Origin of the sequence: Tolypothrix tenuis PCC 7101 (assembly GCF_963874875.1) — a bacterium.
In the GTDB taxonomy this organism is placed as follows: domain Bacteria; phylum Cyanobacteriota; class Cyanobacteriia; order Cyanobacteriales; family Nostocaceae; genus Aulosira; species Aulosira tenue.
Window position 1 is genome coordinate 6127979 of the sequence record NZ_CAWNJS010000001.1, and the last position, 115343, is coordinate 6243321.

General features: G+C 40.2%; 97 protein-coding genes, 2 rRNA genes and 3 pseudogenes (2 of these 102 running past the window's edge). 32 read left to right on the forward strand and 70 right to left on the reverse strand.

Annotated features, from left to right (window positions below; translation table 11 throughout):
• The 8 genes from AACU25_RS24180 to AACU25_RS24215 all read right to left on the reverse strand — a co-directional run.
• Positions 1–919, reverse strand: a 23S ribosomal RNA gene (locus AACU25_RS24180) (it extends 1904 nt beyond the left edge of the window).
• Between the two features lie 296 nt (positions 920–1215).
• Positions 1216–2704: ribosomal RNA gene (locus AACU25_RS24185) — 16S ribosomal RNA — on the reverse strand.
• The 16S and 23S rRNA genes sit together here, the layout of an rRNA operon.
• A 721-nt stretch (positions 2705–3425) precedes the next feature.
• Positions 3426–4730 carry an NF041680 family putative transposase gene (locus AACU25_RS24190; protein WP_096579305.1) on the reverse strand — a complete coding sequence of 435 codons (1305 nt, stop codon included), beginning with the start codon at positions 4728–4730 and terminating at the stop codon, positions 3426–3428.
• A 302-nt stretch (positions 4731–5032) separates the two neighbouring features.
• Entirely contained in the window at positions 5033–5767 is a 735-nt protein-coding gene (locus tag AACU25_RS24195; protein ID WP_096580024.1) for an HAD family hydrolase, read from the reverse strand.
• A gap of 99 nt (positions 5768–5866) precedes the next feature.
• Positions 5867–6883 carry a 30S ribosomal protein S1 gene (locus tag AACU25_RS24200; RefSeq protein WP_096580026.1) on the reverse strand — a complete coding sequence of 339 codons (1017 nt, stop codon included), beginning with the start codon at positions 6881–6883 and terminating at the stop codon, positions 5867–5869.
• A gap of 459 nt (positions 6884–7342) precedes the next feature.
• A complete protein-coding gene (locus AACU25_RS24205; protein WP_071989499.1) occupies positions 7343–7447 on the reverse strand; it encodes a photosystem II reaction center protein T in 105 nt (34 codons plus the stop codon).
• Between the two features lie 147 nt (positions 7448–7594).
• Entirely contained in the window at positions 7595–9124 is a 1530-nt protein-coding gene (gene psbB, locus AACU25_RS24210; RefSeq protein WP_045874842.1) for a photosystem II chlorophyll-binding protein CP47, read from the reverse strand.
• Between the two features lie 550 nt (positions 9125–9674).
• Positions 9675–9998, reverse strand: a complete 324-nt coding sequence (locus tag AACU25_RS24215; RefSeq protein WP_096580029.1) for a hypothetical protein — start codon at positions 9996–9998, stop codon at positions 9675–9677.
• 466 nt (positions 9999–10464) lie between these two features.
• Between AACU25_RS24215 and AACU25_RS24220 the strand changes: the two genes are divergently transcribed.
• Positions 10465–12123, forward strand: coding sequence for an ABC transporter substrate-binding protein (locus tag AACU25_RS24220; RefSeq protein WP_096580031.1), 1659 nt, complete (start codon positions 10465–10467; stop codon positions 12121–12123).
• An 81-nt stretch (positions 12124–12204) separates the two neighbouring features.
• Positions 12205–13230, forward strand: a complete 1026-nt coding sequence (locus AACU25_RS24225) for an ABC transporter permease (RefSeq protein ID WP_096580033.1) — start codon at positions 12205–12207, stop codon at positions 13228–13230.
• Positions 13231–13281: 51 nt separating this feature from the next.
• Here the strand turns inward: AACU25_RS24225 and AACU25_RS24230 are convergent, their stop codons facing one another.
• The 3 genes from AACU25_RS24230 to psbA all read right to left on the reverse strand — a co-directional run bounded on the left by AACU25_RS24230 (position 13282) and on the right by psbA (position 18419).
• Positions 13282–15315: an FAD-dependent oxidoreductase gene (locus AACU25_RS24230; protein ID WP_096580035.1), complete on the reverse strand. Its 2034-nt coding sequence runs from the start codon at positions 15313–15315 to the stop codon at positions 13282–13284.
• 350 nt (positions 15316–15665) lie between these two features.
• Complete coding sequence (locus tag AACU25_RS24235) at positions 15666–17057, reverse strand: malic enzyme-like NAD(P)-binding protein (protein ID WP_045874837.1); 1392 nt, start codon at positions 17055–17057, stop codon at positions 15666–15668.
• A 279-nt stretch (positions 17058–17336) separates the two neighbouring features.
• A complete protein-coding gene (gene psbA / locus AACU25_RS24240; protein ID WP_096580037.1) occupies positions 17337–18419 on the reverse strand; it encodes a photosystem II q(b) protein in 1083 nt (360 codons plus the stop codon).
• 673 nt (positions 18420–19092) lie between these two features.
• Here psbA and AACU25_RS24245 point away from each other — a divergent pair.
• The 3 genes from AACU25_RS24245 to AACU25_RS24255 all read left to right on the forward strand — a co-directional run bounded on the left by AACU25_RS24245 (position 19093) and on the right by AACU25_RS24255 (position 27906).
• Positions 19093–23442, forward strand: coding sequence for an amino acid adenylation domain-containing protein (locus AACU25_RS24245; protein WP_096580039.1), 4350 nt, complete (start codon positions 19093–19095; stop codon positions 23440–23442).
• A 328-nt stretch (positions 23443–23770) separates the two neighbouring features.
• Positions 23771–26356 carry a hybrid sensor histidine kinase/response regulator gene (locus AACU25_RS24250; protein ID WP_321206886.1) on the forward strand — a complete coding sequence of 862 codons (2586 nt, stop codon included), beginning with the start codon at positions 23771–23773 and terminating at the stop codon, positions 26354–26356.
• A 59-nt stretch (positions 26357–26415) separates the two neighbouring features.
• A complete protein-coding gene (locus AACU25_RS24255; protein WP_096580043.1) occupies positions 26416–27906 on the forward strand; it encodes a hybrid sensor histidine kinase/response regulator in 1491 nt (496 codons plus the stop codon).
• A 100-nt stretch (positions 27907–28006) separates the two neighbouring features.
• Here AACU25_RS24255 and ftsE read toward each other — a convergent pair whose 3' ends face one another.
• Positions 28007–28750, reverse strand: coding sequence for a cell division ATP-binding protein FtsE (gene ftsE / locus AACU25_RS24260; protein ID WP_096580045.1), 744 nt, complete (start codon positions 28748–28750; stop codon positions 28007–28009).
• A gap of 177 nt (positions 28751–28927) precedes the next feature.
• The gene (locus AACU25_RS24265) at positions 28928–29683 is read right to left on the reverse strand and encodes a WecB/TagA/CpsF family glycosyltransferase (RefSeq protein WP_096580047.1); all 756 of its coding nucleotides are present in this window, start codon (positions 29681–29683) and stop codon (positions 28928–28930) included.
• Positions 29684–30385: 702 nt separating this feature from the next.
• Between AACU25_RS24265 and AACU25_RS24270 the strand changes: the two genes are divergently transcribed.
• From AACU25_RS24270 to AACU25_RS24280, 3 genes are all read left to right on the forward strand, one after another.
• Positions 30386–31105 (forward strand): response regulator transcription factor, encoded by a 720-nt coding sequence (locus AACU25_RS24270; RefSeq protein WP_096580049.1) that lies wholly within the window; start codon positions 30386–30388, stop codon positions 31103–31105.
• 186 nt (positions 31106–31291) lie between these two features.
• On the forward strand, positions 31292–32965 hold the full coding sequence (locus AACU25_RS24275) for a SpoIIE family protein phosphatase (RefSeq protein WP_096580051.1): 1674 nt from the start codon (positions 31292–31294) through the stop codon (positions 32963–32965).
• Positions 32966–32968: 3 nt separating this feature from the next.
• On the forward strand, positions 32969–33400 hold the full coding sequence (locus tag AACU25_RS24280) for an ATP-binding protein (RefSeq protein ID WP_045874830.1): 432 nt from the start codon (positions 32969–32971) through the stop codon (positions 33398–33400).
• 311 nt (positions 33401–33711) lie between these two features.
• On the opposite strand, the gene AACU25_RS24285 is transcribed toward AACU25_RS24280, so the two are convergent.
• The 4 genes from AACU25_RS24285 to AACU25_RS24300 form a co-directional block, all read right to left on the reverse strand.
• Entirely contained in the window at positions 33712–35457 is a 1746-nt protein-coding gene (locus AACU25_RS24285) for an NAD+ synthase (RefSeq protein WP_096580052.1), read from the reverse strand.
• A 107-nt stretch (positions 35458–35564) separates the two neighbouring features.
• Positions 35565–36311 (reverse strand): NUDIX hydrolase, encoded by a 747-nt coding sequence (locus tag AACU25_RS24290; RefSeq protein WP_096580054.1) that lies wholly within the window; start codon positions 36309–36311, stop codon positions 35565–35567.
• A complete protein-coding gene (locus AACU25_RS24295; protein WP_096580055.1) occupies positions 36272–36871 on the reverse strand; it encodes a nicotinate-nucleotide adenylyltransferase in 600 nt (199 codons plus the stop codon). The genes AACU25_RS24290 and AACU25_RS24295 overlap by 40 nt, the downstream gene beginning before the upstream one ends.
• Before the next feature lie 94 nt (positions 36872–36965).
• The gene (locus AACU25_RS24300; protein ID WP_096580057.1) at positions 36966–38387 is read right to left on the reverse strand and encodes a nicotinate phosphoribosyltransferase; all 1422 of its coding nucleotides are present in this window, start codon (positions 38385–38387) and stop codon (positions 36966–36968) included.
• A 450-nt stretch (positions 38388–38837) separates the two neighbouring features.
• Here AACU25_RS24300 and AACU25_RS24305 point away from each other — a divergent pair, with 450 nt between their 5' ends.
• Positions 38838–38990, forward strand: coding sequence for a hypothetical protein (locus AACU25_RS24305; protein WP_190446021.1), 153 nt, complete (start codon positions 38838–38840; stop codon positions 38988–38990).
• 581 nt (positions 38991–39571) lie between these two features.
• On the opposite strand, the gene AACU25_RS24310 is transcribed toward AACU25_RS24305, so the two are convergent.
• Both AACU25_RS24310 and AACU25_RS24315 read right to left on the reverse strand, forming a co-directional pair.
• Positions 39572–40996 carry an LCP family protein gene (locus AACU25_RS24310; RefSeq protein WP_096580059.1) on the reverse strand — a complete coding sequence of 475 codons (1425 nt, stop codon included), beginning with the start codon at positions 40994–40996 and terminating at the stop codon, positions 39572–39574.
• A gap of 284 nt (positions 40997–41280) precedes the next feature.
• Positions 41281–41655 carry a hypothetical protein gene (locus tag AACU25_RS24315; RefSeq protein ID WP_096580061.1) on the reverse strand — a complete coding sequence of 125 codons (375 nt, stop codon included), beginning with the start codon at positions 41653–41655 and terminating at the stop codon, positions 41281–41283.
• A 252-nt stretch (positions 41656–41907) separates the two neighbouring features.
• Between AACU25_RS24315 and AACU25_RS24320 the strand changes: the two genes are divergently transcribed.
• Positions 41908–43083: an AI-2E family transporter gene (locus AACU25_RS24320; RefSeq protein ID WP_096580063.1), complete on the forward strand. Its 1176-nt coding sequence runs from the start codon at positions 41908–41910 to the stop codon at positions 43081–43083.
• 238 nt (positions 43084–43321) lie between these two features.
• On the opposite strand, the gene AACU25_RS24325 is transcribed toward AACU25_RS24320, so the two are convergent.
• Together AACU25_RS24325 and AACU25_RS24330 are read right to left on the reverse strand one after the other, a co-directional pair.
• Complete coding sequence (locus tag AACU25_RS24325; RefSeq protein ID WP_096580066.1) at positions 43322–44650, reverse strand: serpin family protein; 1329 nt, start codon at positions 44648–44650, stop codon at positions 43322–43324.
• Positions 44651–45288: 638 nt separating this feature from the next.
• A complete protein-coding gene (locus AACU25_RS24330; protein ID WP_096580067.1) occupies positions 45289–46929 on the reverse strand; it encodes a S8 family serine peptidase in 1641 nt (546 codons plus the stop codon).
• Positions 46930–47215: 286 nt separating this feature from the next.
• Here AACU25_RS24330 and rpe point away from each other — a divergent pair, with 286 nt between their 5' ends.
• A complete protein-coding gene (gene rpe / locus AACU25_RS24335; protein WP_045868968.1) occupies positions 47216–47923 on the forward strand; it encodes a ribulose-phosphate 3-epimerase in 708 nt (235 codons plus the stop codon).
• 95 nt (positions 47924–48018) lie between these two features.
• Here the strand turns inward: rpe and hpsJ-A are convergent, their stop codons facing one another.
• From hpsJ-A to AACU25_RS24375, 8 genes are all read right to left on the reverse strand, one after another.
• Positions 48019–48744: an HpsJ-like protein, cyanoexosortase A-associated gene (hpsJ-A, locus tag AACU25_RS24340; RefSeq protein WP_190445961.1), complete on the reverse strand. Its 726-nt coding sequence runs from the start codon at positions 48742–48744 to the stop codon at positions 48019–48021.
• Positions 48745–48952: 208 nt separating this feature from the next.
• Complete coding sequence (locus tag AACU25_RS24345; RefSeq protein WP_096580069.1) at positions 48953–49132, reverse strand: hypothetical protein; 180 nt, start codon at positions 49130–49132, stop codon at positions 48953–48955.
• A 630-nt stretch (positions 49133–49762) separates the two neighbouring features.
• Entirely contained in the window at positions 49763–50422 is a 660-nt protein-coding gene (locus AACU25_RS24350) for a PEP-CTERM sorting domain-containing protein (protein ID WP_096580071.1), read from the reverse strand.
• A 728-nt stretch (positions 50423–51150) separates the two neighbouring features.
• Positions 51151–51816, reverse strand: a complete 666-nt coding sequence (locus AACU25_RS24355; protein ID WP_321206848.1) for a PEP-CTERM sorting domain-containing protein — start codon at positions 51814–51816, stop codon at positions 51151–51153.
• Positions 51817–52493: 677 nt separating this feature from the next.
• A complete protein-coding gene (locus tag AACU25_RS24360) occupies positions 52494–53015 on the reverse strand; it encodes a hypothetical protein (protein ID WP_096580076.1) in 522 nt (173 codons plus the stop codon).
• Positions 53016–53232: 217 nt separating this feature from the next.
• Positions 53233–53673, reverse strand: coding sequence for a hypothetical protein (locus tag AACU25_RS24365; protein ID WP_096580077.1), 441 nt, complete (start codon positions 53671–53673; stop codon positions 53233–53235).
• A 265-nt stretch (positions 53674–53938) separates the two neighbouring features.
• Positions 53939–54121, reverse strand: coding sequence for a CsbD family protein (locus AACU25_RS24370; RefSeq protein ID WP_096580079.1), 183 nt, complete (start codon positions 54119–54121; stop codon positions 53939–53941).
• A gap of 879 nt (positions 54122–55000) precedes the next feature.
• Positions 55001–55471, reverse strand: coding sequence for a hypothetical protein (locus AACU25_RS24375; RefSeq protein ID WP_096580082.1), 471 nt, complete (start codon positions 55469–55471; stop codon positions 55001–55003).
• A gap of 249 nt (positions 55472–55720) precedes the next feature.
• On the opposite strand from AACU25_RS24375, the gene uvrB reads away from it, so the two are divergent.
• Both uvrB and AACU25_RS24385 read left to right on the forward strand, forming a co-directional pair.
• Positions 55721–57718 carry an excinuclease ABC subunit UvrB gene (gene uvrB, locus AACU25_RS24380; RefSeq protein WP_096580084.1) on the forward strand — a complete coding sequence of 666 codons (1998 nt, stop codon included), beginning with the start codon at positions 55721–55723 and terminating at the stop codon, positions 57716–57718.
• Between the two features lie 76 nt (positions 57719–57794).
• Positions 57795–58379 carry a Uma2 family endonuclease gene (locus AACU25_RS24385; RefSeq protein ID WP_096580086.1) on the forward strand — a complete coding sequence of 195 codons (585 nt, stop codon included), beginning with the start codon at positions 57795–57797 and terminating at the stop codon, positions 58377–58379.
• A gap of 6 nt (positions 58380–58385) precedes the next feature.
• Here the strand turns inward: AACU25_RS24385 and AACU25_RS24390 are convergent, their stop codons facing one another.
• Positions 58386–59006 carry a tetratricopeptide repeat protein gene (locus AACU25_RS24390; protein WP_096580088.1) on the reverse strand — a complete coding sequence of 207 codons (621 nt, stop codon included), beginning with the start codon at positions 59004–59006 and terminating at the stop codon, positions 58386–58388.
• Positions 59007–59105: 99 nt separating this feature from the next.
• Positions 59106–60518: a CHAT domain-containing protein gene (locus AACU25_RS24395; RefSeq protein WP_096580090.1), complete on the reverse strand. Its 1413-nt coding sequence runs from the start codon at positions 60516–60518 to the stop codon at positions 59106–59108.
• A 346-nt stretch (positions 60519–60864) separates the two neighbouring features.
• Between AACU25_RS24395 and AACU25_RS24400 the strand changes: the two genes are divergently transcribed.
• Both AACU25_RS24400 and AACU25_RS24405 read left to right on the forward strand, forming a co-directional pair.
• Entirely contained in the window at positions 60865–61287 is a 423-nt protein-coding gene (locus AACU25_RS24400; RefSeq protein WP_096580092.1) for a hypothetical protein, read from the forward strand.
• A gap of 178 nt (positions 61288–61465) precedes the next feature.
• Positions 61466–61933 carry a hydrogenase maturation protease gene (locus tag AACU25_RS24405; protein ID WP_096580094.1) on the forward strand — a complete coding sequence of 156 codons (468 nt, stop codon included), beginning with the start codon at positions 61466–61468 and terminating at the stop codon, positions 61931–61933.
• Between the two features lie 53 nt (positions 61934–61986).
• On the opposite strand, the gene AACU25_RS24410 is transcribed toward AACU25_RS24405, so the two are convergent.
• From AACU25_RS24410 to AACU25_RS24425, 4 genes are all read right to left on the reverse strand, one after another.
• Positions 61987–62358 (reverse strand): hypothetical protein, encoded by a 372-nt coding sequence (locus AACU25_RS24410; RefSeq protein ID WP_045868651.1) that lies wholly within the window; start codon positions 62356–62358, stop codon positions 61987–61989.
• Between the two features lie 18 nt (positions 62359–62376).
• Positions 62377–63663: a SagB/ThcOx family dehydrogenase gene (locus AACU25_RS24415; protein ID WP_096580096.1), complete on the reverse strand. Its 1287-nt coding sequence runs from the start codon at positions 63661–63663 to the stop codon at positions 62377–62379.
• Positions 63641–64114: an ankyrin repeat domain-containing protein gene (locus AACU25_RS24420; RefSeq protein WP_096580098.1), complete on the reverse strand. Its 474-nt coding sequence runs from the start codon at positions 64112–64114 to the stop codon at positions 63641–63643. The genes AACU25_RS24415 and AACU25_RS24420 overlap by 23 nt, the downstream gene beginning before the upstream one ends.
• 410 nt (positions 64115–64524) lie before the next feature.
• On the reverse strand, positions 64525–65121 hold the full coding sequence (locus AACU25_RS24425) for a CBS domain-containing protein (RefSeq protein ID WP_190445962.1): 597 nt from the start codon (positions 65119–65121) through the stop codon (positions 64525–64527).
• A 905-nt stretch (positions 65122–66026) separates the two neighbouring features.
• Here AACU25_RS24425 and AACU25_RS24430 point away from each other — a divergent pair.
• Positions 66027–66236 (forward strand): TOBE domain-containing protein, encoded by a 210-nt coding sequence (locus AACU25_RS24430; protein WP_096580102.1) that lies wholly within the window; start codon positions 66027–66029, stop codon positions 66234–66236.
• Between the two features lie 226 nt (positions 66237–66462).
• Here AACU25_RS24430 and AACU25_RS24435 read toward each other — a convergent pair whose 3' ends face one another.
• From AACU25_RS24435 to AACU25_RS24480, 10 genes and pseudogenes are all read right to left on the reverse strand, one after another.
• The gene (locus tag AACU25_RS24435) at positions 66463–66714 is read right to left on the reverse strand and encodes a FeoA family protein (RefSeq protein WP_096580104.1); all 252 of its coding nucleotides are present in this window, start codon (positions 66712–66714) and stop codon (positions 66463–66465) included.
• A gap of 106 nt (positions 66715–66820) precedes the next feature.
• The gene (locus AACU25_RS24440) at positions 66821–67120 is read right to left on the reverse strand and encodes a 2Fe-2S iron-sulfur cluster-binding protein (RefSeq protein WP_045868657.1); all 300 of its coding nucleotides are present in this window, start codon (positions 67118–67120) and stop codon (positions 66821–66823) included.
• 205 nt (positions 67121–67325) lie between these two features.
• On the reverse strand, positions 67326–67697 hold the full coding sequence (locus AACU25_RS24445; RefSeq protein WP_045868658.1) for a HesB/IscA family protein: 372 nt from the start codon (positions 67695–67697) through the stop codon (positions 67326–67328).
• A gap of 216 nt (positions 67698–67913) precedes the next feature.
• Positions 67914–68714, reverse strand: coding sequence for a HesA/MoeB/ThiF family protein (locus tag AACU25_RS24450; protein ID WP_096580106.1), 801 nt, complete (start codon positions 68712–68714; stop codon positions 67914–67916).
• A 10-nt stretch (positions 68715–68724) separates the two neighbouring features.
• Positions 68725–69042, reverse strand: a complete 318-nt coding sequence (nifW, locus tag AACU25_RS24455; RefSeq protein ID WP_096580108.1) for a nitrogenase-stabilizing/protective protein NifW — start codon at positions 69040–69042, stop codon at positions 68725–68727.
• Positions 69039–69239 (reverse strand): CCE_0567 family metalloprotein, encoded by a 201-nt coding sequence (locus AACU25_RS24460; protein WP_045868969.1) that lies wholly within the window; start codon positions 69237–69239, stop codon positions 69039–69041. The genes nifW and AACU25_RS24460 overlap by 4 nt, the downstream gene beginning before the upstream one ends.
• 169 nt (positions 69240–69408) lie before the next feature.
• Positions 69409–69885, reverse strand: a complete 477-nt coding sequence (locus tag AACU25_RS24465; protein ID WP_096580110.1) for a NifX-associated nitrogen fixation protein — start codon at positions 69883–69885, stop codon at positions 69409–69411.
• Positions 69882–70295, reverse strand: coding sequence for a nitrogen fixation protein NifX (gene nifX, locus AACU25_RS24470; RefSeq protein WP_190445963.1), 414 nt, complete (start codon positions 70293–70295; stop codon positions 69882–69884). Before nifX ends, AACU25_RS24465 begins: the two co-directional genes overlap by 4 nt.
• A 132-nt stretch (positions 70296–70427) precedes the next feature.
• Positions 70428–71747: a nitrogenase iron-molybdenum cofactor biosynthesis protein NifN gene (gene nifN, locus AACU25_RS24475; protein WP_096580114.1), complete on the reverse strand. Its 1320-nt coding sequence runs from the start codon at positions 71745–71747 to the stop codon at positions 70428–70430.
• Between the two features lie 107 nt (positions 71748–71854).
• Positions 71855–72706, reverse strand: a pseudogene (locus AACU25_RS24480) (nitrogenase component 1); the annotation flags it as partial.
• A gap of 194 nt (positions 72707–72900) precedes the next feature.
• Here AACU25_RS24480 and AACU25_RS24485 point away from each other — a divergent pair.
• The 3 genes from AACU25_RS24485 to AACU25_RS24495 all read left to right on the forward strand — a co-directional run bounded on the left by AACU25_RS24485 (position 72901) and on the right by AACU25_RS24495 (position 75381).
• The gene (locus tag AACU25_RS24485) at positions 72901–73380 is read left to right on the forward strand and encodes a hypothetical protein (protein WP_321206849.1); all 480 of its coding nucleotides are present in this window, start codon (positions 72901–72903) and stop codon (positions 73378–73380) included.
• A gap of 142 nt (positions 73381–73522) precedes the next feature.
• The gene (locus AACU25_RS24490; RefSeq protein ID WP_096580116.1) at positions 73523–74401 is read left to right on the forward strand and encodes a lysophospholipid acyltransferase family protein; all 879 of its coding nucleotides are present in this window, start codon (positions 73523–73525) and stop codon (positions 74399–74401) included.
• Between the two features lie 125 nt (positions 74402–74526).
• Complete coding sequence (locus AACU25_RS24495) at positions 74527–75381, forward strand: sulfurtransferase (protein WP_096580118.1); 855 nt, start codon at positions 74527–74529, stop codon at positions 75379–75381.
• A gap of 18 nt (positions 75382–75399) precedes the next feature.
• Here the strand turns inward: AACU25_RS24495 and AACU25_RS24500 are convergent, their stop codons facing one another.
• Complete coding sequence (locus AACU25_RS24500; RefSeq protein WP_096580120.1) at positions 75400–76200, reverse strand: RMD1 family protein; 801 nt, start codon at positions 76198–76200, stop codon at positions 75400–75402.
• A 689-nt stretch (positions 76201–76889) separates the two neighbouring features.
• Positions 76890–77219 (reverse strand): hypothetical protein, encoded by a 330-nt coding sequence (locus AACU25_RS24505; protein WP_096580122.1) that lies wholly within the window; start codon positions 77217–77219, stop codon positions 76890–76892.
• Between the two features lie 211 nt (positions 77220–77430).
• Here AACU25_RS24505 and AACU25_RS24510 point away from each other — a divergent pair, with 211 nt between their 5' ends.
• Positions 77431–77856, forward strand: coding sequence for a VOC family protein (locus AACU25_RS24510; protein WP_096580124.1), 426 nt, complete (start codon positions 77431–77433; stop codon positions 77854–77856).
• Between the two features lie 147 nt (positions 77857–78003).
• On the opposite strand, the gene AACU25_RS24515 is transcribed toward AACU25_RS24510, so the two are convergent.
• Positions 78004–78741: a thermonuclease family protein gene (locus tag AACU25_RS24515; RefSeq protein WP_096580126.1), complete on the reverse strand. Its 738-nt coding sequence runs from the start codon at positions 78739–78741 to the stop codon at positions 78004–78006.
• 371 nt (positions 78742–79112) lie between these two features.
• Here AACU25_RS24515 and AACU25_RS24520 point away from each other — a divergent pair, with 371 nt between their 5' ends.
• Together AACU25_RS24520 and AACU25_RS24525 are read left to right on the forward strand one after the other, a co-directional pair.
• On the forward strand, positions 79113–79376 hold the full coding sequence (locus AACU25_RS24520; RefSeq protein WP_096580128.1) for a hypothetical protein: 264 nt from the start codon (positions 79113–79115) through the stop codon (positions 79374–79376).
• A 498-nt stretch (positions 79377–79874) separates the two neighbouring features.
• Positions 79875–80015, forward strand: coding sequence for a hypothetical protein (locus AACU25_RS24525; protein ID WP_190445964.1), 141 nt, complete (start codon positions 79875–79877; stop codon positions 80013–80015).
• On the opposite strand, the gene xisF (AACU25_RS24530) is transcribed toward AACU25_RS24525, so the two are convergent.
• Entirely contained in the window at positions 80012–81562 is a 1551-nt protein-coding gene (gene xisF, locus AACU25_RS24530; RefSeq protein WP_096580130.1) for a fdxN element excision recombinase XisF, read from the reverse strand. The genes AACU25_RS24525 and xisF (AACU25_RS24530) overlap by 4 nt on opposite strands.
• Positions 81563–81588: 26 nt before the next feature.
• On the opposite strand from xisF (AACU25_RS24530), the gene AACU25_RS24535 reads away from it, so the two are divergent.
• From AACU25_RS24535 to xisF (AACU25_RS24550), 4 genes and pseudogenes are all read left to right on the forward strand, one after another.
• Complete coding sequence (locus AACU25_RS24535) at positions 81589–81873, forward strand: nitrogenase component 1 (protein ID WP_321206850.1); 285 nt, start codon at positions 81589–81591, stop codon at positions 81871–81873.
• A 93-nt stretch (positions 81874–81966) separates the two neighbouring features.
• Positions 81967–82299, forward strand: a complete 333-nt coding sequence (locus AACU25_RS24540) for a Mo-dependent nitrogenase C-terminal domain-containing protein (protein ID WP_096580132.1) — start codon at positions 81967–81969, stop codon at positions 82297–82299.
• A gap of 256 nt (positions 82300–82555) precedes the next feature.
• Positions 82556–83125 (forward strand): annotated as a pseudogene (locus AACU25_RS24545) (nitrogenase component 1); the annotation flags it as partial.
• Positions 83126–83178: 53 nt separating this feature from the next.
• A complete protein-coding gene (gene xisF / locus AACU25_RS24550) occupies positions 83179–84585 on the forward strand; it encodes a fdxN element excision recombinase XisF (protein ID WP_096580134.1) in 1407 nt (468 codons plus the stop codon).
• Positions 84586–85932: 1347 nt separating this feature from the next.
• On the opposite strand, the gene AACU25_RS24555 is transcribed toward xisF (AACU25_RS24550), so the two are convergent.
• Both AACU25_RS24555 and AACU25_RS24560 read right to left on the reverse strand, forming a co-directional pair.
• Positions 85933–86325 carry a hypothetical protein gene (locus tag AACU25_RS24555; protein ID WP_096580136.1) on the reverse strand — a complete coding sequence of 131 codons (393 nt, stop codon included), beginning with the start codon at positions 86323–86325 and terminating at the stop codon, positions 85933–85935.
• 261 nt (positions 86326–86586) lie between these two features.
• Complete coding sequence (locus AACU25_RS24560) at positions 86587–86817, reverse strand: hypothetical protein (protein ID WP_096580138.1); 231 nt, start codon at positions 86815–86817, stop codon at positions 86587–86589.
• Positions 86818–86948: 131 nt separating this feature from the next.
• Here AACU25_RS24560 and AACU25_RS24565 point away from each other — a divergent pair, with 131 nt between their 5' ends.
• Positions 86949–87620, forward strand: a complete 672-nt coding sequence (locus AACU25_RS24565) for a TetR/AcrR family transcriptional regulator (protein ID WP_096580140.1) — start codon at positions 86949–86951, stop codon at positions 87618–87620.
• 152 nt (positions 87621–87772) lie between these two features.
• Here AACU25_RS24565 and AACU25_RS24570 read toward each other — a convergent pair whose 3' ends face one another.
• The 8 genes from AACU25_RS24570 to nifS form a co-directional block, all read right to left on the reverse strand.
• A complete protein-coding gene (locus tag AACU25_RS24570; protein WP_096580141.1) occupies positions 87773–88435 on the reverse strand; it encodes a TMEM175 family protein in 663 nt (220 codons plus the stop codon).
• Positions 88436–88536: 101 nt separating this feature from the next.
• Positions 88537–89907, reverse strand: coding sequence for a cytochrome P450 (locus AACU25_RS24575; RefSeq protein ID WP_096583988.1), 1371 nt, complete (start codon positions 89905–89907; stop codon positions 88537–88539).
• A 328-nt stretch (positions 89908–90235) separates the two neighbouring features.
• Entirely contained in the window at positions 90236–91540 is a 1305-nt protein-coding gene (gene nifK, locus AACU25_RS24580; RefSeq protein WP_096580143.1) for a nitrogenase molybdenum-iron protein subunit beta, read from the reverse strand.
• Between the two features lie 226 nt (positions 91541–91766).
• Complete coding sequence (gene nifD, locus AACU25_RS24585) at positions 91767–93263, reverse strand: nitrogenase molybdenum-iron protein alpha chain (RefSeq protein WP_096580145.1); 1497 nt, start codon at positions 93261–93263, stop codon at positions 91767–91769.
• A 151-nt stretch (positions 93264–93414) separates the two neighbouring features.
• Positions 93415–94305 (reverse strand): nitrogenase iron protein, encoded by an 891-nt coding sequence (gene nifH / locus AACU25_RS24590; protein ID WP_096580147.1) that lies wholly within the window; start codon positions 94303–94305, stop codon positions 93415–93417.
• A 406-nt stretch (positions 94306–94711) separates the two neighbouring features.
• Entirely contained in the window at positions 94712–95068 is a 357-nt protein-coding gene (locus AACU25_RS24595; RefSeq protein ID WP_096580149.1) for a group I truncated hemoglobin, read from the reverse strand.
• Between the two features lie 190 nt (positions 95069–95258).
• Positions 95259–96176 carry a Fe-S cluster assembly protein NifU gene (gene nifU, locus AACU25_RS24600; protein WP_096580151.1) on the reverse strand — a complete coding sequence of 306 codons (918 nt, stop codon included), beginning with the start codon at positions 96174–96176 and terminating at the stop codon, positions 95259–95261.
• Between the two features lie 157 nt (positions 96177–96333).
• Positions 96334–97542, reverse strand: coding sequence for a cysteine desulfurase NifS (nifS, locus tag AACU25_RS24605; RefSeq protein WP_096580153.1), 1209 nt, complete (start codon positions 97540–97542; stop codon positions 96334–96336).
• A gap of 282 nt (positions 97543–97824) precedes the next feature.
• Here nifS and xisF (AACU25_RS24610) point away from each other — a divergent pair, with 282 nt between their 5' ends.
• The gene (gene xisF, locus AACU25_RS24610; RefSeq protein WP_096580156.1) at positions 97825–99369 is read left to right on the forward strand and encodes a fdxN element excision recombinase XisF; all 1545 of its coding nucleotides are present in this window, start codon (positions 97825–97827) and stop codon (positions 99367–99369) included.
• A gap of 253 nt (positions 99370–99622) precedes the next feature.
• Here the strand turns inward: xisF (AACU25_RS24610) and AACU25_RS24615 are convergent, their stop codons facing one another.
• Positions 99623–99970 (reverse strand): hypothetical protein, encoded by a 348-nt coding sequence (locus tag AACU25_RS24615; protein ID WP_096580158.1) that lies wholly within the window; start codon positions 99968–99970, stop codon positions 99623–99625.
• A 30-nt stretch (positions 99971–100000) separates the two neighbouring features.
• On the reverse strand, positions 100001–100582 hold the full coding sequence (locus AACU25_RS24620) for a hypothetical protein (protein ID WP_190445938.1): 582 nt from the start codon (positions 100580–100582) through the stop codon (positions 100001–100003).
• Positions 100583–100845: 263 nt separating this feature from the next.
• Here AACU25_RS24620 and AACU25_RS24625 point away from each other — a divergent pair, with 263 nt between their 5' ends.
• On the forward strand, positions 100846–101424 hold the full coding sequence (locus tag AACU25_RS24625) for a Uma2 family endonuclease (protein WP_096583990.1): 579 nt from the start codon (positions 100846–100848) through the stop codon (positions 101422–101424).
• Between the two features lie 179 nt (positions 101425–101603).
• On the opposite strand, the pseudogene AACU25_RS24630 reads toward AACU25_RS24625, so the two are convergent.
• The 6 genes and pseudogenes from AACU25_RS24630 to AACU25_RS24650 all read right to left on the reverse strand — a co-directional run.
• Positions 101604–101864: pseudogene (locus tag AACU25_RS24630) on the reverse strand (hypothetical protein); the annotation flags it as partial.
• On the reverse strand, positions 101776–101976 hold the full coding sequence (locus tag AACU25_RS37005) for a hypothetical protein (RefSeq protein ID WP_422641126.1): 201 nt from the start codon (positions 101974–101976) through the stop codon (positions 101776–101778). The pseudogene AACU25_RS24630 and the gene AACU25_RS37005, both read right to left, overlap by 89 nt.
• A 58-nt stretch (positions 101977–102034) precedes the next feature.
• Positions 102035–102382: a XisI protein gene (locus AACU25_RS24635; RefSeq protein WP_096580162.1), complete on the reverse strand. Its 348-nt coding sequence runs from the start codon at positions 102380–102382 to the stop codon at positions 102035–102037.
• A complete protein-coding gene (locus tag AACU25_RS24640) occupies positions 102370–102786 on the reverse strand; it encodes an element excision factor XisH family protein (RefSeq protein ID WP_096580164.1) in 417 nt (138 codons plus the stop codon). The genes AACU25_RS24635 and AACU25_RS24640 overlap by 13 nt, the downstream gene beginning before the upstream one ends.
• Positions 102787–102997: 211 nt before the next feature.
• Positions 102998–103618 carry a Uma2 family endonuclease gene (locus AACU25_RS24645; protein ID WP_096583993.1) on the reverse strand — a complete coding sequence of 207 codons (621 nt, stop codon included), beginning with the start codon at positions 103616–103618 and terminating at the stop codon, positions 102998–103000.
• A 207-nt stretch (positions 103619–103825) separates the two neighbouring features.
• Entirely contained in the window at positions 103826–104422 is a 597-nt protein-coding gene (locus AACU25_RS24650; RefSeq protein ID WP_096580166.1) for a Uma2 family endonuclease, read from the reverse strand.
• A gap of 205 nt (positions 104423–104627) precedes the next feature.
• On the opposite strand from AACU25_RS24650, the gene AACU25_RS24655 reads away from it, so the two are divergent.
• A complete protein-coding gene (locus AACU25_RS24655) occupies positions 104628–105224 on the forward strand; it encodes a HEAT repeat domain-containing protein (protein ID WP_096580168.1) in 597 nt (198 codons plus the stop codon).
• A 142-nt stretch (positions 105225–105366) separates the two neighbouring features.
• Here the strand turns inward: AACU25_RS24655 and AACU25_RS24660 are convergent, their stop codons facing one another.
• Positions 105367–105498, reverse strand: coding sequence for a hypothetical protein (locus AACU25_RS24660; RefSeq protein WP_321206836.1), 132 nt, complete (start codon positions 105496–105498; stop codon positions 105367–105369).
• Positions 105499–105794: 296 nt separating this feature from the next.
• Positions 105795–106124: an IS1/IS1595 family N-terminal zinc-binding domain-containing protein gene (locus AACU25_RS24665; RefSeq protein ID WP_096580170.1), complete on the reverse strand. Its 330-nt coding sequence runs from the start codon at positions 106122–106124 to the stop codon at positions 105795–105797.
• A gap of 363 nt (positions 106125–106487) precedes the next feature.
• On the opposite strand from AACU25_RS24665, the gene AACU25_RS24670 reads away from it, so the two are divergent.
• Entirely contained in the window at positions 106488–112844 is a 6357-nt protein-coding gene (locus AACU25_RS24670; protein WP_096580172.1) for an AAA family ATPase, read from the forward strand.
• A gap of 31 nt (positions 112845–112875) precedes the next feature.
• Here the strand turns inward: AACU25_RS24670 and AACU25_RS24675 are convergent, their stop codons facing one another.
• Positions 112876–114042: a response regulator gene (locus AACU25_RS24675; protein ID WP_096580174.1), complete on the reverse strand. Its 1167-nt coding sequence runs from the start codon at positions 114040–114042 to the stop codon at positions 112876–112878.
• Between the two features lie 701 nt (positions 114043–114743).
• Here AACU25_RS24675 and AACU25_RS24680 point away from each other — a divergent pair.
• Positions 114744–115343, forward strand: partial view of an RNA polymerase sigma factor gene (locus tag AACU25_RS24680; protein ID WP_096580176.1) — the 5' portion only. 564 nt of this gene lie beyond the right edge of the window; 600 of the gene's 1164 nt are visible here — the first part of the coding sequence; it begins with the start codon at positions 114744–114746; its stop codon lies beyond the right edge, outside the window.

Below are 115343 nucleotides of genomic sequence, written 5' to 3' on the forward strand. Positions count from 1 at the left end.
GGTACCGGTCTCCCAGCCCGCACCGAAACAGTGCTTTACCCCCCAAATATAATCATTACCGCTGCGCCTAAACACATTTCGGGGAGAACCAGCTAGCTCCTGGTTCGATTGGCATTTCACCCCTAACCACACCTCATCCGCCGATTTTTCAACATCGGTCGGTTCGGACCTCCACTTGGTGTTACCCAAGCTTCATCCTGGACATGGTTAGATCACCAGGGTTCGGGTCTATAAACACTGATTATCGCCCTCTTCAGACTCGCTTTCGCTTTGGCTCCAGCATTCTCGCTTTAACCTACCAGTGCCTATAAGTCGCCGGCTCATTCTTCAACAGGCACGCGGTCATCCGTTTAATCGGACTCCCACTGCTTGTAAGCTGATGGTTTCATGTTCTATTTCACTCCCCTTCCGGGGTTCTTTTCACCTTTCCCTCGCGGTACTGGTTCACTATCGGTCACACAGTAGTATTTAGCCTTACGAGGTGGTCCTCGCTGATTCACATGGGATTCCTCGTGCCCCATGCTACTCGGGATTCAGCTCCTATCCTTGAGTTTTTGACTACAGGACTTTCACCTTCTTTGGTGCAGTATTTAGCTGCTTCGTCTAACCGCTAGATTCGTTCTCGCTGTCCCACTACCCCAGAAGGTAAACCCTCTGGTTTAGGCTCTTCCCCTTTCGCTCACCACTACTTAGGGAATCTCTAATTTGATTTCTCTTCCTCCAGCTACTAAGATGTTTCAATTCGCTGGGTTGGCTCTTTCCTGCCTATATATTCAGCAGGTAGTATTTAGGGTTCCCCCATTCGGATATCTCCGGCTCACAGTCTGCTTCCAACTCCCCGGAGCATTTCGTCGGTAACCACGTCCTTCTTCGCCTCTGTGTGCCTAGGTATCCACCATCAGCCCTTATTAGCTTGACCACTATTCCATTGGTTTTCCAACTTGCATTCACCAACACTATTCGTGCCTGTGTCTGCCTGCTTTCTATCGCGTTACTATGCAGTTTTCAAGGTTCTGGCTGGAATTATTCCAGCAGTTTGACTATTTAAACAAAGAGTCAATTGCTGATTTTACCTTTTGATGTTTGCAATCATTTTTATTTACCGAACACACAATACTTTGAAAGTTCTTCATCAATCTCGACCGACCTAGAGTAGACCATCTTTGTCTCTATTCACTGTTTGCTTTCGATTTCAAAGTTGGGTAGGTCTCCCTAAAAGGAGGTGATCCAGCCACACCTTCCGGTACGGCTACCTTGTTACGACTTCACCCCAGTCACCAGCACTGCCTTCGGCATCCTCCCCCACGAATGGTTGGAGTAATGACTTCGGGCGTTGCCAGCTTCCATGGTGTGACGGGCGGTGTGTACAAGGCCCGGGAACGAATTCACTGCAGTATGCTGACCTGCAATTACTAGCGATTCCTCCTTCACGCAGGCGAGTTGCAGCCTGCGATCTGAACTGAGCCACGGTTTATGAGATTTGCTTGCTATCGCTAGCTCGCTGCCCTTTGTCCGTAGCATTGTAGTACGTGTGTAGCCCAAGACGTAAGGGGCATGCTGACTTGACGTCATCCCCACCTTCCTCCGGTTTGTCACCGGCAGTCTCTCTAGAGTGCCCAACTTAATGCTGGCAACTAAAAACGAGGGTTGCGCTCGTTGCGGGACTTAACCCAACATCTCACGACACGAGCTGACGACAGCCATGCACCACCTGTGTTCGCGCTCCCGAAGGCACCCCTCCCTTTCCAGAGGGTTCGCGACATGTCAAGTCTTGGTAAGGTTCTTCGCGTTGCATCGAATTAAACCACATACTCCACCGCTTGTGCGGGCCCCCGTCAATTCCTTTGAGTTTCACACTTGCGTGCGTACTCCCCAGGCGGGATACTTAACGCGTTAGCTCCGGCACGGCTCGGGTCGATACAAGCCACGCCTAGTATCCATCGTTTACGGCTAGGACTACTGGGGTATCTAATCCCATTCGCTCCCCTAGCTTTCGTCCCTCAGTGTCAGTTGCGGCCTAGCAGAGCGCTTTCGCCACCGGTGTTCTTCCTGATCTCTACGCATTTCACCGCTACACCAGGAATTCCCTCTGCCCCGAACGCACTCTAGCTATGTAGTTTCCACTGCTCTTATGAGGTTGAGCCTCACTCTTTAACAGCAGACTTACATAGCCACCTGCGGACGCTTTACGCCCAATCATTCCGGATAACGCTTGCATCCTCCGTATTACCGCGGCTGCTGGCACGGAGTTAGCCGATGCTTATTCCTCAGGTACCGTCATTTTTTTCTTCCCTGAGAAAAGAGGTTTACAACCCAAGAGCCTTCCTCCCTCACGCGGTATTGCTCCGTCAGGCTTTCGCCCATTGCGGAAAATTCCCCACTGCTGCCTCCCGTAGGAGTCTGGGCCGTGTCTCAGTCCCAGTGTGGCTGATCATCCTCTCAGACCAGCTACTGATCGTCGCCTAGGTGCGCTCTTACCACACCTACTAGCTAATCAGACGCGAGCTCATCTTCAGGCAATAAATCTTTCACCTTTCGGCACATCCGGTATTAGCCACCGTTTCCAGTGGTTGTCCCCGACCTGAAGCTAGATTCTCACGCGTTACTCACCCGTCCGCCACTATCTCCGAAGAGACCGTTCGACTTGCATGTGTTAAGCATACCGCCAGCGTTCATCCTGAGCCAGGATCAAACTCTCCATTTTGATTTCGAGCTTGTGGCTCCGATGACTTTATGTCTCGGAATCCTATATTTCTTTTTTCAGATTTCTTTGGGTCTTAACCCAACAATCTTAATTGACGAGGATTGTTTCTGAAGCTTTCAAAGTATTTGTTTTTCTCGGTTCGGTTGCTTTGGCATCTTTCCGCCTTAGCACTTATCTACATTAACAACTCTTTTTCTGTTTCGTCAACCCTTTTGTCAACTTTTTTTCCAACCCACTCTCTACCATTGCTGCACTACGACAGTAAACCTCTATGGGTTAAGCCTTTTGGCGTTTTTTCTTCTTTAATATCTGAGTCAGCCTGAACTATGGCTGAGTATTTATCTCATGCGAATCCCCCTGTTACGCTTCAACTCACCTCTACTCATTACCATCTGTTGCACTAGAGAATGTATGTTTCGGAAAATGACAGCAGGCCTTAGACAAAGAATTTAGAGCGTTCCTGAATGATGGGATGATTTTTGTCTTACGCCAAGGCACAAACAATCGACTTTTGGCTTTACCCAAAATTTTGAATTTATCCCACAGATGCAAATATGCAACGCCAGCTTTTTTAAATTGCTCTAATGTGCTAAAAGCAGAGCCATCCGTACAAAGTGTTTTCTAAATATGCTTGATACTGGAGTTTAGACTAAAGCATGACAAAATGACCCAGCAGCAGTGAGTTGACAAGTTACACATCTCAAAGCAAAAAAACTCAATGTCAAGCGGACTGTGGTTGTTCTTTTTTCGGCTTGGCAGTACTTTTTTTAACTGTAGGATAACGAATTCTACGCAGGCGAACTTTGCCAGCAGGCCAGCCTTGAGACTTTCCACGGGGTTTGGGTGAAACAGACGGTGTACCAATGGCGGCGAAAACTGCTGCCATTGCTTGAGCGACCCGTCCAGGGGACAATCTGGACTGTTTTTTCTGCCAAGGTAAAGGATTGTCATGTACAATCCCATGTGCAAGCCAAAGTTGCCAAGTCATCAGGGGTAAAAGGTCACTCCACCGCTGACACTGTTCTGGGGTACTCAATTGCGGCAGAGTCCAATGCAAGCGCCCTTTGGCAAAACGATACCAGTGGTCAATGGCAAATCGACGGCAGTAAAGCTGCCAGAATGAGGATAAAGCAGGCATAGATAGTCCCACCCACACCAACCATAAAGCCTTGTTTTTTGGCACACCAAATTCATCTAAGCGCTGAATTTGAATCAAATTCATGGAATGATCTTTGGACTGTTGAAAATGAAGATTACACCATAAGCGGATAGATAAACGCCCCATTTTTGGGTCGTTGACTTCAATGATTTGGTCAGGTGTCCACCATGTAGACGAATCGTTGAGTTTAAATTTATCACCGTGGATACGGGGACGACCAGTGCCGCCATAAGGTGGGGGCGCACCATACAGCAGTCGATTGGAGCGCAAACGCATTAATTTGTCTGCGGCAATATCGCTTGTTTGTTTCACGAAACTAGCACACCCGTATTCTGCATCCCACAAGCTAATGGGGCTTGTTGGCAGGTTTGAGCATACTAGTTTTAGTTGTGCGGCAGCTTTTTGAATTGGGTTCTCAAAACTGGTGATGCGTTCATGTAATAGGGGTAATGCCCAACTGCCCTCTGTTTCCGGCACAACTGCAATGGTGCTGTAGCCTTGTCCCAAGGTTACGGGTTTTGCCCCTGACATGGGTTGAACTTGATGCTCATAGGTTCGGTCTTTCAATGTTGGGGCATGTAATCTTGCCCAAGCTGTATGGTCTCCTGCTAAGATGATTTTTTCTGTGGGATTGAGTTGTTTTATATACAACTTCATCAGTTCGGTTCGGGGCGGATTTCCGTCTTGTATTGCCTCGTATACACTCGACCATTGCCTGCGAAACACGGGAGACACTGATAGTTCTGCAAATGAATTAATACTACGTGTTACTAACACTGCATCCATCAAGTCGAATAAGGCATCTTTGGCTTTACCCAGGATAGTGTACACACCTGTGCGAAATTGTTTAAGCTTTTCTAATGTCATGGTCAAGCTGTTAATTTTTTTCCTTTTATCAGCATTGACCAATTTGCGGTTAGTTCAACATCGCTGACCGCTTTTTTTGTTCGCGGATTTTTCTCCTGTTCAGCTATGTCCTTTTTTTGACTATTTTTCTCTCAGTGTTATTTTCCCCGCCAACCCTATTTAGTCTAAAGTCCAGTTGATAAGCTGTCATAGTTTGATACTTGACCTAACGAGCATATGATTTGCATTAACGGATCGCATGATTTTTATTTTGATATATTCATTAGCATCTGATAATAAAAAATTTTGACTTTAGCTAATATTTAAGGCTCTAAAATTTGAATTTCATCAAGTTGATTAATAACGACATCTGCACCTCGGACATGATCTGTTTTATTAATCCAAGTGATGCCAACACAGCCTGCAGCTTTAGCATTGCGTGCCATTTGCATATCACCAACAGAATCACCTACCATGAGTGTGGCGCTGGGTTCTATACCCAAAGCTTGGCAAGCTTGTAGAAATAATATGGGATCTGGTTTACTAGGCCCTTCATCTACTCCCATTTCTAACTGTAAATAGCTCCCTAGCTGATGATGTGCTACAAACATTTGCACTTCTTGAGTTTTTGCAGCCGAGAGAATACCGAGTTTTATTCCTGTTTGTGAAAGAGATTTAATCACCTCTAAGCTACCCACAAATAGTGGTGAAGGGGTTTGACCAATATATTTGTCTGCTTCATCCAAAGCGTGACGGGCAATTTTTAAAGACTCAAACCATCCCCTACCAGTTTCAGCAATATATGCTGCTGCTGCAATTTCTGTTTCGCGGCGACTTGCGACTGCCATTATACCTGCTGGGTCAAGGTTATTATTATTAACGCCAAATGCCATCAATAGGGGTTCCCCAATACCGGGGATTTGTGCGTCTATTAAGCGTGCTGTTCTTTGGGAAAGCGATCGCAAATAAGCTTCTGAGTCTTCTAAGGTACCGTTTTTGTCAAATATCACTGCTTTGATATTTGTAAATGTGATATTTCTACATTTAATAGTTGCCAAAATCTTTCACCTCATAGGAATTTTATGAGCATAAAAAAAGAGGGAGAATCCCCCTTTTTTTAAATTTAATGCTTTTATTTAAAGAAAAATAGCAGTTTTTTATTCTTCAATAGCTGCTGGAATTTCTTCTTCAATAGCTGCTGGAATTTCTTCTTCAATAGCTGCTGGAATTTCTTCTTCAACTAGAGCATCAACAGCTACAGAAGTAATTCCTTGCTGTTTTGCTAGCAACTGTTCTCGATACTTAGCTGCCATTTCTTCGGCCTTATCATAAACCAAATCACGATTTTTAATCATATCGCCAGGTTCAGGTTCCAGTTGTTTGGTTGATAAGGAAATCCGACCTCTTTCTGCATCCAAGTCAATAATCATAACTTTAACTTCATCATTGACGTTGAAAACACTGTGGGGTGTATCAATATGCTCGTGGGAAATTTCGGAGATGTGCAACAGACCACTAACACCACCGATATCAATGAACGCACCGTAGGGTTTAATACCGCGTACTGTACCGATCACAACTTCACCAACTTCGAGGCGGTTCATCTTCCGCTCAACTAGCGCTCGACGATGAGATAGCACTAAGCGGTTACGTTCTTCATCTACTTCCAAGAATTTCAATGGTAGTTCTTCACCTACCAGTTCTTCTTTAGGTTTGCGAGTGCTGATGTGGGAACCGGGAATAAAGCCACGCAATCCCTCAATCCGCACTAATGCGCCACCACGGTTAGTAGCAAACACACCAGAGCGTACAGTAGCATCTTCAGCTTGTAGCTGCCGCACGCGTTCCCAAGCCCGCATATATTCAATACGACGGATTGAAAGGGTCAACTGACCATCTTCGTTTTCGTCAGTAAGAATAAAAAATTCCCGAGTTTCGTTAGACTGTAACACTTCTTCCGGGCTATCTACCCGGTTAATAGACATTTCTTGTATAGGTATGTATGCTGCTGTTTTCGCACCTATGTCAATCAGAGCGCCGCGCGGCTCTATACTGAAAACTGTTCCTGGTACAATATCGCCAGGGCTAAAGTGATAATCGTACTTATCAAGTAGAGCAGCGAAATCTTCGTGAGTAAATCCAATTTCTGTAGCGGTTAAATTCTGATTGACCATGCTAATTTGTTCCTGGTTCTAGTCTCCGTAAATTTTTTGTCGCGAGTGCAATTTCTAGGCAAGCTATATCATACTAGCCTAAACTTTTTTTATCCTAGCGCAGAAAAGCTAGTAACAACACATATCAACTTCCAGATAGAAGATTATATCATAATATCTGGTGACAAGCCTTTTATGAAAAGTTGATGTTTAGCGCCAAAGGTTTCAACCCTAATATTTATAATTTGCAATCAAACTACTCATAATTAAAGTATCTTACCCAGCCTCTAGCTTACACTAAAGTCTTACCTTCTTATTGACATCATGATGATCGATAGTTCAGCGCTAGTGATAGCGTAGGGTGTAATTTTTGTCTATTAAATTATTTTAAGAGTGATTATACGTAAATATCCGCTGTTACCCAAGAGATAGCAGCGGATAAATAGGTTTAGATAACCTTAAAATCCTGGTAATAGTAATCTAATCATCTTTTTTCGCAATGCGAGGGGGTTCGCGAAATGCGATCGCAAAGAAGAGAACTCCTATACACAGGGTGAAAATTAAGATGTACGCAACGCTTTCCATATTACAAGTTCCTGCCTATCCAGCCAGTAATAATATTGTAACAAGCCAGGTTATGAGGTGTTGGGGACTGGGAATTAGTATTTGGGTATCTGAGAAAACTTTTCTGGAGCTTCTAGACCCTCATCCCAAGTCCCTAGTCTCTAAATCTTAAAGAGCTTCCTTACGGCGGGTTGTCTTGTCACCCACTTTTTGGAATAGACCCCATTCCACTTGCTCTTCTAGATCCGCTTCTACACCAGCAAATACGTCGCGGTAGATTGTACGAGCGCCATGCCAAAGGTGACCAAAGAAGAATAAGAGAGCAAATACAGCGTGTCCAAAGGTAAACCAACCTCTGGGGCTAGTACGGAATACCCCATCAGAGTTCAAGGTTTCCCGGTCAAATTCAAATATTTCACCGCCTTGAGCTTTACGGGCGTATTTCTTCACTTCAGCGGGATCTTTGATGGTTTGTCCATTTAGATTTCCACCATAGAAGCTAACAGTTACACCAGATTGTTCAAAGCTATATTTGGATTCTGCCCGACGGAAAGGAATATCAGCACGAACAACACCATCTGCGTCGGTCAAGATTACTGGGAAAGTTTCAAAGAAGTTAGGCAGACGACGTACAGTCAATTCTCTACCTTCAGAATCTTTGAATACTGCATGACCTTGCCAAGATTGGGCAATACCATCACCCTTGTTCATTTGACCTGTACGGAATAAACCGCCTTTGGCAGGGCTATTGCCGACGTAATCGTAGAAAGCCAATTTTTCAGGAATTTTTGACCAGGCTTCTGTAAGTGTCGCACCTTGAGCTAGATCGCTTTGTACGCGGCGCTGAATTTCTTGACGGAAGTAACCTTGATCCCATTGGTAACGAGTAGGCCCAAATAGTTCAATAGGAGTGGTCGCGTTACCGTACCACATAGTACCAGCAACCACGAAGGCACAAAAGAAGACCGCAGCAATACTGCTGGACAGTACGGTTTCAATATTACCCATCCGCAAAGCTTTATAAAGCCGTTCGGGTGGTCTGACTGTGAGGTGGAATAAGCCTGCAATAATGCCGACGATACCAGCAGCTATGTGGTGAGCAACAACACCACCAGGGTTAAAGGGGTTAAACCCATCTGGCCCCCATTCAGGTGCTACTGGTTGGACGCTACCTGTGACTCCAAAGGCATCGGAAACCCACATTCCTGGGCCATATAGCCCAGTGAGGTGAAAAGCACCGAAGCCGAAACAGAGTAGACCAGATAAGAATAGGTGAATACCAAACATCTTGGGCAAGTCTAGAGCTGGTTCACCTGTACGAGGATCTCTAAAGAGTTCCAAATCCCAGTAAACCCAGTGCCAGACTGCGGCTAAAAACAACAAACCAGAAAGAATGATGTGAGCAGCAGCAACGCCTTCAAAAGACCAGAAACCAGGATCGGTTGCTGGCGCGCCAGTAACGCTCCAACCACCCCAAGATTGAGTTACACCCAAACGTGCCATGAAGGGTAACACGAACATCCCTTGACGCCACATAGGGTTGAGAACTGGATCGCTAGGGTTGTAAATAGCTAGTTCGTAGAGTGCCATCGAACCAGCCCAGCCTGCTACTAGAGCTGTGTGCATCAAGTGTACAGAAATCAGCCGTCCTGGATCATTCAGAACGACTGTATGTACTCGGTACCAGGGTAGTCCCATCGACTACGCTCCTCCTCGATGAGTTAGTTTACAAAGCAATTTTCTTACAAAAGTAATACATGGTAGAAGTCCCTGCGGTGACTTCTCTCAGTTTTTTTGTTATTGCCAGGGCCTTGCTTACCACCGCTGAGTCTTAATCAATGAGACAGGGTGGGTATTCTGGCAATGCTGACACGCATAACGGTCCTTACCCAGGATAACGATCGCTATTTACTAGACTTACCTAAAAGTTGGCTTGCGAAAACTTTGGCTTGTTCTTGTAGAACTAGTTAAGTACTTCTCAGGCATTTAGGTAGTCAGGCGTGCTAGGCAATTGCCAAGCAAAAATGAGAATATTTTAAAAAGTGTAACTATTGATGGTACGGTTTGCAAGCGTGTAAATAGATGCGATCGCGTAGCATCTGCAAGAAATTTTGCTACAACTGCCTGTCACAGATTTAATTTGCGTATTCTTTGGGGGATGAGGAATATGAGAATGGCAAGGGAATTCTTCTAATTTCATGCCCAGCCGCTACTCCTCTTAGCCCCAATCCCCTATTGCCAATCGCTACTATGTAACTGATTGCATGTTCTGCAGCTGACACTTGGCTTGTGCTGTACCCAAACGTTCGATTACCTGTTCAGCTGTCATTAGACGCTTCAGTACTACTTGACCAATGGTATTTTGAACTGGAACTGGTGTTGTAGGTTTCACTTCTACAGTTAAAATGGCATCTTCAACTCGATAAAGCCACAACAATTCGTTATTTTCTATAAGACAAATATTCAATTGCTGAATATCAGGTTGTCGTCGCCATGCAGTAATCTGCCAAAGTCCATCAGATGCCCATACTCTAGAAACAGCCCAACCTTCAGATAAAAAGAAATACTTCACGTTCTTAGTCCTACTATTAGAGTCTCAATCTGCTGTTTACGATATCGCAATCTTTTCAATGGCTGATGTATATATATTGATATTTATCTAATATTTATTAATCAAACTAGACAGCAAATGAAAAATGTTTGATTTAGAGCTTCAGCAGCTTAACCATTTAGTACATTACAGTGTCAATAAAACACCTCTGTAAAATAGATGAAATCCTGACGCTGTCTAGCTAAATAGAATTTTGGTTTTTAATTTTCAATTCTACGTAGCAGTACTAAGTACTCATAAAATTTGCGACTAAAATGAGTTAATGTTGCAATATTTTAATAAGTATGAATTTTTGCAAGATATAAGAATTTAATCTGTAAGTATGTAATTTTGCCGGAATTTGGCAATAAACTTTGCTATTTGATGTGGGCTATTCGCCAACCTATAGTAAAATGACTCACCATTGTTCTCAATACTTGATATTTCTATGACCAGGTTTGTCTTACCAGTCAGACGATGGAGCAGGATGACACAATTCCTCTCTTTATTTTGTCTATGTTTACTATTGGTTGTGAGCTGTAGTCCTCGCCAACAGACAACTACTTCAACTACTTCTACTAGTTCTCCGAACTCTACAACAGGGGATGGACGCATTACTATTGGGACGACATCCAAGCCAAGAACTCTAGATCCGGCAGATGCTTACGAGTTGGCATCATTGGGTTTAGTGTTTAATATGAGCGATCGCCTCTATACTTATGAGCCTGGTAGTACAGAAATTAAGCCTCAACTGGCGACAGCATTACCCAAAGTCAGTGCAGATGGTTTAACTTACACCATTCCTTTACGCCAGGGAGTAGTTTTTCACGATGGAACTCCCTTTAATGCGGAAGCGATGGCTTTTAGTATTAAACGTTTTATTGAGAATAAGGGTAAACCTTCCTTCTTACTAGCTGATACAGTAGATTCAGTCAAAGCTACTGGTGAGTCTGAGTTAACTATCAAGCTGAAAAAACCTTTTGCAGCATTTCCCTCTCTACTAGCATTCTCTGGAGTTTGTCCAGTTTCGCCAAAAGCTTATGAGTTGGGCGCAGGGAAATTTAAGCCAGAGACCTTTGTGGGAACTGGCCCTTACAAATTAGCAGCCTATGGTACTGATTCGCTGCGTTTGGATGTATTTGATAAGTATTGGGGTGAAAAACCTGCGAATCAGGGCGTTAACGTTCAAATTCAGACTAGCCCGGTGAATTTATTTAATGCTTTCCGTACAGGTGCTGTAGATGTCGCTTATCTTTCTTTGCAACCCGATCAAATTCGCAGCTTGGAAGAAGGTGCAAAAAAAGGAGATTGGCAAGCGATTACCGCCCAAGGTAGTGTAGTCAGCTATATGGTGCTGAACCGGAATCAGAAACCTTTAGATAAACCAGAAGTCAGACAAGCGATCGCATCTTTAATTGATCGTCCACTGTTAAATCAGCGAGTCTTGTTTAATCAAGCTGATCCACTTTACAGCATGATTCCTACGACATTTAATGTTTCCCAGCCTTTATTTAAAGATCAATATGGGGATGCTAATGTTGACAAAGCCAAACAACTATTAACGGCTGCTGGTTTTTCTAAAGATAATCCAGCAAAAGTAGAAGTTTGGTATCCTGCTAGTTCACCTACAAGAAGTTTGGCAGCACAGACAATAAAATCACTAGTCGATCAAAAAATGGAAGGCATACTAGTACTGGAAGCCAAAACTGTGGAAGGTGCTACCTTCTTTAAAGAAATTGGTAAAGGTTTGTATTCCATTGCACTACTGGATTGGTATCCAGACTTTTTAGATCCTGATAATTACGTACAACCATTTTTGGCTTGTCAAAAAGGTTCTGTTGCCAAGGGATGCGAAGATGGCGGAAGCCAAACTCAAGGTTCTTTCTATTACAACGAAACCGTTAATAAACTAATCGATCAACAACGGAAAGAACAAAATCCAGAGGCGCGTAAGCAAATATTTACTCAAATTCAAACACAAGTTGCAAATGATGTGCCTTACGTTCCCTTATGGCAAAACAAAGATTATGTATTTGCCCAAAAAGGTGTCAGTAATGTTCAACTTGACCCCACCCAAAATTTAGTTTACAAGCCGATTAAAAAGTAATTTCGTCTGTTGTCCTTTGTCATTAGTCATTTGTTCTTAGTTGGATAAATGGCTAATGACTAAATAAATAATAAATAAATTATGTCTCGATCCAAAGCTCTACAATATTACATTGCTTCGCGGTTACTATTAGCACCACTCCAGCTATTAACTATTATCACTATCGTATTTCTCCTACTCAGAGCCACACCAGGTGATCCGGCGGATGCAATTTTGGGCGGACGTGCGCCAGAAAGTGCCAAAGCGGAATTACGCAAACAACTCGGTTTAGATTTACCTTTGTGGTTACAGTATTTAAATTATTTAGGAAACTTACTGCGCTTTGATTTAGGAACTTCTTTAACAAGCCGCGGGCAGAATGTTGGGGATATTATCGGGCAATATTTTCCCGCTACAGTAGAGTTAGCTGTATGTAGTATGGCAGTTGCTTTAATTGTGGGAATTTTAGTTGGGACGCTTTCTGCTTCTCGTCCTGGAACAGCTGTTGATGCTAGCGGACGTTTATTTGGAATTATTACTTATGCTCTCCCAATGTTTTGGGCGGGAATGATTCTGCAGTTAATTTTCTCAGTCCAACTACGTTGGTTTCCCAATTCCAACCGCTTTCCGCCAAATCTTCCGGCTCCTACTCATATTACTGGGTTATATACCCTGGATAGCTTACTTGCTGGAAACTTCAGCCAATTTTTCACATCATTACACCATATTGCCCTTCCTAGCTTGACTCTGGGAATTTTGTTGAGTGGAATTTTTGAACGGATAGTGCGCGTCAATTTAAAGCAGACTCTACAAGCAGATTATGTAGAAGCTGCTAGAGCCAGAGGAATTCCAGAAAACAAGATTTTAGTGTCCCATGCTTTGAAAAATGCTTTGATTCCAGTCATTACAGTTTTAGGACTAACCTTTGCTTCTTTGTTAGGTGGAGCAATTTTGACTGAAGTTACATTTTCTTGGCCTGGTTTAGCCAACCGATTGTATCAAGCAATTTCCGATCGCGATTATCCTACAGTTCAGGGAGTACTAGTATTTTTTGGTGCGATCGTTGTTACTGCTAGTATTTTGATTGATATTTTAAACGCTTATGTCGATCCGCGAATTCGCTATTAGGCTCGAGATCCCCAAACTTTTGAAGAAAGGGGATCTTATAGATGAAATCAGCTAACGCCAATCTTCCCAATTTTGATTGAAAATTGAGGTGTCAGGAAAGGCAGTAGGATTGCCATTTTGTTCTAATAAACGTTTGAGTGCTTCTAATTGTGGTTCGGGTTTGGGTAACTCATCTACTAGTTGGTAGGGTGCTACAGCATTTTTGAGGGCGAAAGCTGCAACTGTTCCCGCAGCCGCACCAGCTGACCATTCAAAGGAGTGGACGCGATAAGCAGCCGCAGCAATGTGGCTGGTACCAATACTTTTACCACCGACGATTAAATTATCTATTTTTTGGGGAATCATCGCCCGTAATGCTATTTGGAAAGGATAAGCTTGACCTGCGCCGCGTCTTTCACCAGCACGTTCTGTATTTCCAGGTGTTTCTGGTGGACTTTGGGTCATACAGGGATGGAAATCGATAGCATAGTGACCAATACCGATAGAATCAGGAAAGATAGTAGAACGAGTTCGCCGCATGGCTTTATCTGGAGAAATTTGACCAGAAATTACGGATGTTGCTTCTAAACCTGCTAGCGCTGCTCTTAGCTGCTTATACATATCTGCTGGCAGCGTCTTACGGTAATATTCGTCGTTGTAGTCACGACGAGAAATATCAATTTCCCAAATGCCAAAGCCAGAAGCTTGTCCCCAGCTAGGACGGCCAATAATGCGCCTCCCTTCTCGCATATAAGGATATTTGGACAAACCAGATACCGTCCCCATTGGGGAATCTAGCCCAGTTAATAAACGATGGTTGGGGTATGGCTGTTTCACACCGTTTCCTAGTTGGGAATCTGTCGTTCCTGCAACTAGCCAGTAGTAATAGGAAAGGGCATTTTCTTCACCTTTTCGTAGGGTCTCGGTTCTCAGCCCCCCCATCCAGCCACCAGGCTGCAACTGTCCAGTACTTTCTAATTGCTGACGAGTATAAATTAAGTTATCAGCCGCAGTTCCTGGGCGATAGTCGTTACCCCATGTCCAGTTTTGCATGGAAATGTCCCCAGGTGAGGAGGCAGTAAAATTAATACCACCGAATTTTGTTGGTTGTCCTTTTGTAGGACTCCAAATCCGACGGTAAGTAAAAACTAAATCAAAGTTTGCTAACCGTTGCAATTCATAGCTGAAATAAGGTGCATATTGAGGATAATATGCAGGCATTGTCTGAGGCTGTGCTTCCTTAGTCGCCTCCATTGCAAACGTGTAGGTAAAACCTTGAGGACAAAAGGGGTCGTTTTCAGAACTGGAAGCAGAAGGTTCCAAGTAAGAACGAGCATCTATGCCTAATCGGTAGGGAACATCAGCTAGGCCAATGATTTCTCCAGTTTCACTAGCATCTACAACATACCAATTTGGAGATGTTTGTTGATTGGCTTTAGGTACAAAGCGAATAATTGTTTTAGTAAACCGAGATGAATTGCCGTAAGTATAGGCATCTTCAATAGTTTGAGATAAAGGATAAGTATTGAGAGGAAGTGCGCCTTTTGCAGGTTGATGTTGAATTGCGATCGCACTATTGATGATTTTCCCATCACTACTAATATCTAATTCTTTAATTACTGTATTGCCAAACCATTGCAACTTGCCTTTGCCTTTGTTTTCGGCATCTTTGAGCATCTGAGTCAAAATGGTGTGAGCATCACGGGGTAAAAAGCAAGAGTCACTTACCCAGCAATTACCAGGATTGAGTTTACCGTACTTGCGTTGAATGCGATCGCGTAATTCCAAATAACCGCGAGAATAAAATTTCAGTGCTCTTTGAGTCGGTCTTTCGTCTAATGCAGAGGTTCCTTGAGCAGAAATTTGTCCCCCCAGCCAATCGGTAATTTCTGTTAAACAAACAGTTCTACCTGCAAGTAAACCTTCGTAAGCTGTAGCGACACCCGAAAGTCCACCTCCCACCACTAATATTTCACAATTTACAGTTTTATCTGGGTTTCGCGGTGGTGTAGCAATCATTGCTGAATACGGTGCTAGCAAAGCAGATATCAAGCTGAAACTGATGAGTGAATGCTTTCCATAAACCAGTTTTCGTCTACATTTCATATGGGAGATCCCTGCAAATCCTTTTCACCTGTAGACGGTAGCATTAGGGTAATGTTTTACTCAAGTTTTTCAGCAATAAATTAGGGATTAGGGACTGGGGACTGGGGATTGGGTGCTGGGAAGTTTGTGCTAAAGGTAAAAAATCAAACTGTAAGTCAGGAAGATAGGAAGAAAAAAGGTTTTTATTCGTTGGGAGATACGCTGTTGAGTGCAAGTTAATGAAAAATAATATTTGCGCTATCGTAATTATCAACAAAAATCAATACATCAAAATATAGAGATTTTAGATATCACTATTGTGTGTATCTTGATGAAGTGAGGACGGACATATTGTCCGTCCCACAAAAGTATCAACTATGAGCAATACCTTCTTGACGCGCTGCTTGTTGTACAGCCGCCGCTACAGATGAGGCGACTCGCTCATCAAAAACGGAAGGAATAATATGTTCCCGATTTAAATCTGAAGGCTTCACTAAAGATGCGATCGCATGTGCAGCTTCTAAATACATAGTGGTGGTAATTGTCTTAGCTTGACAATCTAATGCACCGCGAAATACTCCCGGAAAAGCCAAAACGTTATTGATTTGATTGGGGTAATCACTGCGACCTGTAGCAATTACAGCTACATCGTTTGTGACTAATTCTGGTTGAATTTCGGGAATCGGATTAGCCATTGCAAACACGATCGCATCTTTTGTCATTGATTGCACCATTTCTGGTGTCAAAACTCCCGGTGCGCTTACGCCAATAAATACATCAGCGCCTTGCAATGCACCAGCTAATGTACCTTGGGCTTTAACTGCAAATTCCCGTTTTTCTTCAGTCAAATCAGTACGGCTGGTAGAGATAATCCCTTTAGAGTCGCACATCCAGATTTTTTCTGCCCCAGCTTTGCGGAGTAAACGTGCGATCGCTACCCCAGCAGCGCCAGCACCATTAATCACAATGCGGATTTCTGCTAGTGATTTATTTACCAGCTTCAAAGCATTAAACAATGCTGCCAAGGTGACAATAGCTGTACCATGCTGGTCATCGTGAAAAACAGGTATATCTAATTCCTGACGCAGCCTTCTTTCAATTTCAAAGCAGCGGGGAGCAGCGATATCTTCGAGGTTGACACCACCAAAAACCGGAGCAAGATTTTTGACTGTCCGTACAATCTCATCGGTATCTTGAGTTGCCAAGCAGATGGGGAAAGCATCAATACCCGCAAATTCTTTGAACAGCATCGCTTTCCCTTCCATAACTGGGAGCGCAGCAGCTGGGCCGAGATTTCCCAAACCTAAAACAGCACTACCATCGGTAACAATAGCTACTGTATTTTTTTTGATGGTGAGGTTATAGACTTCATCTGGATTTTCGGCGATCGCTGTACAAATGCGACCTACTCCAGGTGTGTAAGCCATTGCTAAGTCAGAAACACTCTTGAGAGGAATCCTGCTAGCGATGCTGATTTTACCGCCACGATGCAAATTAAAGGTGCGGTCATACACACTTAGCAAGTGAATATGTGGTAGTGCTTTGACTGCCTGCACAATAGTTTCCGCGTGTTCAGTGCTAGCCGCATCAACCGTAATATCGCGAGTAGACTCTTTGCGGGTTTGCTCGATTAAATCAATTTGTCCGAGTAGTCCACCACTAGCTGCGATCGCTTGGGTAACTGAAGCCAACATCCCAACGCGATTGGGAATCTGCAAGCGCAGAGTCAAACTAAAACTAGAATTAGGAGTAAGGTCTGCCATTGTGATTTTTAGAATTTAAATTTCACATCTTATATTGAATTGATTATTAAAAACCTATTGCAAATCTTAAATGTCATATTTTACTAACTGTTAACTAATTGCAAGCTCGTAAATATACTCAGCGACTTCAGATATTTTTGCTATCTCATGTTCTCAACTGCTACGCAGAGAACACAAAACCTTGTTATCAAAAGGTTATGTGATAGTGAATACATTTTTAATGCCAATAAAAAAGCGCTCTCTCAATCGAGAACGCTATTAATTTATATTAACCTCAGATTAACCATGCATTGCTGGAGTCTGGAAAGCCACAGGTATGAATTCATCAGCAGCCAAATCGAGAGGGAAGTTATGAGCATTACGCTCGTGCATCACTTCTATACCTAAATTGGCACGATTGACGACATCAGCCCATGTACTAACTACACGGCCTTGAGAATCTAGCACCGATTGGTTAAAGTTAAATCCATTCAAGTTAAATGCCATTGTGCTAATACCCAAAGCTGTCAACCAGATACAAACTACAGGCCAAGCAGCTAAGAAAAAGTGCAGCGAACGAGAGTTATTAAAGCTAGCATATTGCCAGATCAAGCGTCCAAAATAACCGTGAGCCGCTACAATGCTATAGGTTTCTTGTTCTTGACCAAATCTGTATCCATAATTAATCGATTCAACTTCAGTCGTCTCCCTAACTAGCGAGGAAGACACCAAAGAACCATGCATTGCACAGAATAAAGAACCACCGAAAACACCTGCTACCCCAAACATATGGAAGGGGTGGAACAGAATATTATGTTCTGCTTGAAATACAAGCATAAAGTTAAACGTGCCGCTAATACCTAGAGGCATACCGTCAGAAAAGCTACCTTGACCAATGGGATAAATTAAGAACACTGAGGTCGCCGCAGCTACGGGTGCTGAGTAAGCCACACAAATCCAGGGACGCATCCCTAGACGAAAACTTAATTCCCATTGCCTACCGAGCCAGCAGAAAATACCAATGAGAAAATGCAAAACAATTAGCTGATAAGGGCCGCCGTTGTAGAGCCATTCATCCATAGAGGCTGCTTCCCAAAGGGGGTAAAAGTGCAAACCAATAGCATTGGATGTTGGCACAACAGCACCAGTAATGATGTTATTACCGTAAAGTAAAGAACCAGAAACAGGCTCTCGAATACCATCGATATCAACCGGTGGTGCAGCAATGAAGGCAATAATGAAGCAAATGGTTGCAGTTAACAAAGTGGGAATCATTAACATACCAAACCAGCCGATATAAAGCCGATTTTCAGCGCTAGTAATCCATTGCGAGAATCGATCCCACTGATTACCGGTTTCGCCTCTTCTGAGAGTTGTGGTCATGGCTGTATTGTTGATAAATCACTAAAATCAACATTCTCAATTAGTAAAAATTGAGAATAAAGCTATTTTCAAAGACTTTTGCCAAATACCTTCTCCCTCATCATCGGGGCTCTCTGAAATTGGCTCACACCATACAAAAATTACTCAACTAATTGCCCAGGGAGACGGTGTGAATAAGGGGGAATTTTTCCCGCCTCTTATTATCAGTTTTTACATAAACTCTTTGTATTTATCAATATTTTTTTTATAAAGTTTGATTGCAATTACTACCTAACCTCTTGTGACAGCAGAATTTTCATATCTCAACATTAGGGCTTTAAGTATTTTTCACAAACAACGTTTTATCTGGACGCAAATTTACCTAAAAATTGATTAAAGCTGGCAGATACTCTATCAGAAATAGTTTCACAATTTATCCAGTGGCATTACTCAAGCTATTAAGTAAAAAGCCTAATTAAAATATATCTACAGATTTTTTTCTAATAGCTTCTAATTGATATTGTAAATAATATTACTTAGATTATTTATGTAATATTAAAAACCAAGCTGTTAGTAACAGTCAAGATATAAATTGACTGAAAAAATTAGGGTATGCACTGCCACAGACTTCAAAAGGGTACTGCTAAGTACTCTGAATACTTCCAGTTCAACATTTGGTTAGATGGAAAAATCCATGCTGAGTGATCATAAAAACATTTCCATTCATCAATTGGTGGAATTTCAGGTGTCACAAACCCCTGATGCTGTAGCGGTCATTTTTCAAAATGAGCAATTAACATATAGAGAGCTGAATCAAAAAGCCAATCAATTAGCACATCACCTGAGAACTCTAGGTGTAAAACCAGAAACATTAGTAGGGGTTTGTATAGAGCGATCGCTAGAGATGGTAGTCGCGCTCTTAGGGATACTCAAAGCAGGTGGTGCTTATATTCCACTCGATCCTACCTATCCCCCAGATCGTTTAGCTTTTATCATCGAAGATACTCAAATTCCTATCCTGTTAACCCAAGAGCATTTACAGGCATTAGTTTCTCAACATCAGGGACATACTGTCTATATAAACAGCGATTGGCAGAACATAGCTCAACAGCCAACAGATAACCCTATTAGCGAAGTCAGACCTAACAATCTTGCTTATGTAATTTACACGTCTGGGTCTACAGGTATACCAAAAGGTGTAGCAATTGAACACCGCAATACAATTGCTCTGATTGATTGGGCCAAAGAATTTTTTACTCCTGAGCAATTAAAGGGAGTGTTAGCCTCCACATCAATTTGCTTCGATTTGTCTGTTTTTGAATTGTTTGTCACTCTTTGCTGTGGTGGCAAGGTAATTCTCGCTCAGGATGCCTTAGAGTTACCTAACTTACCAGCAGCATTGGAAGTTACTTTGATCAATACTGTACCTTCAGCGATCGCAGCATTGCTCCGCATGGAAGGTATTCCCTCTTCTGTCAAGACTATTAACTTGGCAGGTGAGCCGTTGCAAAATGCTCTGGTACAACAACTTTATCAGTTAGAGCATATTCAACAAGTCTTCAATCTTTACGGGCCCACAGAGGATACAACCTATTCCACAGTAGCTTTGATCCAAAAAGGATCAACCGAAATTCCATCTATTGGTCGTCCTCTCCCAAATACAGAAATTTATTTATTAGAAGTACCATCACGGAGGAAAAGTGATCGGCTCAAACCTGTTCCAATGGGTGTAGCAGGTGAATTATATATCAGTGGTTCTGGGTTAGCTCGTGGTTATCTGAATCGCCCTGATTTAACATCTGAGAAGTTTATTCTTCATTCCTTAAATCAAGAAACACAAGTACGGCTCTACAAAACCGGAGATTTAGCTGTTTATTTGCCCGATGGTAACCTCAAGTTCCTTGGTCGAATAGATCACCAAATCAAAATTCGTGGCTTCCGTGTGGAATTAGGAGAAGTAGAAGCAGCCATCAACCAATATCCAGGAATAAGAGAGTCTGTAGTCATTCCTAGAGATGGTGAGTTTGGAGACAAACGCCTGGTTGCATATATTGTTCCAAAAACTCACAGTGATTTGGAACAATTAAGGCCAATGGATCAGTTCTATACTAAACAACTTCAGGAATGGAGAAATGTATGGGATGCCACTTATAGTCAGCCTTATGAAGATGTCGATCCAACTTTCAATTTTATTAGCTGGAATGATAGTTTTACAGGTCTACCAATACCAGTTGATGAGATGCATGAATATGTGAATTCAACAGTTAAGCACATTCTCTCCTTAAAACCTCAGCGAGTATTGGAGATTGGATGTGGTAATGGACTTCTCTTGTTTCGTATTGCTCCTCATTGTAGCCACTACTTCGGTACGGATATCTCTAAACAAGCTATCCATTACATTGAGCAGCAATTAAGCAAAAGCAAGCCAAATTTGTCACATGTAAAAGTATCTGAGGGTGCAGCCCATGAGCTTGAAGAGTTAGAAGCAGGCAGCTTTGATACCGTTATTATTAACTCTGTAATTCAATACTTTCCTAGTGTGGATTATCTTGTACAAGTTATTGAGAAGGTTGTCAAGTTGATCAAACCAGGAGGGCAAATTTTCATTGGTGATGTTCGTAGTTTACCGCTACTCGAAACTTTTCATACAGCAGTTCAACTCAGCCAAGCTATTGCTTCTCTTTCTAGCAATCAACTCCAACAGATAGTTCGAGAGCGAATGTTGCATGAAAGAGAACTAGTACTTCATCCTAAGTTCTTTCCTACTCTGAAGCAGAGGATTCCCCAGATTAGTCATGTTCAAACGTTTCTCAAGCGAGGTCAATCTCAAAACGAACTGATTAGGTTTCGCTTTGATGCCATCCTTCATGTAGAAGCTGATACATATCAAGTTTTAGAGCCTCTATGTTGGGATTGGCAACAACAAGAACTATCAATTCCATTAATTTGCAAATTTCTTCAAGAGGAACAGCCAAAAATTCTCAAGATTATTAATGTACCTAATGCACGGGTATTCTTAGATGTGAAAGCAGTTGAACTACTAGCAAGTAGCAATAAACCAAAAACTGTAGGACAGCTAAAGGAAGCGCTCTGGCAAATCCATGAATATACTAGAGTTCATCCAGAAGAATTTTGGAATATCAGTCAAGATTTACCCTATAACGCCCATATAACTTGGTCTGAGTTAAATACACCAGGTACCTATGACGTTGTACTACAAAGTCAGTTAAAAACAATAGAGCAAAAGGCTATTCCTATCCTGCCAGAGCAATCATTAGAGTTAAAACCATTAAGTGCTTATGCTAATAATCCTCTTCAAGTCAACGAGAAAAGCGAATTGGGTCTAAAACTACGGACTTACCTGAAGGAAAAATTACCTCACTATATGGTTCCTTCAGCATTTGTAGTGATGGAAACGCTACCCCTGACAACAAATGGAAAAATTGATCGGCGATCGCTACCTGAACCAAAAAAAGAGCGACCAATGTTAAAAGAGGCATACATTGCGCCTTCAAATCTAATAGAACAACAGCTGGCTGAAATTTGGTCTCAGATTTTAGGGATAGAACAAGTAGGTATTTATGATAACTTTTTTGAACTCGGAGGACATTCTCTGCTTACAGCTCATCTGCTGTCTCAAGTAGAAGAGGTTACTCATGTAAAAGTATCTTTATCCTACTTTCTTAGAAAACCAACCATAGCAGGATTAATTAAAGCGATTAATACTACTCAGAACTTAGATTATGATGTTAATTTTGGGGAAGAAAATCAGATAGATTTATATACAGAGTCCATTTTAGATCCAACAATTTATCCTGAGCTACCCTTTGTTGAATCTAAAAATGAACCAAAACATATATTCTTGACTGGAGTTACAGGGTTTTTAGGCGCTTTCTTACTGGATGAGCTTCTGAAACAAACTCAGGCAAATATTTATTGCTTAGTTCGTGCTTCTAATATTGAGCATGGTCGGCAAAAAATTCAAACTAATCTAGAGCGTTACAAACTTGGAAGCAGTAAGTTAAGTTCTAAGGTAATTCCCATCTTAGGAGATTTATCACAACCTTTATTGGGAATAACTAGCGCAAACTTCCGAGAATTAGGTAACAAACTAGATCTAATTTATCATGCTGGTGCACTTGTAAATTTGGTTTATCCATACAATACATTACGAGCTACTAATGTGTTAGGAACCCAAGAGATTCTTAGGTTAGCTAGCCAGGGTCAAGCCACCCCTGTCCACTTCATTTCAACCATTGATGTATTAAAGCCGCTGATTTTTCGTGAAAAGAAGATTATTACAGAGGATGAACACCTTGATAATCCTTACGATCTGAAACAGGGTTATACCCAAACTAAATGGGTTGCTGAGAAGCTAGTAATTGCTGCTCAGTCTAGAGGAATTCCTACATGTATTTATAGACCAGGAATGATGTCTGGTCATAGTCAAACAGGTGTTTCTCAAACTAATGATTTGATAAACAGAATCATCAAAGGCATGATTCAGATGGGATCTGCACCTATTTGGGAGCAATGGATCAATTTAACTCCCATAGACTATGCTAGTAGAGCTATTTTATATTTATCAAGACAGCGAGAATCTTTGGGAAAAGTATTTCATATTGTTAATCCTAATCCATTGTTTTGGAACAATATTGTTACTAATATCCAAAGCTTCGGCTACTACATTAGACATTTATCATATGATAAATGGCAATCTGAATTGCTAAAATTAGATATTGAGCAAGAGAATGCATTAGAACCAATTATTCCTCTGTTTACCGAAAAGATTTTTAATAACCAAATGACATATCTAGAAATTTTCTTAAGAACTTCTACAGTATTTGACTGTCAGAAGACTCTCGATATGCTTGTAGATACTTCCATAATCTGCCCAATCATCAATGTTAATATTCTCCAAACTTACTTCGACTATCTTATTAACAAAAGTTTTCTTAAACTTCCCAAAGAAAAAGTTGATAAGATTTTTCACCAAGACACAATAAAAACAATTTCAGAGTATAAAAATTTGGCTAAAAACTAATTGAATGAAGAAACAATATTAGATAAAAATACTATGTGAAAATAAATTAAAGAACAGAGATTGCAATTGTACAAAGACCAGTCTAATGATATCTATGGGTTTGATATTACCTGGGTCAAGTTACTTATTAATTTTTCCTCAAGCGTTATTTGTTCAACCTAATAGGGAATTATTAACTATGAATAATAACTAGTACCAGCAACCCAGCATCCATCAAACACCCTATAAAGTAAGACTCGTTAAGACTATGCAAAGCCACCTACGTAAATCAATCGGATCAAGATTATTCTTCTATGTATTAAGTGGTGCTTTGGTTGGATTAGGTAGTATGTCCTATTTCTTCTATAAAGCACTCGAATACCGGGCACAAAAAGAAATAGAAGCAAATCTCAGCACGCAAGTCAGGTCTGTTGAGGGAAAACTAGGTAGAGCAGAACAATCGATGCTAAGTCTGGTCGCTGGGGCTAAAACCTTGAACGATATAGGAGTAAAAGATCCAGAGGCTTATAAGAAAATAGTTTTTGAAATTCTTCAGAAACGCTCATCTCTAACTATGGGAGCTGGGTTTGGTCAAGCAGCTTACAAAATTCTCTCAGATAGGAAGTTTTATTGGCCTTATATATATAAAGATCAGAATATACCAGGTCAAGTAGGGAAACCTTTACCGTTTCCTCATAATGATTATCGATTAACTGATATCTGTGGGCTTGAAGCAACTTGTTTTGAAAATGATTACTATACATTACCTGTAAAGGCGGGAAAAGAAGTCTGGTTAGAGCCATATAATTGGTTTGGAATTACTATGACCACTACTACATCTCCCGTATTCAATAATCGTGATGAACTTATTGGTGTTGTAGGATTGGATGTCAGCGTTACGGCACTCACAGAAGAAATCAAAAAACCCGTAACTTGGGGAGGAGGCTACTTTGCAATTGTCAGCCAAAAAGGTAATTTGCTGGCATATCCACCAGAACCAGAAAAAGCTAAATCATTAGCAACCTATAAGGACATACCAGAGTTAAGGGATGTATGGAAGCAACTCGAAACCGATAATGATGGTTTTATGCAGGCTAAGGGTAAATACTGGGTATTTCAACGGGTACAGGGAACTAACTGGTTGATGTTAGCAGTAGTACCTCAGTCAGTTGTGTTAGTCCCAGTATTATCTATTGCAGTTGGTGGTGCTTTAGGTGCTGGTATGGTACTAGCATTAGTGGTGACTTTGTTTATTCGTCAACTTAATAAACGCTTGCAACCAATTCTTGAAGAATGCCAGAAGCTAGCAGAAGTAGATGCTCAAAGGGCACTTCGTCTGAGCCAAGATGCTGTATTGGTTGTTAATAGCAGGAAAAACTATCAATCAGAGTTCCAAAACGCCGATGAAATCGAAATTTTGACACAGTCTTTCCACCAAATGACAGCACAATTAAAAGAGTCATTTGAGGAGTTAGAATTGCGAGTTCAAGAACGCACATCCGAACTACAAGAAGCTAAAGAATTAGCTGATAGTGCCAACAGAGCTAAAAGCGAATTCCTGGCTAATATGAGTCATGAACTTCGCACACCACTCAATGGAATTTTAGGCTATGCTCAAATTCTGCAAAGTTCAAAGAATATGACAGAGAAGCAGCAGAAAGGTATTACAATTATTAACCAATGTGGTTCCCATCTGCTGACTCTAATTAATGATATTCTTGACCTTTCTAAAATTGAAGCCAGGAAAATGGAATTACATCCGACAAATTTTCATTTTCCCTCCTTCCTCCAAGCCGTTGCTGAAATTTGTAGAATTAAAGCAGAACAAAAAGGTCTAAACTTTATTTATCAACCGGATGCTCAAATACCAACAGGTATCCATATTGATGAAAAGCGTTTAAGACAGGTTTTGATAAATTTATTGGGTAACGCAATTAAATTTACTGAAAAAGGTAATGTAACGTTTACGGTAAAAATTATACAAATTAAAAGAATTTCTGCTCAAGAACCAGTAATTTATCAAATTCGCTTCCAAGTTGAAGATACTGGTGTGGGGATTAGTAGTGAGCAAATAGAGCAAATATTTTTACCTTTTGAGCAGGTAGGTAATGTCAAAAAACAATCAGAAGGAACAGGTTTAGGATTAGCTATTAGTCAAAAAATTGTTGAGATGATGGGTGATACTATCGAAGTGCAAAGCCAACCCGACAAAGGTAGTATTTTTTGGTTTGATGCCGATATACCTGAATCTTTAGAATGGGCAGATAAATCTAAAGTAACTCAACAAGGTTCTATCACTGGCTTTCAAGGCAAAAAACAAAAAATTCTGGTAGTAGACGATCGTTGGGAAAATCGCTCTGTACTCATGAATTTACTGGAACCAATTGGTTTTGAAATTGTAGAGGCAGAAGATGGTAAACAAGGATTAGCCAAAGCAGTTGATTGCCAACCTAACTTAATAATTACTGATATTACTATGCCAGTGATGAACGGATTGGAAATGATTCAACATCTACGTAATTTACCAGATTATCAAGATATCAAGATTATTGTTTCATCAGCTAGTGTTTTTGATACTGACAAGCAGAAGAGTTTAGATGCTGGTGCTGATGATTTTCTACCCAAGCCAGTGCAAGCTTCCGACTTACTTGAAAAATTACAGACGCACCTAGAAATAGAATGGAATTATGAAGAAGAAAATAACTCGTCATTACCACTTAGCCAAGAAGTAGTACTGCCACCAACAGAAGAATTAAATCGTTTACATGAATTAGCTTTAAAAGGTCGAATAAAAGCTTTACAAAATAAATTATCGGAAATAGAAAAAGCCGATCATAGATTTGTGCCGTTTGTTCAGGAAATCCAAGCACTAAGTCAGAGTTTTCAAATAGAAAAAATTCAAAATCTTATTGAGAATTATATCAAATCTTCTTAGCTTTAATGCTTTACTAGATAAAATACAGCTATTTAAATCAAGAATTTAAAATCAGTATAATGCAGAACTCAGATACCAATTTAATCTTGATAGTTGATGATACTCCTACAAATTTAGAAGTACTTTCAGAAGCTCTAACTGATGCCGGATTTGATGTTGCAGTTGCAACGACTGGTGAAAGTGCTATTAAGCAAATCGAATACGATCCACCAGAGTTGATTTTGTTAGATGTGATGATGCCAGGTATTGATGGATTTGAAACTTGTTGTCGACTAAAAGCAAATCCGAAAACCAAAAATATCCCCATCATTTTTATGACTGCCCTGAGTGACACAGTGGATAAAGTCAAAGGACTTTCTTTAGGTGCCGTAGACTATATTACTAAGCCATTTCAACAAGCAGAAGCACTAGCTCGTATTCAAGTTCACTTGAAGCTGCAAAATATTAGTGCAGCAATGGAAAAACAAAATGTGCGTCTTAAACAAGAAATTGCAGAACGTGCTAACGCTGAAACTGCATTGCAAAAATTAACTCAAGAGTTAGAGCAAAGGGTTACAGAAAGAACTCAGGAATTATCGCAAGCATTACAAGACCTGAAAAATGCTCAAGTTCAATTGATTCAAACAGAAAAGTTAGCCACATTGGGTCAGTTGGTAGCAGGTGTAGCGCACGAAATTAACAATCCCATAAACTTTATTCATGGCAATCTTGATCATGCCAGTTGCTATATCAATGACTTGTTAGAACTGCTCAAACTCTATCAAATTCAGTTTCCTGAATCCACTTCAGAGATTGTTAAAAAATCAAAGGAAATTGACCTAGATTTTATAAGAGCAGATTTACCCAAGATTATTTCTTCAATGGCAGTTGGCACACAACGGATTCAGGAAATTGTGCAATCTTTCCGCAATTTTTCTCGCCATGACGAGGCGGAAGTTAAACAAGTCAATATCCATGATGGATTAGACAGTACACTGATGATGATTGACCATCGTTTGAAAGCCAGTACAGAATATCCACCAATTCAGGTTGTTAAGGATTATGGAAACTTACCACCAGTGGAATGCTTTGCTGGACAAATGAATCAAGTCTTTATGAACGTCCTCAGCAATGCCATTGATGCTCTGGAAGAGTTAATGGGAGATGGACATAGTTATTGTACCTTATCACCAATGATTCGGATTCAAACAGAAATTGTCGGTGCTAATCGTATTGCTATTCGGATTGCTGATAATGGCCCTGGTATACCGAAGGAAGTCCAAAAGCGGGTATTTGATCCCTTCTTCACCACTAAACCAGCAGGTAAAGGGACAGGATTAGGGATGTCAATTAGCCATCAAATTGTTACTGAAAAACACGGTGGTTCATTGTCATGTATTTCCAGTTCTGGCAAAGGTGCAGAGTTTATCATTGAAATTCCGATTCAATTGATTAAGTTGTCTAATGCAAACTGGTGGCAGTCTCAAGATGTACCGACAAATTCAAATTCTATGCAAAGTCAATCATTTCCGCATTATCGTCAAGATATAGCACTTCTCAATGAGTTGTGAAAAGCTCTGATAATTTCTCAATCCGGTAAAGACTACAATCAATCCAGGCGAATAGTAATAAAATCAACTAGCCTAAATTCATAAGATTAAGAACTACTATTTATTTGCGATATAGTTGTCCATTACGGACTTGTACTACTGGATGATTGCATTTACGTACTAGTTGTTCATCATGAGTAGTAACAATTACAGTTGCACCAAAGGAATTTAACTTTTGGAGAATCTGCATGATTTGCCAAGAGTTATCTGGATCGAGGTTTCCGGTTGGTTCATCTGCCAAAAGTAGTGGAGGAGTTGCCACAATTGCACGTGCAATACTCACTCGCTGTTGTTCTCCGCCAGAGAGTTGATCGGGAAAGCAGTCAGCTTTAGAAAGCAAACCCACTAGTTTTAATGTTGGTTCTAAACGACGTTGAATTTCCTTGCGGGTATAACCTTGAGCTTGCAAGACAAAGGTGATATTTTCAGCTACTGTTCGTTGGCGAATCAGCTTATAGTCCTGAAAAACAATGCCAATACGCCGCCGTAATAATGACAAGCGATCGCCCCTTAAAGATGCCATATTGAATTGATCGACAATTACTTCTCCTTCGGTTGCTAACTCTTCACCATACAGTAACTTCAAGAGAGTTGATTTACCAGAACCACTGGGGCCTGTGATAAATAAAAATTCTTTTTCTTTTACCTCTAAGTTTACGTCCAACAAAGCATGACAGCCGTTGGTATAGGTTTTGGTCACAGAAGACAATCGTAATATGACTGGAGCGTTGCTACTTTGTTTTTGAGTTTCAATGTCCTGATGAACAAATTGCTTCTGGGTTGCTTGAGTGGTTAATACTGGCATTGCTGAATTGTTAGGTACAGACTGAGATTTCAAGATTTGCAATTCCTTACAAAATTAATGATTCCCAGGCAAAACCCAGGAATCACAAATTTCAAACCAAAAATCTCAAATTGCTTGGAGTATTTCAACAATAAGTAATTCTTACCACTGAAGGCTGAGGACTCAAAACTTGTATCGCTAACTAATTGCACCTCTTGCAGTTAAGTGATAAACAAAAGCTTTGAAGGCAAACTCTGGCAAAGCTAACATCCGTCGCCAGCGCCAAGGCTCTTGATAAAGCCGATACAGCCATTCTAAATTGTTATTTCCTAACCAAGCAGGAGCACGGTTTTTCACACCAGACCAAATATCAAAACTGCCACCAACACCAATCCAAATTGCATGGGGACACAAATGACGATTTTCCGCAATCCATAATTCTTGACGTGGTACGCCTAAACCTACAAATATAACTTGTGGCTGCAACTGGCTGAGAGTTTGCCGCAACTGTTCTTCTTCTTGTTTAGAATGATAGCCAGAGTGAGTACCTGTTATTGTCAATCCTGGGATTCTTTGCTGACAAAATTCGGCTGCTTTTGCAGCGACACCAGGTGCTCCTCCATAGAAAAATACTTTTGCATCTGGCTGTTTTTGTCCCAAATCTCGCAATAGTGTTTCTGCTAGTTCAATACCTGGACAACGTTGCACTTTTTGCCATAAAAGCCAGCGCAAATACAAAACGACTCCTGCACCATCAGGAATGACTAAATCAGCATCTTGAATTACTTTCGCTAGGGAACCATTGCGCTCTGCTTGCATAGTCATTTCTGCATTGAGAGTGACTACATGAGTGCCTTTACCTTGTTTTAAGCATTCCAGCAACCAAGCAGGATAATTAGCCATCACATGAACTGGTATTCCCAGTACTGAAAACGCTTTCGTCTGTTTAGACATAACCAATTTTTCCTTCACCTCTCACCACAATTTATAGAACGTTAGTCTATCAAATTTTTTAATATATTGCTTGTTGTAATTTTAGCAACAACGAATAGGTCTTTAACATCGATAAAACTCGGTAAATTATCTTCTACACTTGATTTAAAAAATAAGATAGTGACAGTATTTTCAATATTTAACTTCATAAAAATTTCTTATATAAAAGATGTAGCAGTCATAAATTACCAACTCCGCTGAATGAAAAAGGGACTTTGACTAGAGCTTAGAGTTTAGTATTTTTTACTCAGTATAAGCACTAGGTTAGCTTTGCCAGATAGACTATTACACCTAGCTTTGGATACAAAAAAGCTATGATTTACGCAAAGAATAGCGGAAATGCTAATTTTCCGCTAGAGGCATTTATGTATTTCTTCCGAATTCTTGCATTTATGTGTAAGCCTTTTAAGCATGAAAATCCTTGTTTGCTAATGTTTGGTTTTCGGTTGGGCTAAACCCCTGTTGATTCTATGATTGAAGTGTATTGTTCCCAGAGAGAATGAATGCCTGTGGTGAGAGCAACACCCTTAAGTGTTAGCCTAAGCCATAACGCACTTCTAACATTTGTAAGCAAATGTCTTGCAATTGCATCTCTAACAAATTTTGAACTTTTGAGTAAACTCGATTTTACAGTTAAGGTAGTGTAACGGGCGGAACTTGGCTATGAGTAAAATTCGTATTGCTCTTATTGAAGATCATGACCTCACCCGTGTGGGTATTCGGACAGCACTACTGCAAAAAGAAGAAATTGAGGTTGTAGGAGAAGCTGCCAATGCTGCAGAAGGTCTAAAAATGCTAAAAATGCTACAACCGGATATTGCGATTGTAGATATTGGGTTACCAGATAAAGATGGCATTGAGTTAACGCGGGAGTTGAAATCTACTAGTAATGGAGAAGATTTAAGAACAAAAGTATTAATTTTGACACTAAGAGATAACAAGGAAGCTGTGCTAGCAGCTTTTGCTGCTGGGGCTGATTCTTACTGTATGAAAGATATCAAATTCGATAATTTACTGGAAGCAGTGCGAGTCACATACAATGGCAACGCTTGGATTGATCCAGCGATCGCGCGAATTGTATTGCAACAAGCACAACAAAATCCTGCTAAACAGGATAAAGTGTCATTAGACACCAAAAATACTTTTATTACCTCTGAGCCTGGGGAAAATCCAGAACATATAGATGCTTATACGCTGACAGAAAGGGAATTGGAAGTGTTACAGTTGATTGTCGAAGGTTGTAGTAATGCAGTTATCGCTGAGAGACTTTATATCACAGTCGGTACAGTAAAAACTCACGTTCGGAATATTTTGAACAAGCTATGTGCTGACGATCGCACCCAAGCCGCAGTTCGTGCCTTGCGTTCTGGATTAGTGGGATAGGGTTGATTTTAGCTGTAGCACCCAGTGCAGAAATTTAAAGAGAAATTTACAACTTTGACCCAATTCTTAAGTTCAAAGTGGGTAACTTCTCTTTATAGGTAATTTTTTGATTATGTCATGATTTATTATGTGTGATAAAAATTACACTATTTTGCTATTGCAGTATCTAAAAAGTTAAAGTCAAATATGACTGAAGTAGAAATATGCAAACTTAAGCTCATGGTGGTAGATGATGAGCCAGATAACTTAGACTTACTCTACCGCACTTTTAGACGAGATTTTGAAGTATATCAAGCCAATCATGCTCGCGCTGCCCTAGAAATATTAGACAAAGAAGGCGAGATGGCGGTGATTATTTCTGACCAAAGAATGCCAGAAATGAATGGTACGGAATTTCTCAGTCGCACAGTGGAACGCTTTCCCGATACGATTCGGATTTTGCTCACTGGTTTTACGGATGTCGAAGACTTGGTAGATGCAATTAACTCTGGTCAGGTATTCAAGTACATCACCAAACCCTGGAATCCGCAACGATTAAAAGCATTAGTAGAACAAGCTACTGATACTTATCGTTTGGTAAAAAAGCGTACCCAAGAGTTGCGGCGTGCTTTGCGGCGAGAATCTTTGTTTAATGCAGTGACAACAGCAATTCGGGAGTCTTTAGACTACGACAGTATGCTACATAAGATTGTTGCCACCATTGGTGAGACGTTTGAAGCTACTTGTTGCTTTTTGAGGCCTGTAGAGAGTGATTCTCTCACATCAGACCTGTATTCCTACCAAAATCCTCAATACAATGCATCAAGCAGTATTTTCGATCCCAGTGAGTTAATCGAAAAAGTCCTTGCAACTCATCAATACCAACTGACTCAAGGTACAGATGATGGTAATCCATGTCACCAATTAGTTGTGCCATTATCTTACCAACAACACTTATTGGCTGTTCTGGCTCTCTACCAAAGAGGTAGCGTTCATTCTTGGCAAGATGAAGATATCCAACTAATTGCAGGGGTGGCGGAACAAGCAGCCTTAGCCCTTTCCCAGGCAAAATTATACCAGCGCCTGCAAGAAAAACAGCAGCAAATTCGCGCTGAATTAGAAGTGGCTCGCCAAATTCAAAATAATTTGCTCAGGCAAAGTTTACCAGATATCAAGGGTGTGAAAGTGCAAGCTTGCTGCTATGCAGCGCGGGAGGTAGGAGGAGATTTTTTTGAAGTTTTTGTTCATCCCAAAGGTGACTTGTGGTTAGCAGTGGGTGATGTTTCTGGTAAAGGAGTTCCAGCCGCTTTGTTCATGGCTAGTGCCATTTCGGTTTTACGTCGGGAATTATCTCAGGAAACACCAGCTGAACCAAATGTGGTGATGCAGAATTTGAATCATGCTATGTCTGATGACTTGATTAGCAATAATTGCTTTATCACTCTCGTCTTAGCTTGTTATACCCCTAGCACTAGGGAACTAGTTTATGCTAATGCTGGTCACATTTATCCCTTACTCTGGTCATCGCCTACAACTGCTACCGAACAACCGCACTATCTAAAGGTACGCAGCGTTCCCTTAGGTATTTTACCCAAGTGGCAAGCACAGTCTGGTCGTTTAGTGTTAAATCCCCAAGATACCTTACTCCTCGCCAGCGATGGAATTACAGAAGCTATGGTATCAAGTAATGTGTTTAATGGTGATAATACTGGGAATGGTAATCCAGGATTTAGCCGTTCAATGCTCAATCAAGATGGTCTTTGGCAACTTTTACAACAGGAACCAAAACCGCTTTCTCTTACCCATCTACTAACTCGCATCCAGGCAAACAACCAAGTTCAAGAAGATGACCAAACTATACTCTCATTGGAGGTTTTATAACTAATGAAAAGTGAGTTACACGTACCTAGTGACTTAAATTTTTTAAACATCGTTGAAAACTGGTTGCTGGGATGCCTGAAAATCCAGCTAGGAGAATCGGTTGATTGGTCACGGCAATCAAGTCGTTTACGGCTAGCTTTGGTTGAAGCTTACTCGAATGTAGTGCGTCATGCCCATAAAGAACAGCCTAATTTGCCAGTGTTACTGCGTTTAGAACTTAAGGAACGGGATTTGGCCTTAGAAGTTTGGGATTATGGTGAAGGCTTTGATATGTCTACCTACTTTCCGCCAAACCCTGTGGCTAAACAAGAAGGCGGCTATGGTTGGCTAATTATGAATCGATTAATGGATAAAGTAGAGTATCAGTTGCAAGTAGATGGTGCTAACTGCCTCAAGTTAGAAGCGACATTGCCAGAACTCGTACAGAAAAGCTGAATTATGTTTGCGTAGAGTCTCGGATAGAATCAAGCTAAAGGATGATATTACGAGGCTTAAAGCTTTGAGCTGATTTGCAATCGGAGTTTGAATTCTGTAGCTGCCGAAGATTTATATTGCTGTTCCCTAATTTCTCATTGAGCAACGCCGACTTGCCTAAGCTGTGTGATGGAGTTGAAGCGATCGCATATTTTCTCCACACTATTAGGCTGAATGCCTGGATTTCGCTAAACCTATAGTCAAGACTAAATGGTTCCCAGCCACAGGCTAGAAACCAATCAGCACCAGAGATATTTACCTGTAATATTTAATTACTTAATCCGCAGATTAGTATCTTTGCCATCTCTGCCTACTAAAGTAGGAGTAGGGATGCTTTGACCTGAAGTATTTTTTAAAGCTGCCCAACTACTCGCAATTGGCATTCGCCAACCAGTACCAAAAGCGCGATCGGTGATTTTTAAGCCAGGGGGTGCTTGTCGCCGTTTAAATTCCGCACGGGCTAGCATTTGAATTACTCGGTCTACAATGACTGCATCATGTCCAGCACTGACAATTTCGGCTGCTGATTGGTGTTGGTGAATCAGGCGTTCTAAAATGTCATCGAGAATTTCGTAGGGTGGAAGAGAATCTTGATCGACTTGGCCGGGTTTAAGTTCAGCACTTGGGGCTTTAGTGAGAACATTTTGGGGAATAATTTCACCATTGCGATTTAACCAATGACAAATTGAATAAACGCGGGTTTTAGGAACATCCGCAATTACTGCTAACCCGCCATTCATATCTCCGTAAAGAGTACAGTACCCAACTGCCATTTCTGACTTATTACCAGTGGATAAGAGGAGGTAGCCAAATTTATTGGCGATCGCCATTAATAAATTACCCCGAATTCGAGATTGCAGATTCTCTTCGGCAATGCCAAACTCAGTACCTGCAAACAACTCAGCTAAGGAGTTGTCAAAGCTTTTCATCGGTTCGGCAATTGGTAAGGTAGTGGTTTTTATACCCAGATTCTCTCCTAATGCTAAAGCATCGCTGATGGAATGATCGGAACTATAAGGAGAAGGCATTAACACACCAAAGACATTTTCCTTACCAAGTGCAGCCACTGCGATCGCAGCTACCAATGAAGAATCAATCCCGCCACTTAAACCCAGCACTACTTTAGTAAAGCCACACTTACGGGCGTAATCACGCACACCTAAAACTAAAGCTTGCCAAATTTCAGCATCTGCTGAGTCATAAATAGGCGCTACTTTACCTACCTTAAAATCTCGCTGTTTTTCATCAAATTCCACTATCAGCAAGTCAGTTTCAAACCCACGGGCGCGAGATACAATTTCACCTTGACGACTTAAGGCAAAACTGCAACCATCAAATATCAAGTCGTCATTGCCACCAATTTGGTTAGCATAGATCAACGGCTGCTGAAAACGCACTGCACTATGCTTGAGCATAGCTTCGCGGAACTGCTGTTTACCGACGCTGTAAGGTGAAGCAGACAAATTGACAATTAAATCCACGCCCAAAATTGCTAAATCCGCGATCGGGTTAACTGCGTAACTGCGCTTACCCCAAAATTCCTCATCATTCCATAAGTCTTCACAAACCGTAACACCAATATGCAAATCGTCCAAGGTGAAATAATTGGCTTGTAATCCTGGTTCAAAATAGCGGTTTTCGTCAAACACATCGTAAGTAGGTAAAAGCCGCTTGTGAAAAACTTGTTTTACCTGTCCACTTTGTAATAAAGCGATGCTATTAAATAAGGATTTACCACCTGTGGTATTGGCTTTAAAATTTTCTTCTACAGTACCTACCAAAACAGCTAAATTTGGCGGTAAATCTCTGGCTAATTGTTGCAAAGTTGTATTCATCGCCGCTATAAAACTGGGATTTAGCAATAAATCCCTTGGCGGATAGCCACATAAAGAAAGTTCTGGTGTTAATAACAACCGCGCCCCAGATGCTACTGCTTTGTGTGCGGCTTGGAGAATTTGCCCAGCGTTTCCAGATAAGTCACCAATTTTAGGATTTAGTTGAGCGATCGCAATTTTCATATTAGTTATTTGTCATTTGTTATTTGTCATTGGTGATTAGACTATTGCCTATTGACCCTTGAGTACAGACGCGATTAATCGCGTCTCTCCAACTCTTGACTTGGCAGTTAAATAAATACCAAAGGCTTATCCTTGAAAGGAGCAAAAGCCTCAGCATCAAACTTATACAAACTAGCTGGACGACCAGCGCCACGGGATACCTTAACTCCGGTATCGCACAAAAAACCTAACTTGAGTAGACGGGCGCGAAAGTTAGAATAATCAGAAAAGTTTTCCCCTAAAACTGTGGTGTATAACTGATATAAATCATTGAGAGTAAACATTTCTGGTAAAACTTCAAAAGCCACCGGACTGTACTCTAATTTATTCCGCAAACGCCTATGTCCATAGCTGAGAATTTGATTGTGGTCAAAGGCTAATTTTGGTAATTCTTTTAGTGGATACCAAGCTATACCTGTGACTCCATCAGCAATTAATTCTGCTTCCTCAAACCGTACTAAGGCGAAGTAGCTGACGGAGAGATAACGCACACCGTAACTATCGGTAGCTTCTCGGGGATCGCGATGGGGGCCGCCAAAAGTATATAACTGTTCTAAATAGAGATTTTTAACTCTGATTTTTTCAGCCATGATGCGATAGGCAGCATCTTCTAGAGATTCTCCTTGACGCACCAAAGTACCAGGAAGACTCCAACAATTTAAAAATGGCTCTTGTTGCCGCATCACCAACAGCACGAGCAGTCGATTTTGGGCAGTATCTACAGAAAAAATTACATTATCAACACCAACCTTGAAATCAGCCAAAGGTTGTTGATTTAACGGAGTTGGAAACTTTTTGTGGCTGCGTCCTGGCATTTGTACAAATGCTCTCGATTAATATAGGCAACTATAGGGGGAGTGAGGGCTTGGGAATCCCCATTTTCGCGATAGGCTGTTGAGGAAATATCTAGTCCAGTCAAGCTGGCGATCGCAATTTTCCCGCCTAGCTTTTGCACTTCCCCGAAGCTAGACTCATCTATCGCATATCCCGGTCGCGGCACGACTAATAATTGCACTTGCCGCAACAAATCTTCAACTTTATACCATCGGGGTAGCTGATTCAGCAAATCGGAACCAATCACCAAAGTATATTCGGGATCTTCTCCCCAACGCATTTTTGCTTTTTCTAAGGTTTCTAAGGTGCGGAAGCTACTCAATTCTTGTTCCAAAGCAATATTGTGCCGTGATGTCTGGATATCCGAAATTAATAATTGCAGCATTGCTGCCCGATGTATTAATGCTGTTTGATGGGATTTAAAAGGATTATCTGCCGCCCAAACTGCTACCCAATCATAACGCTCAGATAACCAACTTAGAATAGCCTGATGTCCTGCAGTTGGTGGATCGGCACTAGTACCAAACAAAGCAATTCTCATAATGTTATACGATTTTGGATTTTGAATTGGAAATGGTTGTTTATATCCGACTTAGTATGAATCCATATGTCGCAATCATTTTTTCAAATTGGTATTACCTCTGTGTTCTCTGTCCCTCTGCGGGTTTCTTGGTCTTTTGCGTCAAATCTTGCAACGCCGCAGAAATTTCCACATTCACTGAGAGAGGCTGATTTAAGCGCCTTGTTTGTTCTGGTAAACTAGCAACCGATGCAGCAGTACGCTGGCGAATTGTTGCTAAAGATTCTGGTGATTGGATTTTTTTTCCTTGCTTCATCACCAGTTGCAACAAAGGTTCTGCATCGAGAGGAGTTTCTGTAGCTAATCCCAATCGATCTACCTGCAACATTCCGCCAACAAACGAGCGAAATATTTGCTTGCGTCCGGGATAAGTAGCTTTGTCACGAGATTCCTTCATCACAGGGATGCCATCAATTTCTACAAGTTTGTAAACACCATTGACAGGCGCACCCGTAACTAATTTTGTCCCTAGCCCATAACCATCTATTTGAGCACCAGCAGCTTTAAGCCTGGCAATTTCCCATTCATCCAAATCGCCACTAGCAAAAATTGGTACAGTCGGCAGAAGCGATCGCACTTTTTGGGACAAGCTAACTAAATCTCCAGAGTCTAGCCTGACTCCACTCAATTGCATTTCTCCGGAATTTACTTTTGGTGCTAAATGTTGGGCAGCTGCGATCGTATCGTAAGTATCGATCAACAATGGCGCACCCGGAAAATAGCGATGAAAGGCTGTAAAAGCTTGTTCTTCGCTGCCTGCCATTGCTGATAGTGCCATAACCAAGGCGTGAGCCATAGTACCACTTGGTTGTTGATTGAGTTGTAGCGCGGCTAACACATTAGAAGTTGAATCTAATCCCCCTGCTAACGCCGCCCGCGCCGCCCACAATGAACCTTGGGGGCTAAATGCCCTTCTTGTACCAAATTCTAAAAGTGTGGCTTGTTCACTCGCTACATCCCTAATTCTGGCTGCTCTAGTAGCAATTAAAGTTTGATAATTAAGAGTATTTAAAAGGTAGGTTTCTACTAATTGCGCTTGCCAAAGTGGTGCTTCTACTCGCAACAATGGCTGATTGGCAAACACTGCTGTACCTTCTGGTACTGCCCAAACATCCCCAGTAAAACGCCCCTCGGCTAACAATGACCAAAAGCGATCGCTAGCATGGGCAAAAATTCCTGTCGCCTGCAAAGCTTTGATTTGCGAAGGACTAAAACGCAACTTTTCTAAATATTCCAAAGCTTGCGCCAATCCCATTGCAATTAAATAGCCAAAGCCTTCAGGTAGCTTTCTGGCAAACAACTCAAAGCTTGCTGGTTTTTGTTCTACACCTTCACCTATGTAACAAGCTGCCATTGTTAGCTGATAAAGGTCAGTCAACAGGCTGTAATCCTCAGCAGCAAAATTGAGTTCCTGATTGAACCAATTTTGCCATCTTTCTTGATTTGCATTGATCTCCAAGTCTGGGAGCGTTGTCATGCCAGAGCGTCCTTACAAGAATGCTTGTGATATTTATGGTAACTTTTACCATAAATATTGTCAACCTCTACCGAGTTCATGCTTGGGAATGCTAGAAAATGCTAGATTTTTGGGAAAAATAATACTAATTCATGCTTTTATTTAATGTTTTTTAATAGTTATAGTTAGTAATAATCGCGTCGCTTGCGAAATTTATAATGAAATGTAACAATAGATAATCTTAATAAAATACCTGCACCTATGCCGGGTAAGGGTTTTAAAAATAGCAGGTTTACAATTAGAATTAAACATAGAAGTTGAACTTGCAAATAGGCTAAAGTATTGCAAAGCTATCTGAAAAACTATTGCAGAGATTATTGATATATTGAGAATCTAAGCAAGGTCAGAATATCAGAATTAAAGTATAGACATAGCCAATCTAAAGTGAGCCGTAAAGAGAGGTCTAATATTATGTCTATCTCGAGAATTATCGCTAATATCACTCAATATATTTCTGAGGCAGCAATGCGGATTTTTGCTCCTAATGATGATGCTTATCCTGTGATTGGTGTACAACCATTTACAGGCGATCCTTACAAGAAAGGTATGGCGGACAATTGGTAAATGATGATTGTGAGATTCAAACAGATAAAGGCGTGAGGTTTTCCCCACGCCTTTTTGTTCGTTTAAGGGGAAATACGCTTGGGTTAAGCTCATTAGTGATTGATTTTTCACTTATTAAAAAAGCCAGAAGAATTGGGGGATTCTCCCCCAAACCCCCGATTGGGTGACGGTTGCGTCCCCCAAACCCCCTCCAAAATTATTGTTCTGTTTTTTTGTTGAGTAACTAGTTTTTTGGTTTTGTTATCAATGAATTTTCTTAACTGAACTGTATTTGGTTAAGGGGGAAAGGGAAAAGGGGAAAAGGATTGAATTCACCCTTACCCCTTTTCCTATTTATATTTTCCTAAAGCACAAGGGAGATGCAAAATACTTATCAGAACCCTATTAAGAGTTTGTCTAAGGAAATGCCAAAAAATAGATTATTAGCAAGTAGGGAACACCCAAAAATTTTTAGGTGTTCCCTACAGATTGAGATTTTTTAAATTCTCAGGTTCCTGAGTAATTAGGAATTATTTAATTTAGGTAGTGCAGCTTGATAATTAAGACTAAATTCATGTCGATAATCAGATTCATAGCATTGCTTAAGGTTGAGTAGATTTTTCTAAAATCTCTTTTTGTTGTACCCAATCTTTACCTACTTGAATACTAATATCGGAACCGAGATTACCAGTACTTTCCACTCTCACTTCACCAAATCCCAAAAGTTGACGAACTAATTCTGCGCTATTGCCATCTCCTTGTTGAGCGACAATGTGAGTGGTATCGAGTGGTTCGCCCCAAGCTTTAGCAACATAAACATTGCGATATCCAGCTTTTTCTAAGGATTTGATTAAAGGACGTAAGCTAGAGCGATCGCCACCTGTGCTATCTTGAATTGCTATCCGCAAATTACCTGGTTCAACATTATTTTCTTCTTGTGCTTGGGCTGATTCCACACCATAATGTTTGGTCATCAATTTAGCAATGGCATTTTTGTTAGGCAACCAATAGCTAGCATCAAACTCATTCTTCTCGCTAAAGCGACCAGGCACCATTAACATTTGCATATTGGAGCGATTGGTTCGCACGCCAAAGCCAACTAATGCCACTAACTCTTCAACTGTCAAGTTAGTATCAATGTATTCTTTAACTACATCTAGCACTTTCGGCATTTGAGCTACAGTTGCAGGATTGAGTGACTGATCCATCAACGCACGCAGCACCATTTGTTGCCGTTGAATTCGTCCAATATCACCCAATTCATCATGACGATAACGAAGTAATTGTAGTGCTTGATCGCCATTAAGATGCTGTTTACCAGCCTTCAAATTGATGTATAGATGTTGAGAATCATCTTGATATTTCATATCCTTGGGAACATAGACTGTAACTCCACCCAAGGCATCAATTAGCTTTGCTACACCCAAAACATTAATGCGGACATAGCGATCGATTGCTACTCCATTTAAGAGATTACTAACTGTTTTTGCAGTTAAGGCAGGCCCGCCTTCAAGATTGGCATGATTAATTTTCTTCACGCCATGTCCTTCTATTTCTGTACGGGTATCTCTGGGAATAGAAAGCATGACCATTTTTTTTGTCTCTGGATCAAATTTGATCAAGAGCATGACATCAGCAAGACCATCAAAGGAGTTTACCTGTGGAAGGTAGCCGAGATTTTTAGCATCAGCAGGAGGGTTCTCGATATCAGGTGGAAGTACGCTCATCCCCATCAGTAAAATGTTCACAGGACGAGTTAATTGTGAAAATCGCAATCCACTGCCAGAAATGCGATCGCCATCAAATACTGCTTCTTCTTGGGGGCTAAGTTGGGCCTGCTGCAAAGGTGTACTGGTTAAAGAAACAGCCAACAGCGCCCCAGCTGTTGCTGAAACCATTGCAATGCCACTCATACCTACCCAAAACCACAACCAACGTCCAGATTTTGAGTTTGGTATACTTCTTTTGCTAGCCTTAGAGTCATTTGCTGATTGGTTTTCTTCCGCCGAAGTTCTTTGAATGGTCACGGACTTCCTCACACTTACTGATCAAATTCGGTACATTTGCAAACTAATAAATATGCAGACAAATCAAATCATAATAGCTAATTCTTAATTATCAGTGCTTAGTTTTTAAATGTTGTGTCAACCACAACACTTATAGCAGTCTTTTGCTTTTTTCAGCAGAAATTAAATATTGTGTTATTGCAGTATGACAACAATAAACCAGTTTGACCAGATCTCTTCAGAGATAATCTTTAAATTAGCAAAAAAAATCAGTAATAATACTGACTGAAGTATTTCTGAGAATATTAAGACATATACTTCCCTAAAACTCGCTCTGCTAAACGGCTAAACCCTGGCAAACGGTGAGACTTCCCCTGAATGATGCGAAAAATTAACCAGACATTTACCAAAAAATAACCAGAAGTTAGAAAGCTATTGAGAATTAATAGACGCAGGGCGAAAAAATCTGAAGTTGTGGCCCCTGTTGCTAATAGAATGTATGCCAAAAACCAAGTAAATGCCAAAGTAATAGACAGACGGCTAGTAGCTAGTTGTTCCCGGCTTCCTTGACGACGATATAGTGTCCACAGCGCCGGAAAAAAGCCAATAACTGGAATTAAATACACAACTAGCTGTAATTTAGGAGAGGCATCAGTAATTGGGGATTGGTCATTGGTCATTTGTTATTTGTCCTTTGGTAGTTGTCAAGGGTTGGAGAGACGCGATTAATCGCGTCTGTACAAGAGTCAAAAGTTATTTATCTTTGCCAATTACCTATTACCCATTAGCCATTACCCAGTCCCGTGAAGGAAAAATTTTCCATTTGGGTGAGTCTAATCCTAAACTAGGAGGATGAAAGACAGTGATGTAGTTAGAGATAATTAGGTTGTAAAGCAGAATTTTATTTAGTTCTATCCTGTAATCGGCTAAAGATGCAGACACGCAAGCTACTCGACTGGTGGGAAACACTAACACCCATAGCGCGCACCGGAGCGATCGCACTATTCATTCCGTTGCTAGTACTTAATGGTTGGGCGATTTCGGCAATTTTCAATTACTTTCATTCGTTAATTGTGATTTTAGTCGGAGCCTCAGTGCTAGCTTTTCTGCTGAACTACCCTGTTAGCTGGATGGAGCATCATGGTGCTAGGCGAGAGCCGATTGCTATTTTAGTATTTCTTTTGGCTTTATCAATTTTATTGGCGTTGGGTGTTACCCTATTTCCCCTAGCTCTTACCCAGGCTCAACAACTCGTGGCTCGTTTACCCGAGTTGATTGACTCAGGACGCTCCCAGTTAATGATGTTAAATGAGAAAGCAGAGGTTTTTGGCTTGCCAATTAACCTGGATGCTCTAGTCGTGCAAATAAACGATCGCGTCAAGGGACAATTGCAAGCGATCGCGGGACAAGTTCTCAATTTAGCTGTAGTCACAGTCACTAGTCTATTGGACTTTGTCTTGACAATGATTTTGACTTTTTATCTGTTACAGCATGGGGGGGAACTCTGGGAAAGTTTGGTGGAATGGTTACCTACAAAAGTTCGTGAGCCTTTTTCGCAAACAGTACGCCTGAGCTTTCAAAATTTCTTTATTACCCAGCTAATTTTATCTACCTGTATGGCATCGGCACTCATCCCCACGTTTTTGTGGTTGAAAGTGCCGTTTGGTCTGTTATTTGGCTTAACAATTGGGATTATGGCCCTCATCCCCTTTGGCGGTTCTGTGGGTATCGCCTTGACTACCTTATTAGTATCGCTGCAAGATTTTTGGATGGGAGCCAGAGTGTTAATGGCTGCGGTGATTGTACAGCAAATTCTCGAAAACTTAATTGCTCCTCGAATTTTAGGCAGCTTTACGGGTTTAAACCCCGCCTTGGTGGTAATTTCAGTATTAACAGGGGCGAGAATTGGAGGTCTTCTAGGTGTAATTGTGGCAGTACCAACAGCTGTGGTGATTAAAACTGCTTTAAGCGTGATTCGTCCCACATCCTTGAGCAGCGATACTGATGAATATACAAATTCCAGCGAAAAAGCTACACCCGCAACCGAAGAACCCCCAAAACCTGAAGCGAAAAACCCCTTGAGCATCTCAGAAGCTACTTCACCGTAGGCAATTAATTATCGAGAAACTAAGTTATTCTTTGTTGTGTCAGCAGAGGAAGCAGAGGCGGAAGACTGCGATCGACTTCTTCACTTTCAAAATTGGATAATTTTAAGTTCTAGAATTTCCTGTACAAAAGTTTGCTCGAAAATTCAGGACTCCAGTCATGAATAAGACTGATGCAAAATTATGGATTTTGAATTTTGTAGACGCGCTTGGCAGCAAGGTATCTTGAGTTATGAATCAATTACTGTGGCTCCATGATTGAACCCATAAACAAGACACTTCCTGTTTGATTATCGCGAATAGCACAGAAGAAGGGACGGTCAACAATCATTTTGAATGGTTCTGTGGGTGGAGCCGCAGATGTGAGCGTAATTGCTACTGAGGTAGCCGCAGCTGCTTCGGTACCTTCTTCATTCACTTCCACAAAGGTTTTATGCTTCACCTGGCTAATGGCAAGGTTTTTACCGATACCAGCAAAATTAGCTTGGTTACTAAAAGCCTCCCCCATACCTAAAGCTTTGAGTGCATCGTTGAGTGTAACGTCGTAGTCTGTCTTAAATTTAGGTAACCGAATTGACCCCTCGCGCTTTCTAAATTGAGCCATCCAGTTTTCCCAGTTTTCTGCATTCAAGCTTTGATAGAAGGTTTTCAGGTTGGAGTTTTGTTTAGGTAAAAAGATATAAAGACTAACTTTTCCATCTTTACCATAAGGCAAACTTACAGCCTGAAATTGGTCATTTTCTTGGTATCGATAATCGCCGTCTTGTGACATCATCGGGTGTTGCTTCTGCTGACCTGATGCTAGGTAAAAAGGTAAGGTAGCAGTTTGACTTTTATCAAATTCATTGCTCCATTTGCCTTTAAAATATATGGCATTAATCAGAAAAAGTACTTGATCAGGTTGAATTTGCTCGACTATCTTGGTAATTTTCCCTTGTGTATTATCCTTGACCCAGTTATTGATGATGTTGGGTGCTTCAGCATCTTGAAAATTTAAACTCGTCACCTGGGCATTATAGAAATCCTTGTTTCTCTTGAGGAAATCTGACTGAAAACTCGTGTTTTGATTTGCCCACAGGGAGTTAGCAATAGTCAGTTGCACATTAGCATCAGGATTTTCTAATAGCTTCTTTAATGCTGCGTAAGAGGAATTGATTTCTAATAGATTCATCCCCTGTAACTCCAGGGTTCTCGCCATAGCTTTTTGCGTAGAACCACTGGCTCCGTTGTAGGTCATCGCCAAAGCGATCGCCACACTTGAAGGGGAAACAAAAACGTTCTTTTCACCATTTTCATTTTTCAATAATTCAGAAAATAGTTTGAAGCCGAATTTGTTGTTAGCATTAACTAGTTTTGTATCTGGGTTGACAGTTTTTTTTTGCACAGGAGACTCGGAATTCGGCAAACGAGATTGGGCCATAGCACTCGTATCACTATTGATTTGAGAACAGCCGAGAACACCGAACAGCACAACGCTAGCAGCCGCCAGCACGTAACGTCTTCCTAATCGAACACCGTAACGTCTTTGGAGGAAATTATCTTTCACACCACTCAATTTCTGCCGATTCATTCTGCTACCTCGTTCGCCATTAATTTTTAGCTGTCTTTGAAAGTTGACGCTAAATGATGTGTCAAGTGTTAACTATGGCATTTACAGAAGCAGAAAACCGGGTCTGTTACAGTTTTGGTAACAGCAAATAATTTGCAGGAAAGCTGTAAAACTTTTATAAGCTAGGCTAATTGAGACGGCTACACAGGCCCAGGATTCTCAAATATTTCCTGCTTTTTAGATAAACGTATTTTAGACTACAAAACCACCCAATGTCCTCTGTTTCTTGGGTTGCTGGTCATCAATAAATTTCATTGTTTGCTGTTGAATTTTATGCAAAGCTTCTATGGTGGAATTTAGACTTTGCATATTAGCAATCTCTGATACATTATAGCTGAAAACAAGTACAAATACTCTACTAATTACGCTCAGTTTTCGAGATCAATCTGTTTGTAGAATTGATAAAAATACTCACTGATTTGCCAATTCATCAGATAGCATATATATGAGTTTAGGGTATGTAGGTTAATACCCATCATTAAGAAGCGCCAAAGGTGAAAAGAAGAAGCAAAATTTGGCTTGCAATCACAGATAATTTTAGAGGCACAATATATTGTGCCCCTACTCGGATACTTGATTGACTTTAGGATTTGCAATTGTTAATTGCCAGATGGTGGCTGATTGGGAATTGTGATTGCTCCAGTGGCACTAGTGGGTACAGTCCACCAAGCTAAACCGTAAGCTTGAGTAGGCTCGTTAACTTGTTGGCGCATTTGCACGCGGATTTTATAATTGCCATTTGCGGGAATCGGGCAGAAAATATGTTCTACACTATCAACTTGGCTAACAGATGAGCAAACAGTAGCCGCATCTTGATTTTGACCATCAGCTTTGACAAGATACAGGTCAAGATTATTCAAACCGCGATCGCGGAAACTATCTCCCACATCATAAAGGTCATTTTTATTGCGATCGTTGAGTTCTACCAACCTGTCCCAAGTCAAAGTAATCGCCACAAAACTTCCTTGCTTTAACGGTTTTGCTAGGGCATATTCTACAGGTGCAACTGCATCTACTGTGTGGTAATCCCAACCAATAGCAGGTACAGGAGTTGAAGGTTGCCATTGACCTGGGCTAAATTGCTGATAAGCGCGAAATGCATTCAAATGACCAGCTCCCATTTGCGAATCTAAGGGAATTTTGGGGTCTTGATAAGCATCCGAAGCTAGCCAATCTTTATTTTGTTTATCAATGATTGTGCGCGTCATTCCCAACCGCAAACCGTCACCACTATCTTGAATTTTGTCGGCGGAATTCATCAAGACAGCTTTCATTACCTGATGACGACGAGAATCAATGCTCCAATTGAGTTGTTTTTTTCGCAACTGGCGATCGCCAAATTCCTGCAATAAAGCAACGGTAGCTGTGACGTGCGGCGCTGCAAAACTAGTCCCTGTAACCTTATTCAGTTTGCCATCGGGATTGAGCAGCGCAATATTACTACCAGGTGCAACTATGCTAATAGCACGCCTTGCATCAATATTAAATTCCTTACCTGCTAGCCTAGCAGTTGCTCCTTGGCTAGCACCAGCCAGATTAGAAACATCAACTTTATTAAAAATCCCTCCCCGTCGGGATGAAAAAGCCACGTTCATGGCATTAAAATTATCTGTAGGAATAGGAATACCGCCTTTACCCTGGTTACCCGCAATCGCATATACAACATCATGAACGCGACTAGACCAGTCAATACATAGCGTCAGTAAAGCATTGCCATCTAAAACAGCCTCTGGACGCGGATCGCGATTGAGCGGTTCGCCAAAGCTAAAATTAATTGCACGAACATCACCACCATTTTGTAAGGCAATATGTTGTGCTGATATACATTCTTCCGGTTGACCCATGTTTTTAGTTGAGCCAACAGCCGAAGAATAAAGTTTTGCTTCTGGCGCAACTCCCGGCCAAGCTTTATCTTTACTGACCATCACACCAGCAACATTATAGGCGTGGGGGTCAACGCCACTATTAGATTGAGCAGGGCCATTGCGTAAAAAAACTGCGGCTAGAGATATAGCACGATTTTTAGACACTGCTTTATCCCAACCAAACATTCCCGGTCGTCCGATTTCCACCTGACCAATAGCAATTTTGCGCCCGCTTAAATTATAAGGAGCTTGGTGTAACCTTAAAGCATCAATGCCATTGGTGCCAAAAGAAGTTTCATAAACCGCAGCCACTACCGGCCAACTTAAACAAGAAGCACCTAATCCCCAAATTATCCAAGTTAGTTTTTTAGTCATTTGTTATTTGTCATTTGTTATTTGTCATTGGGTAATTGGTAATTGGTAATTGGAGTTGGGTGTTTGGTCTTGGTAATTTACCCTCATCCCCTTTATCCCCCAATACTACAAGGTTTTTTCTTTCCCTTTTCCCATTCCCCTTTTTCCCCTTAACCGACAAGTATTGCCTCATCACCAATCCCCAATCCCCAATCCCCAATCCCTTGCCCGGGATCAAATTTATGAGCGATCGCTCAATATTTTGTTACAATACTTACAGACGAGGATGCTTGAAAACCCACTAGCCATGACCCAAAACCGATCTCAAAAGCCCATTGTTATTTCTCCATCTATCTTATCAGCCGATTTTAGCCGTCTTGGTGACGAAGTCCGTGCTGTAGATGCTGCTGGAGCTGATTGGATTCATGTTGATGTAATGGACGGTCGTTTTGTACCTAATATTACGATAGGCCCTCTGGTTGTGGAGGCGATTCGTCCGGTAACCACAAAGCCATTGGATGTCCATTTGATGATTGTGGAACCAGAAAAATATGTTGAAGGCTTTGCTAAAGCTGGTGCTGATATTATTTCAGTCCATGCTGAACACAATGCTTCCCCACACCTACACCGTACTCTGGGACAAATCAAAGAACTCGGTAAACAAGCTGGAGTTGTACTTAATCCCTCCACACCTTTAGAACTAATTGAATATGTACTAGACCTTTGTGATTTAGTACTTATTATGAGCGTCAACCCTGGTTTTGGCGGTCAAAGTTTTATCCCAACAGTAGTACCCAAAATCCGCAAGCTGCGTCAAATGTGTGACGAACGCGGTCTTGATCCTTGGATTGAAGTTGATGGTGGGCTAAAAGCCAATAACACTTGGCAAGTTTTAGAAGCTGGTGCTAATGCGATCGTTGCAGGTTCAGCTGTATTTAACGCTCCAGATTATGCTGAAGCAATTACAGCAATTCGTAATAGCAAGCGTCCTACACCAGAATTAGCTAAAGTTTAATTCTTAACAAGTTAACCATACTTGATAAAACATAAATAGGGTGGGCAATGCCCACCCTATTTTATAGCTTAAGGCGCTGAAAATTTTTGTTTTAATTACCGACTAATTCTTGCCCATTGGGTTGCTTTCCAAAAGCTAAAAAATAAAGTTGCAGAAACTAAAGCGCCAAGATTCCATTTCACAGAATTTTTGATTAAAGTGAGTTTCTGGGAAGATTCTGTGGCTTGTGCTTGAGTCTTAATTTGTGATTTGACCCTAGTTACTTCTGATAAGATTTGGGTTTTTACTTCCTGAGGGCTTTTACCATCTAATGAACGCCCTTGTTCCCTTAATATATTACCTATTTGTTCTGGAGTAGCCTGATTTAATCTTTGTTCTACTTGTTCTGCTTGAGATATTTGTTGTTTAGATGCATTGCTAATTTGAGCTGCACTCTGCTTACTCAAACGAACAGTATTACCAACTCCCAAAGGAATCATTAACAAAAATACGACTGCTAATAATAAAGTTAACCAAGATATTAGCTTTAAACTCAGAAATTCCCATTTGTTGCGAGAATGCATCTCTCCATAAAATACCAGTGCTAACCCAATTAAAGGTACAGGTACTCTTTCAACCAGCGATCCAAAAGTTTGAAATTCCCACGCAGGATTCATAAAATTGGGTGGGACAAACATCTCAACCACATCGAATAATGCTAATATCAGCAGTCCATAGCCAAGCATTCGTAAAATCTTCGTTGACCCTGTTTGACTAAAAGCAAACTCCTGTAGTTCTTGCACCAATCCGGGAATGAATTTATCACTACTTGATTTTGTCATGTTCCTAGCACAATAAAAAGAAAGATTTGAAAAGACGAGACTCCCAGGTTTGCGATCAAGGTGTTGCTGCGATTATTTCAAATAACACCAGACGGTTGCTAAAACATTCTAGTTATAGAAATTAGCAAATATATTTCTTTTGCATAAAACCTTAATCTGGTGTTCACCCTGATTTACTCCTGATAAGGAGAAATTGATCATCTGCATATCAGCGTAAAACTATGTAATTGTCATCTTCAAACGATGCAATAGCGTGAGATTCACTCCTCAACTGTTCTGATTTTGGCTTTTCTATAGTTGTAGTCAGCAAAACCTTCACTAAAACTAACAGTACTCCACCTAAAGTGAGAGCCAAAATTATAATTCGCAGTTGTTTCCGCAGATCCATTACCTTGAAAACTCCGCAACATCCTAAATTTGCTAATTTCTACTGTAGACGCACGAAAAGGTAAAATGACCCCAAAACTAACACCGCGATCGCCACTACGGGAAAATGTATAAAAGCTAATGGTAGTTATATCCCTGGTAAAGCCCCGATCAACCCTATTCGATAACAAAACATGAGGTAACTCATATAGGTTTGGTTACGGCTGTAGTTGATTTTTTACGTAATTATCCTGAAAATGCCGTAATTATCATTACGTGTAACCTATTTATAATCAAGAATTTTATTTGATTTTTATCAAATCTTTAAATTCCCTATATTTTATAAACTTAGGGTATTTTATACCACAATTCAAACTGTATAAGGATTGCCAATAATAAGTAAATGCTTTTTTCATATAAAATTTGTGTAAATCTCTTCTTCGAGATAATAAGTAAAGTACGATTTTATACTTATAATCAAGTCACTCTTGATTACTATGGGTTTTACAAGCAATTCTAGCTTACAGTAAGAAGTGCATAGGAATAGGTGCCAAGTATTAAGTAATAAATTTTACTACTCAATTATTAAGCACCTAAAACCCATCACATATGTTGATTTGTACGCAACTAATGTATAGTTGCAGTTTCTAGCTTATGCTTTGGCTATAGCTTTTTGTTGTTGCTTTTGTTTGCGACGTAAAATCACACCAAAACCTGCTGCTGTTAAAGTACCTAAAATAGTCACAGGCTCAGGGACATTAGCAGATTGATTATAAGTAAAGTTATCAAGCGCAAAATGCTCGCCACTACCGAAATAACCTGCATTAATACCACCAAAGGAGGTAAATCTTAGATTATCAATACCAAGGAAGTTAAAATTAAACAACGTCGCAGATGTAGAATCTACTGTTACTGTTTGTGAATATTTTGTTACTCCATTTAGGAAACCTTCCACAACAATATTTAGCCCATTATTCCAAGCACTTGTCAGATAAGCACTATTGAAGTCAAACTGACTATTATTAATACTTACAGAAGCTGGAAATCCATACGCATTATATGCGACGTTTGGATTTGAAACTGTTCCATTGTTATAGCCAGATGGTACATACTGGGAACCGCTAAGAGTATAAAAATTATCCCAATTAAATCCTTGGTAACCATTGGGGATAGGGCTTCCACTAGACAGATCATCAAAGTTGATTACAACTGCTTTTGCTTGGCTTGTGCTTAAGGTTACTGCTGCTACAGAAGTCAGTACTACTAAGGTACAACCCCGCATTAAATTCTTTCTTATTGCAAATTTGGTCATTGAGCTAACTCCTAGCTAGGATTACATAGATGTAAGGTTGATGGTAGATATACCCATGCTTAGAGTTTGTCAGCATCAAAAACACCACAAAGTAATTACATATCAAAGCTTTTGAGCAAAGCAATGTGTCTACGTGTTGCAACAACAAGTAGTATTGGAAATAAATTATGTATCGATTATTACTTTTGTCCGTTGCTTGATACTAGAGGCTTCTAATGTTGTGATTTTTACATATTCAAAGCGTATTTGCCACATTAAATAAACACATTTATAAAATCTTTACTCATTCATTGTGTATTTAATAATACTATCAGGCAAGCTGAAAAGCCCAATAAAGTTAGCTTTATACATATTTCATCAGGGCTATTTTATACCTTTATATATAAAGAGTATATGAATTAACTTTAGTAGCTGAATAATACTATGAGTCTTATCGATATTCTTGGGATGCTTCCGTACAGATTTTTATTGGTACGCAGCTATAGATACCGTCTGTGAATTATTAACACACAATTGACGATCTACACTTTTTTTAAAGTGTAGATCGTCAACCAAACCAACTTATACCACTTCAAAATTAGCAAAGCCAGATAATAGGCTTTCTGATTATGTATCTGTTGCTGAATTTTTAGAGAATTGATATTACGCAAAAATTGGTTTTTTGCACTTGAAAATATAAATTTATTTTCACCAAAAAATCCAATATTTATCTAGTTACAGACTCTAATTTAGGCTTTAGCTGTACCTTTTTGTTCCTGCTTTTTTTTGCAACGCAAAGTCACGCCGAAACCAGCTGCTGTCAATGTACCCAATATGGTTAAAGGTTCGGGAACAGATTTAGACTCATTATAGGTAAAGTTATCAAGCACAAAATGCGTACCACTACCGTTATAACCTGCATTAACACCACCGTAAGAAGTGAATTTTAGATTATCAATGCCAATAAAGTCGAAATTAAACAATGTAGGGGAAGTAGACCCTACATTTATAGTTCGTGAATACTTTGTAGACCCTTGGAATAAACCCTCTATCAGAATATTTAGCCCATTGTTCCAAGCGCCTGTAAGATAAGCACTGTTGAAATCAAACTGACCAGAATTAATACTTATAGAAGCGGGATCTCCACCTGAATTAAATGCAACGTTTGGATTTGAAACTGTTCCGTTTTTATAGGCTGATGGGTCGAAATAATTAGCACTATTTAAATATGCAAAATTATTCCAGCTAAATCCCTTATATCCATTTTGTATCCAGTCTATATTCCCGGGCAGATCATCAAAATCTATGACTCCGGCTTGCGCTTTGCCTATGCTCAGTATTCCTGCGATCGCAGTAGTCAAAACTGCTAAGGTACTAACCTGCATTAAATTCTTCTTGATTGCTAATCTGGTCATCAAGCTAACTCCCATTAACAGATAAAGGTTGATGGTAGATGAACCCTGAAGTAAAATTAGCTACCATTGACTCCGAGTTTGCTGTCAACGATGAGTAGCTCATTAGCTGATAAACACAACTACCGTTGAAGATAGCGTCATTGTTGAATTTCGATTTTGTCTGCTTTTTTCGTCAAAATCAGCAAACTGATTTTTTTATTATTGTATAAATTTTAAATTACTTAGAAGTAATTACTTATGTTTACAAAAACTTTAAAATGAGTTTTTATACTTTACTTAATCTTAATACAAACCAAAGCTATACAGGTAAAGTACTTTCATATTTAACGTTGAGTATTTTGTCTATCAGTATATAAATTCTTGGTGAATTTACTCTTGGTAATGAATAAAATCGGTATATATGCAAGTATAATTCTGAGCTTAAAAACATAAATTCGCTAATCAGCGTATAAGCAGCATACAAGCAAGACTGTTTACACAGTGTTCCTGTAGGGTAGTTGTGATCATATTTTGGACTGTAAAAGTATTGACAAACTGAGCTTTTTAGCGCTCCATCCGTCGCCATCATTTTTTAAATTGCTAAGAATGCGATAGAAAGAGCCTGAAATGAACAAAAAAGGTGGGTTTTGCCCCACCTAGTTTTGACTATGTACGATATTCAATCGAGAATGAAGTAATTACTTATGTCTACCTAACCACTTGGCTGCGGCAATACCGATAATGCCTGCAACCACCGGATTACTGAGAAACTTAATAATTCCCGGTTGCTCTGCCAATACCTCACGGAAAATATCAGGGTGATTGTGATAGACAAAAGATGCAAGTTTGCTGACATCATCAGCGCTCATGCGGCTGGCATGATGAGTAGAAAGTCTTAGTTGTTGCTCTAGATGACGTTCATCCAGTCCTCTTTCCTTAAGATGCTTGAAAAAGGCTCTTGCGACATCATCTCGTTCATTGGGTTTAATTTGTGCGATCGCCTGTTGTAATTCCGGCTCCATTTGGCTAGCGGGAATTTTGTCTGGATGTAAAGACCGACCAAATAATTGACGACGCTGGTCTGTAGTGGTGCGTTGAGCAAAATCGTCAAAGTTTTCGTATTCGGTCGTTGAATCGGTTTTGAGATCATCTAAAGATTCGACATTTCCCTTTGCCAAATCTTTCATAATTTCACGCCTGTACTGTTCGCTGCTGGTCACTTTGGTTTTCTCCTTTTTCCGGTATATTATTTAATCCCCTAAAATTCCGAAAAATTTTAGCTATTTGCAGGGATTAAGCTTGCTTTTGGCTTTTATTGCCAATTCATGCTAAATTGTGATCTGTTGTGGTAGCTTGAAATTAATGAGATTGCTTCCCTTCACTGCGTTCTGGTCGCAATGACAGATACGACATTTGATTGCAACTTGGTGTCAGCTATTAGGTGTACTGAATTTGGCTAGTTTGAGTGTCGTACTTAGCGGTGACGATCAGTTTTTTATCGGGAGCATAAATCAAAACTGTTAAGTCTTGATTGGGGAAATTCTTGCGAAAGCCTTGTACTAAAGATTTTGCTAAAGGTCGCACTTCATTAGGACGCACATCTGGTGAAATAACAACGCCTAGTTTGTTGTTATCGCGTACATAGGCATCTTTAATTAATCCTTGAGATGTTTGCACAACCCAATTACCAAAACTTTGTCCTGAAGGACTATTGCCACGCTCTAATTGTGCATAAGCAACATCTCGACCTATAGCAGGGGTACTGGTTGAGCGGTCAAGTTGAGCAACGTTACTACCACCACAGGCAGTAGTAATTGTTAGAACCAAAATCAAGATGCCAGCCATCAAGATTTTGCGACTCTGCTGGAGCAGAATCATGTGTTTACCTCCTAAGAAATATTGCAGATTAATTGAAATACAGCAGCTTTTCACGCCGAATTGATAATTTTTATTAGCCTATCTTTAAAAATATTCTCAATATTAAAATGCTCAAGAGTTCGCTCAAGATAGGCTATAATACCCCTACTATTTCCATTGATAGAGATAGTAGAGGTATTAAGAGATTAATAACCAGCCTTGATTTTCGCATTAGTTATATAAATCTATTTTCTACTCCCTATAACTAATGCAAAAATAATTAGCTCTAGTCAAGCTTTTTCTTGACGTTGTCTTTTACATCTTCAATGCCATGACGAACTTCACTTTCAGCTTGTTTAGCTTTGCCTTCAGCCTTATCTTCTGGGTCTCCAGTAATGTTGCCTAAAGCTTCTTGGGCTTTACCTTCAATATTTTTACCTGCAGCTTTTGCACGATCCTCTATACTCATTTTGTACTCCTTAATTTAATAGGGATTTGTTGCAAATTTCGGTTGCAACTCTCAACTTTTTTGTTGACTTTTACAAGGTAGCTTAATCTTTTCTCCCTAGCCTTCCACCACAGGATATATTAACTACCTATGCTGAAAGAGAGATAATATAATCTAAAAATTAGATTGAATTGTGTAGAATTAGCCTATGTATTTAATATGAATCCATTTTATAAGAGTGAGACCCATACAATTCTACAGGATGTATTTAATTGTTTAAATTAGCAAATTCATAACTATCAGGACTTACGCAACTGGCACAGTGATTCTCTGGCATAAGAGTCAATAGTCAAGAGTCAAGGGTCAAAAATTTAGATTTTTGGACTCTTGACATTTGAACGCCAGTTCACTCAACGGAGGGAACCTCCGCACGTGACTGGCTCCCCTGGACAAACCCAAACGAAAAAAATATGACACTTGCGTACGTCCTAACTATTATTAACAATTAGAAAATAGTTTTTACTCTAAAATAGAGAATATTATATTATGGTTTTTCTACTAGAATCATATCTTCAGATAGCAATGATAGTAGAAAAATTATCAATTTAAAAGTTCTATTATTGTGTATGTAGACATCGTTTATTTGTGTTTAAATATATTGAATATTTATCGATATAAAACTTATAATGAGTATACTGTCTTGCTAAGGCTGAAAGTTTCTAAACTCTATTTGAGGTGCTAAATTGGCAGACTATTATCGCGCATAAATTACGAATATATGGTCTGTGTCTATCTTCTAAACACGAGGGCATTTTTTCCTAATAAGTCTATATTTAAAATAAATAAACCCGGTTTCTGGCAAGAACCGGGTTTATAAAATTATGAAAATGATTGTTATATCTAATCTAGAAAACCCATTAGATTTTCGGAATTGTCAATCTCATTTGATGCTATCGGACGGTTACCGAATGTTGAGTAACTCTCAGAAATTACCAATGAACTTGAGCTAACTGGGCGAATACCAGAGAGATTAATACTTTCAACAACTTGGAATGTATTAGCACCAATTGGACGAATACCCATTGCGTTATAGGTTTCAACAACTTCTAATGTACTGGTGCTAACGGGACGCACTCCAGCAATGGAGAGTTTTTCAGCAACTTCTAAATCACTAGCACCTATGGGACGAATTCCAGATATTGCGAGTGTTCCTGGAGTTTCGTTCTGCACTGGCTTCTCTGTACCTTGTTCGACTTTATCTGTATTCAAGCTATTACCCTGATTATTTTCTACTTCCACTGTACTTTCTCCTTTTAGCTTGGCACGCTTTTGTCGAGGACTGACTGCTTTGCCAGTGCTACTAATTGTCATATCTGAACTCCTCCGGTTTGTTAAGTGGTTTTTACAATAATTAAACTGACATGAATTTTTTTGTATATATGAGAGTTTAACCTTAAAAAACCAGAGATAGGTATAATTATCTTCAAAAAGTACACATAAGTAAATGCTATAAGTAAAAATTTATAAATAAAGATTGCCATATATTCGTTTACCTAATCTGGTTCCACGAGTGCATAGTCTGATCGTTACTATGGGAAAGGGTATTTCTGGCACAACTGTATGACAGAATTTAGTCTGCAAGCTCCCTTTAGTCCAACAGGCGATCAACCGCAAGCGATCGCACAATTAGCAGCTAGTATTAAAGCTGGGAATCGCTATCAAACTTTACTGGGTGCTACAGGAACTGGTAAGACATATTCAGTAGCAGCAGTAATTGAGAAAGTTGGTAGGCCTACCTTGGTGCTAGCGCATAACAAAACGTTAGCTGCACAGCTTTGTAACGAGTTGCGGGAATTCTTTCCCAATAACGCCGTTGAGTATTTCGTGAGTTACTACGATTATTATCAACCGGAAGCGTACATTCCTGTAACCGATACTTATATTGAGAAAACAGCTTCGATTAATGATGAAATAGATATGTTGCGACATTCAGCCACGCGATCGCTTTTTGAACGTCGTGATGTGATTGTGGTTGCTTCTATTAGCTGCATCTACGGTTTAGGAATGCCGGCTGAATATTTCAAAGCTGCTATACCCTTACAAATTGGCATGGAAGTAAACCAACGCCAGATTTTGCGAGACTTGGCATCTGTGCAGTATAGCCGCAACGATTTAGAAATGGGCCGCGGTAAGTTTCGTGTCCGGGGTGATGTCTTAGAAATTGGCCCTGCCTACGAAGACCGCATTATTCGGGTAGAATTTTTTGGCGATGAAATTGATGCAATTCGCTATATTGACCCCGTGACAGGTGAAATTATTAATAGCCTGCAAGCAGTCAATATCTACCCTGCACGTCACTTTGTCACCCCAGAAGAACGTTTAGGGGTGGCTTGTGATGATATTGCGGCTGAATTAAAACAACGCAAAGCCGAATTAGAAGAAGCAGGAAAATTATTAGAAGCGCAACGCATAGATCAGCGCACTCGCTATGACTTAGAAATGTTGCGCGAAGTTGGTTACTGTAACGGCGTAGAAAACTATTCGCGCCACCTCGCGGGTAGACAAGCAGGGGAACCACCAGAATGTTTAATTGATTATTTTCCTAAAGATTGGCTGTTAGTTATTGATGAATCTCACGTGACAGTACCGCAAATTCGTGGGATGTATAACGGCGACCAAGCGAGGAAGAAAGTGTTAATTGAACATGGATTTCGCCTTCCCAGTGCTGCTGATAACCGTCCATTAAAAGCAGAAGAATTTTGGCAAAAGGTAAATCAATGTATTTTCGTTTCCGCCACCCCAGGAACTTGGGAATTAGAAATTTCTGATAGCAATATAGTTGAGCAAGTAATTCGACCAACTGGTGTTATTGATCCAGAAATTTTCGTGCGTCCTACAGAAGGACAAATTGATGATTTACTAGGAGAAATTAAAGACAGAGTTGACCGTCACGAAAGAGTTTTGGTAACTACCTTAACTAAGCGGATGGCGGAAGATTTAACAGAATATTTGGAAGACAACGGCATTCGCGTCCGCTATTTGCATTCAGAAATTAACTCCATTGAACGGATTGAAATTTTACAAGATTTGCGCTCAGGCAAGTTTGATGTCTTAGTGGGAGTCAACTTATTGCGGGAAGGTTTGGATTTACCAGAAGTTTCCCTCGTAGCCATCATGGATGCAGATAAAGAAGGATTTTTGCGCGCTGAACGTTCTTTAATTCAAACAATTGGTAGAGCTGCACGTCATATTAAGGGACAGGCAATCATGTATGCTGATAATCTCACAGATAGCATGATTAAAGCCATTGAAGAAACAGATAGAAGGCGGGGAATTCAAACGGCTTATAACCGAATGCATGGGATTACACCTCAGCCAATTGTGAAAAAATCAAGTAACGCGATTTTGTCTTTTTTAGATGTTTCGCGACGGTTAAATGCTACAGATTTAAAAGTAGTAGATGAACATATCGATGAACTACCCCTAGAAGATATTCCCGACTTGATTGCTAAACTCGAAGCGCAGATGAAAGAAGCCGCGAAAAAACTAGAATTTGAAGAAGCAGCAAATTTGCGCGATCGCATTAAGCACCTGCGGGATAAAATGCTAGGACATTAGTTAGAGATTCAGGATAGCAATTAAGAGCAAGCTCTTTTTTCGCTATCCTAGATAAAAATGATCGTTACCTAATCCAATGGTTGCTTTACCTGATCGCATTTTCATGAGTGCTGAACAATATCTAGTTTGGGAACCCACCCAAGAACTACGCTACGAATATTGGGATGGCGAAGTCGTGGCGATGAGTGGTGGTACGCGCAACCATAATCGGGTGTCTGCAAATTTTTTTAAGCTTTTAGATGATGCCTTAGGCGATCGCTCTTGTGAAGTATATATTGTAGATGTCAAAGTGCAGGTAGAACCAGGACAACAGTATTTTTATCCCGATGTGGTGGTAACTTGCGATGAGCGAGATACCGATCCACAACTGGTGCAATTTCCCTGCATAATTATCGAAGTGCTTTCACCTTCAACAGAAGCAGCCGATAGGGGGAAAAAGTTTGCCAAATATCGCCAATCTCCAACTTTGCAGGAATATGTGTTGGTACAAGTCACTCAGCCTGGTGTAGAAGTGTTTCGGCGCAACGAACAGGGGAAATGGGTGCTTTCCGAATATAGTTTGGATGATAAATTACGCCTGGAATCGGTGGATGTAGAAATTGCGATCGCGGATTTGTACCGCCAAGTTCAGTTGGAAACAAAAGCCAATCCTAATAATTAGATGATTTTAAGACCATTGTCTTAGGGTTTTATGTACCTGCGCTAAATACCACATATAATCATCTATTTTGTAATCATCAGCAGCTTTAACTATATAATCTTGAGATAATTCCCAGTTATTCTCAGCTTCGTAATATAATCCTAAATAAAGATGGCTGTAAAAATTACCTTTTACACCTTCAGATTGACCAACATTTAAAACATCATCAGTTGTACAATTTCCTGCATATAAATCATATACACTCCGCATAATTCGCCGGGGGTCATTTCTGACAGTTAATAGCGAATTACGTGCTTTCTCTACACCATTAATGCGAGCTATGCACAGGTATCGCCACACTGTTTCTTCGACATCTTGAGCATTAACAGTTAAGTCAATCTCAAATTGTTCAGCACCTTCAGCAAACTTCTCTGCATAGTAATAAGATAATCCACGCTGCCATAAATATGGTTTAAGGCGTGGATCTATTTTTTCGGCTGTATCAAAATCTTTAATTGATTCATCAATTTTAGCAAGCTGAAAGTGAATCATTCCACGTCTAATGTAAGCATTAGGATTTTGTGGTTGATTACGAATAATGTCGTTCCAACGCTGAAGTTGATTTTCTAAAGAGTTAGTCAAAAACATGATTTTGAACAGCAATTTTTTATTTCTGTATATGAACAGATAATAGCATTTTTGCTGAAGATTAAAAATTTTCTGATTAACTACCCCCTCATTTTCTCTTTATGGCAAACCTACGATTGTAAACATTCCCCAATCTTGAGGATTAGGATATTTTTTCATTGTCACCAACATTGCTTGACGCAACGCAGCAGCTTTATCAGGATTTTTAGTTAAATTACTATGAAATTCCGTCATTAATGTCGCCGTTGATTCATCAGAAATCTTGTCATACGAAGCAATTACACTGTTAGCACCCGCCACCAAGAATGCACGCGATAAGCCAATTACACCATCACCTGTGATTTTGCCTAAAGCAGAATCACAACTACTCAAAATAACTAGTTCGGCTTTCAGCTTTAGTTTGCTAACCTCAGCCGCAGTCAACCAACCATCATCATGATTAGAAGGTGCAAAGGCTAGTAAGCCGGGATTTTCTATTGAGTTCCCCAACAATCCTGATGTTGCTAAATGAATAATCCTGGCGTTGGACATTCGCTTTACAACTGTGGTTTCAGTTGCAGCATCTCCTATCAACGCTTGGGTATTATAGATGCTGGCAATATTTTTTGCTTCTTTTTCTGCACCTGGTAGTGGAGATAGCTTACTAAATGACTCACCAGGATTTAGCGGTTTAGTTGGCATAGTAGGATTACCAACTATCAACACATCTTGAGTAGATTTTGTCTTGGGATTGTGCCTTTTTGCTAGTAAATCTAAAGCTTGTATTGATGGTGCAGTAGAAATTGTGTATTTCTCAATCAAATATTTATTGTTCTCATTTTGTAAAGTTGCAAAAGGTACAAAAAATAATTTATCTTGAGGTATAAAAATGACTCTTGCTTCTGGTTTAGTGGGTAAAATATCAGATATTGGTTGAATAAGTAATTCATGTAGTTGTTTTCTAGCTAATGAAGAACTATTTTGGTTAGTATCTGATATTTTTATTATGCCTTTATGTCGCTCAAGTCCCTGACTGTGACTTTGTTGAAGGTGATTAATCGCATCTGCCAGAGTAGTCTTATGTTTTGATTGCCAAGCTTTTAAATCAACTTGTCTTAGAGAAATTTCGCCTGTAGGTTGAATTACCCAAATTACCAAATCAGAAGGCTGAGTTTTTCGTTTACCTGCAACATTAACATCTTGGTTTAGTAGTGAATATTGTACAAGTGTTGCATTTTGATTTTTAGCAACTTGCTTAATTATCTCAGCCGTTGGCGCGTTAACATTTCTAGTTGGGAAACTCTGCGCTAATAAATTTAATAAAGCTAGATTGGGACTGCGTTCTAAATTTTCTAATGCTGATGTCGTTTGATTTTGGCTAAAAATAGATTTAATTTGTTGTTGATAGGTTAGTGGTTGTTTATCTAATGCTATGGTTGAATTTGAAGGTAATGTCAGACAACTGAGAACACTGAGAAATACTGGAGCCCATGTTAGTTTTACTAAAGAATATGCCCTCTGCGACTTTTTCATATTCACCTGATATCTAATAATTTTGTCGTCTCCACTAATATATAGTTCTCAGGCTAGTAAAGCTTATGCAGTTTCGGTAAATAAAGTGGGATATTCAAAAATTCATATTTAATTTTGAAAATTACGTGCATAGGTTGCGTTAGCAATAGCGTAATGCACATCTGGTAACTTTCCGTGCGTTATGGCTTACGGCTAAAGCACAATACAAAATAATGAATATAGTAATTATCAAGATAATTGTAGATATTTAATTAATAGTAGTAGCTTAACATACTAAAACTGCTTGATATAGTGCGTTAATCTTGCTTTACGCATTGCAAAAAATTGAAATTTATAAGGTAAGCTTGTGTCTGATATCGCCCTACATAAATATCTTCCTCTTCTTCCCGACGCTGCACTCCAAGAATTTACAGAATGGTGTGTATTAGAACAGTCAAAAGCCGCAGGCTGTGATTTTAAGCCTGATACTACTAAGTTAAATAACCTAGCACCAGCAGATTATATTCCGAAACTCGTCGATCAGTTCATGAAAGTGAAACCTGACCCCATTAAAGCAGGTTTAGTAGCTGCGATCGCAGGTAAAGAAGCAGACGCACATGCTTTATCTGGTGTGGCAATTATCGCTGATTTTGTCTCAATATATGTCAAATATTTAATCCCTAAAGATGGTACAAAACCGGAAGATGCAGACACACTTTTGCTCAAAGCTGGACAAGAACAGTATGAGAAGCTGGTTGAAATTGCCAAAAAATATGGAGTAGAGTTTTAGTTTCTAATTAACCTACTTTAGATATACTAAATAGTAGGGACACAATTGATTGTGCCCCTAAAAATCATCTTCATATTAAAAATAGTAAATATTAAGTAAATAGCTATTATATTTTGTGCCTTTTCTGCTTACAGTAACCCATCAAAATACAGGCTGATTCTCAAAACGCGCTCAAAAAATGCTAACTATTATTGGTTGTGGTAATCTCAATCGCAGTGATGATGCTGTAGGCGTAATTGTCGCTCAACGCCTACAGCAATTTCTCGCTGAAAATCCTCATCCCAACGTCCGAGTTTATGACTGCGGAACCGGAGGGATGGAAGTGATGTTTCAAGCCAGAGGAAGCAAACAATTAATTATTATTGATGCAAGTTCCACAGGTTCTGAACCAGGCGCAGTATTTAAAGTCCCTGGGAAAGAACTCGAAGCTTTACCAGAACCTAGTTATAACTTGCATGATTTTCGTTGGGATAATGCTTTAGCTGCTGGACGGAAAATTTTTCAAAATGACTTTCCTCAAGAGGTAATAGTCTACCTTATTGAAGCAGCAAATCTTGATTTAGGCTTGGAATTAAGCCCTGCGATCGAGCATTCTGCTAATCTGGTGTTTGCGGAAGTAGCCGCAATCATCAGACAGAATTTTTAGGTTTAATTAACAATCCAGATGCCAAAATCCCCCCTCTAAAACATAGAATAAGATTAGATATCATCTCCGTAAATCGACAATTCATCTACCCTCATTTCAAAGGGTATGCCTTGGCTCTCGGGAGGGCAAACACGGATTTTAGCACTGCTAACAATCTTATAAAGTAACTTACCCATTGGCACGATTTTTTGTAGAATCCGCCAGTTAGTAACTTCATCGGGACATTCAATTACCAACACCATCACGCTAGCATCGGTGGTGACATACCAACGACAAGTAGATAAGAGATTTTGGATAAAGCGATCGCAGGCTTCATAGAAGTACCTGCTAATAGAATACTCAAGTTGCTGACGCAGGATAATATCTGCTGAAGTCAGCTGCATTGGGTGTGAATCATCTTCTTGGGAGTAAATTTCTTTAGCCATTTCTGTTGATTTCCTAAGTTATATGCCAATTGCGATCGCATAGAGTACATCTTGATTAGTTCCTAAAAATTCTTGGGTTTCATCATCATAGAAAGCTCCAATCCCACTACAATGAATGCCCATAAAGTTGCTAATAAGATAAACTCTTTGCCCTAAAAAACCAGCTATTAACATAGCTGTTGGATAATTTATATAGTCGGACGTAAAAAATAAAGTTACAGCGCTATCTCTAACTATTGCTTGATTGATGCACAAGTAACCTGTTTTTTCACTAAAATTGCCCGCCTTTAATAGATGCTTCCCTTTATATATCCCTGGAGTCATCCCTCTGACATGATGTACAACAGAGTAAATTTCTATCTCCTCAAAATTTTCGGTTGGTATTGGCTGCTGAAACTGCTGCCATAGCTGCCAATAACTTTCTTGAGGAATTGACTGTTTATAAAAACGTCTAATTGAGCGTCTCATCCAAACAGTCTGAAAAAATTTATCTTTGTCAAAGTTGAACTGGGGATGCACTAATTTCTGCTGGCGACTCGGCTGAAGAGATGTGTTTTGATAGCCTTGTTCAATGAATTCATTGGCTTCAAAATAATCGGTGCCACAGACAAAAGGAACTTTTAACCTTAAATTTCTGACTTTCTTGTCTTCGATTTCTCCCGAAATCGCACAAGCAGTAATAAACTCTTTATTCTCAAATCCTAAATCTGTATTGAGAGCGAGTTTATCAAAATCGAAAATTAACTGTATCTCTCTGTCGTGAATATAGGCTGAAGCAGCAATCGCACCTAAATGGTGTCCGCTATCCAGCCAGCAATATCTCAGGCTCCTGTCTTTGTATTTCCAGCTAGACCTATAATAAACACAACTAATTAAAAAAATGAATCCATTTATACTTTTGCCAGGTATAATATAACTCTCTAAGCCATCATCAATTAATTCATAGATTAGAGTTAGACAATTATTCTCAACTTCTAAATGATATATGCCGTTAATAAAGCCTTCGATATTGCGAATTTGGATATAAACTTCTGTGGGATATAAAGCGCCAGCAGACGGATTTACACGCAATTTCACAGCGCCTTCTTTATACATTTTTTCTAGAGTTACAGCACTAGTAAGGCTGATAAACGAGTGAATTTGATTATTGAGATTTAATTTCACTCGCCGATAAAACTTTGGGTAAACTTTAAATGAAGATGGTTGAGTAGCAGCATCCACATAATTTGGATCGAGCTGCACAGATAAGTAAGAATGCTTGGTTGCTTGATGATAGATTCGCTTAGAGATAGGACTTTGAGGCATTTTTGAGTATCCTTAAGACTTCTACATTACTCGCAAAATCTATTGCTTTAAAATCATCTAAGTTTTTTAAATTTATGTTAGGATGATGTTGTAACAGCAAATTAACTACTTCTGTCTTTCCGGCTGAAGCTGCATACATCAATACAGTAGCTCCATTATCATTTTGATTATCAATATTGATATGTGCGGCAAGTAACAAATTCATCAAATCGAAGTGGTTTCCAAAACAAGCAAACCATAGAGCATTATTCCCATCATTGTTTCTGGCATTAATATCTACGCCTAAACTAATTAACTCTTGGACTACTGCGTAAAAGCCTTCTCTTGTAGCTTTCATCAAAGGTGTATCTCCATTTTCACCTCGCTGGTTTAAGTCATCGCAACTGTAGCTTTTAGTGAGTAACCATTGCTTTGTTGTGTCACTAAGATTTTGCTGATTTTGAGAAATCATAAATATCCTGCCTATGGATACAAATACACGCAAATAATTGACATAACATTTCTTAGAAAAGGTAATGGTGGGCATTACCCACCATGTAAAAGAAATGCTATGAGACCCAATTAACTATGAGGATGGTGTGCTGGCTGTTAACTGTTATGCCTCAACAATTAACAGTAAATGCACCAGGAGTCACGAACCATTATTCAGTCAGAGAAAGAGAGAAAGAGAAAAAGAGCAACAATTTACCAGTATGAGATAGCAGAAATGCCCGACCCGGTATCTATCCAAACTAGATAAGTCATTCAGCTTTCGTGTTAGCAGCAGAGAAGGCTGGAACAGATAGAAAATAGTAGGGTACTAAGTTATCTGAATCAATAAATTGATGCTCTAAACAGTACATCGTTGAAAAATCAAATCTCTTAGCCTACAGATACATATTCTCTACCTTCAGAGAATAGCTGCCTTGCAGTTTTTTCTGGTTTGGGTACGCCATAATAACCAGCTTCGGCTTCGAGTTCATCTACTAAATCCCAAGCTTCTTCGGCTCTCTTAGAATCTGCACCATAGTTAGCCACAACTGAGCGTGCATTCGAGATAGCTTTTTGAAGCTCTTTTTGGACGAATTTTAATTTTGGTTTTTCTACGAAGTCGCCCTTGGTGATAATATCTGTGACAGAAATAATGCCCAGTAATTCACCTTGGATCACAGGCGCACGCCATACACCAGTATTAGCGAATAAACGTGCCACATATTCTACATCTAGGTCAGGATTAACCACAATGCAGGGTTTGCTCATAACTTCATAGACATGCATCCGTTGAGGATCTTTGCCATAAGCAACAACCTTGGATACAATATCGGTTTCGGTAATAATACCGTAAGCATCACCACTGTGGCGAGGTTCTACAATTAACGCCCGCAATTCTTTGAGCCGCATTAATTTGACTGCTTCTGCTACAGTAGCGGAACCGCGAATAGTAGCTACATCTTGAGTCATAATGTGTTTAGCTCTCATAATTCTGGCTCCTTAAAATTTGTTTTGCAAGTAAGGGAATTAGTTCTAAACTGCTGCAATGCTTCCCAAACTGCATGTCATTTAGGCAACTTATTCAAATTCCAACTAAATTGTTATAAATTGAATTCGTCGCATGAAAAAGTGGTTACGGAAGTAAGACATTCCGAGAGAGAAATACCTACATATTTCACTACTTAATTACTCTGGTAATTTGAAGACAGAAGACTTACGCATTTCCCCTCTTCCTTCCTTGAAGATCTCAGATTTTCTGCCTCATCTTTGAACTTAACCAGCATTAAGTTAGGAATGTCTGAGTTAAGTCTGTAATCGCTTTTGCTGAAGTCTGGTTGACTGGCAACAATTTAGCTTACTTATATAGTATCACTCTCATAAGTTGGAATTATGAATGCTTTATAAAGATCCCCTGATATTTAATGGATAAAATGCTTAAAAAACGCCAAAAAGTATTACTATGAACTTTTTATTTTTTCCAAATAAGATATTTAGCAAACTGGAGTCATAAAATTATTTAATTAATTAACAATAAATTGCTTATTTGTCAATAAAAATAATCATTAAAATCTATAAATATGATTTATTTAAGTAACAATCTCTATTGACTATCACTCTATTATATTTATATATGTTTTTAGTTTTTTCTTAAAGTTGCTATTGAATAGGAAATGCTATCGACCATTTGAATAATTCGTAAAGACACAATAATTTTTTGCCTCTACTTGTGTAGTTTATTTAGCTAAAGAATTTTGTAAGTATAATATCTTATTTTTATTTATTCATTTATATAAATAACTTGCTTTCTTAAAAAAAAGTAAAAAAATTATCTGCTTACTATTATTATTTGCTAGTGTTATCAAGTATACACAAAACAAAAAAGGTATCCAGAAATGGAAATTAGCGCTCGTAATTCTTTAAAAGCTACTGTTAAAAAAGTTGTTGCTGGCTCTGTGAATAGCGAAGTTACTTTAGAAATAGCACCTGGTGTAGAAGTAGTAGCAATTATCACAAAATCTTCAGCAGATAAGCTGGGATTAGCAGAAGGTAAGACAGCTTATGCAGTGATTAAAGCATCTGATGTCTTAGTTGCTGTTGATTAAGCAATAGTAAAAAATTATCTCTTATTTCGTAGGGTGTGTTATGCCGTAGGCTAACGCACCTTCAATTTTTGAACAATAATTCCTTGATGCTACAAGCCCCAGATTTATCTGTGGAATCAATCGAAAATATAAAATCCAAAATCTAAAATCCAAAATCTAAAATTGTTTTATGGCTTGCTGGTGCGTTGCGCTGCGCGACAACACACCCTACAAATTTATTTAAATATTAGCTATCAAGAATGCGTACATAAATTACGCGGGCTATTTCTTTATCTATTGAGAAAATTATATTATTAACTTCGATTTTAAATGTAGGAAATTTCTCTTTAACAGTGATACTCGTTCCTACTGATATACCCATTGCTATTACTTTTTGACGGCACTTTTCATTGGGAATTTTGCAGGAAGCTACAATTCCTTGCTCTCCAGGGTTCAGCAATTCTAATGAACAGCCCTTAATAGTAAAGGGAGTAAACATAAGTAGTATAAATATTATATTTGTAGATGCCTTGAATAAAGCTTGCCCCAGGCTAGGATGAAGATACTTTTCATCCTTAATCCTAGGTTCAAGCGATAACTACACTTTATACAAGATATGGTTCTTGGTGAGTCTTGATTGTGCAGTTAGAACGGGGATAGGTAACACATAGTAAAGCAAATCCCTTAGACATTTGCTCGTCATCTAAGAAGATTTGATCGGATTGATCAACTTCACCTTCTACAACCTTACCAACACAACTAGAGCAAGAACCAGAGTGGCAAGAGAAGGGTAGTTCAATACCGTTTTCTGCTGCTCCTTCGAGGATGGTTGTATCTTCGTCAATCTCAATTGTGCTGTCGAGATCTTCTTTTTTGTTGATCAATCTAACTTGGTAGGTAGCCATTTTCCGATTCTCCTCAAACTTTCTACAATTAGGTTTAATTACCAGAGTTGGTAGTCTCCCGGTTTCACTCTTGATGCAGCTACACGGAGCGCTTCTGTAGCAGAATCGACACTATTACCGCTAGGCGAAATTCAATTTTTTTACGACGGATTTTGCTTGAATTCCGCGAAGCGGTTTTTATGTGTTGATTAAATCTGAAACAGTATTAGCTGCAAGGAACACCGTTAGGTGTGCAATCACCGGTTTTGAAGGATTTACCACAACCACAGGTATCGGTTGCATTGGGGTTAGTAAACTTAAAACCGCTGTCCATTACCCCATCAACAAAATCGATGACAACACCTTCCAATAACGGTGCGCTTTGAGCGTCAACGTAAAGTTGTACTTTTCCTTGCTGAATTACTAAATCATCTGGTTGTGGCTTGCTAGTAATCTCCATGCCATACTCATAGCCACTGCAACCACCATCTTTTACAGAGATGCGAACGCCTTTAGTTGCAACATTGGAGTCGGGGGCAGAACCGACTAAGAACGCCCGCAGACGAAATTCAGCTTTTTCTGTCAAAGTAACAGTCATCACATCTCCTGATTTGTTGCGATAGTGGTTGTAATTACAGGTGTGGTTTCTTAAGCCTTGAGGCGTTTTAATTGCATATTTGTCCTTAATAATTAGCCATTTGTAATTTGTATTTACAAAGGAATTGAGATTGACTTTGTATTTACAATGGGCAGAAAACAAATGACTAATAAAGGATTAAACGAAGAGATATGCAATTCAACGCAATGAAGCTGATTATTTTGTGAAATTACTGGTGGGTTCCATAGAACCTGATTGTGCGTATCTCCAGGGTGCGCTATTTCCGCAGACAGGACAAGCGCGATCGCGGTGAGAACGCCGTTTAGCAAATTCCATCCGATTGAGGTCGATTGTCAACAGTTGTGACAGTAACGGTTGACTAAACCCAGTGATCAGCTTGATCGCTTCTAGCGCTGTTAAACAAGCCAGTGTTCCAGAAACAGCCCCCAGAACTGAAAAGCCACGCCGATCCCAATCAGGTTTTTCTGGAAACAGACAAGACAAGCAAGGAGTCACCCCAGGAATAATCGTAGTCAGGTAAGCCTCCATTCCGTCCATTGCTGCTTCCACCATCGGCTTACGCCAACGCACACAAGCCGCATTCAACAAATTACGCTCTGTAAAATTGTGGGCGCAATCAAGAGCCATATCAGCGGACTGTACCAACGCGTCTACATTTTCCGGGGTGATGTAATCATGAACTGCTTCCACTTGGACATCAGGATTAATCGCTTCCAAAGTTTCTTTAGCTTTGAATACCCTTGGCTGACCTACCCAATCGTCTGTCATGAGAACTTGACGATTCATATCATCTAGCCGTAGGTCACCACCTCGTACTAAGATTAGCCGCCCAACGCCCGCTACAGCTAAGTAAAGCGCCGCTGTACCGCCTAATCCCCCCACACCTGTAACCAAAACTGTCGCTGACTTCAGGCGCTTCTGAGCTAATTCGCCAAAATTAGGGAGCATCAATTGGCGACTATAGCGTTCTAATTCGGTAGGCGTTAGGTTTACCACTTTTTACCTCCTAATCAGAAGTGATTTCTGTCAGCTTGACTACATTTTTCGGCTTATCATTAAACACCTTAAACAGCTTTTGTTCTTGAGGTGTTGACTCGATAAAAACCTCATAGGCTTTTTGCAAAGCTATGGCATATTGTTCGAGTTTTTCTTCTGGTTTTAAATCAGGAAAATTCTCATCTACTTCTCTCATGAATTGAGAGAATTTTTTTAGAATATGTAAACGATTAACATTCACAAATGTTTGGTCGTAGGGCATTTCAAAAAATTGCAAGAATTCCTCTGCGTCTACGAGTTTCTTAAACTCATCAATATTGCGGCTCATTCACCCTTCTCCATTTTTTTAAGCTGTTGCTTAAGTTCATCTAGCTCGCGATAGATAGCATAAGTTTCAGCTGCAACATCCATCAATTTTTCAAAGTCTGTGGGTAATCCCTCTGCTAAGTCGTGCAGATCCATTTTCATTTGACCTGCTTTACTATTGAGCCGTCTGATTTTTCCCTTGAGTTCTTCAGTTGTCATTTGTTCAAAGTCTAGAGTCCAGAGTCTAGAGGAGCCAGTGCGTTGGGCGGCTTTGCCGACTTGTTCGCGTAGCGTCTCCCCTTGGGAGAAGCAACTGGCGTTCAAAAGTCTAGAGTCAAGAATCCAAAATCTTTTGACCCTTGACCATTGACTATTAACTATTGACGAATTAAAGCTTGCCAACTTCGGGGAAGCGTTTTGCTAAATCAATGCCTTTCTCTACTAGCTTGGTTCCCTCTTCTGCAACTTTTTCGAGGGAATCAAAGCCAAAGCGGTGAGCATCCCTTAAAGTTCTAGCTACTAACAAAAGACGACCTGAGAAAACAAGTACCCAGCCAAAACCTTCATGACTTAAATCAACTACGACTTGGGATATGAGACCTGTTTCCTTCTCAATACAAGCGGCTACACCGCGATAAAATGCCATAATTCTGGCTTTAGTTAGCGGATCTACTTCCCCATCAAGAGGAATTTCGCGTTTCTTTTGTTTGCTAACTACATAAGGTTTAAGAATTAAATCATCCGCCCAATTGCGGTATGTTCCATAGGTATCTTGTCCCCGGATTTGTTGGACGATCGCCTTCAGGAAAGGTGAGCTAGAGACTGTACTGCTGGCAGTCCCGTTAACACTATTATCTATACTCATACTGTTGCTTCATTTTCTAATTCATCGGCAAAGTTTGTGTCTTTTTGCTTTAAAGCTTTACGCAACCAAGGTGGGGGATTACCTTTGAGTGTTTGGACTAATTTAGTTAATACTTCCGCGATTTCTTCTTCTTCCGATCGCGCTTTAATTGGGGTAACACCTTTTTTGATTAAACGTGCAGCAGCGCTACCACCAATTGCTAATACATAAACAATTGTGCAATCACCTAGCGCGTCTAGTTTTGGTGTGATTTTATCCTCGTTACCATCTTCTTTGAGGTCGCCATCAAAAGTTAAAGTCTCAACAAATGTATATCCCTCATCCGAGACTTCATAAACCTCAATTTGTCTTGCCCATCCGAAGTGAGCATTAATATGAACTCGGTCACTTGTCGTAAAGGCAATTTTCATCGCTATTCGTCCTTTGTCATTTGTTTTTGGTCAAGAGTCAAATGCCGGAGAGACGCGATTAATCGCGTCTGTACAAGAATCAAGAGTCAATGTTTATATACTTTTGACTATTGACTTTTTGACCCTTGACTACTAAAAATCTCCGTGGAAATGTTTTACTCTCTCTTCTTCGGCTTCTAAAAAGAGGTTACCCATGCCAAACAAAAGCTCCATTGTGCCGCGATAGCCGACTTTGGTAAATTGACCATTACCTAAGCGATCGTATATCGGTATTCCGAGGCGATAGAGGGGAATGGATAGCCGTTTAGCGATCGCACCGACGTTAGAATTGCCAATTAACAAGTCAGAGCCTACTGCTAGTTCCTCAAAGTCTTCCAAATCCCCGATTGTGACGCTTTTAATGGGGAGTTTTTCTAACAGAGGCGATCGCGTTGTGGTGACTGCAGCATGAATTTGCGCTCCCATTGATTGCAAGAAATGCACTGCTGACCACAACAAATCAGGTTCTAAAGCTAAAGATACGCGTTTAGCACCAAAATAAAAGTGAGTATCTAACATTGCGTCTTGCAGTTGGCGACGTTGGCGGCGATATTTTTCCGGGACGCTGTTACCGCTAAGAATCGCTAAAGCTTGCAAAAACTCATCCACAGGTTCTAAGCCTGTGAGTTGTCCAAAAACTTCATAAGGAATACCAAACCGTTCTTGCAGAATCCGTGCTGCACCGCGCATACTTTCACCAAGTGCGATCGTGAAAGCAGAACCGCCAACTTCCCGCAGTTGAGCGACGGTTGTTCCACTAGCTGTAATCGCACTATAGGAATCTTCTAAATGTCCATCCAAGGAAGCACTCAAATCTGGTACCACAATGGGAACTAAGCCAAAGCTAGTTACCATTTCTTTAATTTCTTGGATGTCACCTGGTGTAAAAGACGAACCCGCCAAAATGGTGACTTGTTCAATTCTGGTAGCACAAAGTCGGGGAATTTCTTTAACAATGCTTTCCACCGCTACAGCAAAACCATCTTGTAAAGCACCTTTAAAATCAGGTGTAGGCGCAAAAACAATTGATAGCTTATCTAATTCTGGGTGACGTTCCCGAATCTCTTTCAGGAAACGTTCTATATCATCGCCTCGAGTTTCTGTTAACCCAGTGCTACATAAACCGATAATTTCTGGCTGAGATTTTTCTACCAGGGTGAGAATTGCTTGTTCCACATTGTCTTCACCACCCAAAATGGTAGTCACTTCCGTCATGGCTGTAGTTGCTAGGGGAATTGCTTCCCGAAAATGCCGTACTAAAACAACTTTGGCAAAAGCAGTACAACCTTGAGAGCCGTGAAATAAGGGAATCATGCCCTTTAATCCCAAGAAAGCTAAAGATGCACCCAAAGCTTGGCTTTGCTTTAAAGGATTAACTGTAACTGGTTTGTTGGGAGTAGTAACGATCGCCATTTAACTTATACCAAGTTTGAGTATAGAGAGATGAGATAGCAGGGGGCAGGGGGCAGGGGGCAGGGGGAGCAGGATAGGAATTTTCTACCTCATCCCCCTCATCTACCTCATCCTTCCCATACTTCAGTAAGTACAGCCGATTCCTCAACCTCATCCCAAGGCGCTGGCTTGCGAATTTGTTCCCAAATTGGGCTGTAGAGTGCTTCGTATAATTCTCTAGCCATTTCTACCATACCTACATAACCTGCATAGGGATGGTGACGTTCTTGGTTAATGTCGAGGAAGGGAATCCGGGCTTTGAGGGCTGTATATTGGTTACGACCCCCAGCAATTAACATATCGGCGTTGGTGTCTTTCACCAGTTGCAGCAATTCTTTAGCATTGCCTTTTTCCAGCATGATGCCATCGTTACCGATTAATTTTTTAATCTTGGCTTTGTCTTCTTCTGTACTCTTGCGGGTGCTGGTGGCGACTACTTCTATGCCTAGGTCTTTTGCTGCGGAGATAATTGACCAACTTTTAACACCGCCTGTATACAAGACAACGCGCTTGCCTTTGAGTCGCGCACGATAGGGAGCCAAAGCCAAATCTAGAGCAGCTGTTTCTTCAGCAATTAGCTTTTCTGTGCGCTCTTGTAAATCGCGATCGCCTAATTTAGCGGCAATATTTCGCAGACAACGATTCATGTCATCGATGCCGTAGAAAGACTCTTCAATGTAAGGAATGCCGTAACGTTCCTCCATTTTTCTCGCCATGTTCAGCAAAGCGCGCGAGCAGATCATGACATTCAGCTTGGCGCGGTGAGCGTAGGTAATTTCTTGATAGCGAGCATCACCTGTAATTTTTGATAAAACACGAATGCCCAATTTTTCCAATAGTGGTGTCACTCCCCACATTTCGCCGGCGATGTTGTACTCACCGATTAAGTTAATATCATAAGGTGTAGTATATTCAGGTTCACACAAACGCTTAATACAACACCTTCAGCTTTTCAATTGCAGACATCTGGAAAAAAGAACGCAATATTGCTTAATGTAGTTGATCTGACGGTAGCTACACATTCCGGTTGTAAGTTCAACTATAGTTGATGTACAAGTGTGACTATAAACACTTGTAATTAAGCAATATCCCTGCATCAAAAGTGGAGAAGAAAATGCTATTACGCTCTGTTGCTATTGCTTCAAGTGTAACTGTGTCAATCATATTAGGTATATTTGTAGAGATTCAACCCAGTACTAGCCAACTTTCCCAAGTAAATAATCAAGAAGTTCTAGAAAGCAAATTGGAAATAGTTAAAAATCGTGACGATTTAATTCGTCTGAATGGTCAACGGGTGAAACTGATTGGACGTTACACATCTAGAAGCTGGAAACCCAATCCAGAATCTACCGGAATACCAGGATTTCAAGGACTGTATATCAAGTCGCAAGTGGTGCTGGAGGATGAAACCAAGGTAAGTATTTACCCATCTTGGAATAAACAATCGTTGCGATCGCCTGATGAAGTAGAAAAATATAATAATCAAATCGTTGAGGCTATTGGTGTGGTAGAGTTTGACGCTGCGCCCTTTCCAAATTCATCGACAAGGGAATCATTTATTAATTTAACGCAATTAAACTTATACAAACAGTAATAATTACTCAACATTGTTGAACTAACAAGCCTCGTAGAGAAGATAGTATGAAACATTAAATTTCAACTTAGAGATTCATCAAATAAATATGCAAATTTATTAGGATAATCAGTTAGTCTTGAAAAATCTATCTGTTAACTGTATGACCAATAGTTTGTTTGGAATATCAAATAATGTCTCTGATTGTAAACCAGGTTGGTCATTAAAGGAGCGAGATACCCAGTTTATAGAGAGGTTAATGCCTATAGGGGAATGGTTGTATCGTTACTACTTTCAAGTAAAAACTGATGGCTGGGATTACATACCAAAAGAAGGAAAGGTATTACTAGTTGGTTCTCATAACGGTGGGATGGCTTCTCCCGACTTGATTGTGATGATGTATGATTGGTTTTCCCGCTTTGGAACTGAGCGTTTGGTTTATGGTTTAATGCATCCTTATGCTTGGGAAATTAGTCCCATAATAGGCAAATTAGCTCAAAAATTAGGAGCGATTGTTGCTCATCCAAAAATGGCTAGTGCAGCTTTTGATTTAGGTGCTAGCGTTTTGGTATACCCAGGAGGGCAATATGATATGTTTCGTCCTTATAGCCAACGCCATAAAATTAATTTTGCCGGAAATAAGGGCTTTATAAAACTAGCTTTAAAAGAAGAAGTACCAATTATCCCATTAATATCTGTAGGTGCTCATGATACTTTGATAGTTTTATTTGACTGTTATGATTTAGTCAAACAATTACATCAGTGGGGACTACCTTGGTTATATCAATTAGACCCCGGAGTATTTCCCATTTATTTAGGTTTACCTTGGGGTTTATCTATTGGCCCTTTACCTAATATTCCTTTACCTGTGCAAATACATACTCGTGTATGTCCTCCCATTATTTTTGAGCGATATGGCAAAGATGCAGCGAGGGATAGGGATTATGTAAACGCTTGTTATGAGTTAGTTAATTTTCAAATGCAGCAGGAGTTAGATAAATTAGTTAGGGATTCTAGCGTAAAGATAGGGGCTATAGGCTAAAAAAGAGATTGATAAAAATGTTTTCTGATAACATTTAAAATTTAGTCTTCTGTTATTTGTATTTCTTAAAGCAAATCTGCTGGGCGCGATAATGCTTAATATTACGATGATATAAGCATGAAAGCGTGAATACACAACTCCTCATTTCTCCTCAAGAACTCACGTCGCTGTTAGCAGAAAATTCATCACAGGTTGTTATTATCGATACGCGCAGTCCAGAAGAATATGCTATTTCCCATATTCCTAATTCTATTAATATCAGAGAATTTTTTACCTACCTTTTAGATAATTCTTACCCAGCAGGGTTAAATAAACTGCAAGAGCATTTTCAAGAAATTCTCAGCAGTGTAGGAATTACTGGTGCAGAATGGTTAATTGTGTATGAGGATGCTTTTAATAAAGGTTATGGTCAATCTTGTCGAGCAGCTTTTATATTAAAATATTTAGGTTGCGCTCAGGTATCTGTCTTACATGGAGGATATAGAGCATGGCTGAAGGCGGGATTACCTATTACTAATGAAGTCCCATTACGTGAACGCAGCATATTTAAATTGCATCCCAATTCTGAGATGATGGTGACTACCACTGAGATGTTACAAGCAATTGATAATCCAGAAATTATTAAATTAGATGTGCGCGATCGCGAAGAATGGCTGGGGTTGAGTTCTTCTCCCTATGCTCCAGATTTTTGCCCTCGTAAAGGTAGAATTCCTCATGCTTTGTGGCTAGAATGGCATCGTTTAATGATATCTGATTCGGAAATACCTCTATTTCGCTCAAAAGCAGAAATCTTAGAAATTTGTGAATCTATAGGTATTACTTCAGATTCTATAGTATATGTTTACTGCTTCAAAGGTTCTAGAGCAGCAAATACTTTAATTGCTTTACAAACAGCCGGAATTTACGCCAAAAATTATTTTGGTTCTTGGAATGAATGGTCTCGGGATTTTTCGCTACCTATTGATAGTAAAGTGATATAAAAAAGCCTACCTGGACTATTAGCCTTTGAAAATAATATCGTAAAGTGACAGCAGAATCTCTACCACAATTAAAATTACTACATACCACTCAACTCGCTGGCTGCTACTATGCTGCATAAACTCCAGTACTGTTTGTGCGGTTTGGGAAATTAGGTCTAGTTTACGTTCCAAAGCATGGTGACGTTCGCGGATTTCGTATTCATCTTCTAATCGCAGATATAAGTTTTCTAACTGTGGGGATTCCCAGAGTAACTCTGGTTTATCAATAATCTCTACTCGTCCTACAATTTTATGTTGAACTAACAACGTAGTGCCAAGTTGACGCAATAATTCCCGGCTCTGGCGTGAACTTCTGTGTTCACTCTGGAGGCTAGCTGCAAATGGTTCAATTTGATCAAATACAGTCGCTAGGCTAGTTTCATAATGAGATAACACAACACTTTTAGCAAGAATATCAGCTACTATCTGCAAGCGTTCTACACTAAAGTCTTGCAACAAAATTTTTCCTTCCTTAACTCTTTCACTTTCGGCAAGTCTGAGCTTAATTTCCACTTCTTCTGTTTCTGGGTTGGCAAAAGCGTCACTAACTTGTGAGGATAGTTTAGTTAAGAAGTCTACCTTTTCTACAGGCTCAAGGTTAAATAGAACAACTGCACCATAGTCGAACAATACTGCGCCACCCTGTTCACCGACTGTAACCATCACTGGCATAGTCGCCAAGCAAACGTAATTCTCCAATGTTTTGAGATTAATTTTTTTACCAAGGAATAGGGCCTGCGCGCTAAAGCTATCTCTGTCATTAAAAAGTAATTTTTGCATTTTTGCCCTATGCTATGTTCTGCCTGTTAATCTATGGGGTAGTGATAGAAATGAATAAATTATCTCAATTTTTGAACTCAATACGAATGTTTTTCCCCATACACTCTAGTGTAAATAAGATGGGATATTTTTTAGTTGGCAGTTCTTAAACTTGTGGGTGATTTGCCGGCAATACGCTTTGGTGAAGAGCATGAAAGATTAATTTGTTAGTTGTTGAACAAGCCAGCAGAATTGGGGGATTCTCCCCCAAACCCCCGATTGGGGGACGGTTGCGTCCCCCAAACCCCCTCCAAAATTAGCGTTAGGTTTTTTGTTGAATAACTTAGTACACTACGGCGTAAATAAGGGAGCATCCCAAATGTGTAAAAACATATTTTGTCATTGCGTTCACGTAGCGTCTCGTAGAGAGCGTAATGAAATGAAGCGTTCGCGGTAGCGTTGCGTAGCAAAGAGAAGCAATCGCAGCAGCTAGACTTTGCGATTGCTTCATTCCGCTCCGCTCCATTCGCAATGACTAGTTTGAAGTTGATAAATTTGCAAAATTGGGATGCTCCCGTAAATAAACAGACCATCTGTAATTGCTAAAAGGCTTGTGCTATAACTATTCTTTCTTTTTACTTTTTACTTTTGCCTTGTTGTACTAGGCTATTTGTTTTCATTCGCCGATCGCAGTTTGCCTGAGTTCCCGATCACTCTCTTCCAGGTCTTACCCAAGCAATATCTCGATCTGAGTCAAGGGTCATTTGGGTATCTCGCTCTATATCACTGTGAAACCCGCCACGGGTCGGAAATCCTGCATTATTCCGAGGGCTGGTGAACATATGATAAACAATGACTGCCTCAGTTCTCTCAACAAGATACTGTTGTGCAAGGGTATCTGCACCTTTAGCATCGCCAACTATAAAGCACTCATTTTGAGCGATCGCGCGATCAATCAAAGGACGGTAATACATCTCAAATTCCGCCTGAGTTAGGTCGAGATGCCCACTGATAAAATTGACAAGTCTTTTACTTTTCATCGACTGTTGTGAATTTTCTTACAACTCTCGAATCTGTTGCTTTAGTACATTTATACTGTTATAATACCGCTGAACTCTGAAGCTTTCACCTAAACATTACCAAAGTCTGATCTCAAAACTATTAAAACAACTCGGCAACAATGTTTCTGTTTGCAGATAGAAGCATTGTTTACTTTGCCATAAATTCCCACAAGTAGATGGAGGATTAGGTATGGATAATAGTCCCAGCATTATCTCACATATCTCGATTGGCACGAATGATTTTGCAAGGGCGATCGCATTCTACGACAAAGTACTGCCCACCCTTGGCTGTAAGCGGATTATGGAACATCCGGGTGCGGTTGCTTATGGTAAGCAGTTTCCTGAATTTTGGGTACAAACACCATTTGATGGTAAACCTGCAACCGTCGGGAATGGTACTCACATTGGCTTTATCGCACCAACTAAAGAATCAGTTCATGCGTTTTATCAAGCAGCATTAGCGGCGGGAGGCGTGGATGATGGTGCGCCAGGCCCAAGACCGCACTATGGTGAACCATACTATGGTTGCTTTGTCCGCGATCCCGATGGTCATAAAGTAGAAGCTACCTATTGGGATATGCAACTGATTCAGGAACTTTATGTTGATGAAGTCTAGGCAAGATTAGACTTTAAGCTAATCCTCATTTAAATTGCATCATTTTCATATTGGTAAAAGCTGCAAACCCTCTCCCTTACCCCCTGCTCCCTGCTCCCTGCCCCCCTGCAGCCTCAATGTACAAATTAAATGGTTAACAGCTTATTTCTATTTGGCTAGCTTGATAGATAAAACTTGATAACCAGCACCTTGAGCCATACATTGACCATCAGCATCTAAAGGACAAGCAACTTGATTGGGTGATGGACGAGTTCCTGCAATGTACTCGGCGGTAATTTCTACTTCTTGATTCTGAAGCGATCGCAATTGATCTCGAGAAACTTGCACAGATGGACGCAACACTAAACGACTTTGGTTTGGGGTGTTAGAAATTAGAAAAAATTCCTCTCCAAGATAAGCTCTAACTGACATCACGGGAGGAATTTCTTCATAAATTAATTTTCCCCGCGCAGAAAATATTTTTGGTTGATTCATAGCGTTATTTGATTGTTGCCATAATCCCCAGCGATGATTTTTAGCATTAGCTTCAGCAATTAAATATTGAGTTTTGCTCTCCGAGCAATTTTGTAAAGATTCTTGGTCAACAACCGCATTACCGGACTCTAGCATCAGCAGATTAACTGAGCGATTATTCACAAAAACTTCACCAGCGATGCGATCGCTTCCTAGTTTTTCTGTGCGTCTGATCACAACTGAACTTAAAGGTGGTAATAACTTTTTCAGCCTTTGTGTTGCTGGTATCGCCTGAGCAGTCGCTTTTGGTACATTGATACAGGCTAGCTGGAGTGTAATTTTTTGTCCTGTATTATCTTTAATGCGAATTGTTTCAGCATCTACAACCCCTACTATTGTAGCTAGCACTAAAATTATTTTTAGTAGCTCCATGTATTTTTGTATAGTTATTTATGTATAGATTTATAATTTTATAGCACGTACTAGGCGATCGCCTGTTGCGGTTGTCTCTAACCATTGCAAATTCTACGTCTACGCCAATGTTGCCAATACCTACAGACTGACTATTAGCTACTTGACAAGCAGATATTGTACTTATATACATAAGATTATTCAGAAAACTTCTCGGTTTTTTTACCAATTTGCTGTATTCTAGTTAATCCAAGCAAAAATTTTCACAACTATACTTCATAAAAGATTCTTACGGGTCTGTCTGAAGATTCTTGAATAAATACATGAATGACTATCACAATTTATGTAACAATTTTCATTGCCTAAATTTATAAAATTACAAGAAGAGTGCCATGAAACTGATCAAAAAATCCGAAAAACTCCTGCTCCAGAAGATGAAAGATATGGAGGAAATTGAAGACATTAATCTTCAAGAAGATCCTCTCGACCCTCTTGATTCTCCAGAATCAATAGAACCAGAACAACCAGCATTGAATCTCGAATATCGAGAGCCTGACTATATTCCTTTCCGTAACCACCCTGTTGTTCAATCAGTTGGCAATACAGGCTGGCAAGTTTCGGAAATTTGGAAGGAAATTAGATTGGATAATTTCTAGTGATGGCTAGTGATATTAGCATCAGTCTGAGATAATATCTGACTTTCCATGCAGGGCTAAATTACAGATGAACCAGCTAAAACTCTAAACTTTGTTAAAGAGTACTGGTTAATTTCAGCCTAATAATTAATACCAGTTTGAAACAAAAATGCGACAATTACATGAGTAGGGGCGCAAAGCTTTGCGCCCCTACAAATGTTTGATATTTTGCTAATATTTCTAGCTTAGAATAACACTTACGCAAGATTTAGATACCCGACTTTTTGAAAAAGTCGGGTATCTGCGTAGCACTTGAGTAGGATGTGTTGGCTTTGTCCTCACGCATCCTAGATTTTTTAGAATTAAAATTTTGATTTTTGGAAGGATTGGGTATACCTTTATCCTTTATCGGCTTTCTGTAAAATCAGCCGTTCATCTTTACTACCTAAAAAAAGCTTACAGTTAACAGAAATTTTGAGTTTACTAGCTATTTTTAGAGTAATGATGGAGCCGCTACAAATGAAACGATGTGAAACCTTAGCCGAATTGATAGCACGTACTGTGGTTGAATTTGAGCAACGGGAGCTAGAATTGCAAAAAGCTCAGATGCAGCCCCAGGAAAAAAGCACTAAGAAGCGTAAATCTAAAAAAGTTGCTTAGTGTAAATATAGTAGTTCAACTCCTGTCACCAGGTTGCCATCTACCAGTATTTTTTTGATACTCCCTTTAAGTAAAGCTTGTTTGTCTTCTGGTTGTAATCCTTCCCAGTATCTTGGGTTAGAAAATGCCATTACAATTCTTTCTTTAGCTATCAGATATTGTTTAGATGCATTGTTTGTAGTAGCGATCGCATTGGCGATTTGCATCCTGATATCATCTTTAGCTTTGGCAATTGCTGGATTTGATGGTAACGCTTCTAGGGTATTTAATGATGCGCGCAATGTTTTGATTTCGGGTGATTCCTCTGGAGAATCAACTTTTTGTTCTATTAGTCCAGCTAACTTTTCGGCTTCAAGAATTAGATGATTAATTACCTGTTTTTCTAATTCATCAGAAGCAATCATCCGGCCGTTTTGACAAGCGCCAGTCCGATAAAAGCTGCATTGATAGTGATGACGCACAAAACCTTTGCGTTTCACTAATTTCTTGCACTGGCGACTATAAGCTGCACCACAATGAGCGCATTTCACTAAGTTGGCGAAGGGGTTGACATATTTTTGCTCGGTAGCCCAGCGGTTATTTCGATTCTCCCGAATCATGGCTTTGATGCGTTCGTGTTCTTCACGGCTGATAATCGCTTCGTCTTCGTGGGTTCCCCAGGTTACTTCCCATTCATCAAAGGGTTTGCGATGTCCTTTAGGACGAACTAATGTGTTATATAGTGTCCCCCCTGCATAGATAGGATTCACAAGTATCGATCGCAATCCGGAAACCGACCATTTCAACCCCGTGTGGGGATAACGCAGATTTAACGCACCTCCACGGGATTTATTGATATTCTCAAGTACAATTTCTTCTTCCTCTTCTAAAAGGTTAATCCTCGTATCGGTGGCTTTGGGGACGGCGTTGGCTTGGATACCAAAAGTATCATGCAGTACTTTAACTGTTTGAGAGACTGTACCTACTCTTAAGAATGTATCAAAGACAAATCGCATCAGTTGCGATCGCGTCAACTCTCTCTTATCTGCAATTAAACATACGCAGAGTCTTTCATCTCGTTGATATTTTTCATCCTCAACGATATAGCCCAAAGGTGCGTTCCAGTGAGGCTTTTTGTTGGCTTTGCGGGTGTCACGCTCTTTTTTAACTCGCATTGCGAGCATTTTCACCTCATACTTAGATGCTGCTAGTCTCACATCAATAGTTAATTCGCCACCAATACTCGATAAGTCAAACGGCTCATCTAACGCATAAGGCTGTATACCTTTCTTTTTTAACGCATCCATCAACCGATAAAAGGTCATTGATGAAGATGTTAAGCGGTCAATCCGGATAAATAACAGCTTCGATACTTTTCCTGGCGCAGATGTGTTGATATCTTCAATTAACTGTAACAGCCCCTTCCTTTGATCGCTGGTACGGCTTTCTACGTCGTAATATATGTGCGTTGCGCCAGCATCACGCAACCGACGCATCTGTTTAATTAACGAGCCTTGATCTTCAGCTTGCTCATCTGTGGAAACCCGCGCATAACCCCAAACGTCCATATATCAAACCATAGCAGCGTTAGTTCATTTTATCTGATAGCAAACGCATTAGTTCACTGTTGTTCACCGAGCCAGTTGACCTATTAATCGGTAACTCCTACGGTAAATACCTGTGGCGCGATTGCAAGGTACCCTTAGTAAGAATTGGCTATCCCATCATGGATCGTCACCACCTGCACCGCTACAGCACCATCGGTTACCAAGGTGTAATCAACCTCCTCAACTGGGTTGTTAATACAATCTTCGAGGACATCGATCAACGCACCAATATTCCTTCCAAGACTGACATTTCTTACGACTTAGTTCGATAGAAATTAAAGTCACTCGCGGCATATTTAAAAAGTAAAAAGTAAAAGATATTTCTTTTTACTTTTTACTTTTTCCTTGTACCTGAGGTATTGATTATGGCAAGTATTAGTCAGGGTCACTCTCATCCTCATCCTAATTACCATCCACCAAACTATAAACGCTCTGGTTCTTTTGATATTCTCCAACCTTTGCGCCGTCTGGTAGATGGTATTCCGGTAAAAAATGCTCGTTTTGCCCATCTACTCTGTAGTGTAATACCTTGCTGTTGCCCTTTTGAGCGCGATATCAATTTATTTGGGCGGACTTATCATGTTCCAGCACTGTGCAAATTTAATCCTTTGTATGACGAAGTCGTTAGTTTGCGCTTCCGGGCTTTATCTTTTCTTGCCGATGAATGTGGTGAGGATGTAACGAAATACATTTGTTAGACCTAGACATTAATCAATACCCATTACCTATTACCATTAGTCATCACTTATTAGTCATTGGTCATTGGTCATTAGTCATTAGTTCTTAATTTATTTAAATGACAAATGACAAAGGAAAGAGAACACTTAACACCAATTCTGTAAAATTCAGCAATAATTCTAAACTCATAAATCTAGACAACTCAGGTTTTCTTAATTTTGAATTTTGAATTTTGAATTTTGAATTGGTATACTGCCATCCAGCAAGAGAAGAGAGATGAAAATCACCCAAGGCAAAATTAACGAGCTGCTTAGTGAGCCAGGATGCGAGCATAATCAGCACAAGCAGAGCGAAAAGAAAAATAAATCTTGTGCCCAACAAGCACAACCAGGCGCAGCTCAAGGGGGTTGTGCTTTTGATGGCGCAATGATTGCTCTAGTACCAATTACTGATGCTGCTCATTTAGTCCACGGGCCGATCGCCTGTGCTGGTAACTCCTGGGGTAGTCGTGGTAGTCTCTCTTCTGGCCCCATGCTTTACAAAACGGGCTTTACCACAGACTTAAGCGAAAATGATGTCATCTTTGGTGGTGAGAAAAAGCTCTACAAAGCTATTGTAGAAATACATAAGCGCTATAACCCAGCAGCCGTGTTTGTTTACGCCACCTGTGTGACGGCTTTGATTGGTGATGATATAGATGCTGTTTGCAAAACTGCGGCAGAAAAATTAGGAACTCCTGTGATCCCGGTAATTGCGCCGGGATTTATTGGCAGCAAAAACCTGGGTAATCGCTTTGGCGGTGAAGCTTTGCTGGAATATGTAGTTGGTACAGCAGAACCTGAACACTTTCAACAACACCGCTGATGATATGATTTTCCGACTGATTTGAATGGATTCCCATGAAAGTTTACGGTTACGCCCGCGTGAGTACACAAGAACAAGCTGAGGAATTTGACGCGCTAAATCAGCAAGTAGCCAGATTAAAAGCTGCGGGTGCAACGGAAGTTTTAATAGATATCGAGTCAGGACGCAACGATGAGAGAAAACAGTATAACGAGTTGCTGAAGTTGGTACAACAAAACCAAGTTGATGAAATTATCATCACTCGCGTCGATCGCTTGGGTAGAAGTGTGATTACTATCCATAAAGCGATCGATGTTTTTGTGAGGCATAATGTCAATCTGCGGATATTGGATGCACCCGTTGACCCCAATTCCCCCTTTGGCTGGTTTAGTATTAATCAAATGTCGGGGTTGGCAGAATTTGAATCCAGGCTGTTATCCCAACGAATTCGCCACGGAAATAATTATTTTCGCCAGCAGTTAAAATATTGCGTTCCTCCCTTCGGATATACGAAAGACGAAAATCAGCGGTTAACCCCTAACCATAATATTCACGCCAAGTCAGGAAAGACTTACTTTGAGTTAGCCAAGATAATTATCGACTTAACCCTCTCGATGCGATCGCTTAAGGATGTGTGCGATTATATTTACACCGAATATGAAATAGTTTTTAGTGTCGCTGGCTTGCGAGATTGGGTGAAAAATCCCGCACTGCAAGGGCATACAGCTTATTTTTTCCGCAAAAAGAAAGGCATTAATCGGGAACCAATTATTAATTTCAATACCCACGAAGCCTTAATTACCGCCGCCACAGTAGAAGCTATCCAACGCAAGCTGTCAGAAAATAAGAAGTATCGCAGTTCTGCAACATCCACCCGTGGCGATTATCCACTCGCAGGTTTAATTAAATGCGCTCATTGTGGCGGCAGTATGTATCGTAACCTTTCCCGCCACAAAACCAAAGTTGAGTACATCCGCTGCGTTAATTACAATAAACCGGGAAAATATCACTGCGAAAATTCTAAATGTACCCGACTGCGGGAAATCATCGCCCAGACGATCGCAGCTTTATGTGAAAATGCACCCCATTTAATCGAACACCTAGAAATGCAGTCAACCACAATGCAGGTGACGAATACCAAAGACATCGACAAATTCACCAATGAATTATCCGTACTGCGGGGACTTCGCAGCTCCAACCCCGATATCATGGAAGCGATCGCCAAAATTGAGGCGACAATTAACACCCTATCAACACCCACGAGAATTGTTGATAGGGATGCTTTTGAAAATGCCAAAAGAAAAATAGCGATCGCTTCTCAAGCTACATTCTGGGAATCGCTGCATGATTCAGAATTGCGATCGGCTTTGGCTGAGTTCGTAGAGAAAGTTGAGGTAGATTCGTCAGGAACTATCACTCCTACCTTTAAATTGCCATTAACCCTATCCTCAATGCGCCCATAGGTTTTAATGAACTCTTCTGGAGACATATTCCCAACCTCCAAGTCCCCGTAGTATCTTTCATAAGCTGCGAGTAACTTGTCATTGAGCATTTTTAGCACTTTTTGAGAATGTGTTGAACTCATAAAACATTCTGTAGCGATGTTTTTAGGTTATTTCTTGGGTAGAATTTTTCTGTTAGCAGTGAACGACTTGCACAACGCTAAGTTCAAGCACAGAGACGCTTGCAGCTAAAATTTTCACACTAGTACCGCAAGGCAGAATTCAAAATTCAAAATTCGTCTTAAAAAGTTTGCTCAACGGGGGGAACCCCCGCACGCAACTTTTCGCAAAATTCAAAATTAAGATAGGATAAGGGTTTTGTTGATTTTGAATGGTCTGTTTATTTACGCCGTGCTGTACTAGTTCTTTTAGCAGCTTCCCCACTGAAAAAAGCTTCTCGTGCGTTACGGCTATATTAAACACAAAACCAAAAAACTAGTTACTCAACAAAAAATAGAAAATAATTTTGGAGGGGGTTTGGGGGACGCAACCGTCACCCAATCGGGGGTTTGGGGGAGAATCCCCCAAGTCTGCTGGCTTTTTTAATAAGTGACAAATCAATCACTAATGAGCTTAACCCAAGCGTATTGGGCTATATTATTGATATTTTTTCAGAAATCAAATCAGATTCCTATAGTTTGATTTAAAAAAATACCAGTATTTAATAGTAAAATTTTCTCAATTAATAGCTAATTTTCCACTTAGAATAACTTGCATTTTCAGGCTGAAATAGTCAGGCATTTATTTAGATAAATCTCTATCTTGCTTATATATTTAAAACTAACAAAGCCCCGAAATAAATTCAGGGCTTCGCTATATAAACCATTTATTAAATGCCAGCTATAAATCTTTGCCAGCGCTTTTATCTATGTAACTATCTTCGCTTAATTCTTTGCTGAAAGCTAGGGGAGATCTACCCAACTTTTACCTAATTTTGCTTAGGTAGCTGTTTAATATTTTTTTTAGCTTTGAAAACACACCCCACTCGCAATACTTGTCGGTTAAGGGGAAAAAGGGGAATGGTAAAAGGGAAAGAAAAAACCTTTAACCCTTCACCTTTAACCTTTTCCCCAAAACCAATTTTGAGTTCAAAATGCTTAACCGAGTAGTAGTGCCCCCACTCTTCTGTATTTCATCAAAAAACTCAGTATAATTAACTAGAAGCTTAAGCAAATATAGAACAGTCTAAATGAGCTAAGGTTTACACAAAAACAATTTTCAATCATCATCCAATCCTAAAATTGTAGAGTGCGTTAAGCCATAGGTTAACGCACTCTACTGAATTGATATCACCAGTTTTGCAACACATTACTGCTGTTGTCTAAGTTGCTGTTGGAGTTTCAATGTTTCCATCTGCTGTCTTTGTTGATTTAGTTGGAATTGTTCAAATGGTTGCTGTCTTAATTGATTTTGGAGTCTAAGTTGTCCATATGGTTGTTGTGGATTTAGTTGATTTTGCAATCTAAATTGTTCAAATCGTTGTTGCTGTCGGAGCATTTGTTCATCTTGCTTCTGTCTAAAGTTTTGCCATAGTTTTTGAGAAGATGATTGTTTTGCCAAGTTTTGGCTTTCTTGTTCTAGCTGTGGTTGTTTTGGAAGTATCGTTTCACCTATATCGGCTCTTACAGCAGAAGAAATGATGAATTCTGTTGCTAAGACAAGAAATAATAGCCCTGATTTAACTAAAAATGAATGCTTCATACAGTTTTCTCAAAAAGGTAGTTTTTTGTTTTTGTCACTAGGTTAAAGTTAAATATTTACCTTTTACTTTCTATTTTAATTGGGTACAACTTTTTTAGGGATACGCTGAGTAAAATTCAGACATGAATTACAGAGGGTAGAGGGGTAATAAGTAATCGCACAGAATTATTTACACATGATTTTCAAGTCTGGATAAGGGTTTCATCCCTGAATTTTGTGTAACTACTTAAAACAACGAGCTTATGTCATCAAAGGTGCAGATCAGTCTTTTTGTCTTCTCTTGCATCCTCTTCCTACTGAAGACATAAATTTCCTTAACTGAACTGTATTGTGCAGTCTATCATCCTCTGTCGTCTCACCCTGCATCTGCAATCCCAGATGGCTGGCGATTGTTTCACTTAAGCGACGATGGTCGATCATGGCATATACTGTTTCGTCGAGGAGGGCGATCGCTTGATCGCGGCGAGATAGGGATATTAAATTCTGACTCATTGAAAAATTCTCCATCATCATCTAAACTAAAATATGAGTAAAGCTCATTTTTAGAGTATGATAAATAATCATATTTTGTCAAGACAAATGTGAGTAATACTCATATATTTATCAAAGCCAGGGAGGTAACTATGACAGAAAGCCCATCAAGCGCAGGTGGAATGCGCCGCAAACCCCGCCAAGCGCGCAGTCAGGAACGAGTCAACCGGATTATTGATGTGGCAGAAGAACTGTTTATTTCTCAGGGCTATGCTGCAACTACAACCAATGCGATCGCATCTCACGCACAGATACCCATCGGGTCACTTTACCAATTTTTTCCGGACAAGACAGCGATTATGCAGGCTTTGGCATTGCGGTATGAGGAAAGTCTGCATCAAAAATTAGCAATACTCGACAATTCTGAACTGGTAAAATTGCCTTTATCTGTGCTGGTTGAGCAGTTGATTGATATCACCGAGCAGCATTTCTCTGAAAATCCCGGCTACTTTGCAATTTTCATGGAAGTTCAGGGTGCTATACCTGAAGTGCAAGCAGTTGGAGATGCTGCTGATGCTGAACTGATTAAAGATTTCGCCACGTTACTCGCGCAGAGGGAAGCAGGGTTAGAGACAGCAGACTATGAAGCGATCGCCTTTGTGTTGGTAAAAACAATCAGTACCTTAATGTGGCTTTCCCTCAATCAAGAGCAACAGTTTAGGCAGCGACTGGTAGCAGAAATGAAGCGTTTCAGCTTAAGTTATCTGCAAAGTCACTTCTCATCTAGCAACTTACCAGATGAGAATTCGGAGAGAAAAAATTGACTTGTTTTATCTTTGAAGATATTCACCCAAGTAATTTAACGATAATTTACCTACAGAAGAATAAAATTCAATTAATGCTTGACTTGCGTAATTCCATCTTGATGAGAATTGTCTATTGATGTGGTGATGATTGCCTCAATCTGACAGATTTATCACACTAATTCAGCCGATTTATTGAAGTATTTTTCTAAGGGAGAATAGGCAAAGAAGAGTAAAACCCAAAAATAGTCCCATAACTCTTGATTAAGATATGCCACGCCAATGGAAATCAATGCACATATCGGTTCAATTAAAGCTTTGGTTTTCATTGAGCGGATTGTCGCCTCATCCAAATCACTATCTACTAATTTGCGATCGCCTGTCGCATAAGACCAACTTATCCAAGAAACAAACCCAATTACAGCAATATTTAAACTAAACCAAACTTTGACCAGAAAATTATCAGGAAATGTCATGACTAAATCATTGGATAAAGGCACTAAAAACAAGACCATTAAATACCCTACAGAAATCCACAGATGGGTTTCATTAGTTCTCCGCAAATACTTTAATTGTCGGGAATGAGAAATCCAATAAGTTGCGACTAAAATAAAGGTGATAACATAAGTTCCTAAAGGTTTTACCTGACTAAACAAAAACGCATTGATATCACCATCAGTCATAGCTTTAGCATCTTCTGGCAAGTCAAATGCAATCACCATTAAAGCCATCGCAAAAGCAAAAATAGAATCACTTAGACGTGCTAAAGATAAAATACTTTCGGAAATATTGTTATTAGTTTGAATAATCTTATCTTGCTCTATTAATCCCTTCATAATTTCATCATCTTCACAACATTAGAGAAAAATAGATCCCCGACTGATTGAAGAAGTCGGGAATCTGACCGTAACCAACTTCTCATAAATTGAAGTAAATTCTATGCAGATTCTTTTAAGAGAAATTGAATACCATGTCTAGCGCGGAGGGTAATAGATATCTGAAGTTCAATGTTTTGATCGCTAACGAGATCCAGTTGGAATTTTTGGGCGATAGTTGCTAGTAATAAAACAGCTTCCATCAGGGCAAAACTCTTACCAATACAAACACGAGGCCCATCACCGAAGGGGAAATACACGCCACGAGGTAATTGTTTTTCTAGGTCATTAGCCCAGCGTTCTGGCTGAAACAATTCTGGTTCAGAAAAATAACGCCCATCACGGTGCATAGCCCATTGACTAACAATTAAGTTTGTTCCTTTGGGAATAAAATAGCCACCAATTTCACAATCTTGGGTTGCTTCCCGTGAAATTTCGGTAACAGGAGGATACAGGCGCATGGATTCTTTAATCACCCAATTGGTGTAAGTTAACTGGGGTAAATCAGCCAGAGTTGGTGCGCGTCCGTTCAACACTGTTTTGAGTTCTGCACTGAGTTTTTCGCGGACATCGGGATTTTGCGCCAATTGCATGAATGTCCAAGAAAGGGCGTTAGCAGTGGTTTCGTGTCCTGCCAAAATTAATGTTACGGCTTCATCTCGCAATTGTTTATCAGTCATGCGGCTACCATCATCCGCATCTTCGACTTGCATCAGCATTCCCAATAAATCTTTGCCTGTTGTCCCACTGGCGCGACGCTGTTGAATGATGCCATAAATGGTTTCATCAAATAAGGCGATCGCTTTTTGATAACGTTGTTCCATCTCCTTAGCACTCATTTCTTGGGTATTTTGTTTTATTTCCCCAATTTCCGACAGTGCAGACATGACATCTTTGGCTGTTTGATATTCAAACCAGTTCATTGTTTCATCCAGCGCATTGCCAACACTATCTGCGGCTGTATCCTGTAAATTCTGATCAAACAGGGTTTTCATCACGATGTCGAGGGTGAGGCGCATCATGGCTGCTTGTATATCCTTCACATCCCCATCTTGCCAAGTTTTTAACATTTGCTCGGCATAATCCACCATCACCGCACCATAACTGTTAATCTGCTGTTGATGGAAAATCGGTTGGGCTAGTCGTCGTTGTCGCAACCAAAAATCGCCTTCACTGACTAACAAGCCATTACCTACAACTTCATGTATTAGTTGCAGTTCTGGTGTTTTGACAAACAAGAGTCTGTCTTTTAACACTTCAGTAATATATTCGGGATTGGTCAACAGACAGAACCATTGATCGTCAAATTTCAGAGGAACGATACCTTCATATTCTTGGGTACAGCGTTGCATAAATCCAAGATGATCGCGGCTGTATTCTTCCAAAGCGCTTACAGGATTGGGATGGGGTAGGGTCAGTAAATTCTTGCTCATTGTCAGAGACTCCATGAAGTTGCTGGATTATATGAGCTTTGCTCATATTTAAATAATATGAGTATCATTCATGTTTGTCAACAAAAATGTGAGTAATCCTCGTTTATGAAGCAACTTTTCGACAGCGACTAGTACAAGAAGGCTGTACCCCTAGGGAAAAGCGTAGCGTCTTTGCAAATAAATAAGCTTGTCTAATAAGCTTTTGAGGCATTGAGAATGGTTGCTTTATTTATGCCGTGTTGTACTACTAGCAAGAAACGAAACGGTTAATCTGAAACTAATTGCAATTTTCCCAGTGACAAAGATGAGTGAGCCGCTACCTCTAAAATTATCCTGATAGCAAACGCATTAGTGAACGTAAGTGCCACAAGTCTTTACCTGCCCAGATTTTAGCTTCCTTACCGAATGGGCTAGAATCTAGCAATGCTTGCAGTTCTTTTTCAAATACATCATTGGAGTTGTGAACCAAAATGTGAACAGGTTCAGCACCCAATTCCAGCATGAAGCTAACAACACTGTAAACCAAATCGGGATCGCCGTAGATAGCGAAGCGCTTACCGTGAACCCAAGCATGGGAGTCAGTCATTGCGTCAACTGCACGACCGCGTTCGATTTCTAGTTCTTCAGGAATGGGTTTACCAGTCAGTTCGCTGAGTTTCATCAGGAACTCGTCAGTACCCTTGATACCCCAAGGACGAGAAACGACTACATCTTGCTTCCATTCTTTAGTGATGTAATCACGAGTCTTAGGAGTAGAGTGAGCTTGCAGAACAACTGTAGCTTTAGCATTAATTGCATCTGCTGCATCTTCCAACTTAGTACCACCTGGGTACATATTAAATTCACCATCATTGGGTGAATCTACATAGTCGCTGCTATCTGAGAGCAGGGTGTAGTCAAAGCCCATCACAGAAGCGATACGCTTGATTTCGCGGTAATTGCCTACATAGGTGTCAAAACCAGCGATAAAGTTGATTTTGCCGTTGCTGCTGGATTTCTTCTTACCTGCTGTTAAGGTAGTCAGAATCCCTTTCATCATGTTGTCATAGCCAGTGATGTGGGAACCCACAAAGCTAGGAGTATGAGCGTAAGGAACTGGGAAATCTTGAGGAACTGAACCAGCACTCTTAGCGTTGTTAATAAACGCTTGTAAGTCATCCCCGATAACCTCAGCCATACAGGTGGTGCAGACTGCAATCATTTTGGGCTTGTAAAGAGTGTAAGAGTTTGCCAAGCCATCAATCATGTTTTGCAGACCACCAAACACGGCTGCGTCTTCAGTCATAGAAGAAGACACACCAGAGAATGGTTCTTTGTAGTGACGGGTTAAGTGGGTACGGAAGTAAGCCACGCAACCTTGAGAACCTTGAACAAAAGGTAGAGTACCTTCAAAGCCAGCAGCAGCAAACATAGCGCCTAAAGGTTGGCAACCTTTAGCTGGGTTAACTGTCAACGCTTCACGAGCGAAGTTCTTTTCACGATAATCCCAGCTTTTTGTCCATTCTGCAACCCGTTCTACTTCAGCGGGGTCATGACCGTTTTCAAACTCTTTCTTGTTTTGAAAAAGTTGTTTGTACTCGGGTTGGTGGAACAGTTGAACGTGATCTTGAATGTTATCTGGATTCTGAGGCATTTCTGGATCTCCAAGCTGACTGAATTCGTGACTGACTGGTCAAAGATGAGGATTTCGAGCGTGGGTAGGTAATGAGAGTTAGGGGTGGGAGTGGGAATATTATTCAAAATTCAAAATGCAAAACCAAAATTGACAATTTTGAATTTTTAATTTTGAATCTTGGATTCCCAAATCCCCCCTGGGGTTTTCAGCCCCAGGCCCCTTCTAAACTCTCGATTCCATTTCTCTAAACGGCAGCTTTAGCTTTAGCGCCAGCTTTTTTGCTCCAAGGAGCGCCGATTAGACCCCAGGTTGGGCTGTTGAGTGCCAAATCCATATCACGGGCGAAGATAGCAAATCCGTCATAACCGTGATAAGGGCCGGAGTAATCCCAAGAGTGCATTTGACGGAAAGGAAGACCCATCTTTTGGAAAACGTACTTCTCTTTCACACCAGAAGCAATCAAATCTGGCTTGAGTGCTTTAACAAACTCTTCAAATTCGTAAGCGGTCACGTCGTCATAAACGATGGTGCCGTTGTCGATGTAGTGAGTGGTACGTTTGTAGTCGTCGTTATGAGCAAACTCATAACCAGTACCAATCATCTTCATACCCAAGTCATAGAAAGCGGGTACAACGTGGCGAGGACGTAGACCACCAACCATCATAGCGACGGTCTTACCTTCCAAACGGGGGCGATATTTCTTAATAATCGCATCCATTGTGGGCTGGTACTTAGCGATGATCTTCTCAGCGTTTTCTTGGATCTTAGAGTCAAACTTAGAAGCGATTTCCCGTAGGGATTCAGCAATCTTAGTAGGCCCAAAGAAGTTGTATTCTAACCAGGGAATACCATACTTCTCTTCCATGTGACGGCTGATGTAGTTCATCGACCGATAGCAGTGGATGAGGTTAATTTTTACGTTTGGTGTCAGCATCATTTCGTTGATGGTGCCATCACCAGACCACTGAGCAACTACACGCAAGCCTAATTCTTCTAACAGAATCCGGCTAGCCCAAGCATCACCACCGATGTTGTAGTCACCAATAATAGCTACGTCATAAGGAGTAGAATCGAAAGGCAGTGTACCGTCTTTCTTGGCTTGGTCGGCTCTGGGGAATACCCAGTCACGGATTTGGTCGTTAGCAATGTGGTGACCCAAGGACTGAGAAACACCACGGAAGCCTTCGCAACGTACAGGAATAACAGGCTTGTTAATTTCTTTAGCTGCTTTCTTAGCTACGGCTTCGATGTCATCCCCAATCAAACCGATGGGACATTCAGATTGAATAGAAACACCACGGCTGAGGGGGAACAGTACTTCGAGTTCTTGAATCAGCTTTAAGAGTTTTTTGTCACCACCAAAAACGATGTCTCTTTCTTGGAAGTCGGAGGTGAAGTGCATGGTACCAAAGGTATCAACACCAGTTGTACCAATGTAGTAGTTACGACGACCAGACCAAGACCAGTAACCGCAACCTACAGGCCCGTGGCTGATGTGGATCATGTCCTTAATAGGGCCCCAAACCACACCTTTTGAACCTGCATAAGCACAACCACGAGCGGTCATTACACCAGGTAAAGATTTGATGTTAGACTTAACGCCGCAGTCAGACTTACCTTCTTCGTATACATTTAAGTGCTTTTCCCGTTTTTTCGCTGCTTTTTCGGGATAGGCTTGGAGAACTTCTTTAATTAGTTCTTTTCTTTCGTCAACGATATTCTTGTTTTCTGGAGGAGTCATTTCTAGTCTCTCTTGCTCCTAAGGAACCGGGATATTTAGGGTAGGGGATTTCCCCTATGGGGTTGGGGACTCTGCGTCCCCGTGGGGGATAAAAATTAGATCAAAGGTAAAAGGGAATTGATGTAGATGTTCCCTTTTCCTAAAACTTTGCTTACTTAGCGGAAGCTTCTGCAGGCTTACCGATGATATCTGCGTGCTTAGAATCGTCGTCGAGGATACCGTATTCGATCAACAGTGCTTCTAATTCATCCATTTCGATTGGTGTTGGAATGGTGAGGTTGGTGTTGTTGATGATTTTCTTAGCTAATGCACGGTATTCTTGAGATTGGTTGCTGTCAGGTGCGTACTCGTTAACAGTCATCCGACGCAATTCTGCGTGTTGAACGATGTTGTCGCGAGGTACGAAGTGAATCATTTGGGTGTTCAACCGTTTTGCCAAGGTTTCGATGAGTTCGTGTTCCCGGTCTGTCTTACGGCTGTTACAAATCAAACCACCCAAGCGCACACCACCGGAGTGAGCATATTTCAAAATACCACGAGCGATGTTGTTAGCAGCGTACATCGCCATCATTTCACCAGATGTAACGATGTAGATTTCTTGTGCTTTACCTTCACGAATAGGCATAGCGAAACCACCGCACACAACGTCACCCAATACGTCGTAAGATACGAAGTCTAGGTCTTGGTAAGCGCCGTTTTCTTCCAAGAAGTTAATAGCGGTGATGATACCACGACCGGCACAACCTACACCGGGTTCTGGACCACCAGATTCTACGCACTTAACGCCACGGAAACCGGTCAGCATTACTTCTTCGAGTTCCAAGTCTTCTACTGCACCGCGTTCAGCAGCCAAGTGAAGAACTGTGGTTTGAGCTTTAGCATGGAGCATCAAACGGGTGGAGTCAGCTTTAGGGTCGCAACCTACAATCATGATGCGCTGACCCATTTCTGCCATAGCTGCTAGGGTGTTTTGAGAGGTGGTAGATTTACCGATACCGCCTTTACCGTAGAAAGCTATCTGTCTAATGTTTTCGTCAGTCATGGTTCGTGTTTCCTGCAATTGGTTGGTTGGTGGGTCTTTTGCTTTTTTGCGTTGGGTCTCACACCTGTTGATGCTCAGAGTGAGTTTGTGTAGAACGTCGCCAGAGACGTTGGTATTGATTACCAGCCGGGGGCGATCGCTCCACAGCAAAAACTATCGGTAGTAAAGACATTTATCGTTCCTCGGTCAAATTAAATTTTTTTTCTTTTATTCTTTGTTAATAGCCATGAAAAATGACTATTAACAAAGGTAATTACGCACTTTTCAAATACTTGTGATTCAGAGATAAACACCTGGTAGGACTGGACTGTGAAGGATGAAGGTTAAAGGATAAAGGTTAAAATTTCATACTTAACACTTCATACTTCATTTGATGTCTTCGTCAATAATCAATCTTGCAGTCCAATTACTTGTTCAAAATAGCGGCTTTGACATTGGAGACACGAGCCATTGCAGCGCTAATATCATCAGCAGATACTCCGTTTGCAGCCATTGCATCGCTGAGGTGTTTAGCGACTACATCGAAGTGTTGGGGCTGGATATTCATACCTGTGTGGGTTTTATCCATTGGACGACCTGCATATTGCTTTGGCCCTTCCAGTAACTGAGCTACGAAAGCAACAAAGTGACCACGTTGCTTCGCCATATCTGTCTTAGCGAAGAATGTATTTACACTGCTGTCTGCTTGGATGCGTTTGTGTAAATCTGCAACTATTTTATCGAGAGTTGCTTGTCCACCAATCTTTTCGTACAGTGCGCTCATATCCTTATTCCTTTGAAGCGAGTTGGATTATGGAATTCGCAATTAGGCGTTGTATACTTGCCTATGTGCTTTAGCTGTCTGTTGTCGGTAGGACTGAATTCATTGATGCGAAGCGAATTGTCTGGGTCAAATCCTACTTTCTGTGTCTTAGCTGATGCACAATAGGTGTATTTGAGCAGTGCGTAAAGTCTCAGAGCAATGGCTCGACCGCTTCAACTATCAGGTTCTTGCTGACACGATCCTGCAATCTGGCTTCTATAGCAATCTTGAGAGTTGCTGTACTGCTAGAACAAGAACCACAAGCTCCTTGAAGCAGAACCTTGACGCGATCGCCATCTACATCGTAAAGTTCAACATCTCCGCCATCAGCAATCAGAACTGGTCTGACTTCTTCGTCTAAGACTTTTTGAATCAGTGCAATTTTCTGCACATTTGTGAGTCCGAGTTGTGATTGTTTAGCAGTAGCAATATCGGTTGCAACTTTCACGCCGTAGTTGTTGATTGCAGGTGTAGCGGCTTCTTGCTGAACTTCTTTAATAATATCATCAATATTCGCTAAACAGGAACCGCATCCGCCACCAGCTTTTACATAATTTGTTACTTGTTCCGCATCAGTGAGGTTATTTTCCCGAATCACGCGCCGAATCTTGGATTCGCTGATGCCAAAGCAGCTACAAATTAGCGCTCCTTCATCATCGTCATCATGAACATCTCGCGCAATGCCGCGATAATTATAAATAGCAGCTTCTAGCGCTTCTTGCCCCATCACAGAGCAATGCATCTTTGCCTCTGGCAATCCACCCAAGTAATCTGCAATATCTTTATTAGAGACATTTAAGGCTTCATCTAAGGTTAAGCCCTTAATCATTTCGGTTAAAGCACTGGAAGAGGCGATCGCACTCGTGCAACCAAAAGTTTGAAAGCGGGCATCAAGAATCTTATCGCTGGCGACTTCAACTTTTAGGTGTAGTCTCAAAGCATCACCGCAAGCAATGCTACCTACTTCCCCAGTCGCCACTTTCACCCCAGTTTCTTCAGCTTCTTCGATAACTCCCTGATTTTTGGGATTGTAAAACAATTCTAATACTTTATCTGTGTAGTCCCACATAGCCGATTTTAGATTTGCGAATTTGGATTGGGTATTGGGTATTGGGGAATGGGTAATCGGAGGGATTGGGTACTGGGTATCGGGGATTGGGTACTGGGTATTAAGAAAATTCTTCCTAGTCCCTAGTCCCTAGTCCCCAGTCCATAGTCCCTTATCCCTAACGATGAGCCAGTGTTTGTTCCTGTGCTTGCAACCAACCCGCTTCATCATTTTTAAAGGGTGAAAGGGCGCGCAAACGTTCGACAATTTCTGGCATAACCGCAATTACTTGATCGATTTCGGCTTCTGTGGTGTAGCGGCAAAGGCTAAAGCGGATGGAACCATGCAAAGTGGTGTAGGGTAAGCCCATCGCCCGCAAGACGTGGGAAGGTTCCAAAGAGCCAGATGTACAAGCTGAACCGGATGAGGCACAGATACCGTATTTGTTAAGCAGTAGCAGAATCGCTTCTCCTTCAATGTATTTGAAGCCAATGTTGGTGGTGTTTGGCAATCTCTGCGTTGTATCGCCGTTAACTTCACAGTCAGGAATTTTGGCGAGTAAGGTTTGTTCTAGGCGATCGCGCAGCCTTCTTTCTCTCTTAGTCGCTTCTTCTAAATGTAACATTTCCAGTTCGGCAGCTTTACCGAGAGCAACAATCCCTGGAACGTTCTCTGTTCCGGCACGCCGTCCCCGTTCTTGGTGTCCACCAATTAAGAAGGGACGGAATCTCACGCCGCGCCGCACATACAAAGCACCAATCCCTTTAGGTGCATGTATTTTATGACCAGATAATGTCAGCATATCTACGGTGCTATTCTTCATATTCAGGGGAATTTTACCCACTGCTTGCACCGCATCGACATGAAATAAAGCACCATATTCTTTGGCACGTAAGCCAATTTGCTCGATGGGGAAAACCACGCCAGTTTCGTTATTGGCATACATCGTGGTTACCAAAGCTGTGTTACCTGTCAAGGAAGCTTCTAGCTCATTGAGATCCAATTGTCCCTGACGATTTACCGAAAGATAGGTAACACTGTAACCTTGGGTTTCTAATTGTTTGCAGACATTGAGTACTGCTGGGTGTTCAACTTGGGTAGTAATAATGTGGCGTTTGTCTGGTTGTGCCAACAGTGCAGCGCGAATAGCTGCATTATCACCTTCAGTACCGCAACTAGTGTAGACAATTTCGGACTCATCTGCTCCCAAAAGGGCTGCAAGTTGTTCTCTTGCTGTTTTTACTACTTTGGCAAGTTGTCCGCCAAAGGTGTGCATACTCGAGGGATTGCCGTAATATTCCGTTAAGTAGGGCAAAATCAGCTCTACAACTTCTGGATCTACCTTTGTGGTGGCATTATTATCGAGATAAATGCAGTTGCTTTGCATTGGCTTTAATTTAGGAATTATGAATTATCAAAGATGAAGGATGAAGGGAGAAAGGTGAAGTATCAAGCTAGTCTTTCACAGGCAGTTTGAGGATCAACCAAGTATGAAAATTTTATCTCTTCTGCCTTATTTTCCCGTGGTGTTCTAGATTTAATACTTCATCCTTTATATTTTATCCCTCATAGTTCACCTGGGGTTGACGTTTTTGCAACTGCTCAGAGAACTTCTGAGAATAAAAGTATCCACTATCAAATATAATAAAGGTTGTGTCTATGCTCTTTTATGGAAAGTTGGGGTTACGCAAGGGTTAGCGGTGAGGAGCAGCAAACAGATAAAGGTGCGTTGCGTAAACAAATAGAACGCTTGCAAAATGCTGGATGTTCAAAAGTATACTGGGATATTCAGTCACGGACAACCGAAGTCAGAGAAGGACTACAACAATTAATTCATGACTTGAAGACATCTGCAAAGGGTAAGGTAGTATCTCTGCAATTTACCCGGATTGATCGGATAGGCTCATCATCACGTTTGTTTTATTCATTGTTAGAAGTATTGCGTTCCAAGGGAATTAAGCTCATCGCTTTAGATCAAGGAGTTGATCCAGACAGTCTGGGTGGAGAATTAACTATTGATATGTTGCTCGCTGCTGCCAAATTCGAGGTGAGAATGGTAACGGAAAGGTTAAAGAGTGAACGCCGTCATCGCGTAACCCAAGGGAAAAGTCATCGAGTTGCACCATTGGGATACCGCATCCACAACGATAAATATGTACGTGATAATTCTCCATGCGTTTGCTTGTTATCAGAAAGAAGAGAATTAACTGTATCTGACGTAGCTAAATATATTTTCAATACTTTTTTTGAATGCGGTTCCGTTGCGGCTACCGTGCGTAAATTGCACTCAGATTTTGGCATAGAAACAAAAGCTTTTGATTGGCATAAACCAGAGAAATCTTCACGAATTATTAGTGACGACGACTTAGATACAATTGTCTTTACACCAGCTAAAGCTAACCACCCTCTGCGTTATCCTTGGTCTGGATTGAGATGGTCAATTCCTGGTTTAAAAGCATTATTAGTCAACCCTGTTTATGCAGGAGGCTTGCCTTTTGATACTTATGTAAAATCAAAAGGTAAGCGCAAACATTTTGACGAGTGGAAGGTAAAATGGGGAACCCACGACGATGAAACTATCATTACCTGCGCGGAACACGAACAAATAAAACAAATGATCCGCAGTAATCGCCATAACCGATGGGCTTCTAGAGAAGATAACGAAATCAACCCATTTTCTAATTTAATTAAATGCGCTCATTGTGGAGGTTCAATGACGCGCCATGCAAAACGAGTAGATAAGCAAGGACAAGCTATCTATTATTATCAGTGCCGTTTGTATAAAGCTGGCAACTGTAGCAATAAAACTATGATTTCATCAAAAATATTAGATATCCAAGTTGTAGATTTATTGGCACAGGAAGCCGAACGTTTAGCCAACTTGGTAGAAACAGATGAGCCAATTATTATAGAGGAACCGCCAGAAGTCAAAACTCTCCGCGCATCGCTGAATAATCTGGAAACCTTACCACCAAGTTCAGCCATCGAACAAATCAAAAATGACCTCAAAGAACAGATTGCGATCGCACTCGGAGCAAGAAATAACGCATCTAGAGAATCCTTGATTGCTAAAGAACGCATTATCCGGGCTTTTGCTAATAAAAGTTACTGGCAAGGACTGAATGCTCAAGATAAAAGAGCAATCCTCAATGGTTGCGTCAAAAAAATCTGCGTAAATGGTAACTTTGTCACAGCCATTGAGTATCAGTACTAGTACCGCAAGGCGGAATTCAAAATTCAAAATTCAAAATTCAAAATTAAGACAGAGTAAGCGTTTTGTGGATTTTGTAGACGCGGAGCGGCTTCCCGTAGGGTATGGTCTATTTATTTACGCCGTGCTGTACTAGTTCAAGACTTGGTCAAGTCGCTTCTCCTACGGAGACGCTGCGCGAACGCTCCAATTCAAAATTCAAAATGACGCTAGAGGACTCGCTACCGCTGCGCTAACAAAATTCAAAATTAATTTTCTAGCTTGAAGGACGGCAAATCATCACCCCTTCTTTCTGTGTCTGGGCTTTGGGATTACTGCCCATAGCGCGAACCGTTATCGTTGGTTCATAACCAGGGTAACAACGCACTAAAACTGTATCTTGCGATCGGGTTACATACAGAACATAAACTTGTTTACCTCCTAGTACGGCAGGTACAAGGCTGGGGGGAAGGGCGGCAGTTGCAACAACTGTTGATTGCTCAAGAGACTTTACATCTGACTGTTCAGATAGAACAGAGTTGTTCCCAAGTAACTGCAAACATATCAGTACTAGCGCCGTAATCGTGACCAGTACGGCAGAAAATTTCGGTGTGAGTTTGAACATAGTTTATTTCACCTTTTGGGTAAGAGTTCCCTAATTAGCTTTAGTAAGCTTCGCTGAGTATATGTGCCATTGACGCTGCTCTGGAGTTGAGCCAGGAACATTATTCACTCGCCGTAACACATAGCTACCGCGAAATCGCTGCGGCGTTCCATCAGCAGTAACGGCAGTAACAGTAACAGGAATATTAATGTACAGTGAACCTGCTGCCCCTTCTAATTTACCTGGTTCTCCAACTTCTACAGCAACAGATGCGGTGTTAGCAAAACCCTGCTGAAACTGCTCAAATGATTGTTGGCTAGCAGCGCCATCTCCTGACCAAGTTGAGTAGGCTTGTTTATAGTCGCGAATAGCGATCGCACTATAATAATCACGAATGACTTTAACTGCTTCTTGCTCCATCTGGCTATCAGCAGTGTTTGGTGTGGGTGAGACTGGTGAGGAAGTTGGACTAGATGTGTCTGAGATATTGGCAACTGATGGGCTATTCACAGAAGATACTTGTGATGTGCCAGAGTTATTACAGCCTGTAATGGCGATCGCCAGTAGCATACCACCAACGACTCTACGCTGCTGTTTTAACCATATAAATAAAGGAAAGTAGATATTTGTCAAACATACCTCCTAGCAAATTTGCTGATTGCTTTTCTAGATCCAGCATATCGAAAATGCATAGGATACTGCCATTGACAATTTAATATGAATATGCATCGAAATTATCTGTAACGACCAATATAGCGGGTAATTTCGGTAAATCACCAAGCGATCGCACTGTAAATCACCAAATCCATAGCGTCAAAAGCATCCAAGGTAAAGCAGTTTGCGCTTGTCTCCCTATGCTCCAAGCTAAAATCAAAACAAACTGGAAAAATCTTGCTATGGTAGCCTCTCAACAACCGCAAAAAATGACCATTGAGGAATATCTTGCATGGGAACCCCTGCAAGACCTTCGCTACGAATATGTCAACGGCGAAGTGTTTGCCATGACAGGTGGTACAATTCCCCACAATGACATTGCACTTAACTTATACACAGCTTTACGCCCACATTTACGTGCTAGAGGTTGCCGAGTGAATGTGTCTGACGTAAAAGTGCAACTTACACCTACAAGTGCTTACTATTATCCTGATGTTGTTGTCAGTTGCGATCCTCAAGACCTCAATGCTCGGAAATTTATTCAAAACCCAAAAATCATTGCCGAAGTTCTCTCTCCTGGTACAAGTAGCAAAGATAGGGGAGAGAAATTCACTAATTACCTGCAAATGCCTTCTTTGCAAGAATATTTATTGATAGATTCCGAAAAAATCTCTGTCGAACGCTACTGTCGGGGAGAGGGAAGAATGTGGCTTTACTATCCCTACACTGAGGGAGATATAGTTACCCTATCCAGCATTGAATTTGAAATTGCGATCGCACTACTATATGAAGATGTTGCATTAGGAGCAGAAGCAGAATAGATTACTTGACAAAGTGATGGGTAAAGTATGTATAAAATGATATATATATAATATTCGGAGTGTTGAGGGAGCGATCGCTACTTCCTCCCCCAACAATTGTGATAGCCGTACCCCTACGGGGAAGCAAGCTACGCGTAGCGTCTCTCTCCATAAGGCTTAAGCTTCGCTTATCGCAATCCTCAGCCATTCTGTACCATCCAAACAAGTTTGCCCAAAATTTGCTCAACTGGTGGTAGTGGATAATCATTCAAGTCAATGGTTACAGTTTGTCCTTCAAGTTGGAGAAAGCGCCAAACTGTACCACTCGTCACCGTTCCGTAAATTGTAGAAATTGGCTGCTGCTTCTGTTGATTAAAGCGTTGGGAAGCTACCATCTCCGCTAAACATTGTCCCAGTCCTGGTTTGAGGTCTTCTTTCTTTGCTTCCACTAAAACCACCGAGCAAAGAACTTGGATTGACTGGGGAAATTTCTGGTAGAAAGCGATCGCCTTCAACAATCGTCAGTTGAAAATCTTCTACGGCTTTACTCAGAGTAAATTTACTATAAGGCATAAAAGTTTTCCCAATCTGTTTTCAAGCTAGCGCGATCGCCTCTTTCATCCTTCTGCTTTTAGCCCACAGCATAGTCACTCATTTCCCGCATGAAAGGAGGATGAAAACCTAGCACAATATCTTGTTTTGGTACGCCCAAATCGACTAAATCTGCGGCGATATCATGCTCCGTTGAATTGTAAAAAATCCAGATTTTATAGTTGCGAATATCAAGATGTATTACACAATCATGCACCCAGCGCTTATGCTGCCAGCCTAGATGCACAATTTGATAGTGATTTCGCTGCGTATCAAAAATAGTCTCAACCTCAATCTCACCGTAAGCTGGCTTACTTAGAGCGTAACCCATCAACAATTGCTGTACTATTTGCTGATAGTTGGTTAATTTATCCGTCACTCCTTCCATAGTGAAATTTGCTCCAATTCAATATCGTAAACAATTATTTTTACGGAATTTTCTTGCAGCATTGATGCTGGAAAATCAAGTTGAAAGAAACTGTTATAGATTAGATCGGGTACAGCTAGATAGAGAATGCGAGCGGGTTCTTCACGACGCAATGCAGCCCGATAGTTAATAAACTGCCCTAGTGCTGTATGAAACTCGGAAATTGCCGAAGCACTAGCCAAAAAACTTTTGACTTCCACCGCAATTTTCTCATCTCCTCGCTCTGCTGCCAGTAATCGTTCTGCTCCCAAGTCAATTTCCATATCTACACCACCTACTTTCATCTGAAGCGGATCGTGAGTTATATTCCACCCATCCTTAGTAAGTGCTGTCTTAACAACTTGATGAAAACGATCCTTAGCCACAACAGAAGATTCAATCTAAAAGTGCAATTCAAAGCTATCACACCAAGCTGTCATAGCGATCGCACTACTGTATGAAGGGGTTGCATTGAGCGCAGAAGCAGAATAGAGTTTTTGACATCAAAGAACAGATTGCGATGATGAGCAACAAATCATGCATCTAAACAGTTTTTGATTTCTCAGGGGTAGACTTTACGAATTATTAATTTCAACGCTACGCCAAACCAGCTTGAAAAATCTGGATCGGGGTGAAATTTAATTCGGGAAAGGTTTGGGAGACAATGCGATCGCTATCTCGAAACTTACTGATCTGATATTCTCCATCCACTAAGTTACAGATAGAGATTGTGGGTTGTTTGGGGTTACCGATAAAATTACGTCCACCCAACGCCGCATAGTCTATAATCCAGTATTCAGGGATACCCATCTCTTCATAATCAGCATATTTCAAGTGGTAATCATCCCGCCAATTGGTTGATACAACCTCAATTACCAAAGGTATTGATGCAGCATTACTGACAATAGATTCTTTTTTCCATAATTTTTCATTTGCCAGATTTGCACGATTTAGCACCAACAAATCTGGAAAGTAACCAGAATCTTTTTCGGGAGGTCTAACTATAGCTTGGTTCGGGACAATGTAGGGGAGTCCTAGACGTTTGATTTCAAAAGGAATTTCGATACCTAAAAACCCTTTAACTTCTTCGTGTTCCCCTACTGGTTGTGCCATTTCCACGATTTCCCCATTATGTAGTTCGTAGCGTACCCCAGAATTTTCACGTAGGCGATCAACAAATTCCTCAAAGGTTACTAGCTTGGGTATGGCTTGGGTCATAGATGATAAAGAATTACTTAAAACCATAGAAATATTATCTCTAATCTAGGGGAATGCAGACAGCTTTTCCACCAGGGTTAAGTACAACTGAGGAAGATATGATTACTCTATCCAGCATCGAATTTTAATTGGCGATGCCTGCGGTGGGCGTAGCGATCGCACAACTATATGAAGGAGTTGTATTGGGAGCAGAAGCAGAATAGATTACTATTTCACCAATGACTGTTGAAAAGTCTTGATTGCATCCACATGATTCACCATATTAATGCAGCGTAATAACAAATCTATGTCAATACCTTTCAATTCCTCACTATTGCTAACTTTTTCATAGTGAAGCGCATTGCCCTCATAGCGCAGGTGATAGACTTCTAACACACTATCTTCCCACAACCATACTTCTGGAATCTTTAACCGCTTATATGCTTCTAGCTTGTCGATTCCACCACTGGTAAACACCACCTCAATCACCAAATCTGGACGCACTCGACCTGGAGCCAGTTTATAAGATTCATCTGCCTCACGCTTGACAGCACCGGCTTCACTTTCCAAAGTCATTGAGCCAGTTGGGGTAAAATCAAATCCCGCCATCAGCAAATACAGTTCCACTAATGCCGCAATTCTTTTTTTAACAGTTTCGTGGGGTTCTCCAGGCATTCTGCGTATCTCCAAAACACCATTCAGGAAAGACAGCCGATATCCTGGACGGTCTAACAACTGCTCAACGGCTTTAAACTCTCTCCAAGTCAATCCCTCAAACAACAAGGGTGATTCTTTTATAGGTGTTGTGATCGTTGCTGGGGTCATAAAAGTCTCCAGTCTGTTTCCAGATGAGAACTAATCAGCTTTGTTGGTCAATTATCTGATTGTAACTTCTTGTTAGGAGAGCTAACCACAAGGATTCGGTTAGCTGGCGATCGCAATCATTGATTATTCTTCCTTTGAGAGTTTTTTGGTTACTGTAGTCATAGCGATCGCCCACTGCGATGAGGAGGGTCTTATCAAGACTACTATGGATAAACTACAGATAGCATTAGCTCAACTACGAAATTCTAACCCAGATATTAAAGAGGCAGGGCTAGATAAAATAGGAAATATTCAACCTGATAATGCCTTTGAAATTATATTACCTTTTATATCAGATTCTAATCCAGAAATACGCTCAACAGCAGCTTGTAACTTAGGAGGGATTGATGATAGCCGTAGCGTAACACATCTAATTGATTTAGCCAAAAATGACCCAGAAGAAAAAGTTCGTAGTGAAGCTCTATCTGCATTAGATAATTTTAGAATTCCGGAAATATTAATATGTTTAATTAATGAAGTTCATCGAGTAAAAAAATCACGAAGAGCAAGACAAATAGTTGCACAGCAACTTCAGCATTATGATGATGAGAGATCAGTTGATGCCTTGAGTCTTTTGCTACTTGAAGATGAAGATGTTTACGTGCGTATATTTGCAGCTGATTCTCTTTTGGCACTAAATCGTTCTAGACTACTTAATGTTTGGCAAAAAGCTTTAGATGATGAAAACACGTATGTTATTGAAGTAGCAAAGAAAGCAATTGAGAATTTACAAAACTCCGAAGAATTGCTAGAAGCTGGCTAAATTATTAACTGAATGTAAAATAGGGGATGAAACGTGCGATCGCAATTACGATGGAGTTAAAATGCGATTACCCTAAGGTTTACTGCAATATCAAAACCATTTGATCAAATGTGCGATCGCAACGTGGATGTACCCATCGTTACTAGGCAGTTTTGTTTTTGGACTTTGTTTTTTCTGGGTCTGGAATATCCGAGTTAGATTTTAGCTCGGCTTTACGTTTTTCCCATTCCAGAACTGTGCGAATTACCACTTGTGACCAAGATTCGTAAGCCATAAGCACCGTTATTTGTTAATTTGAGGATAGCGAAAGTTGAATTTTTTTTTGTTCATTGCAAGCAATTGCTTGCGAGTAGAATGTTTGCAAAGAACAAAATTTTAGAAGTAGTTGAGATAGGGGAACTGAAGAGATAACCACAGGACTACAGCACTTGAGATAGGGTAATGTGCAGTTTAATGGTAGAGGTAGTAGCGTTGCAGAAATTTTCTTTGGAGATGCAACCCTGTTAAAGAGTTAGGTGTTATGTAGCGACTTCAAACAATTTGCTTATGAATTGTACTTGAGTAATTATATTAATCAAGCGTTTCAGCCACAGTATAAGAAGACTTGAGGTTTTCTAACTCTTGAAAGCTCAAAGAACGCAATTCATCTGTTTGCTGCTTGACTATGCCTAAAAATTCCTTAAACTGAGGACATGATTGGCACTTTACCTGAGTTCCTGGGATTAAACATTCACACACAAACATTGGTCTTTCTTTAAAAGTGCGATCGCAGTCACTACATGCATATTTTTGTAGGCCATCCACTCTACCAATTTTCACAAGCTGAGTGGAATTGCACCTAGGACATCCAATCCCATAAGTTTTAGGTTGTGGTTGCCATTTCTTTAGAGCTTGTTGCATAGCAACTTCGCATCTAAGAAGAATTAGATGTGATATATGCTTCGAGGCGATCGCTAAATAGATGAAGATGAAAGTTTATAATACTCAGCGTGGCATACACTGGTAAATGATGAGTGTTAATTGCCTACAGATGTATTCTAGCGGCTTTCCTATGGTGATGTGGTGGAGCAATGGAGATAGAGCGATTGTAAAGCCTGAGTAAAATTTTCTGCGTATACTGAGACAATAGACAACCTAGAGCGATAAAATATTGGTAACATTATAGACACATAGATTTACTTAGAAATAAATCTATATTTTGTAATCATAACTTGCTATAAACTATATTTACTAAGCTTTTCAGGCTATTTTGTTACTCGCCAGATGATTTCACTGCCAGATGTCACAATTGTCAGCCAAATTTACGAAAGTGCTAATTCATTCGTATATCGAGGTATCTTTAATACCAATCGGCAACCCGTGATTTTAAAACTCCTCAAGGAGGATTATCCTACACCTGCCGAACTCTACCGCTATCAGCAGGAATATGAAATTACTCGTAGTCTTAACTTAGAAGAAATAATTAAAGCTTACGAGTTGAGAAAATACCAGAATACTCTCCTCATGTTATTGGAGGATTTTGGTGGAGAGTCTTTAAAAATTCTGTTGCAAAAAATTTCCTTTTCTGTGCCAGGGTTCCTTAACCTCGCCATCCAAATTACAGATATTTTAGGCAGAGTTCATCAACACAATATTATTCATAAAGATATCAATCCATCTAACATTGTCTTCAATCCTCAAACAGGACAATTAAAAATTATCGATTTTGGTTTATCTACTCTTTTATCCCAAGAAAATCTTGCCCTCCAAAGTCCGAATGTTCTAGAAGGGACATTAGCTTATATTTCTCCAGAACAAACAGGACGCATAAATCGTGCGCTTGATTACCGCACCGATTTTTATTCTCTTGGTGTCACTTTCTACGAATTGCTAACCAAACAACTTCCCTTTGGCTATGACGACGCACTTGAATTAGTCCATTGTCATGTTGCTAAACAACCCCTAAGTCCTCATGAAATCAACCCAGAAATTCCCATCAATCTCTCGGAGATTATCATGAAGTTAATGGCAAAAATGCCCGAAGAAAGATATCAGAGTACTTGGGGAATTAAGGCGGATTTAGAAACTTGTCTGACTCAATGTCAAAACGGTGCTATCCTAAGATTTACTTTAGGATGTCAAGATATTTGCCATCAATTACAAATTCCGGAAAAACTTTACGGAAGAGAATCGCAAATTGAGAGTTTATTGACTGCTTTTGAGCGCACAAGTCTTGGTAAAACTGAACTCATGCTCATTTCTGGATACTCTGGTATCGGGAAATCAGCTTTAGTTCACGAACTCTATAAGCTAATTACTGAAAAACGCGGATACTTTATTAGCGGAAAATTTGATCAACTTCACCGCGATATTCCCTATCAAGCTTTAGTTGCTGCGTTTCAAGAATTAGTGCGTCAATTACTTACCGAAAATGAATTGCAATTACAACAGTGGCGAGAGAAAATTTTAGCTGCATTGGGAGCTAACGGACAAATTATTATTGATGTTATTCCCGAAGTTGAACTGATTATTGGTAAACAACCTGCTGTCCCAGAATTACCTTTTACAGAAGCACAAAATCGGTTTAATTTAGTTTTTCAAAACTTTATTCAAGTATTTTGTCAAAAAGAACATCCCCTAGTTATATTCCTAGACGATCTGCAGTGGACAGACAGTGCTACATTGCAATTGCTCCAGTTAATAATGACTCATACTAATAGTCAATATCTGTTTTTGATTGGAGCTTATCGAGATAACGAAGTCAGTGCAACTCATCCGGCTATGTTGACTGTAGCAGAAATGAATCAGCAGGGGTTAGTTGTTAATCATCTCTCCCTTTCACCCTTAAATTTCCATCAAATTAATGAATTCATTGCAGAAACGCTGAAGACTAATTGCATCCATACCCAAAAATTCGCTCAGTTGGTTTGGGAGAAAACACAGGGTAATCCTTTTTTTATCAAAGAATTTATCAAGTCTCTTTATGCAGATAAATTACTGAAATTTGATACTAATGCTGGCTCTTGGTCTTGGGATTTAGAACGAATTATTAATAGTAGTATAACAGATAATGTTGTTGAGTTAATGACAGAAAAGATTCAACGCTTATCAGATTCAGCACAAAAAGTTTTAAAATTAGCTGCTTGTATTGGTAATTCTTTTGATTTAAAAACTCTGGCAGTTATTAATGAAAGAACTCAAAAAGAAACTGCTAAAGAATTATTAGATGCTATGCAAGCCGGACTGATATTACCTATCGGCGATGACTACAAGTTTATGCAAACAGACCGAGAATTGCATGAATTAAAAATTACTTATAAATTTGCTCACGATCGCATTCAGCAAGCCGCCTATTTCTTAATACCCGTCGAGGAAAAGCAAGCTGTTCACTGGAGAGTTGGACAACTATTATTACAAAATACTCCGCCACAGTTACGACAACAAAAGATTTTTGATATTGTCAATCAACTAAATTTAGGTATTGCAACAGTTAATGTTCAAGAAGAACGAGATAAAATCGTCCAATTAAATCTCATTGCTGGTAAAAAAGCGAAAGCCTCAGCTGCCTGGAAAACTGCTGGTAATTACTTCAGAATAGGCAGGAATTGCTTAAGTGCTGATAGCTGGCAAAGTCAGTATGATTTAACTTTAGTATTATATGTGGAAGCGGCCGAGGTAGCAAGTTCCTGTGGCAACTTTGAGGAAATGGAGAAATTAGTTGGCATAGTGCTGCAAAAAGCTAATTCGTTACTAGATAAAGTAAAAGTTTATCAAGTCAAAATCCAAGCTTATACATCCCAAAACAACCCTAGACAAGCAATTGATACCGCACTGTCAGTATTAAAAATGTTGGGAATTTACTTTCCTAAGAAGCCTAATAAAATAGATATTTTACTCAAGCTGGTAAAGACAAAGTTAAGTTTAACAGGCAAAGAAATTGAGGCATTAATCGAATTGCCAGAAATGACAGATCCTTACAAGTTAGCAGCAATGCGGATTTTGTCGGATGTGGTAGCGCCTGCTTATTTCGCAATACCGGAACTCTTTGCTTTAATTGTGTTTGAACAGGTCAATTTATCCCTCAAATATGGGAATACAGCTACCTCCTGCTATGCTTATGCAACTTACGGATTAATTCTCTCTGGTGAAGTTATCGGAGATATAGAAGCAGGCTATCAATTCGGTCAACTTGCTCTGAAATTGCTCGATAAATTCAATGCTAAAGAACTTAAAGCTAGAATATTTTTTGTCGTTAATTTTTTTATTAAACATTGGAAAGAGCATATTAAAGAAACCTTAACACCTTTGCGGGATGCTTATGTAATTGGATTGGAAACTGGGGATGTAGAATACGCTGCTTATGCGGCAACTTCATACACCCATCATGCATATATTCTGGGACAGGAATTAGCAAAATTGGAACCAGAAATGGCAATGTATGCTAATTCTCTCAAACAACTGGGACAAGAAACAGGTTATTATTATATCCAAATCAATCGGCAGCTGATATTAAATTTAATGGGGCAGGCTGAAGATAATTGTCGTTTAATCGGTGAAAGCTATGACGAAGATAAAATGCTACCGATTCATCTGGAAGCTAATGCCCAAAATATTTGTCACTATCTGTATTTTTATAAAATATTTCTCGGCTATTTATTTCAAGATTATCAGCAAGCTCTGAAATATACTCGTTTAGTAGAAGAATCTCAAGATAGTGCTGTTGGTAGTATTCCCTTGGCGGATTTCTACATATCTCTAATTTACCTAGCTATCTATGCTGATGCTTCTAAATCCGAACAAAAACGCATCCAAAAGCAGGTGAAAGCCAAGCTAAAAAATCTTAAAAAATGGGCGCATTTTGCACCGATGACTCATTTGCAAAAATTCTCTCTAGTGCAGGCAGAATTGCATCGAGTTTTGGGCGAACATACTCAAGCGATTGATTGCTACGATCTCGCCATTGCCTTAGCCAAAGAAAATGACTATCTCAATGAAGAAGCTTTGGCTAATGAACTGACTGCTAAATTTTACCTCAATTGGGGAAAAGCGCAAGTTGCCCAAGGTTATCTGATTAATGCTTATCACTGTTATCTGCGTTGGGGTGCGATCGCAAAAGTTAAGGATTTAGAACAGCAATATCCGCAACTTTTGCAGCGCTTTACCAAAACTAATATATCCCTAGATTCACGTCACAGCATACCTAGTACTTCTGGTAGTACCGCCGGTGAAGTTCTAGATTTAGCCGCACTGATGAAAGCTGCTGTCGCAATTGCTAGTGAAATTGAACTAGATAAACTCCTCGCAACTTTAATGCGAATTCTCCTATCTAGCGCCGGCGCACAAACTGGCTATCTCATTTTAGAATCCCTGGGAGAATTACGAGTTGAAGCATCTGGTGAGGCGAATTCTGAGCAAATTCTCGTATTGCAATCGACTCCTATCGAAACTTGTCTACCTGCATCAATTATTTACTATGTTGCCCGAACTCAAGAAGGATTGATTGAAAGTAATGTTGCCCGTGATGGTAGATTTACTCAAGATAAATATATCAAACAATACCAACCAAAATCAATCCTTTGTGCGCCACTGCTGAATCAAGGGCAATTGATTGGGATTGTCTACTTAGAGAATAATCTCGCAGATGATGTTTTTACAGCCGATCGCCTGAAAGTAATACAAATGCTTTCGACACAAGCAGCGATCGCGCTCAATAATGCTAGACTTTATACTCAGGTGCAATCGACGCAAAACCGATTGAATAAATTTCTCAACGCCATTCCTCTAGGTATATCTGTTCACGATGCCAAAGGACAACTGGTTTATGCTAATCAAGTTTCCCAGCAGTTACTCAAGATTCAAGATTTAGTCAAAGCTGAAGCCGAACAACTTGCACAAGCCTATCGCATATATCGTGCGGAAACTGGGCAGATGTATCCATTAGAACAGCTACCCATAGTGCGATCGCTTGGGGGTGAAAAAACAAGGGCGGATGATTTGGAACTACACTATAGTGAGCTAATTGTCCCCTTAGAAGTCACCAGCACGCCAATTTTTGATGAAACTGGTAATGTAGAATATGCGATCGCCGCCTTTCAAGATATTAGCGATCGCAAACAAGCACAGAAAACCCTGATTGAAAATGTGCGGTTAGAACAGGAAATTAGCGAACGCAAAAAAATAGAAGCAGAACTCGAACAAGCTAAAGACGCAGCCGAAACGGCTAACCGCGCTAAAAGCACATTCCTGGCTAACATGAGTCATGAATTGCGAACTCCCCTGAATGCAATTCTCGGCTTTTCCCAACTGATGAACCAGGATGCAAATCTCTCCACCGGACAAAAAGAGAATTTGGAAATTATTCATCGCAGTGGAGAACATTTGTTGGCGCTAATTAACCAAGTGCTTGACTTGTCGAAAGTGGAAGCCGGACGCATGGTTTTATCCACAACTAACTTCGATTTGTATTACTTACTAGCCGATATCGAAGATATGTTTGCATTGAAAGCCAAAGATAAAAACTTGCAGTTGCAATTTGACTGTGCCCTTAACGTTCCCCAATATATCTGCACAGATGAGATGAAATTGCGGCAAGTACTGATTAACTTAATAAGTAATGCCATCAAATTTACCTCTTTTGGCAGCGTGTCAGTTAAAGTGGCAATCAATGCAGATATGCAGACAGATAGTGGAGAAACAACTATTAGCTTTGAAGTCACAGATACAGGAGTTGGCATTGCGCCTGAAGAACTAAAGAATTTATTTCAGCCCTTCGTGCAAACCTCATCAGGGCAGCAATTACAGCAAGGAACGGGATTAGGATTAACAATTAGCCGTGAATTTGTGCGCTTGATGGGGGGTGAAATTACTGTTATGAGTAGTCAAGGTTTTTACCCCTCTGGTACTACTTTTAAATTTGACATACCAGTAGGTATTGCTGAAGAATGCGTAATTAATAATCCATCGAAAAGCGATCGCATTATTGCTTTAGCTCCTAACCAACCTCAATATCGCATATTGGTAGTGGATGATAAAGATTATAACCGCCAATTGTTAGTTAAACTCCTCAAACCCCTGGGTTTTGCAGTCCAAGAAGCTAATAATGGTGAAGATGCAATTAAAATTTGGGATGAGTACTCACCGCATCTAATTTGGATGGATATGCGAATGCCAATCATGGATGGTTATGAAGCCACCAAACGCATTAAAAGCACAACTAAAGGGCAAGCCACTGTCATTATTGCTTTGACTGCTAGTGCATGGGAAGAAGAAAAAACCGTAATTTTATCTGCTGGCTGCGATGATTTTGTCCGCAAACCTTTTTACACAGAAACCATATTTGAAATGATGGCTAAACATTTAGGAGTTCGTTATATTTATCAAGAAAAAGAGCCATCATCTCATCATGCTAATGTGAATGTAGAACCGTTAAATTTAACCAATTTATTCGCAGAAATGCCCAAATCATGGATTATAAATTTGCATGAATCTGCCCTAGATGCAGATGCAGAATTAGTCTTGCAAATCCTAGATTCAGTTCCCGAATCTCATGCTTTAGTTCGTCATACTTGCAAAAATTGGGTGAAGAGATTTCAATTTGAAAATATTTTAGATTTAACTGAACCATTGATTACCAAACATTAACTAACAAGAATATATATTTTTTATCACTTATTTACATCTGATAATTTAACTGAGCATTCTTCCATATTCCCTCTTCTCCCAAAACCCCATAATCTTTAACCTCGCGTATAGTCATCGAAAAGCCATCACCCAACTTCACCGCTATCAATTCATAGCCTTTTTTTTGCAGTTTGGTTTCCAAAAAAAATTCTTGCTCCAGGGATTCTCCTGTTTCAACTACCTGTACTAACTGCTTAAAAAATCCGGGAATAAGTTGGTTTAAGAGTTGTTTCTGCCCTAAATTATTAGTCAATTCTTCTCGTTTCTTACCCAAGATTTTAGCAAATACAGGATTAACTAATAAATAGCGAAAATCTTCAATTTCTCCAGTTACCATATCCCTCACCGCTTGCATAGCAGCAATTCCATCTCTGGAACTGTTCAACAAACTGGCGAGAATGGCGCGAGATTGGTAGAGAATTTCTGCGGTTTGTTGATGTTTCTCTATTTCTTGTCGCAGCTGGGCTTTTTGCTGTTGCAGAGTCAGGTGAGTTTGAATGCGAGCGATGACTTCTTCAGTTTGAAATGGTTTGGTAATATAATCTACTCCCCCAACTTCAAAAGCTTTGACTTTATCAAAAACTTCGTTTAATGCACTGAGAAAAATAATCGGAATATCTGAAATTTCTTCCTCAGCTTTCAGAATTGAGCAGACTTGATAGCCATCGATATCTGGCATTTTGATATCAAGTAAAATTACATCCGGGGGATTGTTGCGGATAGTTCGTAATGCCATATTACCGTTAGTGACACTGCGAACTTTGTATCCTTGTTTGCTTAAGATATCGTTTAAAAAATGCAGGTTTTCGATGAGGTCATCAACAATTAAAATATTGCCTTTACGGTCTTCAGTTTGATAGGTGTCGTTTTCTACGATGTTGAGAGAGGATTGAGTAGAGGTAGCACTTTGTTGTAAAAGTAAATGGCGAAAGTTATTTTTAGTTACTTTTTCGTCTAGTAAATCTGAAAGACGTTTCCATAATAATGAGGCTAAATCTTTAATATGCCCCACACTCATATATAAACTATCCGCCACAGCGTTGTAGGGTTCGTTGTCCCAAGCAGCTTTGAGAATTTCTTTCTCCGGGATGGTTAGTTTTTTACCTGTTTTGGCTTCTAGGGTCGAGTCTACCCATTTGATTGCTTCTTCAAGATTCATGGGTGCTTAGATGTCATTGTTGAGGGTTTTTGGTGATGAGATAATGTATTTTATTTTATACGTAGTGTGGCAATTGGCGATCGCTACTGCCTTCGATAAGTGTTTCAGTATATAAATACTATTTACTTTTATGGTTGTAAATTAACCGTATTTTCTCGGAAATTCTTCCAAAAGAGAATAGATTTACTATAGTGTTTATTTATCATTACCCTTAAGTATTTGTATTATATATTTCTCTCATTAGACGCTTTACCACTTGCTTTTGTGAATTCTGTTGAGAGCTTGCCTCAATATAAATACTTGATATTAAACAAGATTTCAAGCAAAATCCGACTCATCAGACCGAAATACCCGACTTTTCCGACTAGTGCACAGCAGAGAATAGTAGTAACTTTACATACGAGCAGCAAATACCACGCTAGTGAATTGTCAAAACTTTACCACAATTATTCGTGATCCAGCATTTATATATACATACAAGTATATATAAACACTTAATTAGCAAAGACTAAGAGATTGCTCTGACTTTTCCAAAATTTACCAAATATATACCTTTATTGGTTTATTTACCCAAAAAAACTGGAAATCGTCTAAATACAATGCTTCAGCCTAGTTGCGGTGAAAGAGTGAGTAATTTTTTATACGTTAAACGTTTGAAATCGAATTGCAATCAAATTAATTAGATTGTTGAGTGTCACATTATGGTAGTTTCTCTAACAGTCTTCTCCTCATCAGAGCGTAGTAGTTCTGATGATGTAAGTATGACTTTTTGGCAGCAATGGCAACAGTATCGAGATTATCTTTATCGTTGCTGTGTCAAGTGGATGGGTGACCCAATTGATGCTGAAGATGCGCTCAGTCGGGCGATGCTGAAAGCTTGGAAGAAGGTGCAAAAGTATGCGGGGGAAATTGCTAATTTTAAAGCTTGGCTCGTGACGCTGACTCGTAATCTCTGCGTGGATATTCATCGAGAACGCACTCGGGGCGCGAATCGAGTTGAGGATATAGAAGGTTACGCCAGGAGTGAGGAGCAAGAACTGGTTGCGTTTGAGAATATGCCAGAAAGTGTGATGGAGACTGACGAGAGAAAGATGGTGATTCGTCGCGCTATTGATAACTTACCGACGAGGCTGCGCGAGACCTTTATTCTGCACTTTTATCAAGAACTGTCACATCAAGAAATAGTAGCACAGCAAGGAATTTCCTACCAGAATGTCTGTAAGCGCATCTCCCAGGCGCGGGCTATTCTGCGTGAGGAGTTGAAGGAATATTTTATAGGTGAGGATGGGAAGGATACGGAT

Bases quoted from the DNA above. Each gene is read 5' to 3' on its own strand.
- AACU25_RS24190 (WP_096579305.1), bottom strand. From the start codon at position 4,730: ATGACATTAGAAAAGCTTAAACAATTTCGCACAGGTGTGTACACTATC.
- AACU25_RS24200 (WP_096580026.1), bottom strand. From the start codon at position 6,883: ATGGTCAATCAGAATTTAACCGCTACAGAAATTGGATTTACTCACGAA.
- AACU25_RS24205 (WP_071989499.1), bottom strand. From the start codon at position 7,447: ATGGAAAGCGTTGCGTACATCTTAATTTTCACCCTGTGTATAGGAGTT.
- psbB (WP_045874842.1), bottom strand. From the start codon at position 9,124: ATGGGACTACCCTGGTACCGAGTACATACAGTCGTTCTGAATGATCCA.
- AACU25_RS24220 (WP_096580031.1), top strand. From the start codon at position 10,465: ATGACCAGGTTTGTCTTACCAGTCAGACGATGGAGCAGGATGACACAA.
- AACU25_RS24225 (WP_096580033.1), top strand. From the start codon at position 12,205: ATGTCTCGATCCAAAGCTCTACAATATTACATTGCTTCGCGGTTACTA.
- AACU25_RS24230 (WP_096580035.1), bottom strand. From the start codon at position 15,315: ATGAAATGTAGACGAAAACTGGTTTATGGAAAGCATTCACTCATCAGT.
- AACU25_RS24235 (WP_045874837.1), bottom strand. From the start codon at position 17,057: ATGGCAGACCTTACTCCTAATTCTAGTTTTAGTTTGACTCTGCGCTTG.
- psbA (WP_096580037.1), bottom strand. From the start codon at position 18,419: ATGACCACAACTCTCAGAAGAGGCGAAACCGGTAATCAGTGGGATCGA.
- AACU25_RS24245 (WP_096580039.1), top strand. From the start codon at position 19,093: ATGCTGAGTGATCATAAAAACATTTCCATTCATCAATTGGTGGAATTT.
- AACU25_RS24250 (WP_321206886.1), top strand. From the start codon at position 23,771: ATGTCCTATTTCTTCTATAAAGCACTCGAATACCGGGCACAAAAAGAA.
- AACU25_RS24255 (WP_096580043.1), top strand. From the start codon at position 26,416: ATGCAGAACTCAGATACCAATTTAATCTTGATAGTTGATGATACTCCT.
- ftsE (WP_096580045.1), bottom strand. From the start codon at position 28,750: ATGCCAGTATTAACCACTCAAGCAACCCAGAAGCAATTTGTTCATCAG.
- AACU25_RS24265 (WP_096580047.1), bottom strand. From the start codon at position 29,683: ATGTCTAAACAGACGAAAGCGTTTTCAGTACTGGGAATACCAGTTCAT.
- AACU25_RS24270 (WP_096580049.1), top strand. From the start codon at position 30,386: ATGAGTAAAATTCGTATTGCTCTTATTGAAGATCATGACCTCACCCGT.
- AACU25_RS24275 (WP_096580051.1), top strand. From the start codon at position 31,292: ATGACTGAAGTAGAAATATGCAAACTTAAGCTCATGGTGGTAGATGAT.
- AACU25_RS24280 (WP_045874830.1), top strand. From the start codon at position 32,969: ATGAAAAGTGAGTTACACGTACCTAGTGACTTAAATTTTTTAAACATC.
- AACU25_RS24285 (WP_096580052.1), bottom strand. From the start codon at position 35,457: ATGAAAATTGCGATCGCTCAACTAAATCCTAAAATTGGTGACTTATCT.
- AACU25_RS24290 (WP_096580054.1), bottom strand. From the start codon at position 36,311: ATGCCAGGACGCAGCCACAAAAAGTTTCCAACTCCGTTAAATCAACAA.
- AACU25_RS24295 (WP_096580055.1), bottom strand. From the start codon at position 36,871: ATGAGAATTGCTTTGTTTGGTACTAGTGCCGATCCACCAACTGCAGGA.
- AACU25_RS24300 (WP_096580057.1), bottom strand. From the start codon at position 38,387: ATGACAACGCTCCCAGACTTGGAGATCAATGCAAATCAAGAAAGATGG.
- AACU25_RS24305 (WP_190446021.1), top strand. From the start codon at position 38,838: ATGTCTATCTCGAGAATTATCGCTAATATCACTCAATATATTTCTGAG.
- AACU25_RS24315 (WP_096580061.1), bottom strand. From the start codon at position 41,655: ATGACCAATGACCAATCCCCAATTACTGATGCCTCTCCTAAATTACAG.
- AACU25_RS24320 (WP_096580063.1), top strand. From the start codon at position 41,908: ATGCAGACACGCAAGCTACTCGACTGGTGGGAAACACTAACACCCATA.
- AACU25_RS24325 (WP_096580066.1), bottom strand. From the start codon at position 44,650: ATGAATCGGCAGAAATTGAGTGGTGTGAAAGATAATTTCCTCCAAAGA.
- AACU25_RS24330 (WP_096580067.1), bottom strand. From the start codon at position 46,929: ATGACTAAAAAACTAACTTGGATAATTTGGGGATTAGGTGCTTCTTGT.
- rpe (WP_045868968.1), top strand. From the start codon at position 47,216: ATGACCCAAAACCGATCTCAAAAGCCCATTGTTATTTCTCCATCTATC.
- hpsJ-A (WP_190445961.1), bottom strand. From the start codon at position 48,744: ATGACAAAATCAAGTAGTGATAAATTCATTCCCGGATTGGTGCAAGAA.
- AACU25_RS24345 (WP_096580069.1), bottom strand. From the start codon at position 49,132: ATGGATCTGCGGAAACAACTGCGAATTATAATTTTGGCTCTCACTTTA.
- AACU25_RS24350 (WP_096580071.1), bottom strand. From the start codon at position 50,422: ATGACCAAATTTGCAATAAGAAAGAATTTAATGCGGGGTTGTACCTTA.
- AACU25_RS24355 (WP_321206848.1), bottom strand. From the start codon at position 51,816: ATGACCAGATTAGCAATCAAGAAGAATTTAATGCAGGTTAGTACCTTA.
- AACU25_RS24365 (WP_096580077.1), bottom strand. From the start codon at position 53,673: ATGATTCTGCTCCAGCAGAGTCGCAAAATCTTGATGGCTGGCATCTTG.
- AACU25_RS24370 (WP_096580079.1), bottom strand. From the start codon at position 54,121: ATGAGTATAGAGGATCGTGCAAAAGCTGCAGGTAAAAATATTGAAGGT.
- AACU25_RS24375 (WP_096580082.1), bottom strand. From the start codon at position 55,471: ATGACAATTAGTAGCACTGGCAAAGCAGTCAGTCCTCGACAAAAGCGT.
- uvrB (WP_096580084.1), top strand. From the start codon at position 55,721: ATGACAGAATTTAGTCTGCAAGCTCCCTTTAGTCCAACAGGCGATCAA.
- AACU25_RS24385 (WP_096580086.1), top strand. From the start codon at position 57,795: ATGGTTGCTTTACCTGATCGCATTTTCATGAGTGCTGAACAATATCTA.
- AACU25_RS24390 (WP_096580088.1), bottom strand. From the start codon at position 59,006: ATGTTTTTGACTAACTCTTTAGAAAATCAACTTCAGCGTTGGAACGAC.
- AACU25_RS24395 (WP_096580090.1), bottom strand. From the start codon at position 60,518: ATGAAAAAGTCGCAGAGGGCATATTCTTTAGTAAAACTAACATGGGCT.
- AACU25_RS24405 (WP_096580094.1), top strand. From the start codon at position 61,466: ATGCTAACTATTATTGGTTGTGGTAATCTCAATCGCAGTGATGATGCT.
- AACU25_RS24410 (WP_045868651.1), bottom strand. From the start codon at position 62,358: ATGGCTAAAGAAATTTACTCCCAAGAAGATGATTCACACCCAATGCAG.
- AACU25_RS24415 (WP_096580096.1), bottom strand. From the start codon at position 63,663: ATGCCTCAAAGTCCTATCTCTAAGCGAATCTATCATCAAGCAACCAAG.
- AACU25_RS24420 (WP_096580098.1), bottom strand. From the start codon at position 64,114: ATGATTTCTCAAAATCAGCAAAATCTTAGTGACACAACAAAGCAATGG.
- AACU25_RS24425 (WP_190445962.1), bottom strand. From the start codon at position 65,121: ATGAGAGCTAAACACATTATGACTCAAGATGTAGCTACTATTCGCGGT.
- AACU25_RS24430 (WP_096580102.1), top strand. From the start codon at position 66,027: ATGGAAATTAGCGCTCGTAATTCTTTAAAAGCTACTGTTAAAAAAGTT.
- AACU25_RS24435 (WP_096580104.1), bottom strand. From the start codon at position 66,714: ATGTTTACTCCCTTTACTATTAAGGGCTGTTCATTAGAATTGCTGAAC.
- AACU25_RS24440 (WP_045868657.1), bottom strand. From the start codon at position 67,120: ATGGCTACCTACCAAGTTAGATTGATCAACAAAAAAGAAGATCTCGAC.
- AACU25_RS24445 (WP_045868658.1), bottom strand. From the start codon at position 67,697: ATGACTGTTACTTTGACAGAAAAAGCTGAATTTCGTCTGCGGGCGTTC.
- nifW (WP_096580108.1), bottom strand. From the start codon at position 69,042: ATGAGCCGCAATATTGATGAGTTTAAGAAACTCGTAGACGCAGAGGAA.
- AACU25_RS24460 (WP_045868969.1), bottom strand. From the start codon at position 69,239: ATGACAACTGAAGAACTCAAGGGAAAAATCAGACGGCTCAATAGTAAA.
- AACU25_RS24465 (WP_096580110.1), bottom strand. From the start codon at position 69,885: ATGAGTATAGATAATAGTGTTAACGGGACTGCCAGCAGTACAGTCTCT.
- nifX (WP_190445963.1), bottom strand. From the start codon at position 70,295: ATGAAAATTGCCTTTACGACAAGTGACCGAGTTCATATTAATGCTCAC.
- nifN (WP_096580114.1), bottom strand. From the start codon at position 71,747: ATGGCGATCGTTACTACTCCCAACAAACCAGTTACAGTTAATCCTTTA.
- AACU25_RS24485 (WP_321206849.1), top strand. From the start codon at position 72,901: ATGCTATTACGCTCTGTTGCTATTGCTTCAAGTGTAACTGTGTCAATC.
- AACU25_RS24490 (WP_096580116.1), top strand. From the start codon at position 73,523: ATGACCAATAGTTTGTTTGGAATATCAAATAATGTCTCTGATTGTAAA.
- AACU25_RS24500 (WP_096580120.1), bottom strand. From the start codon at position 76,200: ATGCAAAAATTACTTTTTAATGACAGAGATAGCTTTAGCGCGCAGGCC.
- AACU25_RS24505 (WP_096580122.1), bottom strand. From the start codon at position 77,219: ATGAAAAGTAAAAGACTTGTCAATTTTATCAGTGGGCATCTCGACCTA.
- AACU25_RS24510 (WP_096580124.1), top strand. From the start codon at position 77,431: ATGGATAATAGTCCCAGCATTATCTCACATATCTCGATTGGCACGAAT.
- AACU25_RS24515 (WP_096580126.1), bottom strand. From the start codon at position 78,741: ATGGAGCTACTAAAAATAATTTTAGTGCTAGCTACAATAGTAGGGGTT.
- AACU25_RS24520 (WP_096580128.1), top strand. From the start codon at position 79,113: ATGAAACTGATCAAAAAATCCGAAAAACTCCTGCTCCAGAAGATGAAA.
- AACU25_RS24525 (WP_190445964.1), top strand. From the start codon at position 79,875: ATGAAACGATGTGAAACCTTAGCCGAATTGATAGCACGTACTGTGGTT.
- xisF (WP_096580130.1), bottom strand. From the start codon at position 81,562: ATGGACGTTTGGGGTTATGCGCGGGTTTCCACAGATGAGCAAGCTGAA.
- AACU25_RS24540 (WP_096580132.1), top strand. From the start codon at position 81,967: ATGGCAAGTATTAGTCAGGGTCACTCTCATCCTCATCCTAATTACCAT.
- xisF (WP_096580134.1), top strand. From the start codon at position 83,179: ATGAAAGTTTACGGTTACGCCCGCGTGAGTACACAAGAACAAGCTGAG.
- AACU25_RS24555 (WP_096580136.1), bottom strand. From the start codon at position 86,325: ATGAAGCATTCATTTTTAGTTAAATCAGGGCTATTATTTCTTGTCTTA.
- AACU25_RS24560 (WP_096580138.1), bottom strand. From the start codon at position 86,817: ATGAGTCAGAATTTAATATCCCTATCTCGCCGCGATCAAGCGATCGCC.
- AACU25_RS24565 (WP_096580140.1), top strand. From the start codon at position 86,949: ATGACAGAAAGCCCATCAAGCGCAGGTGGAATGCGCCGCAAACCCCGC.
- AACU25_RS24570 (WP_096580141.1), bottom strand. From the start codon at position 88,435: ATGAAGGGATTAATAGAGCAAGATAAGATTATTCAAACTAATAACAAT.
- AACU25_RS24575 (WP_096583988.1), bottom strand. From the start codon at position 89,907: ATGAGCAAGAATTTACTGACCCTACCCCATCCCAATCCTGTAAGCGCT.
- nifK (WP_096580143.1), bottom strand. From the start codon at position 91,540: ATGCCTCAGAATCCAGATAACATTCAAGATCACGTTCAACTGTTCCAC.
- nifD (WP_096580145.1), bottom strand. From the start codon at position 93,263: ATGACTCCTCCAGAAAACAAGAATATCGTTGACGAAAGAAAAGAACTA.
- nifH (WP_096580147.1), bottom strand. From the start codon at position 94,305: ATGACTGACGAAAACATTAGACAGATAGCTTTCTACGGTAAAGGCGGT.
- AACU25_RS24595 (WP_096580149.1), bottom strand. From the start codon at position 95,068: ATGAGCGCACTGTACGAAAAGATTGGTGGACAAGCAACTCTCGATAAA.
- nifU (WP_096580151.1), bottom strand. From the start codon at position 96,176: ATGTGGGACTACACAGATAAAGTATTAGAATTGTTTTACAATCCCAAA.
- nifS (WP_096580153.1), bottom strand. From the start codon at position 97,542: ATGCAAAGCAACTGCATTTATCTCGATAATAATGCCACCACAAAGGTA.
- xisF (WP_096580156.1), top strand. From the start codon at position 97,825: ATGGAAAGTTGGGGTTACGCAAGGGTTAGCGGTGAGGAGCAGCAAACA.
- AACU25_RS24615 (WP_096580158.1), bottom strand. From the start codon at position 99,970: ATGTTCAAACTCACACCGAAATTTTCTGCCGTACTGGTCACGATTACG.
- AACU25_RS24625 (WP_096583990.1), top strand. From the start codon at position 100,846: ATGGTAGCCTCTCAACAACCGCAAAAAATGACCATTGAGGAATATCTT.
- AACU25_RS37005 (WP_422641126.1), bottom strand. From the start codon at position 101,976: ATGCCTTATAGTAAATTTACTCTGAGTAAAGCCGTAGAAGATTTTCAA.
- AACU25_RS24635 (WP_096580162.1), bottom strand. From the start codon at position 102,382: ATGGAAGGAGTGACGGATAAATTAACCAACTATCAGCAAATAGTACAG.
- AACU25_RS24645 (WP_096583993.1), bottom strand. From the start codon at position 103,618: ATGACCCAAGCCATACCCAAGCTAGTAACCTTTGAGGAATTTGTTGAT.
- AACU25_RS24650 (WP_096580166.1), bottom strand. From the start codon at position 104,422: ATGACCCCAGCAACGATCACAACACCTATAAAAGAATCACCCTTGTTG.
- AACU25_RS24655 (WP_096580168.1), top strand. From the start codon at position 104,628: ATGGATAAACTACAGATAGCATTAGCTCAACTACGAAATTCTAACCCA.
- AACU25_RS24660 (WP_321206836.1), bottom strand. From the start codon at position 105,498: ATGGCTTACGAATCTTGGTCACAAGTGGTAATTCGCACAGTTCTGGAA.
- AACU25_RS24665 (WP_096580170.1), bottom strand. From the start codon at position 106,124: ATGCAACAAGCTCTAAAGAAATGGCAACCACAACCTAAAACTTATGGG.
- AACU25_RS24670 (WP_096580172.1), top strand. From the start codon at position 106,488: ATGATTTCACTGCCAGATGTCACAATTGTCAGCCAAATTTACGAAAGT.
- AACU25_RS24675 (WP_096580174.1), bottom strand. From the start codon at position 114,042: ATGAATCTTGAAGAAGCAATCAAATGGGTAGACTCGACCCTAGAAGCC.